Here is a 112466-nt window from a genome sequence, read left to right as displayed (position 1 = left end):
TGTCGCTGCGCGACGAGATCGAAGCCGCCGCCCGTCACGCGCAAACCGTCAGCGATGACGACATGTGCAACTGGGCGCCGGGCCTGTCGCTGCTGTCGATGCAGCACGAAGTTCAATACAGCCGTTTATACAGATCCTGAAAGAGCACATAAAAATGAATACCTCCAATCCACTCCGCGTCGGCATCGGCGGCCCCGTCGGCTCGGGCAAGACCGCCTTGTGCGAAATGCTGTGCAAGGGCATGCGCGACCACTACGACATGGCCGTCATCACCAACGACATCTATACCAAGGAGGACATGGAGATCCTGCTGCGCGCCGACGCCTTACCGGCCGAGCGACTGATGGGCGTGGAAACCGGCGGCTGCCCGCACACCGCGATCCGCGAGGACGCCTCGATCAACCTGGAAGCCATCGCCCGCATGCAGGCCGACTTTCCCAACCTGGACCTGATCCTGGTGGAGTCGGGCGGCGACAACCTGGCCGCCACCTTCAGCCCCGAACTGTCCGACCTGACCATCTACGTGATCGACGTCGCCGGCGGCGAGAAGATTCCGCGCAAGGGCGGTCCCGGCATCACGCGCTCCGATCTGCTGATCATCAACAAGACCGACCTGGCGCCGCACGTCGGCGCCAACCTGGACATCATGGCGCGCGACGCCAAACAGCAGCGCGGCAACCGCCCGTTCATCTTCACCAATCTGCGCAGCGGCGAGGGCGTGAGCGCGGTCATCGACTACATCCGCCAGCAAGGCTTGCTGGACCAATAAAGGAGAGCACATGAAAAAGACCCTGACCGCATTCGCATTGGCCGCCGCCAGCGGCGCCGCCCTGGCCCATACCGGCGCGGGCGCGCATACGCATGGCTTCCTGGCCGGTTTCGCGCATCCGTTCACCGGCCTCGATCACCTGCTGGCGATGCTGGCGGTGGGCGCGTGGAGCGTACGCCAACCGAATGCCCAATGGCTGCCGGCCACCTTCATCGGCATGCTGTTGATCGGCATGGCGAGCGGCGCGCTGGGGCTGAGCATCCCCGCGCTGGAGACGGGCATCGCGCTGACGGTGGCGCTGATGGGCGTGCTGCTGGTGGCGGCGGTGCGCCTGCCGGCGACGGCCGGCGCGGTGATGGTGGGCGTGTTCGCCATCCTGCACGGTAACGCCCACGGCCACGAGCTGCCGCAGGCGGTCAGCGCCGCCGGCCTGCTGGCGGCCAGCCTGCTGCTGGTGTATGGCGGGCGTGTGCTGGGCCGCGTCAGCCCGGCGCTGGCGCTCAAGGCATCGGGCGCGGCGATCGCCGCCACCGGCGTGCTGCTGGCGGCAACGGCGTAAGGCTTACTTGCGTTCTTCGGCGCGGCGTTCCTGCAGCACGATGGGCGCTTCGTTCTTCGGATACAGGCCGTGGTGGCCGGCGTAGATGGCGCGGATCGCGGCCAGATCGGCGTCCTGGTCGCCGGTCAGATGCAGGTGGTCGACCACGCCCAGCGTCTTGTTCGTATAGTCGATGTACACCAGGCAGAGCGGCACCTTGGCCTCCACCGCCAGATGGTAGAAGCCGCTCTTCCAGTTGGGGCGGTAGCCGCGCGTGGCTTCCGGTGTGATGGCCAGCCAGTACCAGTCGGCCGCGTTCATGCGCTCGGCCTGCGAGCGGATCATGCCTTGCGGCGCGCTGCGGTCCACCGGCTCGCCGCCCAGCGAACGGAACCAGCCGCCCAGCGGCGACTTGAACAGCGAGTCCTTGGCCAGCCAGCGGAACGGCAGGTTGACCACCCACTTGCCGAGCAGGCCGATGATGAAATCCCAGTTGGAGGTGTGCGGATAGACCACGGCGATGCCGCGCGGGCCGGGCAGGGGGCGGTACAGCATGCGCCAGCCGAACAAGTTCAGCACACGTAGCGACGCGCGCTGCGACCAGGACGGCAACGCAGCCGGCTTCATTTCAAATTCGTTCATCTCACACCACCCAGTTATTGTTTTAGGCTTTTTGCACTATTGACAGGCCGTTATCGGTCTGCTCAAAAAGCAGCGCGCATTCTATATTGGCCTTGCCGGTCGGGCAAGCCTTGAACTTTTCATATCATTTCCCGTCCAACGGGATATGACGACCAAATCGATACTCTGCGTGGGCACGGGCGAACATGGCCTGCCGGCGGACTGGGAGGTGATCCGCGCGGGCACGCTGGCCGAGGGGCGCCGTCATCTCCAGGCGCGCCCGTGCGCGGTTGGCCTGCTGCTGGTGCGGGAGACGGACGACTGCGCCGACTTCAACGCGTTTCTGCATGAGCATTACGCGCCGCACTGGGTCGCCGTGCTGCCGCCATCGCTGGCGGCACAGCCGGCGTGGCGCCGGCTGCTGGCCGACCATTGCGCGGACTACCATACCTGGCCGCTCGATCATCAGCGCCTGCGGCACGCGCTCGGCCATGCGCTGGGCATGGCCGCGTTGCGGGACGGCCTGGGTCTGGCGCTGGCACCTGTACGCGGCGCCGGCAACGCCACGCTGACCGGACAAAGCGACGCCATCACCCGGCTGCGGCGGCAGATCGTCAAGGTGGCGGCAGCCAGCGCGCCGGTGCTGATCTGGGGCGAGAGCGGCAGCGGCAAGGAGCTGGCGGCGCAGGACGTGCACGCCCATTCGCCGCGCCGCAAGGGGCCGTTCGTGCCGATCAACTGCGGCGCGATACCGGCGCAGCTGATCCAGTCCGAACTGTTCGGCCACGAGCGCGGCGCCTTCACCGGCGCGGCGCGCGACAAGCGCGGCCTGATCGAAAGCGCGCAGGGTGGTTCCATCTTCCTCGACGAAATCGGCGATTTGCCGATGGAGCTGCAGGCCAACCTGCTGCGTTTTTTGCAGGAAAAAACCATTTACCGCGTGGGAGGTACGCGCAGCATCGCGGTCGATGCGCGCGTCATCGCCGCCTCGCACGTCAACCTGGCGCAAGCGGTGCGGCGCGGCGCCTTCCGCGAAGACCTGTACTACCGCCTCAACGTGCTGGCGCTGGATGTGCCGCCACTGCGCGAGCGCAAGGACGACCTGCTGCCGCTGGCCGAACATTTTTTCCACACCTTTGGCAGCGAACGCGCGCCGCGCGTCAAGGGCTTCAGCAGCCGCGCCGCCCAGGCCATCCGCGAGCACGACTGGCCCGGCAACGTGCGCGAGCTGATTAACCGCGTACGGCGCGCCATGGTGATGGCCGAGGGCAGCCTGATCCAGCCGCGCGATCTGGGCCTGGAGGCGCCACCGACCGCCAGCGCGCCGCTGCAACTGGACGACGCCCGCATCCGCGCCGAGCGCGACGCCATCGACGCCAGCCTGCTGCGCGCCGGCAGCAACATCACGCTGGCCGCGCGCGACCTCGGCGTATCGCGCATGACGCTCTACCGCCTGCTGGCCAAGCACGGCATCACGGCGCCGTCTCGCGCGAGTGACACCCGCGCGCAGAGTGAATGACCGGCCGCGTTGTCACAGCCGTGTGACGTTACACCGCACAGAAACCCCGGCGGCGGCCATGGCGCCGGCCGATAACCGTTCCGGAACAAGGACTTGGCGCCACTGGCACCAAGCTTGCGGAGGAAGTCAGACCGGGGGATCGGTCCCCGGTCACATTCACATTTTCGCAAAGCAGGAGAAGCTATGAAAAAAACTTTGATCGGTGCGGCATTCGCGTTGGCTTTCTGCGCACAGGCGTATGCGCAAACGGCAGTCACCCAGTCCGGCGCGGGTGCCAGCGCCAGCGACAATTCCAGCGCAATGCAGGACAGCAGCAGTAAAAACAATAACAACAACGGCAACAACAACAGCAGCGGTGCGGCGCACGCTGCCGCGCTGGCAGGCGTAGCGGCCAATAACGGCGGCACGGCCACATCGACCTTTACCAATGCCTTCAACACCTCGACCGCCACCGCCATCAGCACGCTGAACGGCACCGTCTCCGACAACTGGGTGGACTACATCGGCAACACCGCCATCTATAACGGCAACAGCACCGGCGGCGCAGGCACTGGCGGTGCGGGCGGCACGGCCAGTGGCGGCCGTGCCAACGGCAGCGGCGGCGTGGGCGGCGTGGCGGTGGGTGGTGCCGGGGCGGCCGGCGGCACCGGTGGCGCCGGCACCAACGGTAGCGCCAGCAACGGCTCGCCGTATGTCGGCGCCAGCACCGGCGGCCTCGGTGGCGCCGGCGGCGCGGGCGGCAGCGGCACGCCTGATGAAGGCGGCGGCGCGACGGGCGGCGGCGCGGGTGCCGCCGGCGGCGCGGGCACCGGCGGCACCTCCACCAACGGCGACCCGACCAATGGCAGCGCGACGGCCGGGGCCGGTGGCGTGGGCGGCGCGGGCGGCAGCGGCAGCACCGGCGGGGCGGGCGGTGATGGCGGCGCCAATACCGCCGGCGCCGCGACCGGCGGCGTGGGGGGCGTGGGCAGCGGCGGCGCCGGCGGCACCTCCACCGTGAGCGCGGGCGTGTTCGATCTGTCCAACACCATGAGCGGCGTCGGCCAATCGGCGGCCGGCATCATGACGGCGGCGCAGAACAGCGGCATTTCGGCGCTGATCCAGCAAAGCGTCAACGTGCAGTCCAACCTGGCCCTGGGCCGCTAAGCAGCAGGGCGGAGTCCATGCGCTCCGCCTGTTCACCAGGGAGATCACTATGCACGTATTCTTCAGTTATGCGGCGGCCTTGCTGCTGGCCACCTGCGGCGGCGGCACGGCCGCCGCGCAAGACGAGGGTTTCGACGGCAAGCCGGTGGCGGATGAACGGCTGGCCGCGCTGCATGCCGGCACCGACACCGTCAGCAACGACATGCGCGTCAGCGGCACGGTCAGCGGCAACACCACCTCGCATGTTGTCAGCGGCACCAACACCATCAGCAGCGGCGCGTTCAGCAACGCCTCCGGCCTGCCGGTGGCGATACAGAATTCCGGCTCCAATGTGCTGATCCAGAACGCCACCATCATCAACATCCGCATGCAATGAAGCTGATGCCACTCTTGTTACTGGCGGGCGCCGCTGCCGCCGCCGACCTGCCGGCCCCCAATGGCGGCGGCAGCTATGCGCTGCACGTCACCAGCCTGAAGGAGGCACGCTTCCGCGCCACCGTGCGGCAGCAGTTCGATTTTAGTTGCGGCTCGGCGGCGCTGGCGACGCTGCTGCGCTATCACTACGACCGTCCGGTGACCGAAGAACAGGTGTTCAACGCCATGTACGCGGGCGGCGACCAGCAGACGATCCAGCGCGAAGGTTTTTCGCTGCTGGACATGAAGCGCTATCTGGCGCGGCAGGGCCTGACCGCCGACGGCTTTTTGCAACCGCTGGACAAGCTGGCCGAAGCGCGGTTGCCCGCCATTGTGCGCATCACGGAAAACGGCTACCTGCACTTTGTCGTCATCAAGGGCGTGGCTCCGGAGCGGGTACTGATTGGCGACCCGGCCGGCGGCACCCGCGCCATGCGCCGCGACGCCTTCGAGGCGGCCTGGCCGGACAAGCTGCTGTTTGTGATCTACCAATGGCCAGGCCAGCCGCACTTCAATCTACAGGCCGACTGGAGCGTCGCGCCGCGCGCGCCGCTGGGCGAGGCCATCAACCGCTCCAGCCTGACCGACATCACCTTGCCCAAGAATGGCAGCGGCAACTTCTGAAGGAGGCGCTGTCATGCGCAAGTTGTTATGGACCGTGCTGCTGGCCTGCGGCGCGGCCGCCCACGCCGGCACCGCCGACGACTGGACCGCCGTCGAGGACAGCCAGCTGGAGCGGGCGCGCGGCGGTTTTGACCCCGGCAACGGCCTGCTGGTGTCATTAGGTGTCGAACGTTTGGTTTCGATCAATGGCACTGTTGTAGCAAATACCCATTTTTCCTTCCCTGATATGACACAGTTGAGCGCTACGGAGGCACAACTGGCCAGCGATGCGCTGGGTGGAGTGCTGGTGCAGAACAGTCTCAACGACCAGTCCATCCGCAGCCAGACCACGATCAACACCACGGTCGCCAATTTGGCGCTGCTGAAGGCGGTTAACTTTGAAAGCAGCCTGCGGGACGCCCTGCACGGCGCCGTCGGCAAATAAGGGGGAGCGATGCACACAAGGACAGGATGGCTGGCGGCCGCGTTGCTGGCCGGCGGCGCGGTGGCGGCCGAGGCGCCGGATGCGGTCGGCACTGCGCCGCCGCAGGATGGCCGGCCGCCGGCCGTGGCGCCGCTGTTTGAACAGCCGGGCGTGCTGACGCCGCGCGGCAAGCTGGTGCTGGAACCGTCATTGCAGTTCGGCTACTCGTCCAGCAACCGCGTGGTGCTGGTCGGTTACACCATCATCCCGGCGCTGCTGATCGGGTTGGTGGATGTGCGCGAGGTCAAGCGCAATACTACCACCGCCGCGCTGACCGGCCGCTATGGCCTGAGCAACCGCGCCGAGCTGGAGCTGAAGGTGCCGTATGTCTACCGTTCCGATTCCACCGTCAGCCGCGAGATTTTCACCGGCACCGGCGTCGACCGCGTGTTCGACACCAGCGGGCGCGGCGTCGGCGATGCGGAACTGGCGCTGCGCTACCAGCTCAACGACGGCGGCGCGGAGCGGCCCTACTACGTGGCCGGGCTGCGCTTCAAGTCGCGCACCGGTACCGATCCGTTCGAGGTGGTGACCGATTGCACGCGGCGCTGCGTCGGCCCCAATGCCACGGGCACCGGCCTGCCGCTCGATCTGCCGACCGGATCGGGTTTCTACGCGCTGCAGCCGAGCGTGACGTGGCTGTATTCCAGCGACCCGGCCATCCTGTTCGGCAGCGTCAGCTATTTGCACAACTTCAAGCGGAGCAACGTCAGCCGGCGCGTGCTGGGCGGCGAGGTTGAGCCGCTGGGCAGGATCGCGCCCGGCGGCGTGATCGGCTTTAACTTCGGCCTTGGCCTGGCGCTGAACGAGCGGGCGCTGATCAGCTTCGGCTATGACCACAGCGCCATCGCCCGCACCCGGCAGAACGGCGTGCCGGTGGCCGGCTCGGTGCGCACCCAACTGGGCACGCTGCTGATGGGCTTCTCGTACCGCATCAACGACAAGCGCACCGTCAACGTGGCCGTCGGCGCCGGGTTGACGCGTGATACGCCGGATGTGCAACTGTCGCTGCGGCTGCCGGTCACTTTCTAATCGTGCTCTGCATAAATTGATGTATCGTAGGGCTCCTGCTAAATTCAAGTATAAGAGGAGCCATGTCCAAGCGCATACTGAAACCTTCGGCCGTGATCGCGGCGCTGCTGATCACCGCCGCCGCGCAGGCCGGCGCGCCGATGGCGCGCTTCCAGGCGCCGGGTTTTTACCGCACCACGTTGGGTGACTTCGAGATCACCGTGCTCAACGACGGCACGCTGGATATTCCGGTCGAGAAGGAACTCAAGCAGCCGCCGGACAAGACCAACGCCGCGCTGGCCAAAGCGTTCCTGAAAAGCCCGGTGCAAACCTCGGTCAATGGCTTCCTGATCAATACCGGCAGCAAGCTGGTGCTGATCGACACCGGCGCCGCCAGCCTGTTCGGGCCGACGCTCGGGCAACTGGTGAGCAATCTGAAGATGTCCGGCTACAAACCGGAGCAAGTGGACGAGATTTACATCACCCACATGCATGGCGACCATGTGGGCGGGCTGGCGTCCAACGAGCAGCGCGTGTTTCCCAACGCGATCGTCCGCGCCGGCAAGCTGGACGCGGACTATTATCTGAACCAGGCCAATCTGGATAAGGCGACCGGGCAGGCCAAGGATGATTTCCAGGGACCGATGGTGTCGATCAACCCGTACGTCAAGGCCGGCAAGTTCCAGCCGATCGTGGCCAACAGCGAGCTGGTGCCGGGGATTAAGTCGTATTTCAACGGCGGACACACGCCCGGCCACATCACCTACGTGGTGGAAAGCAAGGGACAGAAACTGGTATTGCTGGGGGATTTGCTGCACGTGCAGTCAGTGCAGTTTGAGAATCCGAACGTCGGCATCGCGTTCGACAGCGACAGCAAGGTGGCCACGGCGGAGCGCAAGGAAGCGTTTGCCGTGGCCGCGAAGGAAGGCTACCTGATCGGCGCGGCGCACTTGTCGTTCCCGGCGCTGGGGCACGTGCGGGGGAATGGCAAGGGCGGCTACGTGTTCGTACCGGTCAACTACACCCAACCGCGCTAGGATAGCGCGCCGCCACCCCCAGGCAGAGGCTGGGGTCTGACCCCGCATGGGGTCAGACCCCGGCGGCACCGGGGGGCGGGGTGCTGCAAATTACGCCAGGGCAGGGTAGTCGGTGTAACCGGTGGCGCCGACCGCGTAGAACGTATCCGCATTCCACTTGTTCAGCGGCGCGTCGGCCTTCAGGCGCTCCACCAGGTCAGGATTGGCGATGTAATCCTTGCCAAACGCCACCGCGTCGGCCTTGCCGCTGTCCAGCAGCTGCTGCGCCACTACCTTGTCCATCTTCTCATTGGCGATAAACACGCCGCCGAATTCCTGCTTGATCAGCGGCGACAGGCTGTCCTCGCCCAGCGCCTCGCGGGTGAAGATGAAGGCAATCTTGCGCTTGCCCAGCTCGCGCGCCACGTAGCCGAAGGTTTCGGCCGGATTGTCGTCACCCATATCGTGCGAATCGCGACGCGGCGCCAGGTGCATGCCGACGCGGCCCGGACCCCACACGGAAATGGCGGCATCGGCCACTTCCAGCATCAGGCGCGCGCGGTTCTCGACCGGGCCGCCGTAGCTGTCGGTACGCTGGTTGGTTTTGCTTTGCAGGAACTGGTCCAGCAGGTAGCCGTTGGCGCCGTGGATTTCCACGCCGTCAAAGCCCGCCTTCTTGGCGTTCTCGGCCGCTTTCTTGTAGGCCGCCACGATGCCGGCGATCTCTTCGGTTTCCAGCGCGCGCGGCACCGGGTACGGACGCTGCGGACGCAGCAGGCTGACGTGGCCGGCCGCCTGGATCGCGCTTGGCGCCACCGGCGGTTCGCCGTTCAGGAAGCTCGGGTCGGAAATGCGGCCCACGTGCCACAGTTGGGCGAAAATCACGCCGCCCTTGGCGTGCACCGCGGCGGTGATCTGCTTCCAGCCTTCCACCTGTTCATCCGACCACAGACCCGGCGTGTCGGCATAGCCAACGCCATGCGGCATCACGGCAGTGGCCTCGCTCAGGATCAGGCCGGCGGTGGCGCGTTGCTCGTAGTACTGCGCCATCAGCGCATTTGGCACACGGCCTTCGGAAGCGCGCGAACGGGTCAGAGGCGCCATGATGACGCGGTTTTTCAGCGTGATATCGCCGATGGTGATCGGGTCGAACAGAGTTGGCATGATGAGTTTCCTTATAGTTGCATTTGATCGATGAAGGCCTGGATCAGCGCCTCATCGCGTTTGAAATAATTCCACTGGCCCACGCGCGTCGACGTCACCAGCCCGGCCTTGACCAGCACCGCCAGGTGGGCCGACATGGTCGACTGCGACAGCCCGGCACGACGGTCGATCATGCCGGCACACACGCCCAGACTCAGCGGGTGCTGCTGCTCGGCGAAGAACACCTCGGGCTCCTTCAGCCACGCCAGGATCTGGCGCCGCGTCGGGTTGGCGAGGGCTTTGTGGATAGCGTCGATGTCCATGTGACCTATATGTATCGTGTTTTTCCGATTTCAATATCGCCATCTTACGATATAAAAGAAAAACGTGCTGACGCGCGCAAAATCCTTTATGGTATGGAATATTGTTCAAAATTTATCGTTGGGCTATGACGAGTCAGTATCTGGATGTGGCGGTGGGGCTGTCCTACACCTTTATGGCGGTGGCGTTGCTGTGCAGCGCCACGCGCGAGGCGATCGCCTCGCTGTTCCAGACACGCGCCAAGGTGCTGCTGGACGGCGTGCTGACCCTGCTGCATGAATCGGCCGCCAAGCCGCGCCTGCGCGGCATCTGGCCATCGATCCTGCGGCTGCTGCGCCTGCGCGGCGGCTTCGGCCTGGAGAAGCTGGGTGCGCAATCGCTGACGGCCGAGGTGATGCGGCACCCGCTGATCACCGGCATGGCGCAGGAAGGGCGCATGCCTTCCTACATTCCGTCGGCGATTTTCGCGCGCGCCTTCGTCGCCACGCTGACCGCCAGGTACGGCAAGGGCCAGACAGCGGTCGCGCTGCTGAACCACATTGGCAACGAAGGACTGACCAAGACGCTGCTGGCCATCATGGGCGAGGGACCGGACGACGTCGCCGCGCTGGAGAACGCCGTACGCATCTGGTACGACACGGTGATGGACCGCATCAGCGGCTGGTACAAGCGGCGCTCGCAGTGCGTGCTGTTCCTGGTGGGGCTGACGTACGCGGTGGTGATGAACATCGATGCGCTGAACCTGTCGCAGCGACTGTGGGACGACGCCACGCTGACGGCGCAACTGGTGCGGAAAGCCGAAGACGCCAAACTGCCAGCGCCGCCGACCGTTCCCGCCGACGCCGCGTCCGGCGTGGCGCAGGCCAGGCAAGCCCAAGCGCAGGCACAGGATCTGCAAAAGTTGCCGATCGGCTGGCCATCCTCGCGCTTCGAAGGCGTGAAGGACGCCGGCCCGTTCGTGAAAGCGCTGCTGTTCGCGCTGATCGGCTGGATCGCCACCGCCTTCGCCGCCTCGCTGGGCGCGCCGTTCTGGTTTGAGGGCATCGGCTGGCTGCTGGCGCTGCGCGGCACCGGCGCCAAGCCGGCAGCCGAGACGACGACCGCGCCGACCACCATCGTCACGCTGCCGAGCCTGCGCAAGTAAGTCTACTTGTCGCGCTGGGCACAGCGGGACGACTGGATCGCCCGCTCGGTGATGTTGTCGATGTTCTTGATCGCTTCCTGCGTGCAGGCGCCGTCGTTGACGGGATGGGGCTGCGGCTTGCGGTTCAACTCTTTATAGCCGGTGAACACCAGCGCGACAGCGGCAACGGCCAGCAGGACCGCATTCAATTTCATCTGCATGTTCAGCCCGCGAAGTGCAGGGCCAGACCGATGACGGCCGGCAGGGTCTGTATCAGCAGAATCGACCGCTTGACCGTGACACCGCCCCAGATGCCGGCTACCGCCACGCAGCTCAGGCCAAACACGGTAAAGGCCGAAGCGACCGCCGCGTCCGGATGGGCAAATCCCACCACCAGCGCGGCCACCAGAAAGCCGTTATAGCAGCCTTGGTTGGACATCGCCGGCCGCACGATCTCCGCCTTCTCCTTGCTGAGGCCGAACACACGGCGGCCGCGCGAATCGAACAGCACGGTTTCCAGCAAGACGATGTACACATGAATCAGCGCCACCAGCGCGGTGACGATCTGGGCTGCCAACAGCATGAAGCCTCCTTGTTATTATCGGTAGATGATTATGACCTGAGCATGGCGGTCGTCGCCAGCGGTTTAAAACGACAAATTGGGGCGGGCGAGGTAATACCACTCGCTGTTGGCCTCCGCCGCCGCGTCCGGGAACAGGATGCGGCCGTCGAAGTCGGCCAGCACCGGCGTGCCATCCGCCCGCAGGCCGATCTGCTCGCCTTGTCTGACCGGATCGAAGCTGGTCCAGTTGCGGCTGAAGGTGTCGTCGGCATGCAGCTTGTCGTACACGGCGGCCATGCTCAGCGCCTCCATCTGCTCCGGCGCAACCGGCGCCGGCTCAGGCGCATCGATCATCCCCAGGAACGCCAGCGTATTCAGAATCGCGCGATACGCCACCTCGGGCGCTTGCGGATCGTGATGCTGGCCGCACTCCAGCGTCAGCCCATAGCCGCCGACCGAGCGCATGTACTCGGTAGTGCCCATGCCGTAACGCAGCACGGTCTGTAATTCGCTGCTGCCGCTGAGGCGCCGCTGTACGCCGGCGCCATACGTCCGCAGCCAGCCGTCGACAAAGCGCCGCACGCCAAGCCGCCGTGCCAGCGCGCGCTCCTGCTGCTCGTGCTTGAACGGTTCCAGCGGTCCATCATTATTACGCGGCCCGACCAGCACGAACGGCTCACTGGCCGCGCTGAAGGAATGCAGGTCCAACAGCACATCATGCTGGGCCAGCAGAGGACACAGCCAGTTGGCCACGCGGTCCTCGAAGTCGTGCGGATGCGGATTGGGGAAAAGATTGCGATTGAGATTGCGATCGCCAGCACGTTCCCCCTTGGTAAAGGCCAGCGGATTTGCAACTGGTACGAATGTCACAGAACCCCGCGATATCGTGAGTGTGCCAGCAGCCAACTCACGCGTTACGCGCAAAATGGCACGGGTGCCACAAGTTTCATTGCCATGCACCGCGCCCGTAACAATTAAGCTGGTGCCCGAACGCTGGCCGCTATAGTTTTCAGAAGAAAACTGCAATTTGTCAGCATGGCTCATGTTTGCTCACGATCTAGCGTCAGCGCTTAACGAAGCGTTGACGCCCCAGGCTTGCTTACTTCGCAGTGCCAGGCAGGTTGAGACGAGGGTCATTCGATACCTGAGGATCATGCGAAAACTCGACGTTATCCTTGTCTTTGAAGTGCAGCGTAATATTTAGCATCATCTTGACGGTATTGAGATCGCTGAAAGTAAGAAGGCGGCCATCGACACTGACGCTGGCGTGGCTCAACTGGCCGTTATCCTTCGGTTTGACGGACATACCGGTGAATACAATTGGATAGCCAGCGGTATCGACAATCTGATAATTGATGATGGTGTCTTCGTTAACGATGACCGGAATTTCAGGTTCGGTAACAACGGTGTATTTACCAGGTTGCTCTTCATTCGGGCTAACCCAGACCAAGACATTTTGGAAGGAGACTGGCGGAACGAGCTGAGTCATATGCGGCTTTCTATTAAAGAAGGTTGGAGGAAATATATCGTAAATACGCTGGATCGCGGTAGTGAATGTTTTTCAGGCGATTGGCCACCACATGGGCCTCTGGATGCTGCTTCAGACAAACCAGTGTCTTAAGCCAAGGAACCAACACTGCAAAGTCAGTACTATTGTTCGCCAATGGCTGCAATATTTCCTTCGCCGCTGAGCAACTCTGTTGAGCTCCAACAAGATCCCGTTTGGCGTGCTTGATCTCAGCATCGAGTAAAAGCGCATCCAGATAGCCGATCCGGAACGTTTTCTCGCCGGGAGCAGTTTGATGCACTGTTTTTAATTTCTCTAGCGCTGGTCCAAGGGTTAGCGTTGCCTTATCGATCTCGTTTTCGGTGAACTCCAGTGCCGCTTTACGTTGCGCGCTATAGCCTACCTGCATTTGCAGTGAAAGCTTTTTTGGTTCTAATTTGCTTAGGTCTGACAGGTTGGCATTTATCCGACCCAATCGCGCAATTGCTTCTCGATTGCTAGTGCCCTGATTCTGTAAATCTAAGCTTTTGAGGTCCACTACATACAGCTGCTGCTGCCAAACACGATTGCCGGGCTCTTGTTTGATGGCCTGTTCGATAAGTGCTCGCGATTTCTCCAGACTGGCTGCCGCTCCCGCAGTATTGCCAAGCGCCTGCTCCACGCTGGACAAGCGTTGCCAAGCTGAGGACAAACGTTGAAACCAAAGAAGCTCCTGTGGATTATCGTTGTGGAGATTTTCTAAGGTTGTGGTCTCACGTTCAAATTCGGTTTTTGCTTTTTCCAGCATTCCTTGTTGCATTTGCGCAGATGCAAGCCATGATAGAGTGTCCGCCAAATCGGCGGTGAGACGTTTGTTTTTCGGGTCCCGCAAATGTGCCCGGCTCTTCAACTCTGATGACAGAGTAAATTCCTGCGCTGCAAGCGTTGCATCAGCATTACTCATCAACGCCAATGTTCCGAGGTTGTTGTGAGCATATGATTGCTCTATCCACCCTTCTACATTGTCGGGTTCAATGGATGCGAACCTATCGCTGAAGGTTTGATATTGTTTATAGTAGTAGCGAGCCTGGTCCCATTCAGTACGATCCAAGTGGATCTGCCCCAGCCAAAAAGCATTTTCGCCGGCACTTTTCAGCAGCCCGGTGTCGTTCGGCTTCCCTTGGAGGAGCTTCATCAGAATATCTCTACCCGCGAGAAGCGCAGTATTGGCGTCGTCGGGGCTCGCGCGTGCAATTTTTACTTCGGCAAGTACCTGCAATGACTTCGCACGCTGAAGTAGAGCCAACTCGCTGCCTGTTGCATTGTCCTTAGTAGATAAGTATGCCAAGGCGCGATTACTCACACTATCCAGCAAATCGAGTTTACCCAGCGGACGGAGTTTATCGACGAATTCACCCAGCATATACCCCATGATGTCCTCGGCCTCAGTGCGCCGCTGTTCCGCCAGGATTTGCGACGAGTAAGCGGAGATGCCGAGACCGCCAGCTAGCAAAGCCAAGCTGGCAACGACGATCATGACCACCATTCGCAAGCGCTCCGCGCGGCGCTCGCTGTGCAGTGACGCTTGAATGAAATCTTGCTCCTGTGGCGCGAAGCTAAGGCTCCCGGCATGCAAAACTTCGCGCGCTTGATTGGTCTGCGTGCCGAACGGCAACAGCATGTCGCGCTTGCGGCCACTTTCCTGCCAGCGCTTGGCTTGGGCGCTGATGCGGCTGCGGATTTGCAGTGCCTGGCGGTGTTCTTCGATCCATTCGACTACGCGCGGCCAGCGGCGCAGCAGGGCTTCGTGGGCGATGCCGAAGGTCGGTGCGCCGCCTTGAAGGTCGCTGACGAACAGATGGGCGTCAACCAACGCCTGCACCAGCTTGTTCTCGGCGTCGTTGCGCAGGGCGGACCAGGGCACGCGGCGCGAGCTGACCGTCGATTCATCCTCCGCCACCAGTACCAGTTGCGACAGCACATGGGGCAGGGCGGCGATCTGTGCGCTGCCGAGTGCGGAAATCACTTGCTCGGCCCGCGCGCCGATCGCGCCTTCGAGCCCGCCCATGGCGTGGAAAGCCGCATGCGTCAGCTCGCCATCGGCCGTGCGCTGACGGTACAACTCTTGCAAACAGTATTGCAGCAGCGGCAGGCTGTCGGGGCCGGAGCGGGCGGCGTGGCATAGCACGTCGTCCAGGCCTTCGCCCTTGTCGTCGACGGTGTAGCGCAGTTGCGCTACCTGCGCCGGATGGCGGACGATCTGGGCGATGTCGGCGCTGCCGGGCGGCGTCAGGTCGTAATGGCCGCCGCTCAGTTTCAGGTTCATCAGCGCCGGATAGGACGCCAGGTGCGGGTAAAAGTCGTTGCGGCAGGCGAGTACCAGCTGCATGGTGCCGGAACGCGCCAGCTGGTCCAGCACGTTGATGAAGACGGCGCGCTCGACGTCACTGACGTGCGGCAGCCGGAACACGGCCTCGAAACGGTCGATAAACAGCAACAGCTGGATGGTCGGCAGCCGTTTTTGCAGCTGCTCGATCAGCATCGGCAAGTCGTTGGCCAGGCGCTGGGCGAGGGCGGCGGCGCTGGTGTTTTCAAACAGCAGCCGGTCGTCGATTTCCGCGTCCAGCAGCACGCTGGCCAGCGTCTCCAGCAGGCCGGACTGGCCCATGTCCGCGCAATCGAGCTGGACGTGGGCACTGATGGCGATGCCGGAGTCGGCCGGCGCGGCACCAGCCTTCAGCGCCGGTATCAGGCCGGCTTGCACCAGCGAGGTCTTGCCGGCGCCGGATGGGCCCAGCACCAGCACCATCGCGCAAGCGGCCTGGGCTTGCGCCACCACCACCTGCACCAGCTGATCGACACTCAGTTTGCGGCCAAAGAAGATGGCGGCGTGCTGTTCTTCAAACGCTTCCAGGCCGCGGAATGGCGAGGCGTGCAGCCAGCTGCCCTGACTGACTTCGTCGTCGTAGCTGAGCTCGGCCAGCAGGCGGTAGCCGCGCTTGCGGATGGTTTCAATATAGCGTGGTTCGGTGGCCGAGTCGTCCAGCGCGCGGCGCAACTGGGTGATGATTTTGTGGATGGCGTTGTCGCTGGGCGAGACGTCGCCCCAGCAGGCGTCGAGCAGCGTCTCGGCCGACACCACCACATGCGGATGACGGCACAGGTACAACAGCACGTCCATGGCGCGCGGTTCCAGTTGCCGGTTCAGCACGCCGCAACTGAGGGTATTGGTGGCCGGATCGACCCGCCACTGGCCAAAACGAAAACTCTTGTGGTTCACCATCCAACCTTTTCCGCTCTCGAACAACGCTTTCTAATCAATGACTTAGCTGCCAGAAGGTTTTCTGAAGGCCAACTGTTGGCAAGTTGCTTAAAGTCATCACATCGGGATATTAACATTATCCCGAAGGAAAGAGTTACAGAAATTTTATAAACATTACGGAGTCCCCATGACTGTTCTGACCGGCGTGAAAGCACCGTTTGAACTGACGCAGTACGCAATAGCAATCAAGCAACAAGGCATCGATTTCGCCATCCGGCATTACACGCACCAGGCGGGCAAGAGTCTGTCCCTGGCCGAGGCGCGCGCGCTGACCGACGCCGGCATCCAGATCGGCGTGGTGTGGGAAACGCCGGATGCCCATCTGAGCTATTTCAGCCGGGCGCAGGGCTGCGCCGACGGCGCGGCGGCGTATCTGATGGCGCAGTCGGTGATTGCCCAGCCGTCCGGTTCGGCGGTGTACTTCGCGGCCGATTTCGATCCCAACGAGGCTGAGATCGCCGGTCCGGTGGCGCGTTATTTCGAAGGGGTCAACCAGGCTTTCCATGCCGCCTCGGCGGCAGAGCGCACATATCAGGTTGGGGTCTACAGCTCGGCGCGCTGCTGCGCGGCGATGATGGCGCGCGGGCTGGCCACGGTCAGCTGGGTGGCGGACGACGCGGCGGAATACACCGGCTACAGCCTCAAGCAACTGGGCGGCGCCGTGCTGCCGGTGGACGACGGCCAGCGCATCAGCGTCGGCATGGCCTGCAACAGCCCGGATCGTCCGGCCGGCCTGTTCCGGGTGCTGTGATGAATATCTGTTTTACGGAGACACCATCGCGCAAGACGGTCAAACCATCGAAGACGATTTTTCTGAACAACACTGGGCAAGATGCGACGCTGAAATTCGTCACCGCGCCAGACCTGGTGCTGGGGGCGTACACCATCAGCAACGGCGTCAGCGCGGCCATCGACCACATCCGGCTGGGCATGACCGACTATTATTCCTGCCACAGCCAGAACGTCGCCATCCCGGGGGACTGCACGGCGGTGCTGACGCTGTCCAACGGCGTGCTGACCATGGCCATTTCCGCCTAGTGCAGGTCGATCACGTCAAACGGCGACTGGGTCGAGCTCAGGAAGGCCATGACGGCGCGGGCGCGGGCGCCCATTTCCTCGTGGCGGGTGGCGGCGATGGCGTCGCGCAGGCCCGGAATGACTTCGGTCATCAGCGAATATTCGTCGTAGGCGGTGACCAGCAGCACGGCCAGCTCGCTGGCGCGGCCACGGTTGATGCGCATGCGTTCCTCCAGCACCGCCAGCAGCGCGCGCTGCATGCGCGGCGTGGGATTGCTGATGTAGCCGAACACCAGCGGCGTGTTGCTGATGGCGTCGCAAAGCCGGTTTTCGATTTCGTCCGGCTTGACGTCGGAGGCGATGTCGAAATACGCGCCGTTCCAGCGCGTGCGCTCGTACGGGTGGCCAGGTGGGAAGGAGTCGGCCGTTTCGAAGCCGAGCAGGTGGCTCAGGCGGCGCAGCCATTTGATGAGGATCGGAATCATGGCGGCATTTTAGCAGGGGAGAAGGTTTACCTTCGTATGCGACCGCGAGCCGCCAACCGACATCTTCGGTCGCGCGCAGCACTTTCTGCAATATCGTGACAAACAGTGAACTTTGCACATCGGCAAGATGTTATCCTGACCAAGTTATGGGTGCACTCGGCCAAGACCGATGTGGAGAATCCCGCTGACATGGAGGTCTGAAGACCAAGTTTATGAAGAAGATCCTCGGCATGCTGTTCATCATGGGAGCTTGGGCGGCGCAAGCGCAAACTCCTATGCCTCAAATCATCCCAACGCCGCCGGGGGCTGCGCCTCAGTCAATAGCATTGTCCACCACAGCACCGCCGCAATTTCAAGTGCGGCGGCGGATATTCAACGTGGTCGCCCAAGGCGTCATGCGGAACGACCCATCCGCAGAGGCTGCGCTGGACAAGATATTGACCGATTACGAAAGCGTGGCATTCCGCTACACCCCTTTGGAATCATTGGAGATTATTGGTTTCTACTATTTGCCTCGGGAAGGTATGGAGAAAGCATTTCAAGTGATCGTGGCGGAGCAGGTGATGGGCTGGTATGACGTTCTGCGCTTTGCGTCAGAATCAGGACGCGCGGAAATCGTCAACAACGAAGGCTTTTTCAAGCTACCCATTGCGATTGGCGGTCCCCGGATTAGCGCGCAGGCTGCCAAATATTTCAGCGAACGTCCTGCTCAAGCACGAGAGATGCTTGCTCGCGGTTTCGCGATGGCAGACTCGTGGCGAGAAACGCAGAACTATGACCGCCATTGGCCGGCATACTATGGCCTGGAACGGCTCGCTTGCCTGCAAGACCACAGCAAGTGCAAGCCTGCGTCAGAGCTGGACCGCGCAAAATGGGACGCCGCCTGGAGCCAAGCGAAAGAGCGCATCACTGCATACTACCTGTTGGATAAGGCTGTGGCTAAGTGAGCGCGTCCGCCCATAGCGTCTGTCAGATTTGTGAGCGAGCAAATGAACCTTCGAGGATGGATAGGATCACCGCAGTGACTCAAGCGCTCAGCCATTTGCAGACCTTTTGTTTGGGGCTTACAAGACATATGAGTGAGATGGCAATACCACTTCGTGCTTTGCGCTACTTTGCACCGATACTGATGCTGATCATTTCTAACAATGCGCGGGCGGATCAAGCAAGCAAAGACATCGATCTCGTCTGCGATGCGACGAAAAACTTGGCATTGGTTCGTTTTTCAATCAGCGATGGTGCAAAGCCTACCTATCCGCGCGTGCCACAAGCGCTTGATCTTGGCCTCTCGGCAAGCAGCGGGGCTGGCCGCACTGAATGCGTCCTTGCCAATGGCACCACGATCCGGGTACGCGGCGGTAGAGAGCAGGCCTTTTCCTACGGAGCAGGCGGTGGTAATCCTCCTGCTTTCTTCAGCCTGTGGATCAATAAGCGCAAGGTAATATCGCGAAGGATATGGATGCCTGGCTACGAGGACACGTTCAACGCTTCTCCCATCTATGACGGTGCGGTGATCACTGCAACGCATATCATCATTTGCGCAACTGCCCAAGGGAAGCCACAGCAATGCAACAGCGAGCCGCTCAATCTGGTGAGTAGGCCAATCGACAGCGTTGAATATAGCCCGACTACAAACAAGACCTTACCTGGGCATATTTCCGTGATAGCCAAGGGCGCAGCGAATCAACGCTTCTGCGAAGCCTATCTCCGCTTGGTTGACCCGGAATTCGACCACGCGCATTTTGGTCGGCACACTCCGCTTGATATCGACCTTACGGCGTTCCATGATGAGGCGAACATTGTGAATGCCCGCACTAATTCTGGCTTGGTCGAACTATCGCCTGGTGTCACCCGGCGTCTAACGATCTGGGACGCGGACAATCATTATTTTGACGGAACAGTGATCGCCTTAGCACCGGCCACCATGACGATGCAGCAAGTCGTCGCAGCATATCCGATCGATGAGATCGAAGGCTGGCATCAGCGCGTGGTTCCCAAGGTCACCTTGATTTCGGGTGGACAGAAACAGCTCTATCCTGATATCTCGCCGCGCTATGTGCACTTGGTGCCACAACGGATAGATGGGGCGCTGTATGTCTTTGCCTACCCAACGAACGAAAAGAGTCGCCCAACCGCCGCGCTGGTCAAACCACTCGCTGCTGGCGGCTTTGCCACCCTGTGTGCCTTCAACCGCACCGAGCCGCATTACTGATGGAAGACCGTATGAAAAAGCCGTGGTTTGGTCCCAAGCGAATTGGCGTTGGCATCTCTCCTGTGAGCTGGGAGGGGTGGATTTGCACGTTGTGTTTTACTGTTTTATTGGCTGCTCTACCTGCTATTTTTCGAATGCACAACTTTTGGCTGTCAGCCGTTGCTGTATCTGCAGTGCCAATATTTTGTTACATCATCTATAAAAAATACGAGGGTAGGCGCGAGAAATAGACTGATAAACGTTGCGAGGCTGTTATCGGGATGAATGGCTGGCGCGACGTACCGTAAATTTGGGCCAAGAAAGTACATTATTTCAGCAAAATTCATGTCGGAAAACGGCCAGCAGCGGTCGTTCGCCAAGCGGATATGCGTCACGTAAACGTTGATATTCATGAAGAATAAATATCCAAGACTTGTATTCACTCTTGTCGCGTTCACGGCAATACATGCGGCTACCCACGCGGGTATTTTCGACTCAAAAAATAGTGTCGCCAGCGAGGTCGCATCTATTCATGAAACAAATGGTATCGACTCGCTAGATTTTAGCCCTGACGGAAGTCTATTGGTGGCTGCAAAGTATTACTATTCACATTCTGCGCAGGTCTGGAACTGGAGCCAGTCACGACGAGTGGGTCCGGAATTTAAGCACGACAATCTTAGTACACTTAATGCCAATGCGCTCCACTTTTCTGCCGATGGTGCAAAAGCTATGTGGTGCGGAAACGTCGTAGCGATTTGGAATGTTACCGATGGCGTTGAGAAATATCGGCAGACGGAGAAGCGTGGAGAGAATGTCTGTTCCGCAGCAGTGTATGCGCCTAACGGCGACACTGTTTGGATGTCGCAAATATCGTATGCACGTCGCATGCATACATTAGCAGCCTACGACACAACAACATGGCAACTAATTTGGAAGTTGGAGAGTCCGGATTTTTTCCCGTCTGCATTTTCTCTAAGTTTTGATGGAAATATTGCGGCTATCGCTGGCCGTTTTTATTCGGGGGAGAAAGATAGTCATGGAGGCTTGATTTCGACGCAACGTTTACGCGTAATCGATTTACTGAATAGACGCCAAATACGGGACTTCCCAACGTGTCCCAACGAAATGAGCTTGCCTTGCGGCGAAATCGCGGCGTTGGCGTGGTCAGCAGACGGAAAGTCTCTTGCCGTCGGATTTCGCGGCATCCCGCATGATGGCTCAGACGCAATTCAGATTTTGGACGGCGCTACAGGTGAGATGCTAAGCCGAGAGCCTGGGCCGAAAGGTACAGCAGTTAGAGGGGTCCGATTTACACCAGACGGCAAATATCTGATTGTTGCGGGCATTTCGAAAAGCGTCAAAATTTGGGATGGAGAGCACACAAAGTTATTGCAAGAGATTTTAGCTGAACCTGCCTCAATTGCGGTATCTCGAGATGGGCATTACTTAGCTTTGGGCGGCGAAGCGTTTGGTCTTGGGAACTTTAGTCGCTTATTAGGTCTTTTAGCTCCATCGAAAGGCAAGGCGATTATTTACCAACTTAAATAGTTGACGGGCCGCTTTGGCGCGAATTCGATAATAAGGTCGACCGTCCGCAAAGGGGCGGTAGCAGCCGATCGTCATACTGCGTGTCTCTTCGGAACGCTATCCGATAAAAAAACAGCCGGAACAGGTCCGGCCGAAATAGGGAGCTTGTATTCGGCAGTCCCAGGCGCGGAGTGACCGCGTCTGGTGACTGTTGTAACTTTTAAACTTGGGCTTCCTCGCCCAGGCGACCGGCGCGGAAATCGTCCACGGCGGCGTGCAGCTCGGCTTGCGTGTTCATCACGAACGGGCCGTACTGTGCGATCGGCTCGTTCAGCGGCTGGCCGGCGATCAGGATGAAGCGGCTGTCTTCATCGGCCTTGATGACCACGCCGTCGGTGCCCTTGGTGTTGGCCAAGATCGCCATGCGGCCGGTCGCCACCGCCTTGCCGTCGATCGTTACCGATCCGCGGTAGGTGAAGGTGAAGGCGTTGTGGCCTTCCGGCAGCGTCTGGCTGAAAGTGGCGCCCTTCGGCAGATGCACGTCGAGGTACAGCGGTTCAGTCACCTCGCGTTGCACCGCGCCGTCGACGCCGTGGCTGCGGCCGGCAATCACCTTGACCTTGGCGCCTGCCGGCGTTTCAAAAGCGGGCACGTCGGCGCCGTTGAAGTCGCGGTACCACGGCGCGCGCATCTTGTCCTTGGCGGGCAGGTTCAGCCATAGTTGGAAGCCTTCCATCACGCCGTCTTCCTGTTCCGGCATCTCGGAGTGGATCACGCCGCGGCCGGCAGTCATCCACTGCACGCCGCCGTTGGTCAGCAGACCTTCGTTGCCGGCGCTGTCTTTGTGGCGCATGCGGCCTTCGATCATGTAGGTGACGGTTTCGAAGCCGCGGTGCGGGTGGCTCGGGAAACCGGCGATGTAATCGTTGGCCTGGTCGCTGCCAAAGTTGTCCAGCATCAGGAACGGGTCTAGGCGGCGTTGCAGGGTTTGAGTCAGCACACGGTTGATCTTGACGCCCGCGCCGTCCATTACGGCCTGGCCCTGGATGATGCGTTCGATGCTGCGTGGGGTCGTTACTTGATCAGTCATGGCTTTCTCCTTGGTTGATATTGCTTATACCAGAATGGCGTCGATTTCCGCCTGGGCTTGCGCTTGTGCCTTGGCGACGGCTTCCGGACCCATGCCCAGGCCTTCGGCGAACACGTATTGCACGTCGGTCAGGCCCACGAAGCTCAGGAACATCTTCAGGTGTGCCAGTTGGGTGTCGGTCGGCGCGTCACGGTGGATGCCGCCACGCGACAGGGCGACGTAGACTTTCTTGCCGGTCAGCAGGCCTACTGGGCCGGTCGGGCCGTATTTGAAGGTCACGCCGGCGCGGGCAATCGCGTCGAACCAGGTTTTCAGTTGGGCGGTGATGCCGAAGTTGTAGGTCGGCGCGCCGATCACGATGACGTCGGCTGCTTGCGCCTGGGCGATCAGGGCATCGTCCAGCGCTACGCGGGCGGCTTGGGCGGCGGTACGTTGATCGGCCGGGGTGAACAGGGCCTGCAGCGCGGCTTCGTCCAGGACCGGGTGCGGTTGGGCGGCCAGGTCGCGACGGGTAACGGTGGCGCCAGGGTTGGCGGCGCTGATTTTGGCGACCAGCGCGTCCGCCAGGCGGGTGGATTCGGAACCGGTGCTGCGGGCGCTGGAGTTGATTTGCAGGATGTTCATGGTGGTGCTCCTTGTATTTGGTTGAGTACTGCGTCGATGGAGTTACTTTAATCGTTTCAAATCCCGTTCGGAAGCCGTTAAAATGGATAACATTAATCCACTGATGGAACAATATGATGGAAATCGATCCTGGCGACCTGTTGCTGTTTGCCCGCATTGTGGAATGCGGCAGCTTTAGCCTGGCGGCGGAGCGCGTGCAGTTGCCCAAGTCGACCGTCTCTCGCCGCATCACGCTGTTGGAAGGGAAACTGGGCGAGCGCCTGCTCCAGCGCACCACGCGCAAGCTGGTGTTGACGGAATTTGGCGCCAGCCTGCTGGAGCATGCGCAAAAGGTGGCGGACGAAACCGAGGCGGCCGGCGCGCTGGTGCAGCACCGGCAGGTGGCGCCGAGTGGTTTGTTGCGCGTATCGATGCCAGCCGACTTCGCCACCGGTGCGGTGGGAGTGATGCTGGCGCGCTTCATGGAGCGCTATCCGGCCATTTCGCTGGAGCTGGACTTGTCGCCGCGACGGGTGGATCTGGTGGCGGAAGGTTTCGACCTGGCAGTGCGCATGGGCACGCTACCGGACGATGCCACGCTGGCGGCGCGGCGCATCACGTTCAGTTCGTGGGCGCTGTACGCGTCGCCGCGTTACACCAATCTGCGCGGGCTGCCGGAGCATCCGGACGATCTGTTCAAGCACGATCTGCTGAGTCTGCCGCCAAGAATGAACGGGCTGATACGTTGGACCCTGACACGCAACAAAACCGAGTGGACGCGCGACCTGCCGGTGCGCCTGCTGGCCAATTCGCCGGAGCTGCTGGTGCGCATGGCTGCCGCCGGCACCGGCATCGGCGCGTCGACCGAAGCGGTGGCGCAGCCGTATCTGCAAAGGGGCGAGCTGGTGCGGGTGCTGCCGGAGTGGTCGTTCCCGCAGGTGACGGGCTGGGCGGTGTTCCCCGGGCGGCGGCTGATGCCGGCCAAAACCCGGGTCTTCATCGACATGCTGGAGGCGGCGTTCGACCAGGCCATCCCCGGCGGCGTGTGATTATGTGAGCTGCGCCATTTCCTCGCCCAGCTTGACCGGCGCGGCCGGTTGCCAGGCGGGATTGAACTTCAGCACATCCTTCTGGAACAGCATGACGACGGTCGAGCCGAGCAGGAAGCGGCCCAGTTCCTCGCCTTGCTTGAGCACGATGTTCTGGTCGTCATAGGTCCACTCGGTCACCTGCGGCAGGCGCGGCGGGTTGACCACGCCATGCCAGACGGTGGCCATGCTGCCGACGATGGTGGCGCCCACCAGTGTCATCACGAACGGGCCTTGGGCGGTGTCGAACACGCACACCACGCGCTCGTTGCGGGCGAACAGGCCGGGGATGCCGCGCGCGGTGGTCGGATTGACCGAAAACAGCTCGCCCGGCACGTAAATCATGCGGGTCAGCTTGCCGTCGATGGGCATGTGGATGCGGTGATAGTCGCGCGGGCTCAGGTACAGGTTGGCGAAGCTGCCGTGCTGGAACTGCGCGGCCAGTTGCGCGTCGCCGCCGACCAGGGCGGTGGTGCTGAACTTGTGGCCCTTGGCCTGGAAGATCTGATCGTCTTCGATGGCACCGAACTGGCTGATGCGGCCGTCGACCGGGCACACGTAGGCAGCGCTGGCCAGCGGACGGGCGTCCGGGCGCAGGGCGCGGGTGAAGAACTCGTTGAAGGTCTTGTAGCTGGCGATGTCCGGATTGGCCGCCTCGCTCATGTTGACGTCATACTTGCCGACGAACCAGCGGATCAGGCGCGTCGTGTAAGCGCCGCCCTTCGCCCCGGCCACGCGGCCGGCGAAATTGGTCAGCGCTCCCTTGGGGAGCAGGTATTGCGGCAAAACGGCTAGGCGGTCGGACACGGTGGCAGATCCATACAAATTAACGATCGCGCATTATAGCGCCCACTCCGGGGTCAGGTCCGCCATTTCAACACGGCCTCAACCGCAACGCGGTTGAGGCCGTGTTGAAATGGCGGACCTGACCCCGGAGTGGCTGTTTATGAAATGTGGCTAAACAGGAGATTCTGTTGCTAAATACTGAACATCCTGGCTAAACCAAGGCATAATTTCGGCAACTGAAACTTGCCCGGTTCGTATCATGCCTATTCGTCTGACCCAGATTGCCGCCGCTGTCCTGCTGTGCTGCGCAAGCGTCGCCCGCGCCGAGGACGCGCCGCCCAAGCAGGAGGAGATGCAAAAGGTGGAGATCAAGGGTTCCGCCGCCAAGTATGATCCGCGTCGCGATGATACGGCCAGCAAGACCGTCGTCAGCGCCGAGGAGATCCAGAAGTATGGCGACACTTCCATCAACGATGTGCTGAAGCGGGTGCCGGGCATTACCGTCACCGGCGCGGCCGGCCGCAGCGGCGGCGAGATCCGCATGCGCGGCCTCGGCGCCGGCTATACGCAGATTCTGATCAACGGCGAGCGCGCGCCGGCCGGGTTTTCCATCGATAGCCTGGCGCCCGATGTGATCGAGCGCATCGAGGTGCTGCGCGCCGCCAGCGCCGAGTTCAGCACCCAGTCGATCGCGGGCACTATCAATATCGTGCTGAAGAAGGCGCTCAAGCCGGCCCAGCACGAGGTCAAGTTTACCCAGGCCAAGAGCAGCCACTCCAGCTCGCCGGCGGTCAGCGTGCAGATGTCGGACAAGAAGGAGGGGATGTCGTATTCGTTCGGCGGCAACGCCTGGCGCTTCATGTATGACCGCACCACGCCGACCTGGGAGGATGGCGCCGATGCCGACGGCGTCGCCAATGTGGCGCGCGCCATCACTTCGCGCGACGCCGGCCGGGGCGACGGCTTCAATCTGTCGCCGCGCATTAACTGGACGCTGGACGGCGGCGATACGCTGACCTCGCAATCCTTCCTCAACTGGAACCGCTTCGCCGGCGGCAGCCGCAACCGCACCGACATCGCCTTCGGCCTGCGGCCCGATTACGACCGCGTCGACAGCACTTACAGCAACCACAACGCCTTCGGCCGCACTGACCTGAACTGGGTGCACAAGCTGGAGCAGGGCGCCAAGCTGGATGTGAAGGCGGCCATCAGCGATGCCCGCAATACCTCGGACTCGCTGCAAATCGGCGGCAACAACGGCGGCCCGGCCACGTTGGTGCGCACGGTGCACGGCGAGAGTGCGGAGCAGGGCTTTAGCACCCAGGGCAAGTATTCCACGCCGTTTGTGTTCAGCAAAGCTGGCGCGGACGGTGCGGACGCCGTCGAGCACGCGCTGTCGCTGGGCTGGGACGCCGGCTTCACGCAGCGCGACGACACCCGCGTCCAGCGCGACGCCGATCTGCCGGGCGCCGTGCCGATCAACAGCGACGAGGGCTTCACCGCCAAGGTCGCGCGGCTGGCGCTGTATGGCCAGGATGAGTGGAGCATCACGCCCTTGTGGTCGGTCTATACCGGCGTGCGCTGGGAGGGGCTGGATACCCGCGCCGACGGCGGCAGCATCGACGCCGTGCAAAACCGGTCCAGCGTGCTGAGCCCGCTGATGCAAACGCTGATCAAGCTGCCCAACAAGAAGGATCAGGTGCGCGTGGCGCTGACCCGCACCTACAAGGCGCCCGGCACCGCCGCGCTGATTCCGCGCAAGTTCACCTCCACCAACAACAGTCCGACCGAGCCGGACCGTCGTGGCAATCCCCATCTGAAGCCGGAGCTGGCGCTGGGGCTGGACGCGTCGTTCGAGCATTACTGGGGCGAAGGCGGCCTGCTGAGCGCCAGCGCCTCGGTGCGCCGCATCCAGAATTACACCCACCAGGGCTTGTTCTACGAGGACCAGCGCTGGGTGTCGTCCGCCATCAACGACGGTCGCGCCGAAACGCGCGGCGTCGAACTGGAGGCCAAGTTCCCGGCCAGCGCGCTGATGGAGCACGCGCCCAAGCTCGACCTGCGCGCCAGCGTCAGCCGCAACTGGTCGCGCGTCGAGGCGGTGCCCGGCCCGGACAACCGCCTGGACCAGCAGGTGCCGCTGAGCGCCACGCTGGGCGTCGACTACAAGACGCCGGATGGCCAATTGAGCACCGGCAGCAGTTTCAGCTTCCGCAACGGCGGCCTGGCGCGCCTGAGCGGCACCCAGGGCGGCTACACCTCGGTGCGGCGCGACCTCGACGTCTACGCGCTGTGGAAGCTGGATGCGCAGAACAACCTGCGCATCGCCGTCTCCAATCTGCTGGCGCAGGACTACACCACCGAGAGCCTGTACAGCGACAGCAACGGCACCCTCAACCGCACCACCGTGGCCAACGGCGAAACCCAGTTCCGCGTGACCGTGGAGACGCGCTTCTGACGGTATGCCGCTAAGTTGGCGTTTGATTTGTCATTCCGGCGGAGGCCGGAATCCATGCGTTGCATGCGTCTTGCTCTGCAAACGTTCTATGGGTTCCGGCCTGCGCCGGAACGACGTGCTTGACTTGGCGGTATTTGCTTTTGACGGTGATATGATTTCCGGGTGAATCTATTCGGGGCGCTCATGAAGATACCCAAGAGTACGCTTGAGCAGTGGCAGGTGCTGCAGGCCATCGTGGAATGCGGCGGCTACTCGCAGGCGGCCGAGGCGCTGCACCGCAGCCAATCGTCGGTCAGCTACATGGTGGCCAAGCTGCAGGAGCAGCTGGGCGTGGAGCTGCTGGAAATCGATGGCCGCCGCGCGCGCCTGACGCGCACCGGGGAAGCCCTGCTCAACAAGGCCCGCGAACTGCTGGGCGACGCCTTCCAGCTGGAGCAACTGGCCGGCAGCCTGGCCGATGGCTGGGAGCCGCAGGTCGGCATCGCGGTCGATAGCCTGTTTCCGGTCGAATTGCTGGTGCAGGTGCTGCGCGAATTCGAGCCGTGGGCGCGCCACACGCGCGTCAATCTGGAAGAGACGGTGCTGTCCGGCTCGGAGGACGCGCTGCTGGAACAGCGGGTCGATCTGGCCATCGTCAGCCGCGTGCCGTCCGGCTTTCTGGGTGATGCGCTGATGGACATCGAATTTGTCGCGGTGGCCCACCCCTGTCATCCGCTGCATGCGCTGGGACGCGAGCTGGAGCTCGACGATCTCAGCCGCAACCTGCAAATCGTGGTGCGCGATTCCGGCACCCTGAATCCGCGCGATCACGGCTGGCTGAATAACAATCAGCGCTGGAGCGTCACCAGTCCGCACACGCGCATGGAAATGATTTGTAATGGCATCGGCTTTGGCTGGCTAGCCGAACATAAGATGAGAAAACAACTGGAGCAGGGCTTGCTCAAGCCTTTGCCATTGCGGGTGGGCCAGCGCCGTAAATTGTCCTTATCGCTGGTGGTGGCCAATCCGGAATTAGCCGGACCCGGCACCTGCCGGCTGGCCAATTTAATCCGTAAAGTGGTGGCGGAGGGTGCGCAACCGCGTCCGCTATGTGAATGATATATTCCCCAAACAGTTGTGGAAAATATTCATTTTTATAGCTATATTGGTATTTGTTCGGATATATCTGGAATATCTCAGCAAAGTTATGGTAAATTGCGGCTATCAAATCTCACACATTGTCACTTGTGGTTTTTTAAATCTGCCCCCACTGATAACAAGGATATAAGATGACGACTTACCAGGAATACAAAGCCAAGATCGCTGAACTGGAAAATCTGGCCGAAAACGCCCGCAAGGACGAAATTGCCAAGGCAAAAGAGCAAATCGCTACCATCATGCGCGATTATGGCCTGACCCTTGCCGACCTGAGCAATGCCGCCAAGCCCAAGACCGCCAAGCCACGCGCACCGGTGCCAACCAAATACCGCGACGACGCCACCGGCCAGACCTGGACCGGCCGTGGCCGCGCACCGAAATGGCTGGAAGGCAAGAACAAAGACGATTATCTGATTAAGTAATTCTTCAGTAAAAGCTGGTGCAAGGGTTTATATCGCATAAACCCGATACCAGCTTTTTTCATTTTCGGGCGCACTCCATGAAGCGTAACCGTCTCACCGTCTTATTCTCCCTTGTTATTGGCCTGTTTTCGTCCGCCGCGGTGGCGGCCGATACGTTGTTAACGCCCGATCAGGTGTGGACCGGCGAAGGCCAGCCGCATGCCAATTGGGCCGTGCTTATCAGCGGCAGCAAGATCGCGGCGGTCGGGCCGGTGGAACAACTGAATATCCCGGCCGACGCCGAACGTATCAACCTGCCAGGCGCCACGCTGATTCCGGGGTTAATGGATTTGCACTCGCATGTGCTGCTGCATCCCTATAATGAAACCTCGTGGGATGACCAGGTCTTAAAGGAATCGGTGGAATACCGGACGCTGTTGGCCAGCCGCCACGCCGCCGCCACATTACAAGCCGGATTTACCACCCTGCGCGATCTGGGCACCGAAGGCGCGCTGTATGCCGACGTGGCGATTAAAAAGGCGATTAATGACGGCGTGATTCCCGGCCCGCGCCTGTTTATCGCCACCCGGGCGATCGTCGCCAGCGGCAGCTACGGCCCATCGCCGCGCAGTTACCGCGACGATGTCGATCTGCCCAAGGGCGCACAGGAAGCCAGTGGCGTTGACGAAGTTGTCAAGGCGGTGCGCGAGCAGGGCGCGCGCGGTGCCGACTGGATCAAAGTGTATGCCGACTACCGCACCGGCGTCGACGGCAGTTCGCGCGCCACCTTTACCCAGGCCGAGCTGAACGCGCTGGTGCAGACCGCGCATGAATCCGGCCGCAAGGTGGCGGCCCACGCCAGCACCGACGAGGGCATGCGCCGCGCCACGCTGGCCGGCGTCGACACCATCGAGCATGGCTATGCCGGCAGCGAGGCCACCTTCAAGCTGATGGCCGAGCGCCACGTCGCTTATTTCCCGACCTTGACGGCGCCCGAGGCCACCAGCGAATACTTCCAGAAATACCAGCGCGGCGGCGCGCCCACGCCATCGATGCAGGCCGCCGCGCGCGCCTTCCAGTTGGCGCGCAAGCTGGGCGTCACCATCGGTAACGGCAGCGATGTGGGCGTGTTTGCCCACGGCGACAACGCCCGCGAGCTGGAATGGATGGTCCGGCTTGGCATGACGCCGCTGGAAGCCTTGCGCGCCGCCACCGTGGTCAACGCGGCGGTGCTGGACCAGTCCGCCACGCTGGGACGGATCGGCGCCGGTTACCTGGCCGACGTGGTGGCGGTGCAGGGCGATCCCACGCGGGACATCGGCGCGCTGCGCCAGGTGCGCCTGGTGGTCAAGGGCGGCACGATTTTCCGTCGGCCATGACACAGGCTGGGCTATTTCGTGCGATGATAGCGAAATGCCATCCATCCCTTTATTTCCGCTGAAAACCATCCTGTTCCCTGACGGGCATTTGCCCTTGCAGGTGTTTGAAGTGCGTTATCTGGACCTGGTCAAGCGCTGCATCGCCAAGGGCGAGGAGTTCGGTGTGGTGTCCTTGTTGGACGGCAGCGAGGTGCGGGTGCCGGATCAGCATGAAACGCTGTCCGCCTGCGGCACCATGGCGCGCATCATCGACTGGACCGCGCCGTTGCCGGGGCTGCTGCAAATCTCGTGCATCGGCACCACGCGCTTCCAGATCAAGTCCGCCGAGCAGCTGAAACACGGCTTGTGGATGGCCGAGGTGGAGGAGGTGGCCGAGGACATGGTGGTGCCCATCCCCAGCGAACAGCAGGATGTGGCCAATGCCCTGGGCGCGCTGATCCGCTCGCTACAGAAAAAACAGATTTCCACCGCCAATATGTCGCTGGCGCCGCCATACCGGCTGGACGAAGCCGGCTGGGTGGCCAACCGCTGGTGCGAGCTGCTGCGGCTCGACCTCGAAGAAAAGCAGCGCCTGCTGCTGCAGGAAAATCCGGTGCTGCGGCTGGAACTGGTGCAGGACGTGCTGAGCGAAAACGGCCTGCTCGATTAAATTCATCAATCGCCGGCGTGCGCCTCGCTGGTGTCCTCCAGCGCGTGCACGCGCACCGACCACATCACGCCGGCCACCAGCAGCACCATGGCCGCCATTTCCAGCCCGCGCGGCCACTGCTGCTTGTAGATAAAGCCGTACAGCAGCGCGAACAGCGTTTCAAACAGGATCAGCTGGCCGGACAAGGTCAGCGGCACCTTGCGGCTGGCCACGTTCCACAGATGGTTGCCGATCGCCGACGCGCCCAGCGCGATCACCGCGTTGACCAGCCAGAACAGGCCCCAGTCGCGCCCGCTCGCGGCGCCCGCCGCGCCGGTCACCTGGTCATGGAATAAGGCGAGGGCGACCAGCGCGATTGCCAGCGCGATTAGGCCGCTGGAGACGCCATACAGCGCCGACCACTCGCCGCTGCTGAAGTGCGGATTGCGCTTCAGGTAGCGGGCGTTGTCGACCGAATACCAGGTCCAGCAGGCCAGCGCGCAGGTGGCGCACAGCACGCCCGCCAGCTTGCTGGCCAGCGGCAGGCCATTGCCGGCATCATGCGTAAAGACGTCCAGATTGATGCAGGCGATGCCGGCTGCCACCAGCAGCAGCGGCCAGATCAGCTGCCGCAGCGGCACCGCGCCCTGGTCCTTGTGGCCGACCAGCGTCACCGATATCGGCAGCACGCCGATGATCAGCGACGTCGCCGCCACCCCGGCCAGCTTCACGCCCAGCGCCAGCAGCATGTAGTAGACGATGTTGCCGGCCAGCGCATGCTTGATCATGGCGACGATGTCGCCGCGGTCCAGCCGGCGCAACAGCGGCGGCAGGCGGGTGGACATCGCTGCAGCGGCGATCAGGCCGTAGCAGATATAGCGGCCACAGGCCATCTCCAGCGGCGTGAAGGCGCGCAGAAACTCGGGCGCGATGAACACCATGCCCCACATGGCTCCCGCCAGCAAACCGCACAACACGCCATTCCACATCGCACACTCTTTCCAAAGCACAAAAACAAAATAAACCATAGAGTGTCGCATATCCGCGTGCAGTTCGCTGGGAGGCACGCGCGAGTTCTACCGGCTGCGCGCTGAACTCAGCAAGCGATTGATCGTCGAACGCGGCTTCGACGCCATCGCGGTCGAGGCCGACTGGCTGGACGCCTTGCAGGTCAACAACCAGCAGGCGCCAGACCCGGCGCGGCGCGTGGGCTTCTACGGCATCGACCTGTACAGCCTGCACAAGTCGATGCAGGCCGTGGTTCCTTATCTCGACCAGGCCGATCCCGAGGCGGCCGGCCGCGCGCGCGGACGTTGCAGCTGTTTCGATCACGTCGCCATGGATCCGCAGCGTTACGGCTACCTCACCAGCCTCGGCCTGCGGCCCGACCGCGAGGTCGGGGCGGTGCGCTAGCTGGTCGAGCTGAGCGCGCAAGCCGCTGAAGGTGTCGTCGCACTGGACAGCGGGGGACTTGCCGGAGACTTATCCGTCGGGATTGTAGCGAGCAGCAGCGCGGCGGCGGCCAGATTCAGCAGCACCGTCAGCCAGAAGCGGATCAGGAAGCTGGTCTTGCGGCACTTGTGGCGCAACAGGCGCTGCGCCAGCAGGCCGCCCGGCCAGCCGCAGCACAGGCCGAGCATCAGCAGGGTGAATTCGGCAGTGCGGCGGCGCTGGTGGATGGCCGCCGCCTTGTCGATCGCATAGGCGATGAAGCAGGCCGCGCTGGCGGCGCCGTACAGCGACGCCAGCCACAGCCAGCCTAGCGCCGGCGCGGACGCGGTCAGAAGTAGCTCAGGCCGAGCGCGGCCTTGACTTCGTCGGCGGTTCGGGCCGCCACCTCGCGGGCGTGCATGGTGCCTTCCTTCAGCAATTGCATGATGTAGCCCTTGTCTTTTTCCAGCTCCTCGCGGCGCGCGCGGATCGGCGCCAGCAGTTCTTGCAGCACCAGTTCCAGGCGCTTCTTGACGATCGAATCGCCCAGGCCGCCGCGCACGTAGTGGGCCTTCATTTCTTCCAGCTTGTCCTTTTCCGGATCGAAGGCGTCCAGGTAGATGAAGGCGACGTTGCCTTCCAGGTGGCCGGGGTCTTCCACGCGCAGGTGCAGCGGGTCGGTGTAGACCTTCTTGACGGCGGCGGTGATCTCGGCCGCGCTGGCGCCCAGGTTGATGGTGTTGCCCAGCGATTTGCTCATCTTGGCCTTGCCGTCGATGCCCGGCAGGCGGCCGATGTCCGGCACCAGCGCCTTGCATTCGACCAGGATGTCCTTGTTGGCGATGCGGTTGAAGCGGCGCACGATTTCGTTGGTCTGCTCGATCATCGGAATCTGGTCTTCGCCGACCGGTACCAGCGTGGCCTTGAAGGCCGAGATGTCGGCCGCCTGCGAGGCCGGGTAGGTCAGGAAGCCGGCCGGGATGTCGCGCTCGAAGCCGCGCAGGGCGATTTCGGTCTTGACGGTCGGGTTGCGCTCCAGGCGGGCCACGGTAACCATGTTCAGGTAATAGAAGGTCAGTTCGGCCAGTTCCGGAATCTGCGACTGGATCAGGATGGTCGACTTGGCCGGGTCGATGCCGACGGCCAGGTAGTCCAGCGCCACTTCGACCACGTTGCGGTGCACCTTGTTGGTGTCGTCCATGTTGTCGGTCAGCGCCTGCGAGTCGGCCAGCATGATGAACTGCTTGAACTGGTGCTGGTAGTCGACGCGGTTGCGCAGGCTGCCGACGTAGTGGCCGAGGTGCAGCGGGCCGGTCGGACGGTCGCCGGTCAGGATGATTTGCGGACCTTTCGGCGCGACGGCGACGGCTTCGGCGGTTTGTGGCTGTTCGGGCAGACTCATCAGGGTTCCTTTACGGTGCCCCGGTCTGGCGCGCGGATGTAAAAAACGCCACCAGAGCAGGGCGGCGTTGATAAAAGTATCACATCACTATGGTTGTACAGTGGCCGCGCTCGCTAAGAGCGGCGCCAATACGTGCGGGCGTGAGGTGGGGCATAAAAAATCATGGCCGTATGGTTGCAGTTTGGTCGCGGTCTGTCAAGTTCGGGAACTGTTTTGCGCGCGAGGCGGTCTAAGCTGGAAAAGGAGAACGACATGTCCAGCAATTTCGACACGGTAGCTTTGATGGATAATCTGGTCGATGGCGGCTTTTCTGAACGACAAGTCAAATCGCTGGCTTCGGCCCTGTACCAACTGATCGAGAGCCAACTGGTGACCAAGCACGATCTCGAATTGGCCTTCGCCAGGTTTGAGCTAAAAATGGTCAGCTATATGTTCACGTTGTTGGTGCTGCAGTCCGGCGTGACGGCAGCGTTGTTCAAGCTCCTGCATTAGCGCGGCCGCACGCTGTCGGTCAACAGTTCGGGGCGGAAGTAGTGCAAGTAGCCTTCCATTACATGGTTGGACTTGCCGGCCTTGTCCAGCGCCTCGCGCAGCAGCGCCTGGTCTTCCGGCTTCAGCGCGTGCGACAGGTAGGCGCCGCTCTGGCGCCACGGCAGCTCCGGCACCGGCTCGGCCTTCAGCTTGTCCTGCAGTCCGTGCACGCGCTGCTCGCGGCGGATGGCGCCGGCCATCAGCGTCGGCCCCATGATGGTGACGTCGGCCGAACCGGCATGCAGCAAGCGCGCCACCGCCACCACGTCCACCTCGGTGAACAAGCGGCCCTGTTTCTGCAATTCGGCCAGCAGCGCAGTATACCGCTCGCCATAATCGAAGCCGCGCACCACCGCCACGCGCAGCTCGCGCCGCGTCAGCAGATCCCGCAGGCTGCCGATCGGCGCGCGGCCGCTGCTCACGGAAATCAGCATGGCGCGGTGATTGATCATCGGGATGAAGGTGCCGATCCTGTCGCGCGCCGGGGTGCGCGTGGCGGGCGCCAGGATGTCCGCGCCGCCGGTCTGGAACATCGCCACCTGGCGCGCGCGCGGCACCACGCTGAACACGAAATGGCAGCCGGTGCGGGCGCCGATGTCGCGCAGCAGATCCGGATAAATCCCTTTCACCTGCGCGCCGTCGACAATCACGCTGGCGCCGCTGGCCGAGACCGGCACGGCGATGTCGCGCGAGCAGCCGGTGGCGCCGGCATGGGCCGCCAGGCTGGCCGCGCATGCCGCCAGCATCAGCCGCCATCTCATGCCGCCTCCGGCTCGTGCTGTCTGAAGTAGCGCTGGGCGACGAAGATGGCCGCCGCCTGCATGGCCGCGCACAGGTAGAAAGTGCTGCCCACGCGCCAGTCGCCGGCCGGCAGGTGGCTGACCTCGCCGAGGATCGCCGACCCCAGCAGCGGCATGATGATCACGCCCACGCTGCTGATCGATTGCAGCGACCCCATCAACTCGCCTTGCTCCCCGGCCGGCGTGTGCCTGGACACAATGCTTTGCAGGGCCGGGCCGATGGCGAACGACAGCACATTGCAGACGATCAGCGCATACATCATCCAGCCCTGCGTGGCCAGGCCGTATAGCAGGTAGGTGATGCTGCCCGAGACCATGCCCAGCTGCGCCAGCCGCACCTCGCCAAAGCGCTTGATCAGCAGGCCCAGCAGGCCGGCCTGCACCACCGCCGCCGTCAGGCCGACGCAGAACAGCGCGGCGCCGTTCTGGCCCGGCGTCCAGTTGAAGCGGAAGGTGGTGTACAGCACCCAGGTGGTCTGCAGCATCATGGCCGCCAGCGTCACCAGCGTGTAGGTCACCACCAGGCCGCGGATCTCGGCGCGGCGCGCCAGCTTGACCAGCGCCGTCAGCGGGTTGATCTTGGACAGCGTGAACGGCGCGCGGCGCGCCGCCGGCAGCGACTCCGGCACCATGAAGTAGCCATACACGCAGTTGGCGGCCGACAGCGCGCCGGCCACGTAGAACGGCAGGTGCAGGTCGTAGCCGCCCAGCAGGCCGCCCACCATCGGGCCGCAGATGAAGCCCAGGCCGAACGCCGCGCCGATCTTGCCGAAGCTCTTGGCGCGGTTGTCCGGCGTCGAGATGTCCGACGCGTAGGCCGACGCCACCGACATGCTGGCCGACGACATGCCGCCGATCACGCGGCCGATGAACAGGCAGGCCAGGTTGGGCGCCAGCGCCGTGGTCAGGAAATTGATGCTCATGCCGGCCATCGAGTACAGCAGCACCGGGCGGCGGCCGACGCGGTCGCTGATGGCGCCCAGCATCGGCATGAACAGGAACTGCATCAGCCCGAACACGGTGCTCATGATGCCGTACCAGTAGGCCTGGTTTTCGCGGCTGCCGGTGAATTCGCCCACCAGCACCGGCAGCACCGGCACGATCAGGCCGATGCCCAGCATGTCGATGAAGACGCAGATCAGGACAAAATTCAGGTTGCCCGGCGCGGCCGGCGCCGCCGCCGTGGTGGTCTCGCTTGTGCTCATGGGGGACGATGGGTTAGGGCGCGGCCGGGCTGGCGGCCCATTCGGCGATGAAGTTGTCGCGGAAGGCGATCAGTTCCTGCATGCGGGCCTCGGCCAGCCGGCGGCCGGCGGCGGTCTGCATCTTGCCGGGCAGGGTGGCCAGCTTGGTGTCGATGTGATCGAGCGCGTAGGCCTTGTCGTTCAGGTCGCGGTGCAGCGCCATCGGATCGTCCGGGTGGGCCAGTGCCGAGTCCATGCGGCCGGCGGTGTAGAACAGGCGCGCCAGGCCGACCGCGCCCAGCGCGTCCAGCCGGTCGGCGTCCTGCACGATGCGCGCCTCGATGGTTTCCGGGCGGATGCCGGCGGAAAAACTGTGGCTCTCGATGGCGTGCGCCACCGCTGCCAGCTTGTTGGGCGGAAAATCCAGCTCGGCCAGCTGGCGGCTGGCCAGCAGCGCCGCCTTGCGCGAGGCCAGGTGGCGTTCGGGATCGTTCTTGGGCAGGTTGACCAGGTCGTGCAGGTAGCAGCCGGCCAACACCACCAGCGCGTCGGCCTCCGGGTAGTCGTCCAGCAGCAGGCTGGCGTTGCGCCACACGCGGTGCAGGTGGTTGGTGTCGTGGGCGCCATCCATGCCTTGCGCCGCGGTGGCCAGGCTTACCAGGCGCGGGTGCCAGAGGGTGAGCAAGCTATTCATCAGTCTCCCGGATCATTGTCGGTTTGATGCAAATCATACAGGCTTGCAGCGGCTTGTGCAGGAGTAAAACCGTGATCGCATTATCAATCTGGTAATTTCAATAAGCCTATTTTGTTGCCGTGCCGCATTTATTTGGTGCTATTGATCTTGACTTGCGGTAACATTACGCTCAATTACTTATCGCATTGAAGGAAAAACCATGTCTAACGTAAGCGAACTGCACGCGACCTCGTCGGTCGCCGGCGAATATCTGGCCTTCACGCTGGGCCAGGAAGAATACGGCATCGATATCCAGAAAGTCAGCGAGATCCGCAGCTACGAAGCACCGACCCGCATTGCCAACGCGCCGCAATTCGTCAAGGGCGTGATCAATCTGCGCGGCATCATCGTGCCGATCGTCGACATGCGCATCAAGTTCAACCTGGGCACCCCGACCTACGACCAGTTCACCGTGGTCATCATCCTCAACATCGGCCACCGCGTGGTGGGCATGGTGGTGGACCGCGTGTCGGACGTCACCACGCTGACCCAGGAACAGATCAAGCCGGCGCCGGAAGTGGGCGCGGCCATGAACACCGACCACATCGTCGGCCTCGGCACCATCGAGGAACGCATGCTGATCCTGGTCGATATCGACAAGCTGATGTCCAGCGCCGACATGGGCCTGATCGAAAACACCGCGCTGGCGGCCTAAGCCGGCGCCGATTGCGCCGGGCAGGTCCCGAGGCTGATACCGTTAGTTTTGTTTTTGATTTACTTTGAGAGGTAGGTGCAAGAATGAATGTGTTGGCGAATATCAGCATCGGCAAACGCCTGGCGCTGGGCTTTACGATCATCCTGGCGTTTGCGGTGCTGATCACCGGCATCAGCGTCTGGCGCCTGCAGGGCGTGGCCTCGGCCACCAGCGAAATGATGCAGGTGCCGCTGGCCAAGGAGCGCATGATCTCCGACTGGTCCGGCAAGATCGACAGCGGCATCCGCCGCACCACCGCGATCGCCCGCAGCAGCGACCCGTCGCTGGGCGCCTACTTCGCCGAGGAGTCCAAGGCCTCGTCGGCCGCCTCCAGCGAACTGCAAAAGAAAATCGAAACGCTGATCTCGGACGACGATGAGAAAGACCTGTTCGCCCGCATCGGCGAGCAGCGCAAGGTCTACCTGTCGTCGCGCGACCAGATCAACAAGCTGAAGACCGCCGGCGAACTGGATGAAGCGACCAAGGTCTTTGAAAACGTCTTTAAGCCCGGCACCGCCAAGTACCAGGAATTGATCGTCGAGCTGCTGAAAATGCAGCGCGCCAAGATTGACGCCGCCGCTGCCCACATCGAAGACATCGCCAACAGCAGCCGCCGGCTGCTGTTCGTGCTGGCCACGCTGGTGCTGGCGCTGGGCGCCGCCTGCGCCTGGCTGCTGACCACCGGCATCGTCCGGCCGCTGCAGGAAGCGGTGGAAGCGGCGCGCCGCGTGGCCAATGGCGACCTCACCGGCCACATCGACGACAGCGCGCGCGACGAAACCGGTCAGTTGCTGTCGGCGCTGAAGGACATGAACGCCAGCCTGCTCACCATCGTCACCGAGGTGCGCACCGGCACCGATCACATCACCACGTCGTCGAGCGAAATCGCCCAGGGCAACCAGGACCTGTCGCGCCGCACCGAGCAGCAGGCCGGCGCGCTGGAGGAAACCGCGTCGTCGATGGAAGAACTGACCTCCACCGTGCGCCACAACGCCGACAACGCCCGCCAGGCCAACCAGCTGGCCGCGTCGGCCGCGCAGGTGGCGGTGAAGGGTGGCGAAGTGGTGGCGCAGGTGGTGGGCACCATGGATTCGATCAACCAGTCGTCCAGCAAGATCGTCGACATCATCGCGGTGATCGATGGTATCGCCTTCCAGACCAACATCCTGGCGCTGAATGCGGCGGTGGAAGCGGCACGCGCCGGTGAGCAGGGGCGCGGCTTCGCGGTGGTGGCGTCGGAAGTGCGCAATCTGGCGCAGCGCTCGGCGTCTGCCGCCAAGGAAATCAAGGCGCTGATCGGCGACTCGGTGGAGAAGGTCAACCAGGGCAGCAAGCTGGTGGCCGATGCCGGCACCACGATGGACGAGATCGTCGCCAGCGTGCACAAGGTCAGCGACATGATCTCGGAGATCACCGCCGCCAGCAGCGAGCAAAGCGCCGGCATCAACGAAGTCAATCAGGCCATCGGCTCGATGGACGCGGTGACCCAGCAGAACGCCGCGCTGGTGGAGCAGGCCGCGGCGGCGGCGGAATCGATGCAGCAGCAGGCCGCCGCGCTGGCGCAGGCGGTCAGCGTGTTCAAGGTGGACGGCACGCCGCGCCTGTCGCACGCGCGCGCTTCCCGCCCGCAGTTGCAAATTGCTCGCAGTGTCTGAGCTTTTCACGTAACATTGCCTTTTAGGCTACGTTACGTGGGAGTGTGAATGCGATATGTACTGCTGGTGTTACTGGCGGCCCTGGCGCCGCTGGTCCGGGCCGAAACCGGATTTGCCCATCTTGAGCAAGGCCCGCACGGCGTCGGTTTCCGCCTCGTTCAGCAGTACGATTATTCGCGCAGCTACCGCGAGCAGTACGATGTGGTGAGCGGCCAGCCGTTCACTGGCGAACGCGCCCGTCCGGTGCAGACGCTGATCTGGTATCCCGCCGCCTCTTCATCCGGCACCCGCATCCCTTATTCCGATTACATCCGCACCGAGGCGACCGAGGATAACTACGGCCTAGGCAAAGCCGAGGTGGATGCCTTTGTCGCGGCCCGCCTGGCATCCGCCAGCGCCGCCATAGGCGAAGCGCAGGCCAAGGCCAAATTCGCGCAGCGCATGTGGGCCGTGCGCGACGCGGCGCCGCTGGCGGGCAAATACCCGGTGGTGGTGTACGCGCCGGGCGGTGGCAGCGCCGCCAACGAGGCGGCGGACATCGGCGAATACCTCGCCAGCCATGGCTATGTGGTCATCGTCAGCCGCAACCTTGGCACGCGCAGCTTCCTGATGACGGCGGACCGCGAGGGCGCCGACACGCAGGCGCGCGACATCAGCTTCCTCGTCTCCTACGCGCACACGCTGCCGTTTGCCGACACCGCGCACATTGCAGCTGCCGGCTGGAGCTGGGGCGGCATGACCAGCCTGTTCGCAGCGGCGGCCGACAACCGCATCTCCGCCGTCATCAGCCTGGATGGCACGCGCGAGCCGGCGCTGACCAAACAACTGCCGCTGTCGCGCCTGACCGTGCCGTGGCTGTACATCTCGCGCAAGCTGGCCACCATTTCGGAACTCAACCAGCGCGGCATCGAGACTTCCTTCAGCCTGCTGAACGCGGCGCGGCACATGCAGCTGTACCAGATCGTCATGCAGCCGATGGTGCACGTCGACTTTTCACCGGTCGCGCTGCGCTTCATGCCGCCGTCGCATTTCGAGGACTACACGCGAGAAGAAGTCGAGCAGGCCTACTACTGGACCGCGCGCTACATGCTGGCCTTTGTCGACGCTTACCTCAAGAACGACGCCGCCGGCCAGGCCTTCATCCAGCGTTCGCCAACGCAGAACGGCGCGCCGCGCCACATGACGCTGTACGAGCCGCGCGCCGCCGACACCGGCCCGGTCGCCACGCGCGCCGGCTTTGCGGCCGAGCTGTCCCGGCGCGGCTTTGAGCACGCGGTGGCCATCTACACGCGGCTGCACGGCGAGGACGACGCGTTCGTGCTGTCCGAGTCGGACCTCAACGGCTGGGGCTACGAACTGCTGCGCTCCGGCCGCGCGCCGGCCGGCGTCGAGATATTCAAGCTGGGCGTATCGCTGTACCCGAAAGACAGCAACCTGCATGACAGTCTGGCCGAAGGCTACGAGGCGGTCGGCAACCAGCCTGCCGCCATCGCCAGCTACCAGCAGTCGCTGGCGCTCGATGCGAAAAACCACCACGCGGTCGAGCGCCTGAAGGCGTTGCAATGAGCCAGCGCATTGCCGCCGCTGTTACACCGAGCGGATCGTGCCGCCGTCCACGCGCAAGGTGGCGCCGCTGACGTAGGCCGCCAGCGGGCTGGCGAGGTAGGCGACGGCGGCGGCGATTTCCTCCGGCCGGCCAAGGCGGCCCACGTCATTCGGCACCAGGTCGCGCACGCAGCCTCGCTCGATCTCCTCCCACGTGCTGCCCCAGCCCCGTTGCGGCGCCATCTTCTCCAGCAGCTGCTTCACCGCCGGCACCAGGATCGCGCCCGGCGCCACGGTGTTGGAGGTGACGCCGGTGTTCTTCAGGTCACGCGCCAGCGACACCGCCAGGTTGTGGCGCGCCGCCAGCGAGGCATTGTAGTCCGGCTGCATCGGGATCGGCTGGCTGGCCAGGCCGCCGCCGATCTGGATCACGCGTCCCCAGCCCCGTTCGCGCATCGCCGGCACCAGCCGTTGAATCATCCGCACCGCGGACAGCACATTGACCTGGTAGGTGTCGATCCAGGTGTCGGGCAGGGCGGTGGTCCAGTTCAGGTGATGGTAGTAGCCGGCGTTGTTGACCAGGATGTCGATCGTGCCGCCCGCCAGTGCCTGCGCGACCACGGCGTCCGCGCCGGCGTCGCTGGCCAGGTCGCCGAGGGCGATGTCGGCACGGCCGCCGGCCTGGCGGATGCTGTCGGCCACCGTTTGCGCGCGGCCCGCGTCACGGCCATGGATCACCACTGACACGCCTTCTGCCGCCAGCTGCCGGGCGATCGCCTCGCCCAAGCCGGTGGTCGAACCCGTCACCAGTGCCCGTTTTTGATTGAGTTGCAAGTCCATTCATTTTCCCCAGATTTAAAATTCTACACATGTAGAATTTTTGGATACTATAGACTCTCGTCCTGAAAATGTATACAGGTGTTTGCAAATGAAAGCTTTGGGGAAAAAAGGGGCGGCGACACGGCAAGCCATTCTGGCGGCGGCGCGCGATGCGTTCACCCAGTCCGGCTACGCGGCCGGTGTGCGCGAGATCGCCGAGCAGGCCGGCGTGACGGCCATGCTGATCAATCGCTATTTCGGCTCGAAAGAGGGATTGTTTGAAGAGGTGGTGGATGCCGCGTTTTCTGCGCCGGGCATCTTGCGACCGGAGACGCTGGCGTCGGCGCGCGACCGGCAGGCGTTGTGCCACGCGCTCGCCGTGGCACTGGTTGGCAAGACCACGCCGCATGCCACGCCAATGGACGGCTTCCTCATCATGCTGCGCTCCGCCAACGACTCGCAGGCGGCGGCCATCCTGCGCAAAAAAATCGAGCAGCATTTTTTGCCGCCGTTGATGCAACTGCTGCCGGCGCGCGATGCCGGCCAGACCGCCGGCATGGTGCTGGCGCTGATTGCCGGCGTCCAGCTGATGCGGCAGATCGTCGAGCTGCCGGCGCTGACCGAGGCCGCGCCGGACGCGCTGGAACGCGACCTCGCCGCACTGCTGGCGTTTTTGATGCGCTGACTCAGGCTGGCGCGGCCGCGGCCTGTTGCGACAGCCGGTCGGCGTCGCCGTTGCGGTGACGCGGCACCCAGCGCAGTTGCACGCCGCCCAGCGCCGCCATCAGCGACACCACGCGCGCGCGATGCGCATCCATGCCCTTGGCGCCGCGCGCCGCGCCGAGATTGACGTCGTTGACCACCACCTGGCTGTCGCCGTACACCACCAGGTCATGCGCGCCATGCGCGCGCGCCGCTTCCAGCAGCGCCGTCAGCGCCAGATACTCGGCGTCGCTGCTGCTGCCATGGCCGGCGCGGCGGCTGATTTCGACGCGTTGCCCGTCCGGCCCGCAGAGCAGGGCGCCGATGCCGATCTGGCCCGGATTCGGATGCGCCGAGCCATCGAACCAGCCGCGCCACGCGGCGTCGGACGGCTGCAAGCCGGCCTTGCGCAGTGCCAGCTTGTGCGCGCCGGCCGCCTGTCTGGCCTGGCGCCGCGCGACGTCGCGCTGGCGCAGCGACTCCCGTTCGGCCAGCAGATGCGCGAGGCCCGGCGCGCCGGCGGCCAGTGTCAGCACCTGCAGCAAGGCCTGCGCCTCGCTCAACTGCATGCGCGCGGCCAGACGGCGCGCGGCCACGCGCTCGCCCTTGTAGGCGGCCGTGGCCAGCGTGTCAAACGCGGGATGGTCCATCAATCGCGGCGACGGTTGTCGGGGTGATGGTCGTAGCGGTTGGGGACGCCGTCGCCATCGCGGTCGCGGTCATAGCGGTTCGGGATGCCGTCGTGATCGCGGTCACCGCGGCCACGGTTGTCGAAGCGGTTGTCGCGATGGTCGTAGCGGTTGGGGATGCCGTCGTGGTCACGGTCACCGTTCGGGCCGCGCTCCCAGCGCGCCTCTTCGCGATACCAGTGGCCGTCGCGCTGCGACCAGCGTGGTTGCGTGTAGACGTAGCCAGGGCGCGAGACGATCCAGTTACCGCCGATCCAGACATGGCGGTTATCGCGCCAGTCCCAGTAGCCGGGCGACCAGATGTAGCCTGGGCGCGGTGCTGGCACCACCTCATAGCGCGGCGGTGGCGGCGCGACGGTGATGTAGTCCACGCGGGACGGGCCGTCGACGACGTACCAGCCGCCGGGGTCGAAACGCCAGCCGCCGCCGTCGCGCACCCAGTTCGCGGGACGCCAGGTGCTGCCGATGCGTTCACGTTCCCAGTGGCCGCCGTACCATACGTGGCGGTGGCCGTCCCAGTTCCAATAACCAGGCGCCCAGACATAGCCGCGGCGCGGCGCGGGCACGACTTCATAGCGCGCGGGAGGCGGCGCATTGCCGATCACGACGCTGACGCCGACTTGTGCGGAGGCGATGGATGGGGCGAAAGCCGCAGCGCTCAGCGCAAGCATGGCGGTGGCAAAAATAGGCTTGATCATGATGTAGTCCTCCGTTGTTATCTGCGCTGTCTGTTGCGCTTGGAATGAACTATATCAAGTGCGGCAACGGTGCGTGCCGGATGATGCAACTTTTTACATATGACACAAAGCTGCGTGGAGGCTGTGTGCGGTGGCGAACAGAGTGGCGCCGGCGGGGAAGCTTCGCCTGTTACGCGACGGCGTGGCCGGGCGTCCAGGCGAAGGGGATGCGGGCGCTCAAATTTTGCTCGCTTTGACGGTGCTGTCGGCGGCCATGGTGGTGGCGCGTTCTTCCAGCAGCGACTGCAGCTTTTGCTCTTGCGTCATGCGCTTGGCGCTGACCACCACGACTTGCATGCCGGAGGCCGAAGCGGCGGTGGCGACAGGTGCGGTTTCGACCGAGTACACAGCGGCGCAAGCCAGGGCGACGGTGACGACGAAGATGGCTTCAAAGTTTTTCAGGACGTTCATGTTGTCTCTCCTTGCGGTGGTTGAATTGAGTTTCGATGTAGTCACTGTATCCAAAGCCCCCGCAAGGCGCACCGGGATTGCGACGAGCCGCAGCTTTTGCGGCCCGAAATGCATTTTGGCGCGATGGCCGCTTTTCCTTGCCCCTCGGCTAAGGCTGGCAGATACCGTCCACCAGCGTGAGGGGCTTATGCCGCGATTCTTCAGCACCATTCTGCAAGCCTGGCACGCGCGCCGCCGCGACCGCCGCCGCAGCGCCAACCTGCGCGCCGGACAACGCGCAGGACAGCACGGACGTCCGGCCATGACGCTGGTGTCGTCTTACCACGCGCCGCGCGCCGATCATGCACCATCATCGCCATCGCCATCGCCATCGCCATCGCCATCGCCATCGGCACCGGCACCGGCATCGCCGTCATCGTCCGCGTCGGGTTCGCCCCCACATGCCGCTGGCATAGCGTCACACGCCGCAGGCGCTGCGCCACCATACGCCAGCCGCACCGTGCCGACCCACGGTCGCCGCGTGCTCCCCGCGCGTGTGGTCTGGATAGCGATTGCAGGGGTGGTAGCGACGCTAGGCGGCGGCGCCCTGATTGCCGGCCATGCGCGCCATCTGGCCGCGTCCACCGCCAGCACGCCGCAATCCGCCGCCAACGTGCGTGCCGCCAACGCCTACCAGAACGTCCTGCCGGGCATCCGCTTCGAGGTGCCCGGGCAGCCGGGCGTCAGTGCCAGCCTGCACCCGGGCGGTTCGCTGCTGATCGTCTCCGGCCTGCGGGCCGCGCCGCCAGTGCGCGTGGACCTGTGCAGCCAGATGCGCGGACCCGGCGACCCACGCCTGCTGCCGCTGCGCCTCGGCTACCGCTTCGACGACGTCGCACGCTGGGTCGCGCGTAACCAGGACGCCAGCGTCCAGATCTCGCTGCGCAACGTCCTGCTGGTAGCAGACCGCACCGCCGCCAGCGACGCCATGCCCGAAATCGACATCGAAGGCACGGCCCGCGCCGACTTCACCGATCCGTCCAGCGAACCGCTGAAACTCAGCTGGCGCGCGCGGCAGGGCGACGCCCGCTGGCTCAGCGACGCCAGCTTCGGCCAGATCGAGCAGGGCGCCACCGGCCAGGTCGCGCTGCGCCAGCAAGGATGGCTATTATGGGGCGCCAACTCCGCCTTGCGCATCGAACGCCGCGCCAACGCCATGTGCCCACAGGCCGGCGAACTGCTGGTGCAAATGTACCGTCCCGCCACTCCATCGCCCGCCGGCATCACATCGCCGCTCGCCACCGCCTCATCGCCGATTAGCGCCGTGCTGCCTGGCGCCGCCACGCCCGCCTTGGTGGCCGCCTTTCCCGCGCACGACCGCGCCGTCACCGCCTACCTGGCTCCCGGCCAGTACCAAGTCCCCAACGCCGCCCCCGCCCCGCTGGAAGACCAATCGCTGTTCGAAGCCCTGCAAGCCCAAGGCCTGATCCGCCTCACCGCCAATGGCGCCATCGAGATCGCCCCGCGCGACCTGCCGCAATGGCAAGCCGCGCCATCCGCCGACCGCGCCGCAGAACTCAGCAACTGGAAGCAGGTCGCCCCCGGCGCCGCCACCAAAAAACTCTTCAAACGCCTGTACTACCAGGCCGACGGCGCCTACGTCCGCCAGCAAATCGACATCTACAACAGCGAACGTCGCCTGCTGGCCTGGCGCATCAAAGCCCCGGACAACCTCACGCCGGACTGGAACGCCAGCACCGGCGGCGCATCCAACGCCGCCAACAACGCGCCGATGATGATCGCCACCACCACCCAGATGCCAGTCGCCGCATCCCGCCTGTTCGCCACACTGCCACAAGGCTGGCAGCCCTGGACGCGCGTCGCCCGCTGGCCGCAAGCCGCTGACGCCCAGGCACCAGGCCAGAACGGCCCGGTCGTCCACCTCACACTCACCCTGCCGCGCACCGCCAGCGGCGGCGAAGTCCTGCACCTGCTGATCGCCGGCCGCGTCGGCAGCGGCATCAGCGGCGCCAGCGCCCAATTCTCGCCAGCGTGCACCGGCCGCTCCTGCGCCAATAGCAACGACGTCCAACAAATCGCCCTGACGCTGCAAGCCGGCGCCCGCACCATCCAGCTCGACGTGCAGCCACTCGACTTCAACACACCGGAAGATCAAAAATACCGCCACCTGCGCGTGGCAAACGGCCGCCTGATCTGGCAAGCGCTGACCCAGAGCGACAACACCGCCAACCGCGCCAGCGCGCCATCACCGGTCCAGCTGCAAGACCGTAACGGCACCGCGCTCTGGGCCGACGGCACACCAAGCGAATCGGCAGTGGAAGCGGGCCTGGCGCCGCTGCTCGGCGTCAGCACCGAGCACGTCAACAGCATCGCGGGCATGCTCGCCCGCCTGCCCGCGCCCCAAGGCCCCATCAACGCGACGCTGACGCTCGACCTGCCGCTACAAGCCCTCAGCCAGCGCGTGCTGGACTGCGTCGCCATGCACCGCGGCCGCTGGGAAGCCGGCCGCTGCGCCGGCAGCCAGCCTGCGCCCGAAGGCCGCCACGCGGGCTTGGTTATCCTTGACACCGAAACCGGCGACATCCTCGCCGCCGCAGGCGCCGGCGCGGGCGACGTCAGCCCCGCCAACTGGGCCGAAGTGCGCGACTTCGACCGCACCAGCCCCGCGCGCAGCCCATTGCGCCTGCCGGCCCTGCAGCACGACGGCGGCGCCCACCAGAGCCCCGGCTCCACCTTCAAGGTGGTCAGCGCGCTCGGCCTGGAACTGGCCGCCCAAAGCGATCCGCAAATCGACGCGCTGCTCGGCGGCATGCCGCTGCAAGCCATCAACCGCCTGGCCGCGCAACGCGGCTACGGCTTCCAGACCGACGCCGCCAGCTATCCCCTCAACCCGCGCCTCGCCCACATCACCAACTACCGCGAACAAAGCCTGGACCGCCGCGCGCAGGAAGGCCGCCTCGGACTGGCGCAAGCCTTGACCTACAGCCTGAATACCTGGTTTGCCTGGTCCGGCGAACTGAGTGACCGCAGCCTGTTCGGCCGCCCGGACGGCGGCGCGCCCGACCTGCAGGCGCTCGACGCCGATGCGCTGGACTCGGTGCGGCCCATCGTGGCCGCCGCCCACCGGCTGGGCTTCGAGCAGGCGCAGCGCCTCGACGGCGGCCTGCTGCCAGCCGATTACACCTGGCGCACCTGGGACGCGCTGCAATCGACGCCCGCCCACATGGACCCGATTCATACCCGCCACGAGCTGCGCCAGATGTCCATCGGCCTGCGCATGCAGGTCACACCGCTGCAAATGGCGCTGGCCTCGGCGACGGTGGGACAGGGCAGGGTGGTTACGCCGCGCATGCTGCTGTCGCTGGATGGCCGCGACGCCGCCACGCCGACCGCCGCGCCGCTTGGCATCCGCCTGGACCGCATCAAGGCCGGCATGAAAGGCGTGGTCGATGTCGGCACCGGCGCCGGCGCCTTCCGCGGCGCCGCGCTGGCCGCTGTGCGTCCCGGCCTGTATGGCAAGACCGGCACCGCGCCCACCGGCGACGACACGGCCACCGTCTGGTTCACCGGCTGGCTGGAGGCGGGCAGCCTGCCCGGCCAGCGTCACCGCCTCGCCATGGCTGCCTTCGTCAGCCATTCCGACGCCACCGGCGGCGAACATGCGGCGCCGGTCATCGCCGCCATCCTGTCCACGCTGGCCGCGCAGAACGGTGAACAGAAGGGGAAATAGCCTTGTAAACGGGATAATGCAAACCGCCTTTTTATGGCATTCTTGAAAAGCCTTTTGATTTACCCTCACTTACAGGAATTTATGCGCTTGCCAGGAACCCGGTACCAGGAGCACGGCTGGGAACAAGTGCGCAAGCTGCTGGGACTTTGCTCGTTGCAGGCCTTCCGGCAGATTGAGATGCGCCAGGTGCTCGACCCCGAGCGGTACGCGCTGCTGCTCGACGCTTATACCGACGCGGTAGCGGCGTGCCTGCGCGCGCAGTCACGCACCGCGCGTGGCGAGGCGGAGGGCAATAGCTACGGCGAGAGCGTGTGCGAGTTGTCGCTTGGCCTGTTGTACGAACTGCAGGCGCAACCTGCGTATTGGAACGCGTTCGCCACCGCCATGGCCAGCGAACATGCGCGCAGCGGCGCCTTCTGGCTCGATGCGGCTGCCGAGGGTGTGCTGCGCAAGAAGGTCAACGACATGTACGCCACCTTGCGCGACAAGGTCGATGCGGACAACTACATCGTCGCCACTGGACGGGATTGTTCACCCAACAAAATTTACACCTACCGGATGCTGGATACTGCGTATCGCGAGATTTCCAGCCTGTTTATGGCATGGGAGCAGCACGCGGCGCAGGTTGGCGCGATACTTGGCCGTCCGCTGGCCGGCACGCCGATCGAGGTGCGGCAGATGAAGACCATCGGCGGCTGCAAGGCCGAATGGATTATTCGCTGGAGCGAGACGCTGGAGCGGTTCGGCGGCGCGCCGGGGCCCTTGCACACCAGGTCCAAGCGCTTCGCCAGCCTGAAAAACAGTCCTGACAAGATTGCGTCGCTGTTGACGGAGATCGGCGATTATGAGGAATTGTCCGCCAATATGGACAGTGCGGAGGAGTGGCAGGGAGATGCCGGCGAGGCCGCGCTGTGGCTGGAAGACTACTGGCGCGTGATCGGCGAGTCCGAGCGGGCGGAGGCCAGCGGCCAGCCGCACGACGAGGACCGCATCCTCGCCGCGCCGGATGCCGGCGATGACGTGGACGCCGATGCCGCTGCCGATGCCGCTTCCGCTTCCGCCGCCGCAGCCGCCCCGGACGGCGACTACCCGGCGCCAACCGACGCCGAGTTGCTCGCCGAGCAGACCCGCGCCGCCGGTCTTTCCCTGCCCCTCCGCTATCTGGAAATGGCGCGGGCCGCGCAGGAATCCGGCAGCTGGACGGTGCGCATGTTGCGCGACGAGTCGCTGCCGGTCCGCTTGGCCGTGTACCACAAGCTGCTGGGCGCTGCGGATGACACCTATCCCGACGCCTGGCTGGACCCGGCCACCGGCGAGCTGCCCACGTTGCAGCAGTTGGCGACGCTGGACCAGATTTCGATGCCGACGCTGCGCAAGCGCCGCAATGAAGCAATCGCCAGGCTGCAAGCAGCGGGGGCACGATGAAGGAGAACGATTTGAACTCAGCACAAGATGATCTGGATGCGCGCTTGCGCGAGCGGCTATTGCTGTCGCGCGCCGTGCCGGGCGACCGCCTGATGCTGGCCGACGCCACGCTGCGGGCCGCGCTGGACGGCAGCCGCGCGCTGACGCCGAATGAGCGCCAGGCCCTGTCCTCGTCGCCGCTGACGCTGCGCCGCTTCCGCCAGTTGTCGCTGGAGCGTTATGCCGTGCTGGCCGCGCAGCCGCCGCAAGCCGCCAACGATCCGGTATGGATCGGCAGCCAGGGCATGCTGCGCGCGGCGTCAACCGCCACGGCGCTGGACACGCTGGTCACCGACGATGGCCACTGGACCTTGCATTTCCTGCCGCAGGACGGCGGCTGGCAGGTGATATTGAGCCTGTCGGCGGAAGCGCCGTTTGCCGCGCACCTGCTGCGCGAACAGCCGCAGTTGCGCGTCATCGACGGCGGCGGCGCCATCGTGCTGCAGGGGCGCCTGGATGCGGATGGCGAATGTGAGCGCGCCTGGCCGTTTGCCACCGCGCCGGCGTCGCATTTTCAACTGTATGGAGCCGGCTTTGCCGTTGAACCGGTCGCGCCGTAGATGATGGGATTATTCAGCCGCCGCCGCAAGCCGGCCGCCGATACGGGCGGTCTGGGAGAAACGTTGATCGCACTGCGTCTCGACGATGGCGATGTCGCGCCGGTCCACAGCACCGTGGTGGTCTTCAACGCCGCCGGTCATGCGCGTCGCCTGGCTGCGGGCAAGGTGACGTGCGAGCAGGGCGAGATGGCGTTCTGCTTTCATCCGGGGCCGTACACGGTGGATGTGCTGCCGTTTGCGTCGGCGCCGGAGTGGGGCTTGCGGTTGCGGTTTGTGGTGGATACGGCCAACCCGCGTGTATCGCGGCAGCGTTTTGACTTGTATTTGTACAGCGAGACGGCAGGGCGGCTGGAGCTGGCCGGCTTTGCTTCGGCGGCCGAGATGGCGTTGCAGGCCGAGTTGGCGCAAGGCGCGCTGGAACTGCCGCCCTGCACGACGCTGGAAGAGTGGCACGCCTTCCGCGCCGGCCTGAATCAGCTGATGTACACGCGCTACGGCGTCACCGTGGACGATTGCGTGCCGGTTGATCTGGGCGACCAGATCGATTACGCCACCATACTTCAGCATCGCGCGCGGGAAGCCGCCGTAGCGGAACGCGCCCGCCTCGCCGCCGAAGCCGCCCCGCCAGATCAAGCCGCCACGATGCCACCCCGAGCCAGCAATGCCGAAACAAGCGTCGCAACAAACACCCAGCGCCACGAGGCCACCACCACCGCGTTCGCCTCGTCCGCGCCCCCATCTGCGGCCGCCTTGCCGGTCCCCGAATCCGCCACGCCGCCGCCCGCCGACGCTGCAACCGCTGATGCCGCCGATGCCGCAGCCATCGCCGCCGTCCACGCCCATGCTGCCGACGCCCACACGCGCGCCGCGACAGACGACCGCGCTGCCAACGCCCACACGCGCGCCGCCACAGGCGCCCGCGCTGCCGACGCCCGCGCCCTGCGACGCCTGTTCCTTGAACTGCCCGCCCTGAGCGGCGAACTACGTATCCTGAACCTTCCCGAAGGCCTGCCACTCTTCCAGCAGCACCAAACGATGCTGCTGCGCCTGCACATGGCTGCACTCAACGTCAACACCATGCCATCGCTAGCCTGGGCCGCCCCCGACCAACCACTGCCTGCCGCCGACCAGACCGGCCGTGCCGCCCAAACCATGATCGCCCAGACAGCGCTGGACGAAGCCTGGTCCCTGCTAGCCCGTCTTCAACTGGCCGCCCCGCAGCAATGGCCATCGCTGATGGACGAAGCAGACCGCATCTGCACCAACCTGGAAACCGGCCTGTCCCTGCGCCGCACACCCCACATCGAACGCACGGAACCCTCGCTATGAGCACTATCTCCATCAGCGCCGTCCCCACCAACGCCGAATGCCGCACCGTGCTGGCCGACGGACGCACCCTGGCCATCACCGCCAGCCGCCGCCCCCGCGCCAATCGCGCCGACGTCAAATGCACCGTCCCCAACGCCCCGGCCATCGCGGAACGCATGCAGCAAATCGTGCGCCTCGCGCGCCACACCGAAGCGCGGCTCGACAGCCGTGACCAAGTGGTGATCAGCATGGACATTACGCCCACCGCCACGGAACGCGACTGGGAACTGGCCGCCGTTCTCGCCGACCGCATGGTACGCGGCCTGCATCCGACAAAGCCCGATACAGTCACCATCGCCCAAGGCCACTCGGACGCCTGGCACACCGGCCGCGTCACCGGCATCGTCCACCAAGCCGCCCAAGTCAAGACACCAGCCCACGCGACCAACGCCGCCAGCGACACTGGCGACGCCACCGTCACCAGCGCCGCGACCACCGCCAGCGTTGCGGCCGCGCCCAGCGTCGGCGCCACCGCCGCCAATACGCTTCGCATCACCCACCTGGCCGCGCTGACCGGCCACGCCGACCCATCGGCCGCCGTCTCCACCGTGCGCGCCTGGTTCCCGCTACACAGCGGCGGCATCCACGACACCCTCGGCTGGGTCGACGTCAGCGTCTTCCCGCTCGAAGCCCCCGCCAGCGCCGAAGAAGACACCATCGCCGCCCCCGGCCTGGACCTGACCGCCCAGCAGGAAGTCAAACAAACCCTCACCGCCGCCCGCCACTACGACGGCAAAGGCCTGAACCGCTGGCGCACCGTGGTCCGCTTTGACCAGCCGCGCTTCCAGGGCGGCTCCTACCAGCTGGCACTGGTGATGGCCGACCGGCTGGCGCGGGGAAGAGAATTTGTGCCGCGCGGCCGCATCATCGCCAGCGGCTGCTCCAGCGCCTGGCACGCCGGCCGCGTCGACACCGTGGACGGCCGCACACCCAAGCTGGAATTGATATTCAATCAAGTAAACACCGGCGACCGCGTCCTGCTGCCCAAGGACTGGCAAGACCATTTACCGCCCGGATTTGCGGCCGGGCTGCGCCAAAAAGGCGCCAGCCTGGCCTGCATTGACAAGATAGGCATGATTTAAACCGTGCGCAAGAAGCAAACCACGCTCGCCCTGCTAAAATCGGCAGATCGCAGGCAAGCCTGGAAGATGAATCGTAGAAGGAGTCTGGCATGTTCCAAATGTTTGGTTTTGGCGGCGTCAAATGCCCGCGGTGCGAGCACAAAAACGGCGACCAGTCGGGCTACTGCAAGCACTGCGGCCTGACCCTCGGCGCGCCGCGCAATGAACCGGTCCTGCGCGACAACCGCTGGATCCCCGGCGATAACGAACTGGCCGTCTACTTTGGCGTCAGCACGCTGTCCGGCATCTTTACCAAGACCCTGCGCGTGCCGGCCACGACCCGCGCCTACATCCTGCAAGCCGACAAAGCCACCGAAGTGCCGCAAGGCGAATACGAGATCGAAGGCTTCTTCACGCGCCTGAACCACCTGCTGCGCAACCAGAACGCCGAAATCCTCATCACCCGCACCTTGCCGCTGCCGGTCGAATTCTCGTTCAGCGACCTGCACACGGCCGAGCACCTGAAAATTTCGGCCCGCTTCAGCATCGCCATCCGCATCGAAAACGTGCCGGCGTTCGCACAGCACTTCATGACCGTGCCGGGCGTGGTCAATACCCAGCACCTGCACGAGCTGCTGGAACCCTCGGTGCGCCAACTGGCGGCGGAATTTGTCGGCAGCCGTTCGATCCGCGAAATGGCCGGCAACGCCGACCTGCGCCTGCAACTGAACGAACGCCTGCAAGCCGCGCTCAAACAGCGCCTTGCCACCTATGGCATGGCGGTGGACGGCGTGGAAACCGCCGCGCTGCGCCACGACAAATTCGACCATAACCGCGAGCGCATCGGCACCCTGTGGCTGGTGGCGGACGAGCGCCACGTGCAACTGGCGCACGTCAAACAGCTGGACCAGATCTACACCGAGGAAGAGTGGCAGACCATCTGGCGCGAAGAGCAGAAGATGCAGACCGAGTTCCGCCGGGCCGAGCTGCGCCAGGACGCCAGCGTCAACAAGGCCGAGCTGACGCTGAAGGAAGCCGAACGCGTACAAGCGCTACGCGCCCGCGAGGTGGAACTCTACAGCCGCGTGATGGACTCCAAGACGCGCAAGGTCGCCATCGACAAAGGCGCGGGCACCGTACTGGCGGACCTGGAGCACGAACTGGCGAAAAACAAGGCGCACCGCCAGGGCGAGCAGGCCGACTGGGATCACGTGCGCCAGCTGGCGCAGATCCGCATGCGCACCGAACTGGAAGTGTTGCAGCAGACCGCCGTCGAACAGCGCCAGTTGGCGCAGCAGCGGCTGTCGCATCAACTGAAACAGCAGGCGATTGAAAACCAGATCGCGCAAGCCTTGCTGATCGAGGACGAGTCGCACAAACGCAGCGAACTGGCCGCGCTGCGCCAGCGCGAGAAGGACGAAAAAGCACGCGAGCTGCAAATCGAAGCGGAAGCCCACGCCGCCCGCATTCAGGGCATGACCCTCGCCCACGCCGCGCGCCGCCGCGAGGCCGAGCGCGTGCAGGAGTGGGAAGACCAACTGGCGTTGACGCGCCAGCGCGAGCTGCTGCGCGGCGAAGCGGTCAAGGATGCCGCCAACACTGTGCAGGTGGCGGAAATCAACCAGAAGATCGAAGACCTCAAGCGCGCCGGCGCCCAGGCGGACGCCATCGCGCAGTACGAAAAGCTGCTGCGCACCATCGAGGCGGACGGCATCCACGCGCGCCAGAATCAGGCCAGCGCCAAACAGGCGATGTTGGACGAGCTGGCGGTGGAGGAGCAGCGCCAGATCATCAAGCAGCGTGAGCAGGAAGCGGCGTGGCAGCGCGAGTTGAAGAAGTTCGAGCAGGAGCGCGCGGCCGCGCTCACGGTACAGGAATCGCAGCAGGATCACGAAATCCGCCGCATGGAAACCATGGGCCGCCTGAGCGACATGGCGCTGGCCGCCGTGGCCGCGCCGTCCAACGCCGAGGCGGTGGCGCAGATCATGAAACTGCAAATCCAGGGTGGCATGACGGCGGAGCAGATCCAGGCCTTGTCGCAGGTGGTGGCGGCCGAGCAGGGCGTCACGCCGGTGGAGGCGGCGCGCATGGCGTATGAACGCGTGCTGGAAGAGCGCGCGCACCGCGACGCGGAGCTGGACAAGGATCGCCGCCATCAGGTCGATCTGCTGCATATCCAGAACGCCGCCAGCGCCAGCGCGCTGACCACGCAGAGCCAGTTGGGCATCGGCGTGGCGCGCGCCGGTGCGCCGGTGGCCGTTATGCCGGCGGTGCACCGCTGCGCCAACGGCCACGTGGTGCCGCCGGGTCGCGAGCGTGACAAATTCTGCGCCGAATGCGGCGCCCCCATCGTTTCGTAAGGAACGCGTATAGTTCGGGTAATGATGCAAACAGCAAGAGACAAGATCCGCGAATTGCGGGCCTTACATGATGACGGTCTGTTAAGTCTCCAAGAGTTCGACCGTCGCAAGAACGCCATCCTGGATGCGGAGTACGCGCCGCCGGGAGGCCAGGGCACGCCCGCCGAGGCGGCGCGTCCGCAGCGCCAGGGCACGGAACTGGGCCTGATGACCGGCCAGGAGATCGGACCGCAAAATCGCCGCTACCGGCTGGAACGCCTGATCGGCATGGGCGGCATGGGGCAGGTGTGGCTGGCGACCGACCTCGCCACGCACGCGGAGCTGGGGCACAGCGACCAGGTGGCGCTGAAAATCCTGCCGCCGCAGCTGACCCAAAGCGCCACCCACGCCAAGCTGCTGATCGAGGAAGCCACGCAGGCGCGCAAGCTGGCGCATGAAAACATCGTCCGCGTGTACGAGTGGGCGCAGGACCCGGCCACCTCCAGCTACTTCATCATCATGGAGTACCTGGAAGGGCAGGATCTGGATGCGTATCTGGCCGAGCAGGGGCCGCTGCCGCTGGAATCGGTCTACAAGCTGCTGGCGCCGATCGGCGATGCGTTGCAGTACGCATGGGACAAGCACAAGCTGGTTCACCGCGACATCAAGCCGGGTAATGTGTTTCTGACCCCGCGCGGCGAAATCAAACTGCTGGACTTCGGCATCGCCTCGCGCGCGCGCAGCGCCGGCAGCAGCCTCGGTTTGCAGACGCCGAATGCCGGCACCGCCGGCTACCGCGCGCCGGAAGCCGGCACGCATCAACGCCAGCCGGCGCCGAAGCTGGACGTGTACGCGGTGGCGGTGATGATCTACCAGCTGCTGGAAGGCCGCATGCCATTCGACGATATGCGGCCAGCGGATTTTCATCCCTCGCCGCCGCGCGGCTTGAACGAGCGTCAATGGAAAGTGCTGCAGGACGGCTTTGCGTATCTGCAGGAGCGCCGTCCGGCATCGGTGAATGAATTGCTGGCGGAGCTGCGCCGCGCCGCCGGGCCGAGCGAGGCAGAACTGGCGGTGCAGGCCGAGCATGCCGCGCGCGAGCAGGCGGCACGCGAACAACTGCGCCAGAAGGAAGCGGCCGCGCAAGCCGAAAAGGTGCGCCAGGCCGAAGAAAAGCGCAAGGCGATGGTGGCCGAACTGGCCGCGCGCCGCAAGGCGGAGCTGGAAGCCGCTGCGGTGGACAAGCAGCGGCAGGAACAGCAGCGCCGCGCGCTCGAGGCCAAACAGCGCGCCGAGGCGGAGGCCGCCGCGCAGGCGCGCAAGCAGGTGCTGCGCGAGCAGTTGCAGGCGCGCCGCGAGGCCGATGCAAAAAAAGCCCGCGAGGAGCGCGAGGAGCAGCAGCGCAAGGCCGCGCAGCTGAAGGCGGAAGTGGCCTACCGCCAGGAGCAGGAGCGTCATCGCAAGCAGCAGGCCGAGCGCCACGCGGCCGAACTGGCGGCGATGACGGCCAGCGCGCCGGTGGCCGATGCCAACGGCGTGTTGCGCGACCGCTTTGTCGATGGCTCGGGCGCCGGGCCGGATCTGGTGTTGATCCCCACCGGCCGTTTCCAGATGGGCTCACAGGAACACGAGCAGGCGCTGGCGGTCAAGGCCGGCGCGCAGAAGAATTGGCTGGACCGCGAACAGCCGGCGCACTGGGTCGGTATCGACTATTCGTTTGCTTTGGGACGTTTCCCGGTGACGGTGGGCCAGTGGAAGCGCTTCGTCAAGGACACCGGCTGGGAATCGCAGTCGGACACCGATTGGCGCGATCCGGGTTTCAAGCAGAGCGACGAGCATCCGGTGGTGGGCGTGAGCTGGAACGACGCGCAGCTGTTCCTGCGCTGGCTGACGGAGAAGACCGGCCACGCGTATCGTCTGCCCAGCGAGTCGGAGTGGGAGTACGCCTGCCGCGCCGGCACCAAGACAGCGTTCAGCTTCGGCGACACCATTAGCACCGAGCAGGCCAACTACGACGGCCATTACACCTACAACGGCGGCCAGCGCGGCACCTATCTGCAGGGGACCAACAAGGTCGGCGCCTTCCAGCCCAATCCGTGGGGCCTGTTCGACATGCACGGCAACGTGTGGGAATGGACCCAGGACGTGGTGCACGATAACTACGTGGGGGCGCCGGCGGACGGCAGCGCGTGGGAAGAGGGCGGCGATCCGGCGCGGCGCGTGCTGCGCGGCGGTTCGTGGCTGTACAACCCGCGCTATCTGCGCTCCGCCGTGCGCAACGGCTTTTCGGCGGTGCTGGCCAACGACATCGTTGGCTTCCGCGTCGCCCGCAAGCTCGCATGAGGTATACTCCCTGGCTTTTGAAAGTCAGGATTATCCATGAGCGCCTTGCCACCATGCCCACAATGCGGGTCCGAATACACGTATGAAGACGGCGCCAGTCTGGTTTGCCCAGAATGTGCGCATGAGTGGAGCGCCGGCGCCGCGGCGGAAGCCGAGGAGGGTGCGCGCATCTACCGCGATTCGGTCGGCAATATCCTGCAGGACGGCGACACCGTCACCGTGATCAAGGACCTGAAGCTGAAGGGCGGCGGCGGCACTGTCAAGGTTGGGACCAAGGTCAAGAATATCCGCCTGGTCGATGCCGACCACGATATCGATTGCAAGATCGACGGCTTTGGCGCGATGAGCCTGAAGACGGAATTCGTGAAGAAAGTCGTATGAAGCACAAGCTCTTTCTGTTTGATCTGGATGACACGCTGCTGGACTTCAAGGCGTCCGAACAGCTGTCTTTCGAGCGCACCGTGCAGGCGCTGGGCGTAGCCGCCGACCTGACTGCGCTATTCCCGCGCTACCAGGAGATCAATCTCGCGCTGTGGCGCAGCTTTGAAACCGGCGCCGTAACCAAGGACTTCCTCAAGGTCGAGCGTTTCCGCAAGACGTTTGCGGAACACAGCCTGGCGCTGGATCCCGAAGCGGCCAGCCGCCTGTATCTGGAATCGCTGTCGGATACGGTGGTGCTGATCGACGGCGCCTTGCAGCTGTGCGAAACGCTGGCCGGTTTCGGCGAGGTGGGCATCATCACCAACGGCGTGGAAGCGATCCAGAACCAGCGGCTGGTCAAGTCCGGCCTGCGCCAGCATATCTCGTTCGTCTCGACCTCCGAGGCGTCGGGCTATGCCAAGCCGGATGTGCGCTTTTTTGAATACGCGTCGAAGATGGCGCGGCCCTTTGCCAAGCACGAAGCCATCATCATCGGCGACCGGCTGGATGCGGACATCCTCGGCGCAAACCGTTACGGCATCGATAGTTGCTGGTTCAATCCGGGCCGCCTGGCCAATCAATCCGAGGCTGTGCCGACCTACGAGGCCAGCAGCCTGCACGAGATTACCCGTCTGCTGGGATAAGCGCGACGGTGGCGTAGGGCGACAGCACGCGCCAGCCCAGCGTGGCGTACAGCGCGCGTCCCTGTTCGGTGGCCACCAGCACGCGCTGCGCGGCTTGCGATTGCTGCGCCGTGCCCAAGGCCGCCATCAGCGCGGCGCCCAGACCTTGCCGCTGGTGCCGGGCGTCGGTGGCGATGCGGTCGAAGACGAACACGCCGTCATGCTCGACCGCGTAGCCGCTGGCGGCCGGCGTGTCGTCTTCCGCGTAGATGCGGGCGATGGTGGTGCGGCCTTCGGTGGCGACCTGCATCCAGTAGCCGGTCGGCAGTGACGGCACCGGATTGCGGCCCGGCTCCTTGGTCATCAGGTAGGCGTCCGGCTGCGGCGTCCAGCGCGGGTTGACGCGCGCCAGCAACTGCTCCTGGCGGCCGCACATCTTGATGAACACGCGCGGTTCGCTGATTTCCATCGCCAGTTCGCTGATCCCCGCGTTGGGGCCGGCGAAGACATAGCGCCGCAGCTCTTCCGGCTGGCCAGTCTCCACCCGCAGGCCACCACGGTCCGGCACCGGCGCCGGCAGGCCGCGCGCGATCGAACGGGCGGCCAGCCAGCTGGCCAGCAACTGCGGGTCGACATTGCTCATCATTCCTCACGCTTGATGTTATCCTTGGCTGATTATAAAACTGGAAGCGGTATGATCTCTACTCAGTACGTGCAGCAGGTGCGGTTGAAGGTGGAGGCGGTGGCGGACTTTGAGCGCTACCCCTTTTCCTTGCCGGCTGTTCGCCACCTGAACACGCTGCCGTTGCATCCCAAGGTCACGTTTTTGGTTGGCGAGAACGGCTCGGGCAAATCGACCTTGCTGGAGGCGATCGCTGTCGCTTTCGGCTTTAATCCGGAAGGCGGCACCAAGAATTTCGGATTCCAGACCCGGGCTTCGCATTCGGAGCTGCATCAGTATCTGCGTCTGGTGAAGGGCATCCAGCAAGCGCGCGACGGGTTTTTCCTGCGGGCAGAAAGCTTCTTCAATCTGGCGACGGCAATCGAAGAGCTGGACAAGGGGCCGGGCGGGCCCCCGGTGATTAACTCGTACGGCGGCAAGTCGCTGCACGAGCAATCGCATGGCGAGTCGTTCTGGTCGCTGGTCATGCACCGCTTTGGCGGCAATGGCTTTTACATCCTGGACGAACCGGAAGCAGCGCTGTCCCCGCAACGCCAGCTCGCGCTGCTGAGCCGCATCCACCAACTGGCCAACGATCATTCGCAGTTTGTCATCGCAACGCACTCGCCAATCCTGATGGCTTACCCTGACGCGGACGTGTTTCACTGCTCGGAAGCGGGCCTCAAGCGCGTACACTACGAAGACACCGAGCACTTCCAGATCATGCACGATTTCGTGCTCAATCCCCAGCGCATGCTGGACATTCTTCTTTCGGCATGAACGAGCAGGCAATGCGGGAGCTGCTGCGCCACATGGCGCGCGAGGCGGAATGGCTGATGCAGGCGTTGCGCGCGGTGCGCGATCTGGCGCTGCCGTCGTGGTGCATTGGCGCGGGCGCGGTCCGCAACCTGGTGTGGGACAATCTGCACGGCTACCCGACGCCATCGCACCTGCCGGACATCGATGTCGCCTATTTTGACGCCGCCAACCTGCGACCTGAGCGCGACGCCGAACTGCAGCGCCGACTGCAAGCGGCCTTGCCGCAGGTGCCTTGGGAAGTGACAAACCAGGCTGCGGTGCACCACTGGTTTGAAGCGTACTTCGGCCACGCCGTGGAGCCGTTGCCGTCCCTGCATGCCGCCGTGGCATCCTGGCCGGAATACGCCACATCAGTTGGACTTTGCCTTCGCGCGGACGACATGATCGAGGTGATCGCGCCGCATGGCCTGGATGACCTGTTCAACTGCGTCGTGCGCCGCAATCCGGCACGCGTCAGCATGGAGGCTTACCGCCAGCGCGTGGCGCAGAAGCGCTATGCTGAGCGGTGGCCGCGAGTTACCGTCTTTTAGTAGAAGCACAACTCCTTCATTCGGTGTACATTGTCGGTTCTGATTCAACGCCACAAGGAACACAGAATGACTATCAAAGCCCTGCGTGATCAATCCCTGCCGATGCGCCACATCGTTCACGTGCGCAACCACATCATTTCCGCCGACGTGTCGACGGAAGAAGGTGGCAGCGACGCCGGCCCGTCGCCGCACGATCTGTATGATGCTGCGCTGAGCGCCTGCAAGGCGCTGACCGTGGTCTGGTATGCCAAGCGCAAGAACATCCCGGTGGAAGACGTACAAGTGACGATGGAGCGTGACGACAAGGAGGAACGCCATGGCGTCTACCGCCTCAACGCCACGCTGCACCTGACCGGCGAACTGACCGACGCCCAGCGCGCGGAACTCCTCTCCGTCGCCGAAAAATGCCCGGTCCACAAGCTGATGACCGCCGTAACCACCGAAGTGACCACCAAACTGGGATAACACCATGAGCGTGACGAATCTGCTGAAGGGCCACGAGAAAGACCTGGGCGGTGGCCTGATGGTGCGCCGCTTCCTGCCATCTGCTGCCAAGCAGGCGGTCGGCCCGTTCATTTTCTTCGACCATTTCGGCCCGGTCGACGTGCCGCTGGACGCCGACCACGACGTGCGTCCGCACCCGCACATCGGCCTGGCCACCGTGACCTACCTGTTTGAAGGCGCGATGGACCACCGCGACAGCCTGGGCACGGTCCAGCGCATCGAGCCGGGCGCCGTCAACTGGATGACCGCCGGCAGCGGCATCGTGCACTCCGAGCGCACGCCGAAAGACCTGGTCGGCAAGCCGCACCGCACCCACGGCCTGCAGCTGTGGGCCGCGCTGCCGGTGGCCCACGAAGAGACGGAGCCTGGCTTCTGCCATACGCCAGCCAGCGCCATTCCCGAGCTGCACGTGGCCGGCGCCAAGGTGCGCGTGCTGATTGGATCGGCCTTCGGCCAGACCTCGCCGGTGCAGACCTTCAGCCAGACGCTGTATCTGGACGTGGCGCTGCCGGCGGAAAATGAACTGGTGCTCAACAGCCTGCCGGCGGAAGCGGCGATCTACCCGATCGGCGGCGCGCTGGAAATCGACGGCGCCCCGCTGGAGCTGCACACCATGGCGCTGCTGAACACCACCGGCGCCCAGCGCGTGAAGGCCAATGCGGATGCGCGCTTCGTGGTGATCGGCGGCGAGCCGCTGGACGGCCACCGCTTCATGTACTGGAACTTCGTTTCGTCGCGCAAGGAACGCATTTCGCAAGCGGCCGATGACTGGGAAGCGCAGCGCTTTACGCCGGTGCCCGGAGAGACGGACTGGATTCCGCTGCCGGCGAAGAAGCCGGCGGCGTAAGGAGAATCAGGCGGTGGACATGGCGTTCGCCGCCACCGTGCTGTACATGTCATCCGCGCCGGTGCGGATGATCCAGTGTTCCGGATACGGATCGCTGGCAAAGCGGGTGTGACGTGGCACGCGGCTCAGTTTATCCAGCGAGACGGCCGGCGCCAGCGCGGTTTCCTTGCCGGTCAACTGGTCCAGGTGCCAGAAACCGCCATCCCGGTGCAGCAGCAGCGGCAGCGCGGCCGCATGCGGCGCGGCCGGGAAGGATTTGACCGGATAGCCAGGATGCGTGTCCGGCGCCAGCAGGTAGAAGCATTCGGCGTTGGCGCCGTGGTCCACGCGGTGCAGGATCACGCCATGCGGCATGATGGCCGAAACCGACAGCGTGACGATGCCCTTGATGCTGGCGCTGAATTCAATCCGCATGCCAAGGCGCAGCGCGGTCGGCTTGTGCTTGCCCGGCCAGACGCCATCCAGCAGGATGCCGTAGCGCGACACATCTTCAATTTCAAACCCCAGGCCGGAGCGGCGGATGATGGCGTGGCGGCCGGACAGGCGGCGCGTGAGGCCGTTGGTTTCCTGACCGTTTTCCGTGTAGTGGGTGAGCATCAGGTCCGACTCGGGATCGACCAGCTCAAAGCGGCCGATCACGCATTCTTCCATTGCGAACAGGCGGATCTGGCGCTGCGCGCCGGCTTCCGGCGCGGCGTTGACCAGCGACGCCGCGCGCGTGGTGTGCGGATGCACGGCGGCCGCTTGCGGCATGTCGATCTCGATCAGGTCTTCGTCCCACGCGATGGTGGAAAAGCCCAGGTCCACCTTGCCGGCCGGCGCGTTCAGGTCCAGGTGGGCGATGCCGGCGTTGCGGGCGGTGACGTCGATATCCAGGCTGTCGCCGCCCTGCGCGCTGACGCGGGCGATGGAGGCGTCGTCCGCCATCACGCGCACGTTCTTGTGGGTGCTGAGGAAGATGCGGTGGATTTCGGTCAGCGTGGCGTCCAGGCGCGGCACCAGGATGACGAAGGTACACACCCATTTGCGCGCCGCCATGCCAGGATGCTGGCTCAGCAGCTCGATGCTGATCTGGTACTGGCCATGTTCCTTGCCGCGCGACGAAAACTCGACAAACACGGGGCGCCATTCGCCGCTGACCGCGCGCACGAAGTGCTGACGCGCGGCGCCGTTGGGGATCAGGTCCGACTGCAGTTGCAGCGTGAGTTGCGGCGCGCAGGCGTCCGGCATGCCGCGCAGTTCCATCTTCAGCGTCTGGCGGCCGCCGGCCGCGCGCGGGTCGAAACCGCTGATGTGCAACTGCGGGCGTGGCGCTTGCGCGCGTTGGTGCGGACGTGCGTAGTTGTGCGATGGTTCGGCGGCCTGGGCTTGTGGCGACGAAGGGACGGCATCCAGCACCGTGGCCGGCGAGGCGGCACGGTTGGAGCGCAGGGCAGTCAGCAGGTCGTAGCTGGACGCTTCCGTTTGGGCGTGGCCGCCTTCACAAGTTTGCGTTCCTGGCATGACCCAGAAGGTGCAATGCGGGTGCTGGGCATTACTGCATTTTTTCATGACAAACCGACCGATGGGATACCCGCAAGTTTATGCGGTTTTCGCTCTGTTTGGCAAACTTTGCAACCGATTTTTGACGTGGACTGTGCGGGTATCAAAAATGCGACGGAATTGGTGCTGTCGGCAGTGCTGTTTCGTCAACATTGCCGCTGTTTGGGGGGCGTGAAAAGCGCACGGCGATGGCGCTCAGGTTGTCGATGTGGAGTTGCGGCGGCGGATTGGCGGCATAGTCGGCGAACAGCGCGTCCAGCGCCGGGCCGGCGGCCGCTTGCGCCATCAGCGTCGGCCAGCGCGCGATCCATGGCTGCGGGCGGGCGCACGACCAGAAGCCGTCGGTGGCCAGCAGGTAGGTGGCATCCGGACGGACGGTGACGGCGCGCCGGTCGGCCAGTTGGCGCAGGAAGGGCGGCAGGTTGGATGCGTCCAGCGGCAGCAGGCCGTCGTCCAGCAGCTGCGGGTTGGCGAAGGCATTGCCAAGGATGTAGGCCTGGGAGATCTGGGCGCGGTGTTCGCCGTGTACCTGCTGCCACCATTCGTCTTCGCCCAGCAGGCCGTGCATGGCAAAGGCGGTGGCGGGAACGTGGTCCACCGTCAGCGGACGCGCGCCTTGCGGCGTGATTTCGTACAGGCGCGAGTCGCCGGCGTGGAACAGCATCGGCTCGCGGCCGGGCGGTATTTCCAGCAGCGTGAGCGTGGTGCCGGGGCGGCGGAAGGTGTCGCGGTCTTCCGGATGGCTGAAGTGCGCTTGCAGCGTGCGGTGCAGCTGGTCGAGCCGCGCGCCGAGTTCTTCCAGCGTGGCGCAGGCGGGGATGCGCAGCAGGCCGGTGGCGACGGCTTCGGCGGCCTGGCGTCCGTGTCCGTGGCCGCCCATGCCGTCGAGGACCGCGAGGCGCACGTGGCCTTGCGGCCAGTCGGGGAGTTGCGTGGTTTGCGGCTGCTGGTCGCGCAGCAGGACGGCGCGGCCGTCGGCGTCGATGATCAGCAGGTTGTCCTGGTTTTCCGGCACTTGCAGCTTGCTGATGCTGGCGGCGCTGCGGGCGGCGACGTCCAGGTGCGGGCCGAAGTGGAGATGGTCGGTGATGCGTGTCATCGGTGCGGGCGCCGTGGCGCGGGATGCGAAAGGCCACAGCTTAGCCGAAAACGGGACGGCGGCGGTGGCTGGCCGGTGGCTCATTCGCCGCTCCGGCGCAGCCACAGGCTGCTGGCCCAGCCGGTGGTTTCGCGGCCGCCGATGATGGCGGTGATCTGCCACCAGTCGCCATCGCGGACACCGGTGGGAGTGGCGTCGGCGCCGGCCGGCACGATGGCGATGCGGGCCGCATGCACGCCGGGCGCGGCGCGCAGGTTCAGGTCGCGGTGGACGTGAAACGGACGGCCGGCGACGGCGTTGCGCCAGCCTGCGGGGCCGGATGGCGCCTGCTGCTCGTCCTTTGCCACGTAGGCGGTGCGTGTGGCCGCGCGCGTCAGCGGGGCAGCGGCCTGGCTGCCGATGGCGTACAAGATCAGGCTGCCGAAGCCCCAGGCACCGGCCACCATGATGAACAGTGCGCGGGCGTTCGGCCGGCGCCACCACGCGCGCGGCGTCAGGTAGGCGGCCAGGAACAGCGTGATGACCAGGCCCGCGGCGAAAGCGGCGACGGCGTGGAGTTTGGTGGCGTCCATGATGGCTCAGGCGTCAAAGCGCAGCACGTAGTGCCCGGCCACGAGGTGATGGCCGTGTGGCAGCAGGTAGGGCGTATCGCCGATGCTGGCGACGAATTGCAGTTTGTCGTCCAGATGGTAAAGCGCTTGCGTGGCGCTCTGGCGGCCGATGGCGTAGCCTTTGGCGTTGGCCTCAAAAGTGAAGGCGCTGCGCGACAAGCCGATGCGGTCGGCGCTGGCGCTGCCTGCGCCGTCCGCGCGTTTGAGGAAGCGTGGTGAGTCCAGCAGGCGCAGGGAGGCCAGCATGGGGGAGTTGCGGCCAAAGGTGAAGCGCGCGCCGCTGGCCACCCCGGCGCTGACCGGTTGGGCGAGGCAGACGATGGCGCGGTAGCGGTCCGCCATCTCGGGGGCTGCGGCCAGCAGGCGGATTGCGCGTGTGTCTGCCGGGGAGAAGGTGGCGGGAGCTTCGATGCGCTGGCGGCCTTCGGCGGTGCAGGCGTACAGGTCGTCGGCGGCATCGACGCTCAAGGTGATCGATGGTTGCGCATCGGCTGATAGGGCCAGTGCTTGGTTGAATGGGAGTTCCAGCGCTTGCGCGCCGGTGTCACGGTAGCGGCTTAGGCGCGGCAGGGCCAGCGCCACCAGGCTGACGCGCTGCTGCGATACTGGCGCGTAGGTGGCGTCGCTTTCGCCGGCGCGGTTGGCCGGCTTGTGGCTGGCGGCCAGCGGGACGGCGGTCAGGTCGATGAAGCCAGCGCCGTGGCGGGCGACGGTGCTGCCAGCACTCACGTCCACGCCAACGCCCACATCCACGCCAACGCCCACATCCACGCCAACGCCAGCGCCAGCACCCATGCCCATGCCGGCGCTTTGGGTCCGTGCGGGCGCATGTGCGGAAATTGCGCCGTCACCGCGCTTGGCGGTGCTGGCGGCGCTGCGTGTGGCCGCGTGGGCATCCATGCCAGGCCGGCTTTGCCACACCGCCGGGCTGGCGACCGGCGCCGCGCTGCCCTGCCGCATCGGGAACGCCGAGGTGCGGGCCACTTTGACCAGTAGCCGGCTGCCCTGCGGTTCGCGCAGCGATTTGATGGTGTAGTAGCCGCTGCGCGGATCATAGCGGCAATCGAAAGCATCCTTGGGGCGCATCTGCAGCACCGGCGGCATGTCGGGGCCGTCGTTGAGAATCAGCAGCGCCGCGTCCGGACCGAACGGCCAGCCTTGGGCCACGGCGCTGGCTTCCGCGCCTTCGCCGCCGATCAACGCCAGGCGCTGGTTCGGATACAGCGGGCATACCGGATGCCAGATCGCGCTGTCACGCGACACGCTGACGTTGTACAGAATCTTCTCTTCGGCCGCCGGCAGATAGACCGCGTGGCCGAATTTAACCTCAATCTCGCCCGGCGCCAGCGAGGCTGCCCCGACCACGTCGTAGCGCACCTGATCGCTGCCCAGCAAATCGCCGAAATCCTTTTGATGCAGCGCCGTCAGCGTCTCGGCCAGGTCGCGCGCGCGTGCGCCCCGGGTCAGATGGTAGTCGTCGTCGACATCCTCCTGCGGCAGCATCAGCGTCACGTGCGAAAAGCAGCGCGTTGCGGCGCGGCCCTTGTGTTCGCGCGGACTGCGCTCCAGCAGGTCGCGCAGCAGCGGGCGGCGCGCGAACAGGGCCAGGCCGGGCGTCTGCCAGATCGCCTCGGCGTTGAATACGTCCGGAATGCGTCCGAGGACGGCGTTTTGAACATAGGTCGGCATGATTCAGACTCCTTCAGTAGATATCGCAACGAAGGTAAGCAGGGGGCAGAGGAAAAACAGCAGGTGGCTGCCGCCGGCCGAGAGAAAACTCATCGGCTGCCCCATGATCGGGAAGATCGCCAGGTTGGTCCCCCACGACAGCAGGAAGTGTGCAAACACGAAGGCCGCGCCGCCGCACAGGGCAAAGTAGCGGAAGCGCCCCAGCCAGGCGTGGCGGAAGTGGCGGGCGGCGGCGCCGTGGCGGTAGGCGTGCAGCGCGGCCAGCACCAGCCCGGTGAGGAAGGCGGCTTGCACGGCCCATAGCAGCAGGCCGCCCAGCAGGCCATGGCGGTTGAGGAAGAACGAGGCGGCGAAGTCGTCCTGCACGGCGGGAATCTGCACCACGCTGCCGGCGTTCTGGCCCAGCGCGCGCAGTCCGAACCAGTGATCGGCGCCCAGCCAGCCACCGTCGCCGATGGCGCGCGCGCCCAGCAGCAGTTGCTGGCCGGTGTGCGGATGCTCGGCGGGATTGAGCCAGACCAGGAAGCGATCGGCGTAAAAGCCCCAGCGGATCAGGTCATCGGTGCCGACCACGCGCAGGTAGATGACGCCGCCAACGGCCATTAGCGCGGCAGCGATCAGGATTGCGGCCAGCGCGCGGTTGCCGGCGGCGATGGCGTAGGCCAGGCCCATGCCGGTGCTCCAGACCAGCAGCAGGATCAGGGGCGAGAAGTCGTCCACCTGCACCAGTGCGAGGCCGAGCAGGGCGAGGAACAGCAGTGCGGGGGCGATCAGTTGCAGCCAGCGGGCGCCGTGGTCGGCCAGCCGTTGCGGGCCGCTGTGCCAGTGGAAGCGCAGCGCGAGACAGTGGGCGGTGAGGGCGGTCAGGGCGAGTTTGGCCAGTTCCACCGGTTGCAGGTCGAAGACGCCGGTTTCGTCGCCCCACAGCACCTGGGCTGCCAGTGCGGCCAGTGCGATGGCGGCGAAGAGGGCGAGTATCCATTCGATGCTGCGCTGCCGCAGGTGGATGCCGCGCGTGGCGTGGTGCCGTGCCCACAGGCGCAGCAGGCCGCCCAGACCGGCGCCGATGGCCAGCATGGCGGCGCTTTTCTGGTAATAGCGCAGCCACGAGGATTCGGGCGCGCCCAGGCCCAGTTCCAGTTGTGCCAGTAGGCCGGCGGCCAGCAGGATGGCGCCTGCGGCGGTGGCCAGCGTCAGGCGGCCGGGCAGGGCGAGCCACAGCAGCAGTGCGCTCGCGCCGAGCAGCAGCGAGAAGGCGGCGCTGGGAGCGTAACCGGCCCGCTGGGCAATCAGCGTGACGAGGCCGATGGCCAGCATCCCGCACGCCGCCAGCAAACCGCTGACTGTCGCCAAGCGCCCTAGCCACGATGGCCGCGCGACCCACACCGCGTCTACGGCACCACTGGCCCGCACACCAGCCGCTCGCGCGGTGCGCGCCGGCGCGGAAGCGATTGTAACGGCGCGGGCGGCGGCGCTGGTTGCGAGGAACGCCAGGCACAGTGCGATGCCGATCCACAGGCCGTTGGCGCGATCGCCGCGCCACAGTGCGCGCTGCTGCCACTGCCAGCTGACTTGCTGCGGCAGTTTGACTTCCGGATCGGCGAACAGTTTGACGTGGCGGCTTGGCGCGAGCGTGATCTGGTCGCCGTTGGCGGCAATTTGCAAGCGCGTATGGCCGACCATGATGGCGTTGACGCCAGCGAGCGCGGCCTCCTGCTTGCGCAAGTCTGTCTGCCTACCGGCGGCGGTCACCAGCACCGCAGCCCGGTCGCCATCCGGATTGCCAGCCGAAAGCTGCAGGCGGCCGTTGACGCGGGCGATCTGCGCTGCGCCGGGCGTCACCTGCTCCAGGCCGAAGCGATTGTCGCAATACACGTTGCCGCCAAAAGTGAGCGGACGTGCGATGGTCAGCGGCATTAGCCCATTCCACGCCGCCAGCGCCCTGGACGCCAGCCGGGACTCAGGGCAGTCGGCTTGCCGCCGTCCGTCGCGGTACAACGTGGCGCCGTCGTAACGCCATTCGTGGCCGTCACGGATAAAGGTGACGTCGCGCGTGTTGGCGGACTTGATCTCGAACACCGCGCCATCGATCTGGAAGCGCTGTATGTCCTGCATCGCCACGCTGCCCATGCGCTGCTCGGCGCCGTCGCGCAGCAGCACGACGTGATTGCTGGCGCTGAGGTTACGTAGCATCCACGCGCCCGCCGTATCGCGGCGCAGCGACAGGTGATTGCGATCGGTCTGCGGCGCGGCCAGTTCGCGCTGGCCGAGTATGATGCTGTCGCCGGGCGGCAGCGTGACGGTAATGGCGGACGGCAGCCAGGCGGCCGGGGCGCGCAATAACGCAAGCGCCTGCAGCGCGCACAGGCCCGCCAGCAGTGTCAGCGTCACCGCGAGAGCGACATTACTGGCGGCGGCGCGCCACAGCGCGCCGAAGAAGGACCACAAGCGGGCCGTAGGCCGCGCTGCCCGTGCCACCGCGACGATTGTGGCGCCGCGATTCGTGGCGCAGCGACTCATGGCGGGCGCGCTCGCCGCGCGGGAGAAAAATATCGCCATCATGCCACCTGCAAGTCTTGCCAGCCATTGACGGCGGTTGGCCTGCGCATCGCCAGCACCGGATCGACCGCGTCAAACGCCCCGCGCACGGGCTTGATCCCCTGAATCGCGTTCAGCATGCGGCTGATCTGAATCGCGTGGCGCGGACGTTTGGCCGGATCGATCTGCAACAGGGCGCGCAGCAACTCCAGCGCCGCGTCGCGCTTGTCGGACGGGATGGCGGCGGCGAAGCGTTCCTCTTCCGCCGCATGCAGCGCGGCCGGAATCTCGCCGCCGTGCAGACCGCGCAGCACGTCCGCGCCCGCCACATGGTGCTCGCGATACGCCTGGCCACAATCGCTGCAAAACCGCAGTGGCATACCGCCGGTGACCAGGAAATACAGCATCGCGCCCAGCGAAAAATAATCGCTGCGCGCGCCGGTTGCGTACCCTCCGCCGTCGGCCTGGAAAAACTGTTCCGGTGCCTGCCAGTTGGCGGTGCCGGCGTAGGAGTGCGCCTGCAGGCTGCCCAACTCGCGATTGGTGCCGAAATCCGCCAGCTTGACGGTGTGCAGATGCGGATCGAGCAGCACGTTGGCCGGCTTCAGATCCAGATAACGCCAGCCGTATTGATGGACCTTGGCCAGCGCCTGGTTGATCTGCGCGATCCAGCCCAGCGCCTGCGCCAGCGGCACGCTCTCGCCGCGCCCCTTGAGCGCGACCACGTGCTTGCCCAGGTCGGAACCCATCAGTTCCAGCGCCAGCACCGGCAGCCCGTCGTGCCAGCCGCTGTCCAGCAGGCGCACGATGTGTCGCTCGTCCCACGGCTCCAGCGACTGCAGGAAGGCGATTTCGTTGCTGGCGCTGGTGGTCCAGCGCGCGCGCTGGGCGGGCAGGGCGCGCGCCATCTGCTCGTGATTGATTAACTTGATGGCCACATCGCGCGTGGCTTGCGGCCCGCTGGCGCGCCAGATAATGCCATAGGCCGACCCGCCGATCTGCTCGCGCAGCCGGTAGTGGCCCAGTTCCAAAGCGATGATTGCGTCTGCTGTCGTCATGGTTCCCCCCGTCGCGGAAACCTAGCGGGGGGAATAAAAAAAAGCCCCGACGTATCGGGGCTTTGTTGACTGAATATTACCAGCGGCCGTGGCGGTGTTCCCAGTGCTCGCGGTAGTACGGGCGGGCCGGTTCAACGTACACCACGCGTGGCGGCGGCGCATAGTAGCGTGGAGGCGGCGCGTAGTACACCGGTGCTGGACGCTCGTAGTAGACCGGTGCCGGACGCTCGTAATACACCGGTGCCGGTTGGCTGTACACGCGGGTTTCAACATAGCCACGGCCGCCGCGATAATAGCGGTCATCGCCGGTGCGGATGCTGTTGCCCACCGCCGCGCCAACCAGGCCGCCGACGATGGCGCCATCGCGGCCGCCGGCGCTATTGCCGATGGCGGCGCCGACCACAGCACCGGCCACCGTGTTGAAATCACGGTCGCCTGCGAAGGCCGTCGACGATACTGCTGCAGTGGCCAGTAACGCTACACCCATCATTTTTTTGCTCAACATGGTAATCCCCTTGCTGCGGCTCGGATCGGAATGATTCGTTAGCCAGTGACTCCACTATACCTCTCCAAAATGTAATTTCCACGTCTTATACAGATGCTTACAAACCGGCCGTTCCGGTAATGGCTTGTAACAATTAGACCGAAATTGTGTAATGACGCGCCTCCCATTCGGGGCGGAGCAAGCTGAATACCACCACGTCCTGGTAGCGGCCCTGGATGAAGAAGGCCTGGCGCAGCGTCCCCTCGGCCTGGAAGCCGCATTTTTGCGCGACCCGCACCGAGGCCACGTTCTCCGGCGCCGACAGCAGTTCCAGCCGCTGGTACTGGTAGACGTTGAACAGGTAATCGACCAGCAACCGGCACGCCTCGGTCACATAGCCGCGTCCCGCCAGCTTGGGATCGAACAGCCGGTAGCCGATTTCGCGCGTGGTGGGCGTGCGGCTCTTGAAGTGGGTGATGACGCCAACGATGTGGTGCAGCGCGTCCTCGATGACAAACAGTTCACTGTCCTCGGTGACGAAGCTGTTCTGCATGAACTCCTTGCGCATGGTTTCCGGTGACTTGAAATGGGTAGAAAAATAGTCGCCGCGCGAGGGCAGGTCGTTGACCAGCGCGATGAAGGTGTTCAGGTCGGCCGTGACCAGATGGCGTATGGTGCAAAGTGAACCCTTGAGCATAGACGCTTTCTTCATGCAGTTGAAGGCACATGGTAGAGCAAGCGCGATAGCAAATCAACATGGATGACAAGAACGTCATGATGCGTTATCGTTAAAGATTGTCTTGCCACCCAACCTTTACCAACACAGGAATCGCATGAAATCCGTCTTCCAGAAGTCCCTGTCGCTGACCGTCCTGGCCAGCAGCCTGTTGAGCCTTGGCGCCGGCGCCGCACCCGCCAACGATCCGGCCACGCTGGCGCAGATCCGTGACAGCGCGATGAACAGCGACTGGGCCTACGAGCGCCTGGCCGACCTGACCGACCTGGTGGGCCCGCGCCTGTCCGGCTCCGTGGGCGCGGCGGCGGCGGTGGAGCAGGTGGCCGCCGCCATGCGCAAGCTGGGCGCCAAGGTCACGCTGCAGCCGGTCAAGGTGCCGCACTGGGTGCGCGGCGAGGAGAAGGCGGAAGTGGTGGAATACACTGGCCGTCCCAATGGCGTGACGCAGAAGGTGGTGCTGACCGCGCTGGGCGGCTCGGGCGCCACGCCGGCCGCCGGCCTCACCGCGCCGGTGATCGTGGTGCGCAGCTTTGATGAGCTGAAGGCCAAGGGCGCGCAGGTCAAGGGCAGCATCGTGTTGTTCGACGTCGCCTTCGACCAGGAGATGGCGGACCGCGGCGAGGCCGGCGCGGCGTACGGCGCCGGTTCGCGCATCCGTACCCAGGGGCCGCGTCTGGCGGCGGAGATGGGCGCCGCGGCGGCGCTGGTGCGCTCGGTTGGCGGTGCCAACTACCGCATTCCGCACACCGGCGCCACCGGCCTGGTGGACGGCGCGCGCATTCCCGCCGCCGCCGTGACGGCGGAAGACGCGATGCTGATCAGCCGCCTGTCGGCGCGCGGTCCGGTAAAACTGCACCTGACGCTGACGCCGCAAACGCTGCCGGACGCCGACAGCTTCAACGTCATCGCCGACTGGCCGGGCACCGACAAGGCCGACGAAGTGGTGATCGTCTCCGGCCACCTGGATTCGTGGGACCTGGCCACTGGCGCCCACGATGACGGCACCGGCGTGGCCGGCGCCATGGGCGTGATCGAAACGCTGAAGAAACTGGACCTGCATCCGCGCCGCACCATCCGCGTCATCGCCTGGATGAACGAGGAAAACGGCACCCGTGGCGGCCGCGCCTACTTCGAGGCCAACAAGGACAAACTGGACAAGCACTTCGCCGCGATTGAATCCGACGAGGGCGGCGGCCGTCCGTTCGGCTTCATCGCCAGCGTGACGCCGCCGATGGTGAAGTATTTCGCGCCGCTCAAAACCGCGCTGGAGCCGATCGGCGCCGGCATCTTCCAGCGCCGCGACCAGGCGGCCGGCGCTGACATCGGCCCGCTGGAGCGCGGCGGCGTGCCATCGTTCCAGCCGCTGGTGGACGCCAGCTTCTACTTCAGCTACCACCACACGCCGGCCGACACGCTGGACAAGGTCAGCCCGCTGGAGCTGAAGCGCCACGTCGCGGCCATGACCTCGCTAAGCTGGTTCCTGGCCAATATGGATGAGAACATCGGCCGCGTCGCCAAGCCGGAGTAAGACGTGCGCCGGGCCTGGCCCGGCCATGATAGCCTTGTGTTCAACAAGGAGGCCATCATGGACAAGCTACACTACAAGGGGTGGGACATCATACCCACTGCGCTGCCCACCCCGGACCACAAATGGACGGCCAGTTGCGACCTGGCGCGCGTGGATGGCAACGGCGAACAGGTGTTCGAAGGCGCCACCATGCAGTTTGTGCGCGACCAGAAGGAAGACGCCATCACCGCCGCCTGCGACGAGGCGATAGTCCAGATCGACAATATCATCGCCAACCCGCTGGTGCGGATGGCCTGATGCCGCGCGCTGGCGGCTTGTGATACCATAGCCACATGACCGTCCTGTTAAGATCATTCGTCGTTTGGCTGATGCTGCTGGCGCTCCCGTACCAGGGATACGCAGCGGCACAGATGATGCTGTGCGTCGCGCCCGCGGCCAGCAGCGCGGCGGATGCCGCGAACATGGTCATGCCGGCCGGCCCGCACGATCACGCGGCCATGATGGCCGCGCAAGCCAAGGCTGGTCATGATGCGCATGACGGCGCCTCCACCCACACCAGCATGAAGTGCAACGGCTCCGCATGTTGCGCGGCCGTGGCGCCGGCGCTGGCGCTGGACGTGGCTGCGGCCACGCCATTGCCTGCTCGCGCGATTGCCTTCTACTCCGATTTCCTCCCCGCGGTCGACCTGGCCCACCCCGAACGTCCCCCTCAAGGCCGCAACGCCTGATCACACGACAGCGCCGCGCGTTGCCCGCGCGGGCTGGGTATTTCACAACGATTCTTGAGGTAAGAGGACATGACTTCCCTGTACAAACTCGCCGGTGGCGCCAGTTTGCTGGTGCTGCTGGGTGGTTGCGCGTCGCTGTCCGGCGATGCCGGCTTTGGCGCGGCGGCGGCCGTGAGCGAACAGCGCACCGGCGCGCCCGCCAGCGTGGCCGGCCATCTGCCGCGCAATGAGGACGACGCGCGCGCGCTGGCCGCGGTCGTCGGCAAAAAACTCGAACAGCCTTTGGCCGCCGACGACGCGGTGCAGATTGCGCTGCTGAATAACCGTGGCCTGCAGGCGACCTACTGGACGCTGGGCGTGGCCGAAGCGGACCTGGTGCAGGCCGGACGCCTGCAAAATCCGGTGCTGGACTTCAAGCGCAGCCACGGCGGCGGCGAGGTTGGCATCGAACGCACGCTGACCTTCAATCTGGTCGGCCTGATGACCGCACCGATGGCCAGCCGCATCGAAGGCCGGCGCTTTGCGCAAACCAGGCTGCTGGTGGCCAACGAAGCGCTGAAGGTGGCCGCCGACACGCGCCGCGCGTGGGTGGAGGCGGTGGCATCGACCCAGATCGCCGACTACGCCAGGCAGGTGGAAGAGTCGGCGCAGGCCAGCGCAGAACTGGCGGAGCGCATGCGCAAGGCCGGCAACTGGAGCGCGCTGGATATGGCGCGCGAACAGGCCTACCACGCGCAGACGCTGGCCGATGTCACGCACACGCAAAAGGCCGCCGTGGCCGCGCGCGAAAAGCTGACCCGCCTGCTGGGCCTGAGCGGCGAACAGGCGGCGTCCTACCGCTTGCCGGATCATCTGCCCGATTTGCCCGCGGCGCCGCGCGAACTGGCGGACGTCGAACAGACCGCCGTCAACGAGCGGCTGGACATTCAGGCAGCAAGGCTGGATACCGAGCAGACCGCGTCCACGCTGGGCCTGACGCGCACCACGCGGTTCATCAATGTGCTGGACCTGGGCGCGGTGCGCAACACCGAGGGCCCGGCCGCCACGCGCGGCTACGAGCTGACGCTGGAAATTCCGCTGTTCGACTGGGGCTCGGCGCGGGTTGCGCGCGCGGAGGCCACGTATATGCAATCGGTGAACCAACTGGCGCAGGCGGCGGTGCATGCGCGCAGCGAGGCGCGCGAGAGTTATGCGGACTACCGCGCGTCGTATGAACTGGCGCGCCACTACCGCGATCAGGTGCTGCCGCTGCGCAAGCAGATCGCCGACGAAACGCTGTTGCGCTACAACGGCATGCTGATGAGCGTCTTTGAGTTGCTGGCCGATGCGCGCGAACAAGCCACGGCAGTCAGCGGCTACATCGGCGCGCTGCGTGATTACTGGGCCGCCGACGCCACGCTGGAGGCCGCGCTGGGCGGCCGTCTGTCCACGAACAAAGGAGTACAACCATGACCGACCGCAGATCCTTTTTGACCGGCGCGGCCACACTGCTGGGCGCCGGCATGGTGAGCAAGGCCGGCGCGGCCTCGTTGCCGGAAGCGCCGGTGCAATCGTCGGCCGCCACGCAGGCGCCGCTGGCGCCGCCGAATGGCCGCCCTTACAACCCGGTCGTCACGCTGAATGGCTGGACGCTGCCATGGCGGATGAAGGAGGGCGTCAAGGAGTTTCATCTGGTGGCCGAACCGGTGGTGCGCGAGATCGCGCCCGGCATGAGCGCCAACCTGTGGGGCTATAACGGCCAGAGTCCCGGCCCGACCATCGAGGTGGTGGAGGGCGACCGGGTGCGCATCTTCGTCACCAACAAGCTGCCGGAGCATACCAGCGTGCATTGGCACGGCCAGCGTCTGCCCAACGGCATGGATGGCGTGACGGGCCTGACGCAGCCTGGCATCCCGCCGGGGAAGACGTTTGTGTACGAGTTTGTGGCCAGGCATGCGGGCACCTTCATGTACCACCCGCATGCGGATGAGATGGCGCAGATGGCGATGGGCATGATGGGTTTCTGGGTCACGCATCCGCGCGATCCCAAGCTGCATGCGGTGGACCGCGATTTCGTGTTCCTGCTGAATGCCTACGATATCGATCCGGGCAGCTACACGCCCAGGGTCAACACGATGACGGACTTTAATCTGTGGACCTTCAACAGCCGCGCCTTCCCCGGCATCGATCCGATGGTGGCGCGCAAGGATGACCGGGTACGCATCCGCGTCGGCAATCTGACCATGACCAATCATCCGGTGCATCTGCATGGCCATACGTTCGAGGTGGCGGGGACGGATGGCGGCTGGGTGCGGCCGTCGGCGCGCTGGCCGGAGGTGACCACCGATATCGCGGTGGGGCAGATGCGGGCGATCGAGTTTGTCGCCGATGCGCCGGGGGATTGGGCCTTCCACTGCCACAAGTCGCATCACACGATGAACGCGATGGGGCATTCGGTGCCGACCATGATCGGCGTCGATCACAGTGGCGTGGCGGAGAAGATCAACAACCTGGTGCCGGGCTATATGGTCATGGGCGACAAGGGCGGGTCGATGGGGGGCATGCAGATGCCGCTGCCGGAGAATACGCTGCCGATGATGGCGGGGGAGGGGCCGTTTGGCGGATTGGATATGGGCGGCATGTTCACGGTGCTGAAGGTGAGGGAAGGGCTGGCGCGGAACGATTACAAGGATCCGGGCTGGTACAAGCATCCGTCCGGCACCGTGGCGCGTGAGTGGACTGGCGACGTGCCGGAAGCGCCCCGCGCGCCGGGTGCGCCGCCGTCCAGGCCATCAGAGGCGATGGACGTGAAGCGGGACGGTGATATGCACCACCATCACTGAATGGTCGCGCGTTTTCGTCGCACGCCAATGTCCGAGCCCGGGATTTGATCCATCGCGGTGGATTTGCTAGTATCGCAAGATCTATGAAGCCACCCCGCTACCCTGAACAAATCCTGCTCCTGCCCTATGTCGGCAAGTGGACTGTGCTCGCCGGGCTGATTGCGGTGCTGAGCGGCACGGCGTCGGCGTTTTTTCTGTTTGCGCTGGACTCCGCGACGCACTGGCGCGAAACGCATGCGTGGATCATCTGGCTGCTGCCGCTGGCCGGCTTCGCGGTCGGCTGGATTTACCTGAAGGTGGGCAGCAGTGTCGAAGCGGGCAACAACCTGCTGCTCGATGAAATCCATGATCCGCAAAAGGTCGTGCCGCTGCGCATGGCGCCGCTGGTGTTGTTCGGCACCGTGGTGTCGCACTGGTTCGGTGCTTCGGTGGGGCGGGAGGGCACGGCGGTGCAGATGGGCGGTACGCTGGCCGACCAGTTGACGCACGTGTTCCGCCTGCGTCACAGCGAGCGGCGCATTGTGCTGATGGCCGGCATCAGCGCCGGTTTCGCGTCGGTCTTCGGCACGCCGCTGGCCGGCGCCATCTTCGGACTGGAGGTGCTGGCCATTGGCCGCCTGCGCTACGACGCCATCTTTCCCTGCATGGTGGCCGCCATCGCCGCCGACCAGGTGGGCATGGCGTGGGGAGTGCATCACACGCATTACCCGATGGACGCCATGGCGCCGATGACTTTCTGGAGCGTGCTGGCGGTGCTGGTGGCGGGCGTTGTGTTTGGCCTGGTCGGCATGGCCTTCGCCAAAACCACGCATGCCGCATCGGCCTTCATGAAGCGTCGTATCGGCTACGCGCCGCTGCGGCCGATGATCGGCGGCGCGGTGATAGCGCTGGCGGTGTGGTGGCTGGGTACGCGCTACATAGGCCTCGGCATTCCGGTCATCGTGGAAGCGTTCCAGCAGCCGGTGGCGCCCTGGGATTTCCTGGGCAAATATGTGTTCACGGTGGCGTCGCTGGGCAGTGGTTTCAAAGGCGGCGAGGTCACGCCACTGTTCTACATCGGCGCCACGCTGGGCAATGCGCTGGCGCCGTTGCTGCACCTGCCGTTCGCGCTGCTGGCGGGACTGGGCTTCGTGGCGGTGTTTGCCGGCGCCGCCAACACGCCGCTGGCGTCCACCATCATGGCGATCGAATTATTCGGCCCGCAGATCGGGCCCTACGCGGCGCTGGCCTGCGTGGCGGCGTACCTGTTTTCCGGCCATTGCGGCATCTACCGCTCGCAGCGCGTCGGGCTGCGCAAGCACCGCTTGCCGCCGGTGGCGCGCGACCGGCAGCCGCCGTTATCGTAGGCGGGCGATCAGATTCTGTGCATCGAAGGGCGCGCGCACCTTGATGTCGTTATCGAAGTAGCAGTAGATGTCGCGGCTGGCGCGGCGCGGCGGCTCTTGGTCGCTGACGCGTTTCGCGTCCGCCGGCTGGCCGCCGGCGGACCAGGCGCGGATGCGTGCCGCCCAGCCGTCCAGCGCGGCATCGTCGTAGCCGCTGGCGTAGAGCTCTTCCGCGCCGTGCAGGCGCAGATACATGAAGTCCGCCGTCACGTCCTCGTAGTCCGGCCATTTGCCGGCGGTGTCGGCCACCACTAGCGCCACCTTGTACTTGCGCAGCAACGCGACGAATGCCGGATCGTTGAAACTCTCGTGGCGGATTTCCAGCGCGTGGCGCAGCTTGTGATTGGCGTCGATGTCGAGCGCCACGCGGCCGTTCATGCGCGGTTCGTGCCGGCGCGCCAGCGTTTGCGCCGCGCGCAGATCGCGCGGCAGCAGCTGGAAGAAGTGTTCCAGCCGCTCGGCGTCGAAGCGGAAATTGGGCGGCAGTTGCCAGAGAAACGGGCCAAGCTTTTCGCGCAGATTGAAGACGCCGGACGCCATCACGTTGGCCAGCGCGGGCTCGATGCCTTCGCCCAGCCGCAGGATGTGGGTCAGATAGCGGTTGCCTTTGTGGCTGAACACAAAGCCCGGCGGCGTGGCCTCGTACCAGGCCGTGTAGCTCGACGGCCGCTGCAGCGAGTAGAACGACCCGTTGAGCTCAATGGTCGGCAGCGCGCGCGCAGCGAATTCCAGCTCGCGCGCCTGCGCCAGGTCCGGCGGATAAAACACGCCGCGCCAAGGCCGGTAACGCCAGCCGGAGATGCCGATGTAGATTTTGCCCATGCGCCGACTATAGCCACATCCGGCAGGGGCGGTCGCCACGTTAATGTTGTCTGGCAGTTATGCAGAGTTCATGTCATAATATCGGGCTGTTTGGGCTCCGATGGTGAAATTGGTAGACACTGCAGACTTAAAATCTGCCGCCGCAAGGCGTGCCGGTTCGATTCCGGCTCGGAGCACCATCATGCCACCCCGCCATCCGGAGCGGTCCTTTGACCGTGCGGCCGGCATGCTACCATTGCATATTCTTGATAGCGGGTTAACACATGGCGTCTGAAAAAGTGGTAAAGCTGGGATTGGTGGCGGCGATGGTCGCCGTCGTGTTGGGCGTGGCTGGCTACGTGGTGGTGTTCTGGCATAACTACCAGGGCTGCCAGCAACTGGAGGCGGAGGCTGCGCGCAACGGCAAGCCGATGTCCTGCGGCGATATCAAGGCGGCCGCCAAAGCCGCCGCCAAGGCGCAGAACGCGCGCTAGGCGTTTTCCACCAATCTGAATCCGGCCCACGACAGCGTGGTGATTTCCATGACCAGCACCGCCGGCCCCTCCTGAATGGTACCGGCCAGGCGGTAGACGGCGTCGCGCACTTCGTTGATGGTTTCGTTGCCGCTGTAGCAGAACTCCCCCTCCGGCAGGTAGTAGCCCTGGCCATCGTCCGCCTTGATGGCGCCGGCGATGTTGTACTTCGCTAGTTCGGCCCGCAGGCGCTCGTGGGTGTCGCCGTGGGCGGCGGCGTAGGATACGCGGATGATGTAGTTGACCATGTTAATTCCCTGTTATCGATCCCGCATCATGGCATAAAAAAACGCGCCGTAGCGCGTTTTCCATGCTCAGCCCTGACCTTAGCCCTGACGGCGCCGGCGGCGCGCCAGCATGCCGACCGCACCCAGGCCGGCCAGCATCATGGCGTAGGTTTCCGGTTCCGGCACGGCGGTCACTGCGGACACCGCGTGCGTCGTGAAGGTGGTGTAGTTGCCATATTCGTTGGTGGTGTACTGCTGTCCCGCCGGCGGGGTCGAGTAGCCGTAGTAGCTGGAGATGCCGACCGTGTTCGTGCCCAGCGAAACATTGCCCAGCGTCAGACTGAAGTGGGCGGTGCTGCCTTGCTGGTAGACCGACTCGGTGTACTGACCCCAGAAAGTATAGGTGTAATAGCCGGCCGGGGCGGTCATGTTCTGGCTGCCGTTGCCGCGCAGATCCAGGCTCGGCGCGGCGCCGGTGCTCCAGTAGCCCGGGCTGCCGACGTACGGCGTGGGCGCGGTCGCGCTCAGGATGGTGGCGCCGTTCGGAATGTAGACGGTGAAGCCGTCGAGACCGGTCTGCGTGCCGACGTAGCCCTGGCCGACGTTGGTGACCGCGTAGTTGAACACATACTGGTTGGTTTGGCCCGCCACGGCGGTGGCCGATGATTGCAGGGTGTATTGGCCGGTCAGGTCGGTGACGGTGGCGCCGGCAAGGTGGCTGAACGCGGCGAGCACGCCAGCGGTGGCCAGTTTGAGAGACATTTTTGCAATCATGTTATTTCTCCAAAGAATTAATATTTACTTCTATGCATCAAAGGTAACATGAATGCAGATTAATGTCATTTCTAAATTGAAATTCCCGTTGTAAATCTGCAAAAGAAAAGCCCCGAGCAGACGGAACCTGTCGGGGCTTTGGGTCAATTGGCGGAGAAAGCACGTTTGACTGGCGAGCATCTTAATATGGCTTTCTTAAAATTGCCTTAGTCGCCATGTTGCAAGTTGATGCTGTTGGCCGAAGGCAGGATGGTGTAGCATGCTGGACGGCGTTTGGGCGGGTCCCGGCGCCGGTACTTCAAGGATAGATATGCAAATCAAAATTAATGACGTGCTGCGCTCGTACATCGAGCCGCTGACTGAAAGTGAATATCAAGCGCTGGAGCGCAGCATCCTGACCGAAGGCTGCCGCGACGCGCTGGTGCTGTGGGAAGACGTGCTGGTGGACGGCCACAACCGCTATCAGATCTGCCAGCAGCACGGCATTCCGTTCAAGGTGACGGAGAACACCAGCTTCCGCAACATCGAGGACGTGAAGCTGTGGATGATCGATAACAACCTGGGCCGCCGCAGTATCTCCGATTACCAGCGCGGCGTGCTGGCGCTGCGCAAGAAGGAAATCATGACCGCGCGCGCGCTGGAGATGGCCGCCGAGGCGGCCGCCGAAGACGCCAAGATCGCGCCGCCGGAAGGCGAGGACGCGCCGAAAAAGCCGGCTGCCATGCCGCTGGTGTCGCGCGAGGAAATCGCCCGCGCCGCGCGCCTGAGTACCGCCACCATCGGCCAGATCGAAAAGATCCAGAAGACCGCCACGCCGGAGCTGGTAGAGGCGGTGCGCGCCGGCACCATCTCGATCAACGCCGCGGCCACGGTGGCGTCGCTGCCGGAAGAGCAGCAACTGGCGGCGGTGGCTGGCGGCAAGAAGGAGTTGCAGAAGGCGGCCAAGGAAGTGCGCGAGCTGCGCGCCGCCTCGCGGCCGGCCAAGGAGTCGAAAGAGACCAGGCCGGCGATCGACTACGGCGATGTGCCCACCGACGTCGCCGAGCTGCGCGCCGAGAACATCGCGCTGCGCGAGAAGAACGCCGCGCTGCTGGAGGAGATCACGGTCCTGCAGCGCCGCATTTCGGAACTGGTCAGCGCCTGATGATGACCCGCGCTCCGTTGGCTTTCCTGTGTGCCGCGTCGGTGAGCGCGGCGGTGGCGGCGCCGGCCGCCGTTCCAGCAACCGAGACCGCGCGCCTGAAGGCCGCCGCCCAGCGCGTGACCATTTTGCGCGACAAGTGGGGCATCCCGCACGTCTACGGCAAGACCGACGCCGACGCGGTGTTTGGCCTGGTCTACGCGCAGGCCGAGGATGACTTCCCGCGCGTGGAGCTGAACTTCATCAACGCCATGGGCCGGCTGGCCGAGGTGGAGGGCGAGGCGGAGCTGTATAAAGACCTGCGCATGAAGCTCTTCATCAACCCGGAGGACCTGAAGCGCCAGTATGTACAGGCGCCGGCGTGGCTACAGAAGCTGATGAACGCCTGGGCCGATGGCCTGAACTACTACCTGCAAACGCACCCGGACGTGAAGCCGGCGCTGCTGACGCACTTCGAGCCGTGGATGGCGCTCAGCTTCAGCGAGGGCAGCATCGGCGGCGATATCGAAACCATCGACATCAAGCAGTTGCAGGCGCTGTACGCGGATGGCGCCAAATTGCCGCTGATGCCGCCGGTGCTGATGTCGGCCGGCGACGGCATCGATCCCGACAAGGAACCGGGCGGCTCGAACGGCTTCGCCATCGCGCCGGCGCTGACGAAGAACAAGCACGCGCTGTTGATGATCAACCCGCACACCTCGTTCTACTTCCGTCCCGAAGTGGCGGTGCACAGCGAGGAGGGCCTGAACGCGTACGGGGCCGTGACCTGGGGCCAGTTCTTCGTCTACCAGGGTTTTAACGACCGTATCGGCTGGATGCATACGTCCGGCGGCGGCGACGTGATCGACGAGTACCTGGAAACCATCACGGAAAAGGACGGCCAGTTCTTCTACCAGTACGGCAACGAACAGCGCCCGCTGAAGGCGGTCGATATCACGCTGCCGTACAAGATCAGGGACGGCATGGCCAGCAAGACGGTGCGCGTCTACTACAGCCACCACGGCCCGATCGTGCGCGCCAAGGACGACAAGTGGGTCGCGGTGCGCCTGATGAACGAGCCGTTGAAGGCGCTGACGCAGTCCTTCACCCGCACCAAGGCACGCAATTACAAGGCGTTCTACAAGTCGATGGCGCTGCGCACCAATTCGTCCAATAACACCGTGTACGCGGACGCCGACGGCAATATCGCTTACTTCCACGGGAACTTCATCCCGCGCCGCGATCCCCGGTTCGACTGGAAGCATCCGGTGGACGGCAGCGACCCGGCCACCGAGTGGCAAGGGCTGCACGAGGTGAAGGAAACCATCACGCTGTTCAATCCAAAGAACGGCTGGATCCAGAACACCAACAACTGGCCGTTCACGGCGGCCGGCGCCTACAGCCCGAAGGTCAAGGATTATCCGGCGTATATGTCGATGAATCCCGAGAACCCGCGTGGCATCCACGCCGTGCGCGTACTGGAAAACAAGAAGGACTTCACGATCGACAGCCTGATCGCCGCCGCGTACGACAATCAGCTGCCGGCCTTTGAACCCTTGCTGCCGCAACTGTTTGCCGCGTACGACGCGCTGCCGGCGGACGATCCGCGCAAGGCCGCGCTGGCGCCGCAGATCCAGGCGCTGCGCGGCTGGGACATGCGCTACACACTGGCGTCGACGGCCACTTCGCTGGCGATCTACTGGGCGCAGGATTTGTGGACCACGTATCAGCCGGCCGCCAAGGCGAAAGAAGTGCAGGTGCTGGACTATATTCACGCCGCGATCACGCCGCAGCAGCGGCTGGAGGCGCTGGAGCGCGCGACCGCGAAGTTGACGGCGGATTTCGGCAGCTGGCAGACGCCGTGGGGCGAGATCAATCGCTTCCAGCGCCTGACCGGGGATATCGTGCAGCCATTCGACGACAGCAAACCGAGTCTGCCGGTGCCATTCGCCTCGGCCAACTGGGGATCGCTGGCGGCGTATGGCATGACGTCGAAGCAGAAGACCAGGCGCATCTACGGCGAGCGTGGCAACAGCTTTGTGGCGGCGGTGGAGTTCGGGCCGCGCATCAAGGCGCGCAGCATACTGGCGGGCGGGGAGAGCGGCAATCCGGCGTCGCCGCACTTCAACGACCAGGCGGCGATGTATGCGCGCGGGGAGTTCAAGGAGGTGTTGTTCTATCGGGGTGACGTGGAAAAAAACCTCGAACGCAAATACCATCCTGGCGAGTAGGCTTTCACCCCAAACGGAAGGGGTCTGACCCCGTACGGGGTCAGACCCCGGCGCGGCGGTGTGCGGGGTTCGCCGGTGCCGTCAAGGCTGGGGGTATACCACCGGCTCCGGATGCTCCACCTCCGACACCCTGACCCACTGCAAATTCTCCACCTTGTTGTTGCGCACATTGCCGTCGCGGTGACGCACCGCCGGCAGCTTGTTCGGATTCGGCAGGAACACCTCCGCCACCAGATCGTGCACGTAAAACTCCCCGGTGCGCGTGCCGCCGCGCAGCTTCACTTTCAACCCTTCCGGATACAGCGTCGGCTTGATGGCGGTGACCTTGGCGCCGGCCGCCAGCAGCACCCGGCCGTCCTTCGAGACCTTGTAATAGTCGCTGCCGACCACCGGTTTGGCGTCGGCCACCAGTATCGAATACGCGAAGCCCAGGGCCAGCACGGCGATGATGATAAGGATGAGATAAGTCATGCGCCGAATCTTAGCAGTTAAATCGCGTCAAGCGAACGGCGAATATCGGCCTTTAAATCCCCTAAATCTTCAATTCCCACCGACAGCCGGATCAGGCCATCGCCGATGCCCAGCGCCGCCCGCTGCGCCGCCGGGATGGAGGCGTGCGTCATCAGCGCCGGGTGTTCGATCAGGCTCTCGACGCCACCCAGGCTCTCGGCCAGCGCGAACACCTGGCAGCTTTCGAGGAAGCGGCGCGCGCCCGGCAGGTCGGTATCCAGGTCGATCGAGATGATGCCGCCGAAACCCTGCATCTGGCGTGTGGCCAGCGCGTGCTGCGGATGCGATGCCAGCCCCGGATAGAACACCTTGCGCACTTCCTTCTGCTGCTCCAGCCACTGCGCCAGTGCCAGCGCGCTGGCGCAGTGGCGCTCCATGCGGATGGCCAGCGTCTTCACGCCGCGCAGCGCCAGGAAGCTGTCGAATGGACCGGCGATGGCGCCGACGGAATTCTGCAGGAAGGCCAGCTGCTCGCGCCATGCCTGCTGCCGCTCCTCGCCGCCCACCACGGCGATGCCGCCGATAATGTCCGAGTGGCCGTTCAGGTACTTGGTGGCCGAGTGCACCACGATGTCGAAACCATGTTCCAGCGGACGCTGGACGATGGGGCTGGCGAAGGTGTTGTCGGCCACCGCGATGATGCCGCGTTCGCGGCAGATCTGCGCGATGGCCTGCAGGTCGGCCAGCTTGAGCATCGGATTGGTCGGCGTCTCGACCCACACCATTTTCGTCTCCGGCCTGAGGGCGGCCAGCAGGTTCTCGGGCTTGGTCAGGTCGACGTAGGTGAAATCGTGGCCGGCGCTGCGGCGGCGCACCCGTTCGAACAGGCGGTAGGTGCCGCCGTACATGTCGTCGCCGGCGATGATGTGCGAGCCGGCGTCGGCCAGCTCCAGCACCGTCGATATCGCCGCCAGGCCGGAGGCGAAGGCAAAGCCTTGCGCGCCGCTTTCCAGGTCGGCCACGCAGCGCTCCAGCGCCCAGCGGGTGGGATTGTGCGAGCGGCCGTAGTCCAGGCCCTTGTGCACGCCCGGACTGTCCTGCACGAAGGTGGAGGTGGCGTAAATCGGCGGCATGATGGCGCCGGTCGATGGATCGGGCGATTGGCCGGCGTGGATCACGCGCGTGGCCAGGGCAGCTTTGTGGTCGCTCAAGATAAAGTCCTTCGCAGATGGTTAAGCAGGTCGTAACGGGTAATCAGGCCGTAGAAGGTGTCGCCGTCGGCCACCACGGCGGTCAGGCCGCGGTCGAGGATGTCACGCAGCGCGTGCAGATCGGCCGAGGGCTTGAGGAGTTCCAGCCGTTTGGTCATGGTGCTGCCGACCTGCTGGTTGAAGCGCTCCGGCTCCGTGCCAACGGTCAGCAGCAGGTCGGATTCGTCGATGATGCCGGCCAGGTGGCCGCGTTCCAGCACCGGCAGCTGCGCCACGTCGGCGGCGCGCATGCGGTTGAAGGCGATCATCAGCGTGTCCGCCGGCGTGACGCTGATGACTTCTCCGGCGTCGAAGCGGCGGCCGATCAGGTCGCGCAGGTCGTTGTGGCGCGGGCGCTCCAGCAGGCCCTGGTCGCGCATCCAGCCATCGTTGTAGACCTTGGACAGGTAGCGGGTGCCGGTGTCGCACACCAGCGTGACCACGCGCTTGGGCGTGGTCTGTTCACGGCAATAGCGCAGCGCGGCGGCCAGAAGGGTGCCGGTGGACGAGCCGCCCGGAATGCCTTCCTCCTTCAGCAGGGCGCGCGCGGTGGCGAAGCTCTCCACGTCGGGAATGGTGTAGGCTTTTTTCACGCCGCTCATGTCGGCGATGGCGGGGATGAAGTCCTCGCCGATGCCTTCCACCGCCCACGAGCCGCTGGTTTCGGCGACTTTGCCGGTGGCGATGTACTCGGCCAGGATGGAGCCGGCCGGATCGGCCAGGATGAAGTCGACGTGCGGCGCCACTTTGCGGAAGTAGCGCGTCAGGCCGGTCAGCGTGCCGGACGAGCCGACGCCGACCACGATGGCGTCGACATCGCGGCCCATCTGCTCCCAGATTTCCGGGCCGGTGGTGGTTTCGTGCGCGAGCGGATTGGCGGGATTGTTGAACTGGTCCGCGAACCAGGCGCCCGGCATTTCGGCGGCCAGGCGGGCGGCGTAATCCTGGTAATACTCGGGGTGGCCCTTGCCGACGTCGGAACGGGTGGTGCGCACTTCGGCGCCCAGCGCCTTCAGGTGCAGCACTTTTTCAGTGGACATCTTGTCGGGGACGACCAGCAGCACGCGGTAGCCTTTCAGCCGTCCGACCAGCGCCAGTCCGAGGCCGGTGTTGCCGGCCGTGGCTTCGATGATGGTGCCGCCGGGCTGGAGCAGGCCCTCGGCTTCGGCCGCTTCGATCATGGCCAGACCGATACGGTCCTTGATCGAACCGCCGGGGTTTTGCGATTCCAGTTTGAGGAATAATTGGCAAGGACCGGTATCGAGGCGGGTGACCTCGGCGAGCGGCGTCTTGCCAATCAGGCTGAACAGTGCAGGTTGGCGCATACGTTCTCCTTTGGCATGATTGCCAAGTATGCGCCATTTCCGGCAACGCTGCTGTCTCTCAGAAGGGCGGCTCAGCCCAGCAGGTCGGCCGATTCAGTGGCCGAGTTCGGATGGGCTTTGCGGTAGGCGGCCAGTTCGGCTTTCACCTGGGCGCGGGTTTTCGACGCCACGGCGGTTTGTTCCACCGAGGTGTCCGGATATTGTTCGCCGGTGCGGATTTCGCCCAGCTTGATGGCTTCCCGGGTTTCGGCCTGCACCTGGGCGCGGGTCTTGGTCGAGACGAAGCCGGTGTAGCCGGAATATTCGTCGGCGGAGGCGGCGCCAGCGGCGGTGGCGAACAGGGCGGTCAGGGACAGGGCGATGGCAATGTTTTTCATGATAAAGCTCCTTCTTAAGCTGTTTTTAAGTTTGCGCTATTTAAGCGCGTGCGATGCATGAGGCGATTATGCGCGCGGCGGCTGCCGTCCGACACTTCCGAATGGATAGGGCGGTGGCCAACAGGTATAATCGCCGGCTTCAAAAGCACATCCCAATAGAAGGCTGAAGTGGCAAAACTCTATTTCCGATACTCTGCGATGAACGCGGGCAAATCCACCGCCATGCTGCAGGTGGCGCATAACTACGAGGAGCAGGGCCAGCAGGTGCGGCTGTTCACCGCCGCGATCGACGACCGCTATGGCGTCGGCAAGGTGACGTCGCGGCTGGGGCCGCAGCGCGAAACGGAGGTGTTCGACGCCAACACCGACTTCCTGGCCATCATCGACCAGAAAATCGCCTGCCTGCTGATCGACGAGGCGCAGTTTCTGGGCAAGGAGCAGGTCAAGCAGCTGCACCAGCTGGCGCAGGTGCGCGGCATTCCGGTGATCACCTACGGCCTGCGCTCGGACTTTCGCGGCGAGCCGTTCCCCGGCTCGGCCTACCTGCTGGCGCTGGCCGACGACATCGAGGAAATCAAGAACATCTGCACCTGCGGCAAGAAGGCGACGATGAATATCCGCGTTGACGAACACGGCAAGCGCATCAAGGAAGGCGAGCAAATCAGCATCGGCGGCAACGAAAGCTACCGCCAGGCCTGCGGCCGCTGCTTCTACAGCGAAACCCACTGAGCATGGCCGGCCTGCGCGTCAAGGCGGCGGCGCTGGCGACGGTGTGCGCCGCGCTGAGCGGCCTGTCGCCGGCCCGCGCCGCAGACGCGCTGGCGGCCTGCCGCCTGCCGGAACTGGGATTGCGCGGCGACGTCGGCCTGGGCTTCCCGCGCAATCCCTCCCGGCTGAAAACCGTGGGAGCACTGCGTTTCCGCGTCCTGTTTGTGGACTTTGTCGACGCGCCGGCCACCATGCCGCCGCAGAAGGTGCTGGAGCTGGTCTCGCCGCGCGCGGAGCAGTTCTTCAGTGCGGTATCGTATGGCCGTCTCAGGCTGACGTTCCAGGTGAGCCCGCAATGGATACGCATGCGCAAGCCGGTGGCAGACTATCATTTCCAGCGCGGTGCGACGTTCGACGCTCACCGGGCTTATCTGCAAGAAGCCATCAACCTCGCCGGTCCCGGCATCGATTATTCCGACAGCGACGCCATCCTGGTGATCGCCAATCCCGAGGCCAAGGCCATTGACTGGGGGCCGGCGTTCACCGCGTCGCCTGGCTTTGGCGTGGTCGCCGGCGGGCGCGAGTTTCTCAACGGCGCGACCTCCGGCAGTGATCTGACCATCCTGCGCGGCGGCTGGTTTGTGCATGAGATTGGCCATGCCCTGTCGTTGGTGGATCTGGCCGGACCGCTACCGTCCAATCAGCGATGGCACACCTACGTCGGCCAGTTCAGCGTGATGGGCGAGCCGGAAGGAAGGGCGCCCGGCTATCTCGGCTGGGAACGCTGGCAACTGGGCTGGCTGGACGACGCGCAGATCGCGTGCGGCACCGAGCCGCGCAGCACGGTGCGGTTGACGCCGATCGAACGCGCCGGCGGCGTCAAGCTGGCGCTGATGCCGACCGGGCCGCACACGGCGGTGGTGGCGGAAAGCCGCCGCGCCGAGGCGGAGGATGGCGCCATGCCGCGCAACGGCGTGCTGGTCTACACGGTGGACACCGCGCTGACCTCGCACCAAGGTCCGGTCCGTGTGCAGCCCGTCGACGACACGGACGAGCATCACTGGCAGTCCCTATTGCAGGCCGGGCAGTCGATCCAGGCGGCAGGCGTGCGGGTGCGCGTGATGCACAGCGATGTCGATGGCGATACGGTGGACCTTATTCGTCAGCCTTGAGGCAGGGCAGAAATCCCGACAGGTAGAAGGCGCCCACCAGCGCGCCCGGCACCACGATCATGTGCACCAGCCGCTGCACCGAAGGATCCGCGATGTGCACCATGGCCAGCAGCGTGCGCGCGACAAAAGCGCCGGCCAGAAACGCCAGCGCCAGGCGCAGCAATTCTTTGTTACGTTTGCTCATCTTTTTCAACGGTCATTAGCGTTGCCACCAGCATACTACAAACCAGCGCGGCCAAGCTGGTACACTCTGCGGTATGGCGATACCTCTCAACGACTTGCCCGCGCTGGACAACCGGCACGTCAAAACCAGCACCGACGATGTGCTGGTGGACCGCGTTGTTCCCGGCGAACTGCTGGTGATTTCCTTTGGCTTCGTGTCGTGGGACAAGCGGCCGGACTTCGATTTTTACGGCCGGCTGAAAAAGCTGGAACAGTTCAGCGGCCGTCACGTCAACAAGATCCTGGTACGCGATTCCGGCAACAGCTGGTATCACCGGACAATCGGCGGCCTGGGCACGCATCCGGACGAAACGGCCGAGAGCCTGCGCGCGCTGATGCGCGAGATCCGCCCCCGCAAGGTCGTCACGATTGGGCAATCGATGGGCGCATATGCGGCGCTGATGTACGGCATGCTGCTGGACGCGCAGCAGGTCATCGCCTTCGGCCCGCTGTCCTTCCTCGATCCGGCGCAGGCGCTGCTGTACCACGAGCGCCGCTGGCTGACGGTGATGCGCGACCTCGCCACCAGTCCGCCGCCGTCGCGCTACGACGATCTGCTGGCGCTGGGCCGCACGCGCGCCAGGCTGCCGGAGATGCACATCCTGTTCGGCACCAAGCCGGACCTGGAAGGCGGCACCGAATCGGTCAACCTGGACGCCATGCACGCGCACCGCCTGGCGGCACTGGGACACTGCACGCTATACCCGTTCCCATATTCCGGCCACCTGGTGGTGCAGCATCTGATCGACACCAAGCGCATCAACGCCTTGCTGGCGAAAATCATCGCCGGCATCACGCTGGAAGAAGAAGCGCGCGAACTGACGCCGGACTGGCAGGACTGGATCGCCGAAAACCTGCGGCTGGGCGCCGTGCCCGAGGAGTTGGTGGACATCCTCCAGCAGCACGGCTTTTCGCGCGCCATCAGCCTGCGGGCCGTGGCGCGGGACGGTGCAGATTAAATCTTGCGCATCACCGGCGTCTTGAATTCAAAACGCTTGATCTCGCCCACCATCAAAAGGTAGCACAGGATGGTGACCACGGCGTTGGCGCCGACGAACACCAGCGCGCCGGCGAACGAGCCGGTCTGCTCGAGGATATAGCCGATCACGATCGGCGTGGTAATGCCGGCGGTGTTGCCGAAGGTGTTGAACAGCGCGCCGCTCATGCCGCCCGCTTCCTTCGGCGAGGTGTCCGCCACCACCGCCCAGCCCAACGCGCCGATGCCCTTGCCGAAGAAGGCCAGCGACATCACGGTGATCACCAGCCAGTCGGCATCGACATAATTGCAGACGATCATGGTGGTCGACAGCAGCATGCCGCACACGATCGGCGTCTTGCGCGCGGTCGACAGGGATTTGCCCGATTTGATCAGGCGGTCCGAGATGACGCCGCCCAGCACGCCGCCGAGGAAGCCCGCCACCGCCGGCAGCGCGGCCACGAAGCCGGCCTTCAGGATGGTCATGTGACGCTCCTGCACCAGGTACACCGGGAACCAGGTCAGGAAGAAGTAGGTCAGCGTATTGATGCAGTACTGGCCGATGTACACGCCCAGCAGCATGCGGTTGCCGAGCAGTTGGCGGATGCAGGCCCAGGTGTCCAGCTTGGTGGTGGCGGCCGCCTTGTTCTTGCTTTCCAGATCAACCAGCGCGCCGCCGGCCGCGATGTAGGCGATTTCCGCCGCGTTGGCGCGCGGATGGTCTTTCGGGCCGTACACGGTTTTCAGCCAGATCAGCGCCATCACAATGCCCAGTCCGCCCATGACAAAGAACACGCTTTGCCAGCCGAACGAATGCACCAGCCAGCCCATGATGGGCGCGAACAGCACGGTGGCGAAGTACTGCGCCGAGTTGAAGATGGCGGCGGCGGTGCCGCGCTCGTTGGTCGGGAACCAGGCCGAGGCGATGCGCGAGTTGCCGGGGAAGGAGGGCGCTTCGGCGGCGCCGATCAGCAGGCGCAGCGTGAACAGCACGGTGACGGCGGCGGCGCCGGTGAAGAAGCCGACCCCGCCCATCAGCATGGTGAACAGCGACCACAGGAAAATGCTGAAGAAGTAGGTGATCTTGGAGCCGAAGCGGTCCAGCAGCCAGCCGCCCGGCAGCTGCGCCAGCACGTACGACCAGGCAAACGCGGAAAACACGAAGCCCATTTGCACCGGGGACAGGCCCAGCAGCTTCTTCAGCTCGGGCCCGGCGATCGCGATGGTGGCGCGGTCGGCATAATTAATGGTGGTTACAGCGAACAGGATAGCCAGAATCAACCAGCGGACGCGGCTGGCTTGCGGTTGTTGCGAGGTCATGCGGTCTCCTTACTTTTGATGCGACGATCATATCGACATATCAGACATCATACAACTACATATCGGCTTGCGCGTTGCTAGTAAACGTTTAACTTGTTGATTTATATGCACATGCTTGGCTGGCGGGGGAGCTAGGGTTGTATGATGACAAGCCTTCTTATGAATACTCTGGCATCGTTTGCACAAACAGGCGCGCGAGGGTTTAAAATAACGGGCGGAATTAACTCCATAGCACCGATCGTTTACGAGGGAATGAACATGGCAACACACAATCCAAAAATCATCTACACGCTGACTGACGAAGCCCCACTGCTGGCAACGTATTCCCTGCTGCCAATTATTAAGAAGTTCACTGCACCGGCTGGCGTCGACGTGGTTTCGAGCGACATCTCTGTCGCCGCGCGCGTGTTGGCCGAGTTCCCTGAGTTCCTGACCGACGAGCAAAAAGTCCCGAACAACCTGGCTGAACTGGGCGCGCTGACGCTCAAGCCAGAAGCCAACATCATCAAGCTGCCGAACATCTCGGCCTCGGTGGCCCAGTTGCAGGCGGCCATCCGCGAACTGCAGGGCAAGGGCTACAAGATCCCCGACTACCCGGAAGACGCCAAGACCGACGAAGAAAAAGCGCTGAAGGCCCGCTTCAGCAAGTGCATCGGTTCGGCCGTGAACCCGGTGCTGCGCGAAGGTAACTCGGACCGCCGCGCGCCAAAAGCGGTGAAAGAATACGCCCGCAAGCACCCGCACTCGATGGGCGAATGGAGCCAGGCCTCGCGCACCCACGTGTCGCACATGCACGCCGGCGACTTCTACCACGGCGAAAAGTCGATGACGCTGGACAAGCCGCGCGACGTCAAGATGGAGCTGATCACCGCCTCCGGCAAAACCATCGTGCTGAAACCTAAGGTCTCGCTGCAAGCCGGCGAAATCATCGACTCCATGTTCATGAGCAAAAAGGCGCTGCTGGCGTTCTACGAGAAGGAAATCGACGACGCCTACAAGACCGGCGTGATGTTCTCGCTGCACGTCAAGGCCACCATGATGAAGGTGTCGCACCCGATCGTGTTTGGCCACTGCGTGCGCATCTTCTACAAGGACGCGTTCGAGAAACACGCCAAGCTGTTCGAGGAACTGGGCGTGAACGTCAACAACGGCATGGTCAACCTGTACGAGAAGATCGAAAAGCTGCCAGCCTCGCAGAAGGACGAGATCCTGAAAGACCTGCACGCCTGCCACGAGCACCGTCCGAAGCTGGCCATGGTCGATTCGGCCAAGGGCATCACCAACTTCCACTCGCCGAACGACGTGATCGTTGACGCCTCGATGCCGGCCATGATCCGCATCGGCGGCAAGATGTGGGGCGCCGATGGCCGCACCGCCGACGTCAAGGCCGTGATGCCGGAATCGACCTTCGCCCGCATCTACCAGGAGATGATCAACTTCTGCAAATGGCACGGCAACTTCGACCCGACCACCATGGGCACGGTGCCGAACGTCGGCCTGATGGCGCAGCAAGCCGAAGAATACGGCTCGCACGACAAGACCTTTGAAGTGCCGGAAGGCGGCATCGCCAACATCACCGACCTGGCCACCGGCGAAGTGCTGCTGACCCAGACCGTGGAAGAAGGCGACATCTGGCGCATGTGCCAGGTCAAGGACGCGCCGATCCGCGACTGGGTCAAGCTGGCCGTGACCCGCGCCCGCAACTCCGGCATGCCGGCCGTGTTCTGGCTGGACCCATACCGTCCGCACGAAAACGAAGTGATCAAGAAGGTCCAGGTGTACCTGAAGGACCACGACACCAAGGGCCTGGACATCCAGATCATGTCGCAAGTGCGCGCCATGCGCTACACGCTGGAGCGCGTGTCGCGCGGCCTGGACACCATCTCGGTGACCGGCAACATCCTGCGCGACTACCTGACCGACCTGTTCCCGATCCTGGAACTGGGCACCTCGGCCAAGATGCTGTCGATCGTGCCGCTGATGGCCGGTGGCGGCATGTACGAGACCGGCGCCGGCGGTTCGGCACCGAAGCACGTCAAGCAGCTGGTGGAAGAGAACCACCTGCGCTGGGATTCCCTGGGCGAGTTCCTGGCGCTTGCGGTGTCGCTGGAAGAGCTGGGCATCAAGGAAGGCAACGCCAAGGCCAAGATCCTGGCCAAGACGCTGGACGAGGCCACCGGCAAGCTGCTGGACAACAGCAAGTCGCCATCGTCGCGCACCGGCGAGCTGGATAACCGTGGCAGCCACTTCTACCTGTCGCTGTACTGGGCGCAGGCGCTGGCGTCGCAGACCGAAGATGCGGAACTGGCGGCCAAGTTCGCGCCGCTGGCCAAGCAGCTGTCGGAAAACGAGACCAAGATCGTGGAAGAGCTGAACAGCGTGCAGGGCAAGGCCATGGACATCGGCGGCTACTACCAGCCGGATCCGGTCAAGACCGAGGCGGTGATGCGTCCAAGCGCCACCTTCAACGCGGCGATTGAATCGCTGTAAGACGGGGTAAATGCCGAGCGCAGCCGCGTACATGCAGTAGAAGTAGGCGGCACCCGTGTAACCCGCACACCGCTGCGGCGCAGGGTCCGACCCCGTACGGGGTCGGACCCTTTTGTTTGGGGTGCTGCTTACGTTGGCGTCAGCATCTGCCGGGCGTAGCGCAGTCCCACCCCGTAACCCCCGCCATTCTTCTCGATCACCGCGCGCGCGGCGTCGTAGGTGTCGTGCCGGGTCCAGTCGCGTTGCAGCTCCAGCAGCACCTGCAGCCAGCTGGTCATCTGCGCGCCTTTGCCCGCCATGCGCTGCAGCGCCAGATCATGGCCGGCCACCGTCAGGCCGCCGCAGGCGTCGCCCACCACGTAGCACTCATAGCCCGCCTCCAGCGCGCTCAGCACCGCGAAACTGATGCACGCCTCGGTCAGCATGCCGGAGAAGATCAGCTTCTTGCGGCCCATGGCCTCGATCGCCGCGCGCACGGTGTCGTCTTCCCACGCGTTCATGTTGCGCCGCTCCAGCACCGGATGCTCCGGCACCAGCGCGTGCAAATCGGGCAGCAGCGGGCCGCTGTACACCTTGCTGGCCGAGGTGCTGATGACGGTCGGCAGCGCGAACGCCTGCGCGGTTTCCAGCAGCGCCACCGAGTTGTTCAGCAGCGTCTGCCGCTCCATCGATTGCACGGCGAATTGCAGGCCGGCCTGCTGGTCGAGCAGCACCAGGGCGGCATTCTGGGGAGTCAATAAGTCTGGCATAAGAAGTTCTCGCAAAAAGGGGAGGATCGCAGATTGTAGGCAGGCGCCGCCACAGCGAAATCCCTTGAACTGAGCGGCCGCTTCTCTCTCATAGGGGGCAGAAAATTGACGCCGTCCCGGCGCCGTGCGAGGATGCCGCATGAGCAGCCTGTTCGAATGCAGCGCGCTGGCGCCTTCGTGGTTCTGCGACCATCGCGACATCCTGATTTACCTGGCGCCGTCCTTCCTGCTGGCGCTGCTGATCCGCGCCCTGTCGGCGCGCCATCCCTTCTTTTTCCTGTTCACGCTGGCCGGCACGATCTGCCACGAGCTGGCGCATTTTGTCGCCGGCAAGCTGACCGGGGCGCGGCCGGCGAGTTTTACCGTGATACCGCGCCGCATCGTGCGCGGCTGGGAGCTGGGATCGGTGCGGCTGACGCATGTGCGCTGGTATAACGCGGCGCCGTCGGCGCTGGCGCCGTTCGCAGTGGTGGTACTGCCGTTCCTGGTGGCCTGGTGGCGCACCCGCAGCGGCCTGCAGTTTCAGTGGCTTGATGTGGCGCTGGCGTTCGCCGTGGCGCCACAGTTTCTGGCCTGTTGGCCATCGACCACGGACTGGAAAATCTCGCTGCAGTCGTGGCCGTATTTGCTGATTGCCGGCTTGGCGTGGTGGCTGGTCAGTGCGTTGCGGTCAATGGCTTGACCGGCGCGTCCACCACCACCTTGCTGCGCACCTTGTTGGCGTCCTCGAACTCCAGCGTCAGCGGCACCTTGTCGCCATCCTTGAGCGGCTGCTTGAGCTGCAGCAGCATCAGGTGATAGCCGCCGGGCGCCAGCTTGACCGGCTGGCCGGCCGGCAGGTCCAGCGCCTGCATCTGGCGCATCTTCATCATGTCGTCGACCATTTTCATTTCGTGCACTTCAACCGCGCCGGCCAGCGGCGAGCTGACGGCCACCAGTTTGCTGGGCTGGGTCGCGGTCAGCGTCATGAAGGCGCCGGTGGCCTTTTGCGCGGCCACGGTGGCGCGCACCCACGGTTCGCCGACGGTGACTTGCGCCAGCGCGGGCAGCGCGGCCATCAGCAGCAGGGAGAGCAGTTTTTTCATTTGAACAGTCCTTTCAGGAATCCGGTTTCTTTCTTCGGGTTGAGCAGTTGACGGATATCGTCGGCGCACTGCTGGGCGGTTTCATCGTGTTTCATGGCCAGGCGGATCTTGCCGCTGGTGTCGAAGGCGTAGGTGATGGCGGTGTGGTCCATCGTGTAGGAACTGCCGCTCGGCACCTTGCGGTAGAAAATCTTGAAGTCCTTGGCGGCCTTGGCGGTCTGCTCCAGGTTGCCGCGCACGGCGACGAAGGTCGGATCGAAGGCCTTCATGTAGTCGGTCAGCAGCGGCGCGGTGTCGCGCTCCGGGTCGACGGTGACGAACACCACCTGCAACTTGTCGCCCTCGGCGCCCAGCAGGCGCTTGATCTCGACGGCGCGGGCGAGCGCGGTCGGGCAGACATCCGGGCATTGGGTGAAGCCGAAGAACAGCAGCACGATCTTGCCCTTGAAGTCGCGCAGCGCGGCGGGTTTGCCGTTGGTGTAGAACAGCTGGTAGTCGGGGCCGATGGCGCTGCCGGTGATGTCGACGGCGGTGAAGCGCGCGGCGGCGTGGGCGCTGCCGGCCACGAGGGGCAGGGCGGCCAACGACGAAATAAAGTGACGGCGTTGCATGGTCTATCCTGTGATGGATGTTGCGGGGGCGGCGCGCGCGGCCGGACGGCGGCGCGGCGCTGCGGCGAACGGAGTCAGGCGGCGGCGGGCGGTGCGCGCGGCTGGGCGCGCGGCCAGCGCGGCGCCTGCGGCGCGGCGGCGGGACTCGCTGCCGGATACAGGTCATGGCCTTCCAGCACGGCCAGCAGGCCGGTGGCGGCGGGCGGTGGCGCCTCGCCGCCGCTGTGGACGGCGCACAGCATGCAGTGCTTGAAGGCGTGCGACGGCAGGCCGGCGGGCGCCGGCTTGGTAGTGGCGCTGCAGATGTCCAGGGCCAGCGGATTGGCCGACAGCGCGGTCATCGCGTGGCTGATCGCCGGCGCGGACAGGTTCAGCAGGATCGCCAGGGAGACGATCAGGCTGGTCAGGCGCCGGTGCTGGAGGAAAGTAAGCATCCGGCAATTATAAAAGAAAAAAGCCGCCGGCGTTTTCACGGGGCGGCGGGGCGGCTGTTGATCTGGCGGCGGATGGCACCCGCGCACCCCGCCCACCGCTGCGGCCGGGGTCTGACCCCGTACGGGGTCAGACCCCTTCGGTTGGGGTGGTTATTTCAGCGCCAGGTAGCGGTCCTGGCGCAACGCCGGCTGCCCTTCATGGCTGCCCAGCTTGAAGATCCTGACCACTTCCTCCAGCTCGTGCGCCTGATCCTGCAACGCCTGCGCCGCCGCCGCCGCCTGCTCCACCAGCGCCGCGTTCTGCTGCGTCACCTGGTCCATCTGCGTCACCGCCTCGTGCACCTGGCTGATGCCGGCGCGTTGCTCTTCGCTGGCGTGGCTGATTTCGGCCATGATGTCGGTCACGCGGCGCACGCTGTCCACCACTTCGCGCATGGTGGTGCCGGCCGTTTCCACCTGCTTGCTGCCGGTCTCGACCTTGGCCACCGAATCGTCGATCAGTTCCTTGATCTCCTTGGCGGCGGTGGCCGAGCGCTGCGCCAGGTTGCGCACTTCCGACGCCACCACCGCGAAGCCGCGGCCCTGTTCGCCGGCGCGCGCGGCTTCCACCGCCGCGTTCAGCGCCAAGATATTGGTCTGGAAAGCGATGCCGTCGATTACTGAAATAATGTCGGCGATCTTGCGCGACGAGTCGGTAATCGAGCCCATGGTTTCCACCACCTGCGCCACCACCTCGCCACCCTTGGCGGCGATGCCGGACGCGGCCAGCGCCATCTGGTTGGCCTGCGAGGCATTCTCGGCGTTTTGCGTGACGGCGCTGCTCAATTGCTCCATCGACGCCGCCGTTTCCTCCAGGCTGGAGGCCTGCTCCTCGGTGCGCTGCGACAAATCCAGGTTGCCGTGGGCGATCTCGCTGGAGGCGGTGGTGATCTGCTCGGCGCCGCGGCGCACCTGGCCGACCACGCCGGACAGGTTGTCGCTGATGTTGTTCAGCGAGCGCAGCACCAGGCCGATCTCATCTTCGTTATCGACCGCCAGATGCACGTCGAGGTCGCCGGCGGCGATGCGCTCGGCCGCTTCCTCGGCGCGCGCCAGCGGCCGCGACACCACGGCGCGCACCAGCAGGAACAGCGCCACCGCGAACACCACCAGCGCGATCAGGCCCAGCAGCGCGTAGCGGTTGCGCAGCTGCGCCGCCTCGCGCGTGATTTCCTCGGTGTAGGTGCCACCGACGATCAGCCAGTTCCACGGCTTGAAGGTATTGAACTCGACCATTTTCTCGCGCGGCGCGGCGCCGTCCTTCTCCACCCAGTCATAGCTCATGCCGCCGTCTTTCTGCGCCAGCATGTCCTTGATGAAGGCGCGGCCGTCGCTGCTCTTGAGCTCCAGCAGGTTGTCGCCTTCCTTGGACGGATGGACCACGGCCACGCCCTGGTTCTTGCCCTCGGCGGCATTGATCACGTAGATGTAGCCGGTTTCGCCGATCTTGATGGCCTTGATCTTTTCCTTCAGCATCGCCATGTTCTTGGCGATGTCGAGGCCGATGAACAGCACGCCGATGGTCTTGCCGCTGCTGTCCTTGATCGGGTCGTATTGCGTGATGAAAGGCTTGCCGAACAGCGTGGCCAGGCCGATGTAGCTGTTCCCGGCGCGCAGCACCGGGTAGCTTGGGTGGCTGCGATCGAGCTGGGTGCCGACGGCGCGCTCGCCGTTCTCTTTCTTGACGGTGGTACTGATGCGCACGAAGTCGTCGCCGGTGGCGGCAAAGATGGTGGCGATGACGCCGGTGTCATTGGTGAACTTGTCCGGGATCGTGAAGTCCAGGTTGAGCGGTTTGCCGCCGTGCTTCAGCGTCGGCGTCGCCTTGCCGCCGATGTCCACCGTGGCGGACGGATCGAGCGTGAACTGGCCATCGCTGAATTCCGCCGCGAACAGGCGGGCGAAGGCCGATGCCTCGTTCATCATGGCAGTATTGAACACCTCGACGGTGTTGCTGATGCCGCTGAGGTTGTACGCGACGTTGGCGCGCGCGCGCTCCTTCAGCATGGCCGAGGTGTTGATGTTGATCATGGTCAGCAACAGGGCCAGGATCACGCTGATCAGCGCAAACGTAAACACGGTAATCTTGGTACCGACGCCCCAATTGCGGGCATTCATCATTATTGTTTTCATTGATCTCTTCAGAGAAAAGGTGCTGCGGTTTGAGGTCGCTCGGAATCGAGCCTGCTCCAGGGGCGAGGGAGCGTTGCGTAAGGCGATGGCACTGCCGAAGTGCTGCCTGGCGGGCCGTCAACATGAATCTAAGACCACAATGATAGCATATTTTTGCCATTGAGCAATAAAAACGAATCGTGTGAGCGAAAGATTTCTATTTATAAAACAATGACTTGCACGGTAAACCTGCACAACTATACGTGAATCTACTTAGCCGGCAGGGCGCCAGCCGTGACCTTTCAGTCACCCTTAAGCTTAACCAGAGAAACTCTGAAATACCAGCCCCGTGTGCGCGCTCTAGCCTGTAGAATGGGGCACACTTAATTCCTATGATCCGGAGTATATGCCGATGAAGAAGCAAATGCTGTTGGTGGCCGTGTTGGCGGCCCTGTCAGTGCAGGCCGGCGCCGCCGTGCCAGAGAAAGCGGCGGACACCCCCCTCAAACCATTGCCCGGCCAGACCGACGCCGCCCTGTGGGCCGCGCGCGTGCTGACCAAGCTGCATTACAAACCGGTCCCGCTCGACGACGCCATGTCGGAGAAAATCTTCGACCGCTACTTCAAGTCGCTGGACGCGGAAAAAATGTTCTTCACCCAGGCCGATCTGGATCAGTACGCCATCGTGCGCACCCGCCTGGACGACGCCATCACCGGCCAGAACCTCAGCGTGCCGTTTGCCATCTTCAATCTGTACCAGCAGCGCTTCAACGAGCGCATCGCCTATGCACGCGAACTGGTCAAGCAGGGCAAGTTCGATTTCACCTCCGACGAAACCTACCAGTACGACCGCGAGAAGGTCGACTGGGCCAAGAGCGACGCCGAGGTCAAGGATTTGTGGCGCAAGCGCGTCAAGAACGAGTGGCTGCGCCTGAAACTGGCCGGCAAGGACGACAAGTCGATCCGCGAAACGCTGGACAAGCGCTACGAGGGCTACCTGAGCCCGTCGCGCAAGCTGACCGCCGAGGACGTGTTCCAGATCTTCATGAACGCCTATGCCATGTCGATCGAGCCGCACACCAACTACCTGGGCCCGCGCGCGGCCGAGTCGTTTGACATCGCCATGCGCCTGTCGCTGGAGGGCATCGGCTGCGTGCTGCAAAGCCGCGACGATTACACCGTGGTGCGCGAGGTGGTGACCGGCAGCCCGGCCGGCTTGTCCGGCAAGATCAAGGTCGGCGACAAGATCGTGGGCGTGGCCAAGGACGAGAAAACGCCCATGACCGAAGTCATGGGCTGGCGCCTGGACGACGTGGTGGCGCTGATCCGCGGACCGAAGGATTCCACCGTCAAGCTGGAAATCATCCCGGCCGACGGCGGCGCCGACGCCAAGCACCAGATCGTCACGCTGGTGCGCCAGAAGATCAGCATGGAAGAGCAGGCGGCCAAGAAATCGGTGTACGAGGTCAAGGACGGCAACGTCAAGCGCCGCGTCGGCGTGATCTCGCTGCCGACCTTCTACATGGACTTCGAGGCGCGCCGCAAGGGCGACAAGGACTTCAAGAGCGCCACCCGCGACGTCAAGCGCCTGCTGGGCGAGCTGAAGAAGGACAAGGTCGACAACGTGCTGATCGACCTGCGCAACAACGGCGGCGGTTCGCTGACCGAGGCGGTGGAGCTGACCGGCCTGTTCATCGACAAGGGGCCGGTGGTGATGCAGCGCAACGGCGACAACAAGGTCGAAGTCGAGAGCGACACCGATCCGGGCATGGCCTGGGACGGCCCGCTGGGCGTGCTGATCAATCGCGGCTCGGCGTCGGCGTCGGAGATTTTCGCGGCCGCGATCCAGGACTACGGCCGCGGCGTCATCATCGGCGAGCCGAGCTTCGGCAAGGGCACGGTGCAGACCTTGTTCGGCCTGGACCGCTTCGCGCAGAGCGACAAGGTCCATTACGGCGAGCTGAAGTTCACGATCGCGCAGTTCTTCCGCATCAACGGCGGCACCACCCAGCTGCGCGGCGTGACGCCGGACATCAAGCTGCCGACCATGGGCGATTCCGACAGCTTTGGCGAGTCGAGCTACGAGAACGCCTTGCCGTGGACGCAGATCAAGCCGGCGGTCTACATCCCGACCGGCGACGTCAAGGAAATCGTGCCGCTGCTGGATAAGAAGCACGAGGCGCGGGTGGCCAAGGACAAGGACTTCCAGTACCTGGCCGAGGACATCGCGCTGGTGAAAAAACAGCGCAAGGAAAACTCGGTGTCGCTGAACGAGGCGGTGCGCCGCAAGGAGCGCGACCAGCAGGAAGCGCGCGCCAAGCTGCGCGAGGCGCGCCTGCTGTCGCCGACCCCGGGCGCCGACGATCCTATCCTGGTGCCGGATCCGAAAGAAGCGCTGAACAAGGCGATCTCGGCCTCGGCCAAGACCGCCAACGGCAAGCCGGCACCGTCGCCCAAGGCGGTGGCGGGCGTCAAGGGCGCGCTGCGCGCCGACGACGGCCTGCAGGGCGCCGAGCGGTCGCTGGCCGCCGAGCTGGAAGCCGAGCGCCAGGCCAAGGCCGCCAAGGACGTGCTGCTGAACGAGGCGGTGCACATCATGTCCGACGAGGTTGGCCTGCTGAAGACCGATACCCGCATGGCCTCGCGCGTGCTGCCGTACGCGGCCGACGGCAAGTAAGCGCCGGCGTCATCGCTCCCCGAATGCCGGGTCCCGCGTTGCGGGGCCCGGCTTTTTTTATGCGCCGTCGCCGGCGATGTCGGCGATCCAGTCGGCAAAGGCGCGCACCCGCTGCGGGATGTTGCGGCGGTGCGGGAACAGGATGCGGGTGGCCATCGGCAGCGGCGGATGCTGCGGCAGCACTTGCACCAGCAGGCCGGCGGCGATGTCGGCGCGGGCCCGCGCGGCCGGGATCTGGGCAATGCCCAGTCCGGCGTGCGCGGCGGCGTTGTAGGCCACGCTGTTGTTGACCGTGACCTTGTGGCGCATCGGCAGGTAGACGCTGGTGCCGCTGGCGGCGTCGACATATTCAAACGAGGCCGGCTGGCTGGCCGGATTGGGCTGGTAGTTGACCAGCCAGTGGCGCGGCAGATCGTCCAGCGTGGCCGGCAGGCCGTGCTGGGCGATGTAGGCCGGGCTGGCGACATTCAGCAGTTCCAGCATCAGCAACGGCCGCGACACCAGCGATTCATCGACCACGGCGCCGGCGCGCACCACCAGGTCGAAGCCTTCGGCCAGCAGGTCGACGCGGCGGTCGGTGCTGAAGATGTCGATCTGCAGCGCCGGGTGCCGCTGCAGGAATTCCGGCAGGCGCGGCAGCACCAGGCCGGTGGCCAGGCCGAGCGGCATGTCGGCGCGGATGCGGCCCTGCAGCTGGCTGCCGTGCTGGAACAGGGCGCCGATGTCGTCGAGGTCGTCCAGCAGGCGCTCGCAGCGCTCCAGCAACTCCTCGCCTTCGCGGGTGATCTGCACCCGGCGCGTGGTGCGCTGGAGCAGGCGCGCGCCCAGCCGTTCCTCCAGCCGCTGGATGGCGTTGGAAATCGAGGTGCGCGGCAGCTGCAACTGTTCGGCGGCCCGTGTGAAGCTGGACAGCCGCGCCACCCACAGGAAAATGCGCAGGTCTTCGGTCGAGATGATTGTCTTCATTTTTGGATCAGTGATGTTGAGCGTACGCCGTTTATCTATCGATTATACGGCTCTACACTCTATTCCAAGGTGGTCCGCTGGGTGGCCACCGTCCAGAAAGGGAGAATATGATGGGTAACCGTATTGCATTGATTACCGGCGGCAGCCGTGGCCTGGGCAAATCCGCCGCGCAGCACCTGGCGCGCGCCGGCTGGGACGTGGTCATCACCTACCAGGCCCGCGCCGACGCCGCCAACGATACCGTGGCCGAGGTGCGGGCACTGGGCCGCAAGGCCGTGGCGCTGCAACTGGACACCGGTGCGACCGCCGGCTTTTCGGCATTCAAGGACGCTTTCGCTGCAGTGCTGGAAAGCGAATTCGGCCGCCAGTCGTTCGACGCGCTGATCAACAATGCCGGCGGCAGCGCCAACGCCTCGTTTGCCGAGACCACCGAGCAGCAGTTCGACGAATTGATGAATGTGCACCTGAAAGGCGTGTTTTTCCTGACCCAGGCGCTGCTGCCGCTGCTGGCCGACGGCGGCAGCATCCTCAACATATCGAGCGGTCTGGCGCGCTTCTCCTTCCCGGGCAAGGCGGCGTACGCGGTCATGAAGGGTGGCGTCGAGGTGCTGACGCGTTATCTGGCCAAGGAGTTGGGCGAGCGCCGCATCCGCGTCAACACGCTGGCGCCGGGCGCGATTGCCACCGACTTCAGCGGCGGCGTGGTGCGCGACAATCCGCAGGTCAACGCCCACGTGGCCGCTAATACGGCGCTGGGCCGTGTCGGACTGCCGGACGACATCGGCAGTGCCGTGGCAGCGTTGCTGTCGGACGACACCGCCTGGTTCAATGGCCAGCGCATCGAGGCGTCGGGCGGCGTGATGCTGTAGTGTTATAAATCAAGTGAATCTCTGCTATTGGAAATCTCAATTGGATTTATATATCGCATTGCAGCATCATTCACTTGTCTCCTCTATTCTCCTCCAAGGAAATAGACTTCAGCCCGCTCTTTGAGCGGGCTTTTTTTTTGTTCATGCGCCCAAGGCGGCGGGCAGCTTGTTGCGCAGCCGCCTCGGCCATTTGGTGGAGAAGGAGGTCAACATCCGCAGCGCCCGCCCCGGATGGCGGAGTTATGTTCAAGATGAATGCTGGCTATTGCCAAGATAAATTTACTTTATATTCCGCTGTGCAGCATCATTACACCTGTCTCCTCTATCTCCTCCAAGGAAATAGACTTCAGCCCGCTCCCTGGTAGCGGGCTTTTTTTTCGCCTGGACCCGCCGCACTTCGGTTAGACTTTCTGTAAGTCAACGTTTAGGTTCGGACAAGTGTCTCCAACTCAATTCAAACTTTTATTGGTGGGCCTGATGCTGGGCGGGGCCGCCGTGGGCGGCGGCGTGGCGTATCTGCTGGTGCACAAGTCCAGGCACGCCGCCGCGGCCGGCACCGTGCAGGCGGCCGCCGCGCAGGGCACGTCGGTCGGCTGGCATGCGCGCGTCACCACCATGGCCGGCGACGGCCTGCCGGGCAGCGCCAACGGCAGCGGCAAGCGCACGCGCTTTGCCGACCCGTTCGGCGTGGTGCTGGACCCGCAGGGCAATCTCTACGTGGCCGACGGCGGCGACAACAACAGCATCCGCAAGATCGACCTGAACGGCGTCAGCACCACGCTGGCCGGTGGCACCGAAGGCTATGCCGAGGGCGCGCCGACAGCGGCCGCGTTCAACACCCCGTCCGGCCTGGCCATCGATGCCGCCGGCAACCTGTACGTGGCCGACACCGGCAACAACGCCATCCGCAAGATCAAGCCGGACGGCACCGTGTCGACGCTGGCCGGCGACGGCCTGGCGGGCGACAAGGACGGCAAGGGCGCCGGCGCCCAGTTCAACGGCCCGGTCGGCGTGGCGGTGGACGCCGCCGGCGTGGTCTACGTGAGCGACACCTACAACGACCGCATCCGCCGCATCGCGCCGGACGGCAGCGTCACCACCATCGCCGGCGGCCGGCGCGGCGGCATGGCCGACGGCGCAGGCGCGCAAGCGCTGTTCAACACGCCGACCGGCATCGCGCTCGGCGCCTCCGGCGAGCTGTACATCGCCGACACCGCCAACCACGCCATCCGCAAGCTGGGCAAGGACGGCACCGTCAGCACCATCGCCGCCGCCAGCGACGACGAGCGCGATTCGCTGCTGCGTTCGCCCGTCGGCATCGCCGCCACGCGGGACGGCTTCCTGTACATCGCCAGCGGCAGCCATGGCCGCGTGGCGCAGATCACGCCCAAGGGCGAGGTGGCGGCGTTGCGCGATGTCGACCATCCGGCCCAGCCGGGCGGCGCCGACGGCACTGTGCGCCTGTACGCGCCGCGCGGCATCGCCGTCTACAAGGATGGCTCGCTGTTCGTGACCGACGGCGCCACCTTCCGCCTGCATCACATCGGCATGGCGGCCGCCGACGCCGAGCCGCTGGCCGACGAGCCGCCGCCGGGCGCGCCGTCGCACAGCGCCACCATGCCGTGGCCGGTGGCGCCGCAAAACAAGGCGCACGAGGTGGTTGGCCTGATGGGCGAGGTGCGCGGCGACTTCCAGGGCGAGGCGCGCGACCATTTCCACGCGGGCATGGACGTGCAGGCGGCGGTCGGCACGCCAGTGCTGACCGTCATGGCCGGCAAGGTCAGCGACCCGCGCGCCAGCTGGGGCTATGGCGAGCTGTCCGAAGGGCTGGCGTTTGGCGGCCTGCAGTACGTGCACCTGCGCGTGGGGCGTGATGGCAAGGACAAGCTGTTGAACGATGCGCGCTTCCTGCTGTCGAAAAACGACAAGGGCGTGCCCGAGCAGGTGCGCGTGCGGCGCGGTACGCGCTTCGTGGCCGGCGAGACGCTGGGCACGGTCAACCGCATGGCCCACGTGCATCTGGACTACAAGCCGAATGGCGGCGCGCTCAATCCGCTGCAACTGCCGTTCTTCGACCTGGAGGACAGCATTGCGCCGACCATCCACAGCATCAGCGTGGTGGACGCCAAAGGCAAGCCGCTGACGGACAAGCGCGACGGCCGCCTGCTGATTCCGCGCAGCCTGGGCGAGGTGCAGATCGTGGTCGACGCCAGCGACCAGATCAACGGCAACCAGGCGCGCCGCCGGCTCGGCCTGTACAAGCTGGGCTACCAGGTGCTGAACCAGGAAGGCGACACCATTCCGGGCGTCAGCGTGCCGGTGGTGACGCAGCAATACGATCGCCTGCCGCGCAACCGCGACGCCGTCAAGCTGGCATATGCGGCCAACAGCGGCATCACCGTGCACGGCGCCAGCGAGACGCGCTTCGTGTACGCCATCAACAACAAGCTGATCAACGGGAAACTGACGCCGGGCGGCTGGAAGGTGGGGGAGCTGGGCCCCGGCAATTACCTGCTGCGCATCGACGCCGAAGATTATGCCGGGAATGCTGCCAACCGCAACCGCGAGTTGGCGGTCACGATCGACTAGCGGAGGAGGGCAATCAGGCTTTGAGCGCGCCCGACAGCAGGAACGGGATCATGGCCGTGGTGGTTTCCAGTTCGCGCTGCAGTTCCTGCTGCTCGACAGCGACTTGTGCCTTGGAAGGCAGGCTGACCTGGGCCGGCACCTGGCTGGCGTCCAGCTGGATGCCGAGTTTGGACAGGGTGCTGACAGGATCAGTTTGCAGGTGCGCACGGAACTTGTCATCACTGGCCAGTTTGTCGAGGATGGAGCGGAGTTCGTTCGAGATATGCATGGTGATTGAGCCCTTCTGTAGAAAAAAGGATGGCGAAACCACGGATGTGGCCTCCACTTCATGCTACGACAAAGCGCTGGCCTTGCCAAGTTTTATTGCAAGATCAACAACCGTGCGCTAGACTGGGAAACACCCCCAACCAGAGGAGCGCCCAATGAAACTACGCCGTTGTGCTGTGTTGTATATTGAACCTCGCGAAGCACTGACGATCGACTGGCCGACCGTACTTGCAGGAGGCAAGGCACTGGAGGCCCGCAGTCACTGGGTGGCGCTGGCGCCCCATCTGGATCAGGAAATTCCCATCGACGCCGCCCAGCTGGCCGCGCTGGGCGGCATCAGCTACACCGTCTGGCGCGAGCGCGCGGCCGCCGAGCAGCAGTATGGCGAGGATTGCATCGCCGGCCTGCTGGCGCTGGGCCTGCTGATCGGCGACACGCCGCAGTACGCCGCGCAGCACGAGCGCGACGAGACGCTGCGGGCCAACTACTGGCGGCCGCTGTCGGCGCTGGCGCACACCTTTGGCCGCTGGCGCGGCGTGACCGAGCAGGCCGGCATGGAGGCGCCGACTTTCCAGGCGCTGCTGGACAAATTCGGCGAACCGCCGCCACCGACGCTGGACCTGAATCCGGCGCAGGCCCTGAAGCTGCCGGCCGTGGCCGAGGGCGCGCTCGATCCGCACCTGCTGAACCGCTACACCGGCCGCAACTACGATCTCAGCGCCAGCGTGCCGTTGGACGTGGTGGCGCGGCTGCTGCACCGCACCTTCGGCGCGCAGGAAGTGCGCCAGGTCGGTCCGCATGCCAACGTGCTCAAGAAGACCAGCCCGTCCGGCGGCGCGCTGCATCCGGTCGAGGCCTTCGTGCTGGCGCAGCGCGTCGATGGCGTGGCGCCGGGGCTGTATCACTATCATCCGGTGGCGCATGAATTGCGGCCGGTGGAAACCATGGACCGCGAACAGGCTGGCGCGCTGGCGCGCTACATGCTGGCCGATCAGCAGTGGCTGTCGGAGGCGCCGCTGCAGGTGGTGCTGGTGGCGCGCATGGAGCGCATGCACTGGAAGTACCGCAATCACCAGAAGGCTTACCGCGCCGTGGTGCTGGATGCCGGCCACCTGTCGCAGACCTTCTATCTGCTGGCCACCGAGGCCGGCATGCCGGCCTTCATCACCGCCGCCATCAACGACGCGGACATCGAGAAGAAGCTGGGCCTGGACCACTTGCGTTACGCGGTACTGGCCATGTGCGGCTGCGGCAAGGCCGACGACAGCCGGCGCGAGATGGTGGAACTGCGCTACGGCGATACTGGCGCCGCCTGATTCCGATCCGCGTTTCCGCGCTGTGACTGGATGCCGTCCAGCACCCGTTCCAGCGCGGCACCGAAGGCGGCCAGGGCGGCGTCGCGTTGGTCGTGGTGGTCGTGTTGTGGCGCGTTCAGCGCTGCTTCCAGTTCGCCCGCCGCGCGGTGCAGCTCCGGCATCGACAGATTGCCGGCGGCGCCGCGCACCTTGTGCACCAGCAGCGCGGCCTGTTCGTCGGCGCCGTGTTCGATCGCGGCCAGCAGCCGCTGCGGCGCTGGCGTGAAGTCGTCGGCAAAGCGTTGTAGCAGCGTCAGTAGCAGTTGGCTGTTGCCGCCCAGCCGGTCCAGCGCTGCTGCCATGTCGATGCCGGGCAGGGCGGGGATGCCGCCGCGCGCCGCGCCCTCCGCCTCCCCCGCCATGGCCGAGGCCGCCATAGCGGGGGCTGCGGTGTGGAGCGACGCGGCCAAGCCTGGCTCGGCGAAGGACTGCGGGCCGAGGGGCGGCGGCGCCGTTCCTGCGGGCGCGTGTGCTGCGGGGCGCTCGGGCGCGCGGCGGATCTGGCCAGCCAGCACCTTGAACAAGCGCTCCGGATCGATCGGCTTGGTGACGTAGTCGTTCATGCCCATGCCCAGGCTGCTTTCGCGGAAGCCGTGCACGGCGTGTGCGGTCATGGCGATCAGCGGCAGCTGCGCGTGGCGCGGCTGGGCGCGGATGCGGGCGGTGGTTTCGTAGCCGTCCATGCCGGGCATCTGGATGTCCATCAGCACCGCGTCGAACGGGGCCAGGTCGACCAGCTGCAAGGCCTCGGCACCGCTGCCGGCCAGTTCGACATTGACGCCGGCGCGCAGCAGTACCTCGCGCGCCACCTGCTGGTTGATGACATTGTCGTCCACCACCAGCACATGGGTGCCGGCGATGCGCTGCGCCGCCTCCGACAGCGCGGCCGATGCCGTTGGCGCTGGCCGCGCCGGCGCCGCCAGGCCCAGGCCGACCAACACCGCGTCCAGCAGTTGCGCCGGGTTGACCGGCTTGCCCAGCACGGCGGCGATATCGGCCTGCGTCGCCGGCTCGCGCGCGAACTCGGTCGTCATCAGTACCAGCGGCAACCGCGCGTCTGGCGCCAGCGCGTGGATGCGGCGCACCGCCTCATCGCCGGCGAGGTCGGGCAAATCCCAGTCGAGCAGCACCAGATCGGCCGCCTGCGTGGCCAGGTAGTCGAGCGCTGCGGCGCCGCTGGCCACCGCCTCCACCACAAAGCCGTCTGCGCGCAACTGGCAGACCAGCATCTCGCGCAACATGGCGCTGTCATCGACCACCAGGATGCGCTTGCTGGCGGCGGCAGCCGGCAGCGGCGCCGGCGCCGGCAGCGCACCGGCCTGGCGCTGCAGTTGCAGTTCAAAGTGGAAGCGGCTGCCTTGGCCGGGCGTGCTGTCAACGCCGATCTCGCCGCCCATGGCATGCACCAGCTGCTGCGAAATCGCCAGGCCGAGGCCGGTGCCGCCGTAGAGCCGGGTGGTGCTGGTGTCGGCCTGCGAGAACGCGCGGAACAGGCGCGCCTGCTGCTCGGCGCTGATGCCGACGCCGCTGTCCTCGACGCTGAAACGCAGCCGCACCGGCACGCCCGCCACGTCCCGCCTGTCTTGTGCGTCCGTCGCGGCGCCCACCAGTTCCACGCGCAGGCCGATGTAACCGCTGGCGGTGAACTTCAGCGCGTTGCCAACCAGATTGACCAGCACCTGATTCAGCCGCAGCGGATCGCCGACCAGCCGCAGCGGCACCGCCGGCGTGGCCCAGGCCAGCAGCTCCAGGCCTTTCTCCGCCGCGCGCCACGAGAACAGATCGGCGATCTGCGCCAGCGTCTCGCCGAGGTCGAACGGCACCATCTCCAATTCCAGCTTGCCGGACTCGATCTTGGCGAAGTCCAGCACGTCGTCGATGATGCTCAGCAGATTCTGGCCGGCGCGGCCAATCTTGGTGAAATAATCGCGCGGCTTGGCCGGCAGGTCCAGATGCTGGCCCAGGCCGGCAAAGCCGAGAATCGCGTTCATCGGCGTGCGGATCTCGTGGCTGATATTGGCCAGGAATTCGCTCTTGGCGCGGGTCGAGGCCTCGGCGTCGGCGCGCGCCTGCTGGATGGCGCTGATCGCGCTGGCCTTCTGGAAGGCCGACACAAACGGCTCCTTCAGCGCCTTGAACATTTCCAGGTCCTTGCGCGCAAACGGCGTGCTCTGCTTGAACACCAGGTAGCCCTGCACCTGCTGGTCGACGCGGATGCGCACCGCCAGCATGGTGCGCTGCTTGAGGAACATGTCCGGCGCGATGACCACCGCGGCGTCGATGTACTGGTGCTGGGCCGCGCGCGGGGCGACGCCGTCGCGCGCCGACGGCAGCGCGTCGTGGCCCCAACTGGCGCGGATCGCCAGCGGCCCGCCCGGCGTCTGCGGAATCAGCGCGTACGCCACGCTGACCTCGCCAATGGCCGACGACTCGCGCAGGATGGTGTGCAGCAGCGCGTCGAAGTCCAGCTCCTCGTTGATCGACTTGACGATGGCGTGCACCCGCTCCAGGTGCAGCGTGCGCGAGTACACCTGCTGCTGCAGGTTGCGCACCCGCCAGCGGTACATGCCCCAGGCGCTGGCCAGCACCGCCAGCACCGCGCCCAGCCGCGCCCACCAGGTCTGATACCAGGCCGGCAGGAAATGCAGTTCCATGCTCAGTTCGTGCGGGCTCCAGGCGCCGACGCGGTTGCTGCCGCGCATGTGCAGGCGGTAGCGGCCGGGCGGCACATTGGCGTAGGTGGCGGCGCGGTGGCTGGCGTCGGCCTCGACCCAGTCCTTGTCGTAGCCGTCGAGACGGAAGGCGTAACGGTTGCGCTGGCTGGCGGAATAATCCAGCGCGGCGATTTCCACCTCGACCTTGCGGGTGCCCGGCGGAATCTCCAGCGCCGCGCCGCCGTCACCCAGCAGCCGGCCCGGCGGCACCATCTCGCGGTCCAGCCGCACCGAGCTGACCACCAGGGGCGGCTGGTAGCGCCACGCTTGCGTCGGCCCCGGCTGCACCACCACATAACCGCCCGATGTGCCGAACACCACGTCGCCGGCGGCGGTCTGGCCGGCGGCGTTGGTGATGTAGGGCTGGAACACCAGGCCGGCCGCCCGGTCCAGCACCTGGACCTGCAATGTAGCGCTATCAATGGCGGCGATGCCGTCCGAGCTGGAGGCCCAGATGTGGCCGTCGCGGTCGGCCTGCAGCGCGGCGGTGTTGTTCGAGGGCAGGCCGGCGCGGGTGTCGAGGCGGCGGAAACGGCGGGTGCCGTCGGCGCGTACGCCGTCCAGGATGGCGATGCCGTCGCTGCTGCTGGCCACCCACAGCCGGCCCTGGCGGTCGAAGGCCAGCGCGGTGATGATGCTGGGCGGCAGTGTGGTGGCCGGGTCGCCGCCGCTGAGAATCTGCTCGGCCTGGCCGGTGGCCGGCTCGAAGCGGTTGAGGCCGCGCCGCGTGCCGACCCACAACGCGCCGTCCGGACCGGCGCGCAGCGCGGTGACGCGGTTGTCGCTGAGGGCGCCGCTGCCGGGCGGGCCCTGGGTGTACAGCTGGGCGCTGTGGCTGCGCGGGTCGTAGCGCATCAGGCCGGTTTGCAGGGCCAGCCACAGCACCTCGCCCTGGCGCACCACGCTGCCGATGCGCGGGTGGGGATCGCCCAGCGGCAAGGGCACGCGCCGCACCTGGGTGCCGCGGTTGCTGGTGTGGTACAGGCCGAGCGCGGTGGCGATCCACGCCTCCTGAGGTTCGGCCTCGGCCATGCCCAGCACCAGGCGGTTGGGCAGGGCGCTGTCGGGGCGGCCGGGGTCCGGACGCAGGCCGGCGTGACGCGCGCCGTCGGCGTCGATCAGGTCGATGCCCTGGTCGCCCAGCGCCACCCACAGCCGGCCGCCGCTGTCGGTCATGAAGGCGAAGGCGGAAATCTCGGCCAGGCCGGCGCCGTCGAGGATGGTGTCGACGCTGCGGTTGGCGGGGTTGTGGATGTCGATGCCGCGCTCGTTGGCCACCCACACCAGGCCGCTGCGGTCGCGCAGGATGGCGGCGGTGCGGTCGTGCGCCAGGCTGATGGAGACGGCCGGGCGGTGCTGGATGCGGCGGCTGTGGCCGTCCAGATTGAATTCGATCAACCCGCCGCCGTAGGTCGCCGCCCACCACAGGCCGGGCCGGGTCTGGACGATGGACAACACCATGGCGCTGGCGGTGTCGCGCACCGGGTCCAGCGCCAGCAGGCGCGCGCCGCTGGCGCCGGCCACGCCGATGCCGCTCTTGAGGGTGCCGAACAGCACCTGGCCGGCGCGGTGCGGCGCCAGCGACAGCACGGCGTCGTCGACGCCGGCGATGGGCAGGTCGGCGACGTTGCCGCTGGTGTCGCGCCGCGCCAGGCCGGCGTTGGAACCGATCCACAGGCTGCCGTCGGCGTCGGCCAGCAGCGCGCGGATCTGGTTGGCGCGCGCGCCGCCGGCGGCCGTGTCGGCGCGCGGGAAGCGGCGGATGGCGCCGCCGCCAGGCAAGTCGATGTAGTCCAGGCCGGCGGCGGTGCCGACCCAGATGCCGCCGCGCGCATCGCTGGCCAGCGCGGTCACCGCCGGGCTGCTCAGGCCGTCTGGGCCGGCCGGGTAGCGCACAAAGCTTTCGCTGCGCTTGTCATACATGGCCACGCCGTTGGTCGAGGTGCCCACCCACAGCCGGCCGCGCGCGTCGACGTGCATGGTCTGCACGAAGTCGCCCGGCAGCGAATGCGGATCGTCGGGGTGGTGGAAGAAATTGCGCATGCGGTAGCCGTCCCAGCGGCCCAGGCCGCCCTGGGTGCCGAACCACAGGAAGCCGTCGCCATCCTGCGCGATGCTCATGGTGACCGGGCTGGGGAAGCCGCGCTCGGCCGGCACCAGGTGTTCGAACATGGTCGGCGCCAGCTGTTGCCACGGCGACGGGGCGGGCGATGGCGCGGCGGCGGCGCCCAGCGTGGCCAGTGACAACAGCATCGCCACACCGGCCCTGCCAGCTAAGAAGAAAAAGAAATCGCGCACGAGTAATCGTTTCATGTTTCCCATGCCTGTTAGCA

General features: G+C 65.0%; 107 protein-coding genes, 1 tRNA gene and 1 pseudogene (1 of these 109 cut by a window edge). 60 read left to right on the top strand and 49 right to left on the bottom strand.

The window, feature by feature from the left end:
- The 3 genes in view from FHW58_RS08855 to FHW58_RS08845 are tightly spaced (at most 10 nt apart) and all read left to right on the top strand, a layout consistent with a single transcriptional unit that may run on beyond the window.
- A protein-coding gene (locus FHW58_RS08855) for an urease accessory protein UreF (protein ID WP_179672662.1) crosses the window boundary here: on the top strand, window positions 1-140 show its end. It extends 541 nt beyond the left edge of the window; 140 of the gene's 681 nt are visible here — the last part of the coding sequence; its start codon lies beyond the left edge, outside the window; it ends in the stop codon at window positions 138-140.
- 8 nt (window positions 141-148) lie between these two features.
- A complete protein-coding gene (gene ureG, locus FHW58_RS08850) occupies window positions 149-769 on the top strand; it encodes an urease accessory protein UreG (protein WP_179673343.1) in 621 nt (206 codons plus the stop codon).
- A gap of 10 nt (window positions 770-779) precedes the next feature.
- Window positions 780-1328, top strand: a complete 549-nt coding sequence (locus FHW58_RS08845) for a HupE/UreJ family protein (protein WP_179672661.1) — start codon at window positions 780-782, stop codon at window positions 1326-1328.
- A gap of 3 nt (window positions 1329-1331) precedes the next feature.
- On the opposite strand, the gene FHW58_RS08840 is transcribed toward FHW58_RS08845, so the two are convergent.
- On the bottom strand, window positions 1332-1949 hold the full coding sequence (locus FHW58_RS08840; RefSeq protein ID WP_179672660.1) for a 1-acyl-sn-glycerol-3-phosphate acyltransferase: 618 nt from the start codon (window positions 1947-1949) through the stop codon (window positions 1332-1334).
- A gap of 145 nt (window positions 1950-2094) precedes the next feature.
- Between FHW58_RS08840 and FHW58_RS08835 the strand changes: the two genes are divergently transcribed.
- The 7 genes from FHW58_RS08835 (at window position 2095) to FHW58_RS08805 (ending at window position 8142) form a co-directional block, all read left to right on the top strand.
- Window positions 2095-3447: a sigma-54 dependent transcriptional regulator gene (locus FHW58_RS08835; RefSeq protein ID WP_179672659.1), complete on the top strand. Its 1353-nt coding sequence runs from the start codon at window positions 2095-2097 to the stop codon at window positions 3445-3447.
- A 183-nt stretch (window positions 3448-3630) separates the two neighbouring features.
- Window positions 3631-4593: a hypothetical protein gene (locus FHW58_RS08830; RefSeq protein WP_179672658.1), complete on the top strand. Its 963-nt coding sequence runs from the start codon at window positions 3631-3633 to the stop codon at window positions 4591-4593.
- 49 nt (window positions 4594-4642) lie between these two features.
- Window positions 4643-4969, top strand: a complete 327-nt coding sequence (locus FHW58_RS08825) for a hypothetical protein (protein ID WP_179672657.1) — start codon at window positions 4643-4645, stop codon at window positions 4967-4969.
- A complete protein-coding gene (locus FHW58_RS08820) occupies window positions 4966-5631 on the top strand; it encodes a C39 family peptidase (RefSeq protein WP_179672656.1) in 666 nt (221 codons plus the stop codon). The genes FHW58_RS08825 and FHW58_RS08820 overlap by 4 nt, the downstream gene beginning before the upstream one ends.
- 13 nt (window positions 5632-5644) lie before the next feature.
- On the top strand, window positions 5645-6055 hold the full coding sequence (locus FHW58_RS08815; protein ID WP_179672655.1) for a hypothetical protein: 411 nt from the start codon (window positions 5645-5647) through the stop codon (window positions 6053-6055).
- A gap of 9 nt (window positions 6056-6064) precedes the next feature.
- On the top strand, window positions 6065-7126 hold the full coding sequence (locus FHW58_RS08810; RefSeq protein WP_308937269.1) for an acetate kinase: 1062 nt from the start codon (window positions 6065-6067) through the stop codon (window positions 7124-7126).
- A 62-nt stretch (window positions 7127-7188) separates the two neighbouring features.
- Window positions 7189-8142 (top strand): MBL fold metallo-hydrolase, encoded by a 954-nt coding sequence (locus FHW58_RS08805; RefSeq protein ID WP_179672654.1) that lies wholly within the window; start codon window positions 7189-7191, stop codon window positions 8140-8142.
- Between the two features lie 90 nt (window positions 8143-8232).
- Here the strand turns inward: FHW58_RS08805 and FHW58_RS08800 are convergent, their stop codons facing one another.
- Both FHW58_RS08800 and FHW58_RS08795 read right to left on the bottom strand, forming a co-directional pair.
- Window positions 8233-9285 carry an alkene reductase gene (locus FHW58_RS08800; protein WP_179672653.1) on the bottom strand — a complete coding sequence of 351 codons (1053 nt, stop codon included), beginning with the start codon at window positions 9283-9285 and terminating at the stop codon, window positions 8233-8235.
- A gap of 11 nt (window positions 9286-9296) precedes the next feature.
- Window positions 9297-9587, bottom strand: a complete 291-nt coding sequence (locus FHW58_RS08795) for a helix-turn-helix transcriptional regulator (protein ID WP_179672652.1) — start codon at window positions 9585-9587, stop codon at window positions 9297-9299.
- A gap of 125 nt (window positions 9588-9712) precedes the next feature.
- On the opposite strand from FHW58_RS08795, the gene FHW58_RS08790 reads away from it, so the two are divergent.
- Entirely contained in the window at window positions 9713-10729 is a 1017-nt protein-coding gene (locus FHW58_RS08790) for a hypothetical protein (RefSeq protein ID WP_179672651.1), read from the top strand.
- Window positions 10730-10731: 2 nt separating this feature from the next.
- Here FHW58_RS08790 and trbK read toward each other — a convergent pair whose 3' ends face one another.
- From trbK to FHW58_RS08765, 5 genes are all read right to left on the bottom strand, one after another.
- A complete protein-coding gene (gene trbK, locus FHW58_RS08785) occupies window positions 10732-10923 on the bottom strand; it encodes an entry exclusion lipoprotein TrbK (protein WP_179672650.1) in 192 nt (63 codons plus the stop codon).
- A gap of 8 nt (window positions 10924-10931) precedes the next feature.
- Complete coding sequence (locus tag FHW58_RS08780; RefSeq protein WP_179672649.1) at window positions 10932-11291, bottom strand: DUF1304 domain-containing protein; 360 nt, start codon at window positions 11289-11291, stop codon at window positions 10932-10934.
- A gap of 63 nt (window positions 11292-11354) precedes the next feature.
- A complete protein-coding gene (locus FHW58_RS08775; RefSeq protein WP_179672648.1) occupies window positions 11355-12314 on the bottom strand; it encodes a succinylglutamate desuccinylase/aspartoacylase family protein in 960 nt (319 codons plus the stop codon).
- Window positions 12315-12369: 55 nt separating this feature from the next.
- Window positions 12370-12759 (bottom strand): hypothetical protein, encoded by a 390-nt coding sequence (locus FHW58_RS08770; RefSeq protein ID WP_179672647.1) that lies wholly within the window; start codon window positions 12757-12759, stop codon window positions 12370-12372.
- A gap of 13 nt (window positions 12760-12772) precedes the next feature.
- A complete protein-coding gene (locus FHW58_RS08765; RefSeq protein ID WP_218892649.1) occupies window positions 12773-16039 on the bottom strand; it encodes a winged helix-turn-helix domain-containing protein in 3267 nt (1088 codons plus the stop codon).
- 166 nt (window positions 16040-16205) lie between these two features.
- On the opposite strand from FHW58_RS08765, the gene FHW58_RS08760 reads away from it, so the two are divergent.
- Both FHW58_RS08760 and FHW58_RS08755 read left to right on the top strand, forming a co-directional pair.
- Window positions 16206-16829, top strand: coding sequence for a DUF1906 domain-containing protein (locus tag FHW58_RS08760; protein ID WP_179672646.1), 624 nt, complete (start codon window positions 16206-16208; stop codon window positions 16827-16829).
- Complete coding sequence (locus FHW58_RS08755; protein ID WP_218892648.1) at window positions 16829-17116, top strand: hypothetical protein; 288 nt, start codon at window positions 16829-16831, stop codon at window positions 17114-17116. Before FHW58_RS08760 ends, FHW58_RS08755 begins: the two co-directional genes overlap by 1 nt.
- On the opposite strand, the gene FHW58_RS08750 is transcribed toward FHW58_RS08755, so the two are convergent.
- Complete coding sequence (locus tag FHW58_RS08750) at window positions 17113-17580, bottom strand: hypothetical protein (RefSeq protein ID WP_179672644.1); 468 nt, start codon at window positions 17578-17580, stop codon at window positions 17113-17115. The two genes, FHW58_RS08755 and FHW58_RS08750, sit on opposite strands and share 4 nt — an antisense overlap.
- A gap of 212 nt (window positions 17581-17792) precedes the next feature.
- On the opposite strand from FHW58_RS08750, the gene FHW58_RS08745 reads away from it, so the two are divergent.
- From FHW58_RS08745 to FHW58_RS08735, 3 genes are all read left to right on the top strand, one after another.
- Window positions 17793-18527 (top strand): hypothetical protein, encoded by a 735-nt coding sequence (locus FHW58_RS08745; RefSeq protein WP_179672643.1) that lies wholly within the window; start codon window positions 17793-17795, stop codon window positions 18525-18527.
- 74 nt (window positions 18528-18601) lie between these two features.
- On the top strand, window positions 18602-19792 hold the full coding sequence (locus FHW58_RS08740; protein ID WP_179672642.1) for a hypothetical protein: 1191 nt from the start codon (window positions 18602-18604) through the stop codon (window positions 19790-19792).
- A gap of 390 nt (window positions 19793-20182) precedes the next feature.
- Window positions 20183-21319 carry a WD40 repeat domain-containing protein gene (locus FHW58_RS08735; protein ID WP_179672641.1) on the top strand — a complete coding sequence of 379 codons (1137 nt, stop codon included), beginning with the start codon at window positions 20183-20185 and terminating at the stop codon, window positions 21317-21319.
- 199 nt (window positions 21320-21518) lie between these two features.
- On the opposite strand, the gene FHW58_RS08730 is transcribed toward FHW58_RS08735, so the two are convergent.
- Window positions 21519-22388 (bottom strand): pirin family protein, encoded by an 870-nt coding sequence (locus FHW58_RS08730; protein ID WP_179672640.1) that lies wholly within the window; start codon window positions 22386-22388, stop codon window positions 21519-21521.
- A gap of 24 nt (window positions 22389-22412) precedes the next feature.
- Window positions 22413-23012, bottom strand: coding sequence for an FMN-dependent NADH-azoreductase (locus FHW58_RS08725; protein WP_179672639.1), 600 nt, complete (start codon window positions 23010-23012; stop codon window positions 22413-22415).
- 116 nt (window positions 23013-23128) lie between these two features.
- Here FHW58_RS08725 and FHW58_RS08720 point away from each other — a divergent pair, with 116 nt between their 5' ends.
- Window positions 23129-24040, top strand: coding sequence for a LysR family transcriptional regulator (locus FHW58_RS08720; protein WP_179672638.1), 912 nt, complete (start codon window positions 23129-23131; stop codon window positions 24038-24040).
- On the opposite strand, the gene asd is transcribed toward FHW58_RS08720, so the two are convergent.
- Complete coding sequence (asd, locus tag FHW58_RS08715) at window positions 24041-24886, bottom strand: archaetidylserine decarboxylase (RefSeq protein ID WP_179672637.1); 846 nt, start codon at window positions 24884-24886, stop codon at window positions 24041-24043.
- A 238-nt stretch (window positions 24887-25124) separates the two neighbouring features.
- On the opposite strand from asd, the gene FHW58_RS08710 reads away from it, so the two are divergent.
- The 5 genes from FHW58_RS08710 (at window position 25125) to FHW58_RS08690 (ending at window position 30889) form a co-directional block, all read left to right on the top strand.
- Window positions 25125-27323 carry a TonB-dependent siderophore receptor gene (locus FHW58_RS08710; protein ID WP_179672636.1) on the top strand — a complete coding sequence of 733 codons (2199 nt, stop codon included), beginning with the start codon at window positions 25125-25127 and terminating at the stop codon, window positions 27321-27323.
- Window positions 27324-27506: 183 nt separating this feature from the next.
- Window positions 27507-28421 (top strand): LysR family transcriptional regulator, encoded by a 915-nt coding sequence (locus tag FHW58_RS08705; RefSeq protein WP_179672635.1) that lies wholly within the window; start codon window positions 27507-27509, stop codon window positions 28419-28421.
- Window positions 28422-28591: 170 nt separating this feature from the next.
- Complete coding sequence (locus tag FHW58_RS08700; protein WP_179672634.1) at window positions 28592-28882, top strand: H-NS family nucleoid-associated regulatory protein; 291 nt, start codon at window positions 28592-28594, stop codon at window positions 28880-28882.
- Window positions 28883-28959: 77 nt separating this feature from the next.
- Window positions 28960-30240 carry an amidohydrolase family protein gene (locus tag FHW58_RS08695; RefSeq protein ID WP_179672633.1) on the top strand — a complete coding sequence of 427 codons (1281 nt, stop codon included), beginning with the start codon at window positions 28960-28962 and terminating at the stop codon, window positions 30238-30240.
- 34 nt (window positions 30241-30274) lie between these two features.
- The gene (locus tag FHW58_RS08690; RefSeq protein ID WP_179672632.1) at window positions 30275-30889 is read left to right on the top strand and encodes an LON peptidase substrate-binding domain-containing protein; all 615 of its coding nucleotides are present in this window, start codon (window positions 30275-30277) and stop codon (window positions 30887-30889) included.
- A 5-nt stretch (window positions 30890-30894) separates the two neighbouring features.
- On the opposite strand, the gene FHW58_RS08685 is transcribed toward FHW58_RS08690, so the two are convergent.
- Window positions 30895-31857 carry a DMT family transporter gene (locus FHW58_RS08685; RefSeq protein ID WP_179672631.1) on the bottom strand — a complete coding sequence of 321 codons (963 nt, stop codon included), beginning with the start codon at window positions 31855-31857 and terminating at the stop codon, window positions 30895-30897.
- Between the two features lie 118 nt (window positions 31858-31975).
- Between FHW58_RS08685 and FHW58_RS08680 the strand changes: the two genes are divergently transcribed.
- Window positions 31976-32281: an erythromycin esterase family protein gene (locus tag FHW58_RS08680; protein ID WP_229265092.1), complete on the top strand. Its 306-nt coding sequence runs from the start codon at window positions 31976-31978 to the stop codon at window positions 32279-32281.
- On the opposite strand, the gene FHW58_RS08675 is transcribed toward FHW58_RS08680, so the two are convergent.
- Together FHW58_RS08675 and trpS are read right to left on the bottom strand one after the other, a co-directional pair.
- Window positions 32278-32607, bottom strand: a complete 330-nt coding sequence (locus FHW58_RS08675; RefSeq protein ID WP_229265214.1) for a DUF1294 domain-containing protein — start codon at window positions 32605-32607, stop codon at window positions 32278-32280. The genes FHW58_RS08680 and FHW58_RS08675 overlap by 4 nt on opposite strands.
- A gap of 41 nt (window positions 32608-32648) precedes the next feature.
- Complete coding sequence (gene trpS, locus FHW58_RS08670) at window positions 32649-33701, bottom strand: tryptophan--tRNA ligase (protein WP_179672630.1); 1053 nt, start codon at window positions 33699-33701, stop codon at window positions 32649-32651.
- 252 nt (window positions 33702-33953) lie between these two features.
- On the opposite strand from trpS, the gene FHW58_RS08665 reads away from it, so the two are divergent.
- Window positions 33954-34193, top strand: coding sequence for a hypothetical protein (locus tag FHW58_RS08665; RefSeq protein ID WP_179672629.1), 240 nt, complete (start codon window positions 33954-33956; stop codon window positions 34191-34193).
- On the opposite strand, the gene FHW58_RS08660 is transcribed toward FHW58_RS08665, so the two are convergent.
- From FHW58_RS08660 to FHW58_RS08650, 3 genes are read right to left on the bottom strand one after another with little or no spacing between them, the layout of a single operon-like run.
- Window positions 34190-34993, bottom strand: a complete 804-nt coding sequence (locus FHW58_RS08660; RefSeq protein ID WP_179672628.1) for an ABC transporter substrate-binding protein — start codon at window positions 34991-34993, stop codon at window positions 34190-34192. The two genes, FHW58_RS08665 and FHW58_RS08660, sit on opposite strands and share 4 nt — an antisense overlap.
- Window positions 34990-36237: a TCR/Tet family MFS transporter gene (locus tag FHW58_RS08655; RefSeq protein WP_179672627.1), complete on the bottom strand. Its 1248-nt coding sequence runs from the start codon at window positions 36235-36237 to the stop codon at window positions 34990-34992. The genes FHW58_RS08660 and FHW58_RS08655 overlap by 4 nt, the downstream gene beginning before the upstream one ends.
- 13 nt (window positions 36238-36250) lie before the next feature.
- Complete coding sequence (locus FHW58_RS08650) at window positions 36251-36910, bottom strand: HD domain-containing protein (protein ID WP_179672626.1); 660 nt, start codon at window positions 36908-36910, stop codon at window positions 36251-36253.
- A gap of 199 nt (window positions 36911-37109) precedes the next feature.
- Between FHW58_RS08650 and FHW58_RS08645 the strand changes: the two genes are divergently transcribed.
- The 3 genes from FHW58_RS08645 to FHW58_RS08635 all read left to right on the top strand — a co-directional run bounded on the left by FHW58_RS08645 (window position 37110) and on the right by FHW58_RS08635 (window position 40864).
- On the top strand, window positions 37110-37604 hold the full coding sequence (locus FHW58_RS08645) for a chemotaxis protein CheW (RefSeq protein ID WP_179672625.1): 495 nt from the start codon (window positions 37110-37112) through the stop codon (window positions 37602-37604).
- Between the two features lie 83 nt (window positions 37605-37687).
- On the top strand, window positions 37688-39298 hold the full coding sequence (locus FHW58_RS08640) for a methyl-accepting chemotaxis protein (protein ID WP_179672624.1): 1611 nt from the start codon (window positions 37688-37690) through the stop codon (window positions 39296-39298).
- 48 nt (window positions 39299-39346) lie between these two features.
- The gene (locus tag FHW58_RS08635; RefSeq protein ID WP_179672623.1) at window positions 39347-40864 is read left to right on the top strand and encodes a prolyl oligopeptidase family serine peptidase; all 1518 of its coding nucleotides are present in this window, start codon (window positions 39347-39349) and stop codon (window positions 40862-40864) included.
- A 21-nt stretch (window positions 40865-40885) separates the two neighbouring features.
- Here the strand turns inward: FHW58_RS08635 and FHW58_RS08630 are convergent, their stop codons facing one another.
- Window positions 40886-41683, bottom strand: coding sequence for an SDR family NAD(P)-dependent oxidoreductase (locus tag FHW58_RS08630; protein WP_179672622.1), 798 nt, complete (start codon window positions 41681-41683; stop codon window positions 40886-40888).
- Window positions 41684-41771: 88 nt separating this feature from the next.
- Between FHW58_RS08630 and FHW58_RS08625 the strand changes: the two genes are divergently transcribed.
- Entirely contained in the window at window positions 41772-42347 is a 576-nt protein-coding gene (locus FHW58_RS08625) for a TetR/AcrR family transcriptional regulator (RefSeq protein WP_179672621.1), read from the top strand.
- Between the two features lies 1 nt (window position 42348).
- Here FHW58_RS08625 and FHW58_RS08620 read toward each other — a convergent pair whose 3' ends face one another.
- The 4 genes and pseudogenes from FHW58_RS08620 to FHW58_RS08610 form a co-directional block, all read right to left on the bottom strand.
- Window positions 42349-43014: a ribonuclease HI family protein gene (locus FHW58_RS08620; RefSeq protein ID WP_179672620.1), complete on the bottom strand. Its 666-nt coding sequence runs from the start codon at window positions 43012-43014 to the stop codon at window positions 42349-42351.
- The gene (locus FHW58_RS27920) at window positions 43014-43424 is read right to left on the bottom strand and encodes a hypothetical protein (RefSeq protein WP_373996669.1); all 411 of its coding nucleotides are present in this window, start codon (window positions 43422-43424) and stop codon (window positions 43014-43016) included. The genes FHW58_RS08620 and FHW58_RS27920 overlap by 1 nt, the downstream gene beginning before the upstream one ends.
- Before the next feature lie 117 nt (window positions 43425-43541).
- A pseudogene (locus FHW58_RS27915) lies at window positions 43542-43724 on the bottom strand (YXWGXW repeat-containing protein); the annotation flags it as partial.
- A 243-nt stretch (window positions 43725-43967) separates the two neighbouring features.
- Complete coding sequence (locus FHW58_RS08610; protein WP_179672618.1) at window positions 43968-44201, bottom strand: hypothetical protein; 234 nt, start codon at window positions 44199-44201, stop codon at window positions 43968-43970.
- Window positions 44202-44388: 187 nt separating this feature from the next.
- Between FHW58_RS08610 and FHW58_RS08605 the strand changes: the two genes are divergently transcribed.
- The 9 genes from FHW58_RS08605 to FHW58_RS08565 all read left to right on the top strand — a co-directional run bounded on the left by FHW58_RS08605 (window position 44389) and on the right by FHW58_RS08565 (window position 58130).
- Window positions 44389-47931, top strand: a complete 3543-nt coding sequence (locus tag FHW58_RS08605; protein ID WP_179672617.1) for a penicillin-binding transpeptidase domain-containing protein — start codon at window positions 44389-44391, stop codon at window positions 47929-47931.
- An 81-nt stretch (window positions 47932-48012) separates the two neighbouring features.
- Window positions 48013-49356 carry a hypothetical protein gene (locus FHW58_RS08600; protein WP_179672616.1) on the top strand — a complete coding sequence of 448 codons (1344 nt, stop codon included), beginning with the start codon at window positions 48013-48015 and terminating at the stop codon, window positions 49354-49356.
- A gap of 11 nt (window positions 49357-49367) precedes the next feature.
- On the top strand, window positions 49368-49955 hold the full coding sequence (locus FHW58_RS08595; RefSeq protein ID WP_308937268.1) for a hypothetical protein: 588 nt from the start codon (window positions 49368-49370) through the stop codon (window positions 49953-49955).
- Window positions 49956-51284: a hypothetical protein gene (locus FHW58_RS08590; protein WP_308937267.1), complete on the top strand. Its 1329-nt coding sequence runs from the start codon at window positions 49956-49958 to the stop codon at window positions 51282-51284.
- Window positions 51281-52405, top strand: coding sequence for a hypothetical protein (locus FHW58_RS08585; RefSeq protein WP_179672614.1), 1125 nt, complete (start codon window positions 51281-51283; stop codon window positions 52403-52405). Before FHW58_RS08590 ends, FHW58_RS08585 begins: the two co-directional genes overlap by 4 nt.
- 89 nt (window positions 52406-52494) lie before the next feature.
- Window positions 52495-54744, top strand: a complete 2250-nt coding sequence (locus FHW58_RS08580) for a hypothetical protein (protein ID WP_179672613.1) — start codon at window positions 52495-52497, stop codon at window positions 54742-54744.
- A 21-nt stretch (window positions 54745-54765) separates the two neighbouring features.
- Window positions 54766-57066 (top strand): bifunctional serine/threonine-protein kinase/formylglycine-generating enzyme family protein, encoded by a 2301-nt coding sequence (locus FHW58_RS08575; protein WP_179672612.1) that lies wholly within the window; start codon window positions 54766-54768, stop codon window positions 57064-57066.
- Between the two features lie 36 nt (window positions 57067-57102).
- Window positions 57103-57447: a zinc ribbon domain-containing protein YjdM gene (locus FHW58_RS08570; protein WP_179672611.1), complete on the top strand. Its 345-nt coding sequence runs from the start codon at window positions 57103-57105 to the stop codon at window positions 57445-57447.
- The gene (locus FHW58_RS08565) at window positions 57444-58130 is read left to right on the top strand and encodes a YjjG family noncanonical pyrimidine nucleotidase (protein WP_179672610.1); all 687 of its coding nucleotides are present in this window, start codon (window positions 57444-57446) and stop codon (window positions 58128-58130) included. The genes FHW58_RS08570 and FHW58_RS08565 overlap by 4 nt, the downstream gene beginning before the upstream one ends.
- Here FHW58_RS08565 and FHW58_RS08560 read toward each other — a convergent pair.
- Entirely contained in the window at window positions 58111-58755 is a 645-nt protein-coding gene (locus tag FHW58_RS08560; RefSeq protein WP_179672609.1) for a GNAT family N-acetyltransferase, read from the bottom strand. The genes FHW58_RS08565 and FHW58_RS08560 overlap by 20 nt on opposite strands.
- A gap of 48 nt (window positions 58756-58803) precedes the next feature.
- Between FHW58_RS08560 and FHW58_RS08555 the strand changes: the two genes are divergently transcribed.
- The 4 genes from FHW58_RS08555 to FHW58_RS08540 all read left to right on the top strand — a co-directional run bounded on the left by FHW58_RS08555 (window position 58804) and on the right by FHW58_RS08540 (window position 61470).
- Window positions 58804-59550 carry an AAA family ATPase gene (locus tag FHW58_RS08555; protein WP_179672608.1) on the top strand — a complete coding sequence of 249 codons (747 nt, stop codon included), beginning with the start codon at window positions 58804-58806 and terminating at the stop codon, window positions 59548-59550.
- Window positions 59547-60119, top strand: coding sequence for a nucleotidyltransferase family protein (locus FHW58_RS08550; protein WP_229265091.1), 573 nt, complete (start codon window positions 59547-59549; stop codon window positions 60117-60119). Before FHW58_RS08555 ends, FHW58_RS08550 begins: the two co-directional genes overlap by 4 nt.
- A gap of 66 nt (window positions 60120-60185) precedes the next feature.
- A complete protein-coding gene (locus FHW58_RS08545) occupies window positions 60186-60584 on the top strand; it encodes an OsmC family protein (protein ID WP_179672607.1) in 399 nt (132 codons plus the stop codon).
- A 4-nt stretch (window positions 60585-60588) separates the two neighbouring features.
- On the top strand, window positions 60589-61470 hold the full coding sequence (locus tag FHW58_RS08540; RefSeq protein ID WP_179672606.1) for a pirin family protein: 882 nt from the start codon (window positions 60589-60591) through the stop codon (window positions 61468-61470).
- Window positions 61471-61476: 6 nt separating this feature from the next.
- On the opposite strand, the gene FHW58_RS08535 is transcribed toward FHW58_RS08540, so the two are convergent.
- The 8 genes from FHW58_RS08535 to FHW58_RS08500 all read right to left on the bottom strand — a co-directional run bounded on the left by FHW58_RS08535 (window position 61477) and on the right by FHW58_RS08500 (window position 71188).
- Complete coding sequence (locus FHW58_RS08535) at window positions 61477-62973, bottom strand: FHA domain-containing protein (RefSeq protein WP_179672605.1); 1497 nt, start codon at window positions 62971-62973, stop codon at window positions 61477-61479.
- Between the two features lie 142 nt (window positions 62974-63115).
- A complete protein-coding gene (locus tag FHW58_RS08530; RefSeq protein ID WP_179672604.1) occupies window positions 63116-64111 on the bottom strand; it encodes a PP2C family serine/threonine-protein phosphatase in 996 nt (331 codons plus the stop codon).
- A gap of 80 nt (window positions 64112-64191) precedes the next feature.
- Complete coding sequence (locus FHW58_RS08525) at window positions 64192-64683, bottom strand: SH3 domain-containing protein (protein WP_179672603.1); 492 nt, start codon at window positions 64681-64683, stop codon at window positions 64192-64194.
- Between the two features lie 6 nt (window positions 64684-64689).
- Window positions 64690-66411: a hypothetical protein gene (locus tag FHW58_RS08520; RefSeq protein WP_229265090.1), complete on the bottom strand. Its 1722-nt coding sequence runs from the start codon at window positions 66409-66411 to the stop codon at window positions 64690-64692.
- A gap of 3 nt (window positions 66412-66414) precedes the next feature.
- A complete protein-coding gene (locus FHW58_RS08515; protein ID WP_229265089.1) occupies window positions 66415-68859 on the bottom strand; it encodes an FtsW/RodA/SpoVE family cell cycle protein in 2445 nt (814 codons plus the stop codon).
- 110 nt (window positions 68860-68969) lie between these two features.
- A complete protein-coding gene (locus FHW58_RS08510; protein WP_179672601.1) occupies window positions 68970-70007 on the bottom strand; it encodes a serine/threonine-protein kinase in 1038 nt (345 codons plus the stop codon).
- A 76-nt stretch (window positions 70008-70083) separates the two neighbouring features.
- Window positions 70084-70512: a glycine zipper domain-containing protein gene (locus FHW58_RS08505; protein WP_179672600.1), complete on the bottom strand. Its 429-nt coding sequence runs from the start codon at window positions 70510-70512 to the stop codon at window positions 70084-70086.
- Between the two features lie 133 nt (window positions 70513-70645).
- Window positions 70646-71188 (bottom strand): GNAT family N-acetyltransferase, encoded by a 543-nt coding sequence (locus FHW58_RS08500; RefSeq protein WP_179672599.1) that lies wholly within the window; start codon window positions 71186-71188, stop codon window positions 70646-70648.
- A 136-nt stretch (window positions 71189-71324) separates the two neighbouring features.
- On the opposite strand from FHW58_RS08500, the gene FHW58_RS08495 reads away from it, so the two are divergent.
- The 6 genes from FHW58_RS08495 (at window position 71325) to FHW58_RS08470 (ending at window position 77651) form a co-directional block, all read left to right on the top strand.
- Window positions 71325-72755, top strand: a complete 1431-nt coding sequence (locus FHW58_RS08495) for a M20/M25/M40 family metallo-hydrolase (RefSeq protein WP_179672598.1) — start codon at window positions 71325-71327, stop codon at window positions 72753-72755.
- Between the two features lie 57 nt (window positions 72756-72812).
- Window positions 72813-73052 carry a hypothetical protein gene (locus FHW58_RS08490; protein WP_179672597.1) on the top strand — a complete coding sequence of 80 codons (240 nt, stop codon included), beginning with the start codon at window positions 72813-72815 and terminating at the stop codon, window positions 73050-73052.
- 35 nt (window positions 73053-73087) lie between these two features.
- On the top strand, window positions 73088-73483 hold the full coding sequence (locus FHW58_RS08485; protein WP_179672596.1) for a hypothetical protein: 396 nt from the start codon (window positions 73088-73090) through the stop codon (window positions 73481-73483).
- Between the two features lie 69 nt (window positions 73484-73552).
- A complete protein-coding gene (locus FHW58_RS08480; RefSeq protein WP_179672595.1) occupies window positions 73553-74935 on the top strand; it encodes a TolC family protein in 1383 nt (460 codons plus the stop codon).
- Window positions 74932-76305: a multicopper oxidase family protein gene (locus FHW58_RS08475; protein ID WP_179672594.1), complete on the top strand. Its 1374-nt coding sequence runs from the start codon at window positions 74932-74934 to the stop codon at window positions 76303-76305. Before FHW58_RS08480 ends, FHW58_RS08475 begins: the two co-directional genes overlap by 4 nt.
- A gap of 83 nt (window positions 76306-76388) precedes the next feature.
- Window positions 76389-77651, top strand: coding sequence for a voltage-gated chloride channel family protein (locus FHW58_RS08470; protein WP_179672593.1), 1263 nt, complete (start codon window positions 76389-76391; stop codon window positions 77649-77651).
- On the opposite strand, the gene FHW58_RS08465 is transcribed toward FHW58_RS08470, so the two are convergent.
- Window positions 77643-78512 (bottom strand): DUF72 domain-containing protein, encoded by an 870-nt coding sequence (locus FHW58_RS08465; RefSeq protein WP_179672592.1) that lies wholly within the window; start codon window positions 78510-78512, stop codon window positions 77643-77645. The two genes, FHW58_RS08470 and FHW58_RS08465, sit on opposite strands and share 9 nt — an antisense overlap.
- A gap of 94 nt (window positions 78513-78606) precedes the next feature.
- Between FHW58_RS08465 and FHW58_RS08460 the strand changes: the two genes are divergently transcribed.
- Both FHW58_RS08460 and FHW58_RS08455 read left to right on the top strand, forming a co-directional pair.
- Window positions 78607-78691 (top strand) — tRNA-Leu (locus tag FHW58_RS08460).
- Window positions 78692-78775: 84 nt separating this feature from the next.
- Window positions 78776-78985 (top strand): hypothetical protein, encoded by a 210-nt coding sequence (locus FHW58_RS08455; RefSeq protein WP_179672591.1) that lies wholly within the window; start codon window positions 78776-78778, stop codon window positions 78983-78985.
- Here FHW58_RS08455 and FHW58_RS08450 read toward each other — a convergent pair.
- Together FHW58_RS08450 and FHW58_RS27445 are read right to left on the bottom strand one after the other, a co-directional pair.
- Window positions 78982-79272: a hypothetical protein gene (locus FHW58_RS08450; protein ID WP_179672590.1), complete on the bottom strand. Its 291-nt coding sequence runs from the start codon at window positions 79270-79272 to the stop codon at window positions 78982-78984. The two genes, FHW58_RS08455 and FHW58_RS08450, sit on opposite strands and share 4 nt — an antisense overlap.
- Before the next feature lie 78 nt (window positions 79273-79350).
- Window positions 79351-80013, bottom strand: a complete 663-nt coding sequence (locus tag FHW58_RS27445) for a PEP-CTERM sorting domain-containing protein (RefSeq protein WP_229265088.1) — start codon at window positions 80011-80013, stop codon at window positions 79351-79353.
- A 322-nt stretch (window positions 80014-80335) separates the two neighbouring features.
- Here FHW58_RS27445 and FHW58_RS08440 point away from each other — a divergent pair, with 322 nt between their 5' ends.
- Window positions 80336-81169 (top strand): hypothetical protein, encoded by an 834-nt coding sequence (locus tag FHW58_RS08440; protein WP_179672589.1) that lies wholly within the window; start codon window positions 80336-80338, stop codon window positions 81167-81169.
- The gene (locus tag FHW58_RS08435) at window positions 81169-83376 is read left to right on the top strand and encodes an acylase (protein ID WP_229265087.1); all 2208 of its coding nucleotides are present in this window, start codon (window positions 81169-81171) and stop codon (window positions 83374-83376) included. Before FHW58_RS08440 ends, FHW58_RS08435 begins: the two co-directional genes overlap by 1 nt.
- An 81-nt stretch (window positions 83377-83457) precedes the next feature.
- Here the strand turns inward: FHW58_RS08435 and FHW58_RS08430 are convergent, their stop codons facing one another.
- From FHW58_RS08430 to FHW58_RS08415, 4 genes are all read right to left on the bottom strand, one after another.
- A complete protein-coding gene (locus FHW58_RS08430) occupies window positions 83458-83847 on the bottom strand; it encodes an HNH endonuclease (protein WP_179672588.1) in 390 nt (129 codons plus the stop codon).
- A 17-nt stretch (window positions 83848-83864) separates the two neighbouring features.
- Window positions 83865-85037: a PLP-dependent aspartate aminotransferase family protein gene (locus FHW58_RS08425; RefSeq protein WP_179672587.1), complete on the bottom strand. Its 1173-nt coding sequence runs from the start codon at window positions 85035-85037 to the stop codon at window positions 83865-83867.
- The gene (locus FHW58_RS08420; protein ID WP_179672586.1) at window positions 85034-86401 is read right to left on the bottom strand and encodes a pyridoxal-phosphate dependent enzyme; all 1368 of its coding nucleotides are present in this window, start codon (window positions 86399-86401) and stop codon (window positions 85034-85036) included. The genes FHW58_RS08425 and FHW58_RS08420 overlap by 4 nt, the downstream gene beginning before the upstream one ends.
- Window positions 86402-86472: 71 nt before the next feature.
- Window positions 86473-86778, bottom strand: coding sequence for a DUF4148 domain-containing protein (locus FHW58_RS08415; protein ID WP_179672585.1), 306 nt, complete (start codon window positions 86776-86778; stop codon window positions 86473-86475).
- A gap of 168 nt (window positions 86779-86946) precedes the next feature.
- Here FHW58_RS08415 and FHW58_RS08410 point away from each other — a divergent pair, with 168 nt between their 5' ends.
- Entirely contained in the window at window positions 86947-87507 is a 561-nt protein-coding gene (locus tag FHW58_RS08410) for a thymidine kinase (RefSeq protein ID WP_179672584.1), read from the top strand.
- A gap of 2 nt (window positions 87508-87509) precedes the next feature.
- Complete coding sequence (locus FHW58_RS08405; RefSeq protein ID WP_179672583.1) at window positions 87510-88658, top strand: hypothetical protein; 1149 nt, start codon at window positions 87510-87512, stop codon at window positions 88656-88658.
- Here FHW58_RS08405 and FHW58_RS08400 read toward each other — a convergent pair.
- On the bottom strand, window positions 88642-88842 hold the full coding sequence (locus FHW58_RS08400; protein WP_179672582.1) for a hypothetical protein: 201 nt from the start codon (window positions 88840-88842) through the stop codon (window positions 88642-88644). The two genes, FHW58_RS08405 and FHW58_RS08400, sit on opposite strands and share 17 nt — an antisense overlap.
- 73 nt (window positions 88843-88915) lie before the next feature.
- Between FHW58_RS08400 and FHW58_RS08395 the strand changes: the two genes are divergently transcribed.
- Entirely contained in the window at window positions 88916-89839 is a 924-nt protein-coding gene (locus FHW58_RS08395) for an alpha/beta fold hydrolase (protein WP_179672581.1), read from the top strand.
- Here the strand turns inward: FHW58_RS08395 and FHW58_RS08390 are convergent.
- On the bottom strand, window positions 89836-91176 hold the full coding sequence (locus FHW58_RS08390; protein ID WP_179672580.1) for an MFS transporter: 1341 nt from the start codon (window positions 91174-91176) through the stop codon (window positions 89836-89838). The two genes, FHW58_RS08395 and FHW58_RS08390, sit on opposite strands and share 4 nt — an antisense overlap.
- Before the next feature lie 258 nt (window positions 91177-91434).
- Between FHW58_RS08390 and FHW58_RS08385 the strand changes: the two genes are divergently transcribed.
- On the top strand, window positions 91435-93666 hold the full coding sequence (locus FHW58_RS08385; RefSeq protein ID WP_179672579.1) for an NADP-dependent isocitrate dehydrogenase: 2232 nt from the start codon (window positions 91435-91437) through the stop codon (window positions 93664-93666).
- Window positions 93667-93794: 128 nt separating this feature from the next.
- Here the strand turns inward: FHW58_RS08385 and FHW58_RS08380 are convergent, their stop codons facing one another.
- A complete protein-coding gene (locus FHW58_RS08380; RefSeq protein WP_179672578.1) occupies window positions 93795-94415 on the bottom strand; it encodes a hydrolase in 621 nt (206 codons plus the stop codon).
- Window positions 94416-94554: 139 nt separating this feature from the next.
- Between FHW58_RS08380 and FHW58_RS08375 the strand changes: the two genes are divergently transcribed.
- Complete coding sequence (locus tag FHW58_RS08375) at window positions 94555-95097, top strand: hypothetical protein (protein ID WP_179672577.1); 543 nt, start codon at window positions 94555-94557, stop codon at window positions 95095-95097.
- Here FHW58_RS08375 and FHW58_RS08370 read toward each other — a convergent pair.
- The 4 genes from FHW58_RS08370 to FHW58_RS08355 all read right to left on the bottom strand — a co-directional run bounded on the left by FHW58_RS08370 (window position 95072) and on the right by FHW58_RS08355 (window position 98717).
- Entirely contained in the window at window positions 95072-95500 is a 429-nt protein-coding gene (locus FHW58_RS08370) for a copper chaperone PCu(A)C (RefSeq protein ID WP_179672576.1), read from the bottom strand. The two genes, FHW58_RS08375 and FHW58_RS08370, sit on opposite strands and share 26 nt — an antisense overlap.
- Window positions 95497-96111 carry an SCO family protein gene (locus FHW58_RS08365; protein ID WP_179672575.1) on the bottom strand — a complete coding sequence of 205 codons (615 nt, stop codon included), beginning with the start codon at window positions 96109-96111 and terminating at the stop codon, window positions 95497-95499. The genes FHW58_RS08370 and FHW58_RS08365 overlap by 4 nt, the downstream gene beginning before the upstream one ends.
- A gap of 74 nt (window positions 96112-96185) precedes the next feature.
- A complete protein-coding gene (locus FHW58_RS08360; protein WP_179672574.1) occupies window positions 96186-96545 on the bottom strand; it encodes a DUF2946 family protein in 360 nt (119 codons plus the stop codon).
- 150 nt (window positions 96546-96695) lie between these two features.
- Complete coding sequence (locus FHW58_RS08355; protein WP_229265086.1) at window positions 96696-98717, bottom strand: methyl-accepting chemotaxis protein; 2022 nt, start codon at window positions 98715-98717, stop codon at window positions 96696-96698.
- A gap of 391 nt (window positions 98718-99108) precedes the next feature.
- Between FHW58_RS08355 and FHW58_RS08350 the strand changes: the two genes are divergently transcribed.
- Window positions 99109-101373: a carboxy terminal-processing peptidase gene (locus FHW58_RS08350; RefSeq protein ID WP_179672573.1), complete on the top strand. Its 2265-nt coding sequence runs from the start codon at window positions 99109-99111 to the stop codon at window positions 101371-101373.
- A 57-nt stretch (window positions 101374-101430) separates the two neighbouring features.
- Here the strand turns inward: FHW58_RS08350 and FHW58_RS08345 are convergent, their stop codons facing one another.
- Window positions 101431-102339 carry a LysR family transcriptional regulator gene (locus FHW58_RS08345; RefSeq protein WP_218892646.1) on the bottom strand — a complete coding sequence of 303 codons (909 nt, stop codon included), beginning with the start codon at window positions 102337-102339 and terminating at the stop codon, window positions 101431-101433.
- Window positions 102340-102449: 110 nt separating this feature from the next.
- Between FHW58_RS08345 and FHW58_RS08340 the strand changes: the two genes are divergently transcribed.
- Complete coding sequence (locus FHW58_RS08340; RefSeq protein WP_179672572.1) at window positions 102450-103208, top strand: SDR family NAD(P)-dependent oxidoreductase; 759 nt, start codon at window positions 102450-102452, stop codon at window positions 103206-103208.
- A 438-nt stretch (window positions 103209-103646) separates the two neighbouring features.
- Window positions 103647-105797 (top strand): gluconolaconase, encoded by a 2151-nt coding sequence (locus FHW58_RS08335; protein ID WP_373996643.1) that lies wholly within the window; start codon window positions 103647-103649, stop codon window positions 105795-105797.
- 13 nt (window positions 105798-105810) lie between these two features.
- Here FHW58_RS08335 and FHW58_RS08330 read toward each other — a convergent pair whose 3' ends face one another.
- Window positions 105811-106065 (bottom strand): NHLP-related RiPP peptide, encoded by a 255-nt coding sequence (locus FHW58_RS08330; RefSeq protein ID WP_179672571.1) that lies wholly within the window; start codon window positions 106063-106065, stop codon window positions 105811-105813.
- A gap of 154 nt (window positions 106066-106219) precedes the next feature.
- On the opposite strand from FHW58_RS08330, the gene FHW58_RS08325 reads away from it, so the two are divergent.
- Window positions 106220-107380, top strand: a complete 1161-nt coding sequence (locus FHW58_RS08325; RefSeq protein WP_179672570.1) for a putative peptide maturation dehydrogenase — start codon at window positions 106220-106222, stop codon at window positions 107378-107380.
- Here the strand turns inward: FHW58_RS08325 and FHW58_RS08320 are convergent.
- On the bottom strand, window positions 107356-112446 hold the full coding sequence (locus FHW58_RS08320; protein WP_179672569.1) for a response regulator: 5091 nt from the start codon (window positions 112444-112446) through the stop codon (window positions 107356-107358). The two genes, FHW58_RS08325 and FHW58_RS08320, sit on opposite strands and share 25 nt — an antisense overlap.
- Window positions 112447-112466 lie beyond the last annotated feature (20 nt).

This window comes from Duganella sp. 1224 (assembly GCF_013408245.1).
In the GTDB taxonomy this organism is placed as follows: Bacteria; Pseudomonadota; Gammaproteobacteria; order Burkholderiales; family Burkholderiaceae_D; genus Rugamonas.
Note: the sequence above shows the minus strand (reverse complement) of the source record. Positions and strands in the feature narration are given on the sequence as shown.

Bases quoted from the DNA above. Each gene is read 5' to 3' on its own strand.
- FHW58_RS08625 (WP_179672621.1), top strand. From the start codon at position 41,772: ATGAAAGCTTTGGGGAAAAAAGGGGCGGCGACACGGCAAGCCATTCTG.
- FHW58_RS08700 (WP_179672634.1), top strand. From the start codon at position 28,592: ATGACGACTTACCAGGAATACAAAGCCAAGATCGCTGAACTGGAAAAT.
- FHW58_RS08780 (WP_179672649.1), bottom strand. From the start codon at position 11,291: ATGCTGTTGGCAGCCCAGATCGTCACCGCGCTGGTGGCGCTGATTCAT.
- FHW58_RS08790 (WP_179672651.1), top strand. From the start codon at position 9,713: ATGACGAGTCAGTATCTGGATGTGGCGGTGGGGCTGTCCTACACCTTT.
- FHW58_RS08350 (WP_179672573.1), top strand. From the start codon at position 99,109: ATGAAGAAGCAAATGCTGTTGGTGGCCGTGTTGGCGGCCCTGTCAGTG.
- FHW58_RS08485 (WP_179672596.1), top strand. From the start codon at position 73,088: ATGACCGTCCTGTTAAGATCATTCGTCGTTTGGCTGATGCTGCTGGCG.
- FHW58_RS08760 (WP_179672646.1), top strand. From the start codon at position 16,206: ATGACTGTTCTGACCGGCGTGAAAGCACCGTTTGAACTGACGCAGTAC.
- FHW58_RS08825 (WP_179672657.1), top strand. From the start codon at position 4,643: ATGCACGTATTCTTCAGTTATGCGGCGGCCTTGCTGCTGGCCACCTGC.
- FHW58_RS08800 (WP_179672653.1), bottom strand. From the start codon at position 9,285: ATGCCAACTCTGTTCGACCCGATCACCATCGGCGATATCACGCTGAAA.
- FHW58_RS08685 (WP_179672631.1), bottom strand. From the start codon at position 31,857: ATGTGGAATGGCGTGTTGTGCGGTTTGCTGGCGGGAGCCATGTGGGGC.
- FHW58_RS08420 (WP_179672586.1), bottom strand. From the start codon at position 86,401: ATGCGCCAACCTGCACTGTTCAGCCTGATTGGCAAGACGCCGCTCGCC.
- FHW58_RS08570 (WP_179672611.1), top strand. From the start codon at position 57,103: ATGAGCGCCTTGCCACCATGCCCACAATGCGGGTCCGAATACACGTAT.
- FHW58_RS08330 (WP_179672571.1), bottom strand. From the start codon at position 106,065: ATGCATATCTCGAACGAACTCCGCTCCATCCTCGACAAACTGGCCAGT.
- FHW58_RS08810 (WP_308937269.1), top strand. From the start codon at position 6,065: ATGCACACAAGGACAGGATGGCTGGCGGCCGCGTTGCTGGCCGGCGGC.
- FHW58_RS08770 (WP_179672647.1), bottom strand. From the start codon at position 12,759: ATGACTCAGCTCGTTCCGCCAGTCTCCTTCCAAAATGTCTTGGTCTGG.
- FHW58_RS08400 (WP_179672582.1), bottom strand. From the start codon at position 88,842: ATGAGCAAACGTAACAAAGAATTGCTGCGCCTGGCGCTGGCGTTTCTG.
- FHW58_RS08380 (WP_179672578.1), bottom strand. From the start codon at position 94,415: ATGCCAGACTTATTGACTCCCCAGAATGCCGCCCTGGTGCTGCTCGAC.
- FHW58_RS08415 (WP_179672585.1), bottom strand. From the start codon at position 86,778: ATGAAAAACATTGCCATCGCCCTGTCCCTGACCGCCCTGTTCGCCACC.
- FHW58_RS08365 (WP_179672575.1), bottom strand. From the start codon at position 96,111: ATGCAACGCCGTCACTTTATTTCGTCGTTGGCCGCCCTGCCCCTCGTG.
- FHW58_RS08660 (WP_179672628.1), bottom strand. From the start codon at position 34,993: ATGAGATGGCGGCTGATGCTGGCGGCATGCGCGGCCAGCCTGGCGGCC.
- FHW58_RS08560 (WP_179672609.1), bottom strand. From the start codon at position 58,755: ATGATGAGCAATGTCGACCCGCAGTTGCTGGCCAGCTGGCTGGCCGCC.
- FHW58_RS08720 (WP_179672638.1), top strand. From the start codon at position 23,129: ATGGAAATCGATCCTGGCGACCTGTTGCTGTTTGCCCGCATTGTGGAA.
- FHW58_RS08565 (WP_179672610.1), top strand. From the start codon at position 57,444: ATGAAGCACAAGCTCTTTCTGTTTGATCTGGATGACACGCTGCTGGAC.
- FHW58_RS08735 (WP_179672641.1), top strand. From the start codon at position 20,183: ATGAAGAATAAATATCCAAGACTTGTATTCACTCTTGTCGCGTTCACG.
- FHW58_RS08830 (WP_179672658.1), top strand. From the start codon at position 3,631: ATGAAAAAAACTTTGATCGGTGCGGCATTCGCGTTGGCTTTCTGCGCA.
- FHW58_RS08540 (WP_179672606.1), top strand. From the start codon at position 60,589: ATGAGCGTGACGAATCTGCTGAAGGGCCACGAGAAAGACCTGGGCGGT.
- FHW58_RS08430 (WP_179672588.1), bottom strand. From the start codon at position 83,847: ATGACTTATCTCATCCTTATCATCATCGCCGTGCTGGCCCTGGGCTTC.
- FHW58_RS08655 (WP_179672627.1), bottom strand. From the start codon at position 36,237: ATGAGCACAAGCGAGACCACCACGGCGGCGGCGCCGGCCGCGCCGGGC.
- FHW58_RS08475 (WP_179672594.1), top strand. From the start codon at position 74,932: ATGACCGACCGCAGATCCTTTTTGACCGGCGCGGCCACACTGCTGGGC.
- FHW58_RS08820 (WP_179672656.1), top strand. From the start codon at position 4,966: ATGAAGCTGATGCCACTCTTGTTACTGGCGGGCGCCGCTGCCGCCGCC.
- FHW58_RS08320 (WP_179672569.1), bottom strand. From the start codon at position 112,446: ATGAAACGATTACTCGTGCGCGATTTCTTTTTCTTCTTAGCTGGCAGG.
- FHW58_RS08535 (WP_179672605.1), bottom strand. From the start codon at position 62,973: ATGCCAGGAACGCAAACTTGTGAAGGCGGCCACGCCCAAACGGAAGCG.
- FHW58_RS08525 (WP_179672603.1), bottom strand. From the start codon at position 64,683: ATGGACGCCACCAAACTCCACGCCGTCGCCGCTTTCGCCGCGGGCCTG.
- FHW58_RS08345 (WP_218892646.1), bottom strand. From the start codon at position 102,339: ATGAAGACAATCATCTCGACCGAAGACCTGCGCATTTTCCTGTGGGTG.
- FHW58_RS08465 (WP_179672592.1), bottom strand. From the start codon at position 78,512: ATGGGCAAAATCTACATCGGCATCTCCGGCTGGCGTTACCGGCCTTGG.
- FHW58_RS08395 (WP_179672581.1), top strand. From the start codon at position 88,916: ATGGCGATACCTCTCAACGACTTGCCCGCGCTGGACAACCGGCACGTC.
- FHW58_RS08745 (WP_179672643.1), top strand. From the start codon at position 17,793: ATGAAGAAGATCCTCGGCATGCTGTTCATCATGGGAGCTTGGGCGGCG.
- FHW58_RS27445 (WP_229265088.1), bottom strand. From the start codon at position 80,013: ATGTCTCTCAAACTGGCCACCGCTGGCGTGCTCGCCGCGTTCAGCCAC.
- FHW58_RS08635 (WP_179672623.1), top strand. From the start codon at position 39,347: ATGCGATATGTACTGCTGGTGTTACTGGCGGCCCTGGCGCCGCTGGTC.
- FHW58_RS08505 (WP_179672600.1), bottom strand. From the start codon at position 70,512: ATGTTGAGCAAAAAAATGATGGGTGTAGCGTTACTGGCCACTGCAGCA.
- FHW58_RS08435 (WP_229265087.1), top strand. From the start codon at position 81,169: ATGATGACCCGCGCTCCGTTGGCTTTCCTGTGTGCCGCGTCGGTGAGC.
- FHW58_RS08575 (WP_179672612.1), top strand. From the start codon at position 54,766: ATGATGCAAACAGCAAGAGACAAGATCCGCGAATTGCGGGCCTTACAT.
- trpS (WP_179672630.1), bottom strand. From the start codon at position 33,701: ATGAGTCTGCCCGAACAGCCACAAACCGCCGAAGCCGTCGCCGTCGCG.
- FHW58_RS08370 (WP_179672576.1), bottom strand. From the start codon at position 95,500: ATGAAAAAACTGCTCTCCCTGCTGCTGATGGCCGCGCTGCCCGCGCTG.
- FHW58_RS08500 (WP_179672599.1), bottom strand. From the start codon at position 71,188: ATGCTCAAGGGTTCACTTTGCACCATACGCCATCTGGTCACGGCCGAC.
- FHW58_RS08390 (WP_179672580.1), bottom strand. From the start codon at position 91,176: ATGACCTCGCAACAACCGCAAGCCAGCCGCGTCCGCTGGTTGATTCTG.
- FHW58_RS08550 (WP_229265091.1), top strand. From the start codon at position 59,547: ATGAACGAGCAGGCAATGCGGGAGCTGCTGCGCCACATGGCGCGCGAG.
- FHW58_RS08750 (WP_179672644.1), bottom strand. From the start codon at position 17,580: ATGATTCCGATCCTCATCAAATGGCTGCGCCGCCTGAGCCACCTGCTC.
- FHW58_RS08755 (WP_218892648.1), top strand. From the start codon at position 16,829: ATGAATATCTGTTTTACGGAGACACCATCGCGCAAGACGGTCAAACCA.
- FHW58_RS08555 (WP_179672608.1), top strand. From the start codon at position 58,804: ATGATCTCTACTCAGTACGTGCAGCAGGTGCGGTTGAAGGTGGAGGCG.
- FHW58_RS08775 (WP_179672648.1), bottom strand. From the start codon at position 12,314: ATGAGCCATGCTGACAAATTGCAGTTTTCTTCTGAAAACTATAGCGGC.
- FHW58_RS08470 (WP_179672593.1), top strand. From the start codon at position 76,389: ATGAAGCCACCCCGCTACCCTGAACAAATCCTGCTCCTGCCCTATGTC.
- FHW58_RS08455 (WP_179672591.1), top strand. From the start codon at position 78,776: ATGGCGTCTGAAAAAGTGGTAAAGCTGGGATTGGTGGCGGCGATGGTC.
- FHW58_RS08495 (WP_179672598.1), top strand. From the start codon at position 71,325: ATGAAATCCGTCTTCCAGAAGTCCCTGTCGCTGACCGTCCTGGCCAGC.
- FHW58_RS08360 (WP_179672574.1), bottom strand. From the start codon at position 96,545: ATGCTTACTTTCCTCCAGCACCGGCGCCTGACCAGCCTGATCGTCTCC.
- FHW58_RS08630 (WP_179672622.1), bottom strand. From the start codon at position 41,683: ATGGACTTGCAACTCAATCAAAAACGGGCACTGGTGACGGGTTCGACC.
- FHW58_RS08440 (WP_179672589.1), top strand. From the start codon at position 80,336: ATGCAAATCAAAATTAATGACGTGCTGCGCTCGTACATCGAGCCGCTG.
- FHW58_RS08355 (WP_229265086.1), bottom strand. From the start codon at position 98,717: ATGAAAACAATAATGATGAATGCCCGCAATTGGGGCGTCGGTACCAAG.
- FHW58_RS08325 (WP_179672570.1), top strand. From the start codon at position 106,220: ATGAAACTACGCCGTTGTGCTGTGTTGTATATTGAACCTCGCGAAGCA.
- FHW58_RS08805 (WP_179672654.1), top strand. From the start codon at position 7,189: ATGTCCAAGCGCATACTGAAACCTTCGGCCGTGATCGCGGCGCTGCTG.
- FHW58_RS08610 (WP_179672618.1), bottom strand. From the start codon at position 44,201: ATGAACGTCCTGAAAAACTTTGAAGCCATCTTCGTCGTCACCGTCGCC.
- FHW58_RS08640 (WP_179672624.1), top strand. From the start codon at position 37,688: ATGAATGTGTTGGCGAATATCAGCATCGGCAAACGCCTGGCGCTGGGC.
- FHW58_RS08490 (WP_179672597.1), top strand. From the start codon at position 72,813: ATGGACAAGCTACACTACAAGGGGTGGGACATCATACCCACTGCGCTG.
- FHW58_RS08665 (WP_179672629.1), top strand. From the start codon at position 33,954: ATGTCCAGCAATTTCGACACGGTAGCTTTGATGGATAATCTGGTCGAT.
- FHW58_RS08605 (WP_179672617.1), top strand. From the start codon at position 44,389: ATGCCGCGATTCTTCAGCACCATTCTGCAAGCCTGGCACGCGCGCCGC.
- FHW58_RS08545 (WP_179672607.1), top strand. From the start codon at position 60,186: ATGACTATCAAAGCCCTGCGTGATCAATCCCTGCCGATGCGCCACATC.
- FHW58_RS08600 (WP_179672616.1), top strand. From the start codon at position 48,013: ATGCGCTTGCCAGGAACCCGGTACCAGGAGCACGGCTGGGAACAAGTG.
- FHW58_RS08375 (WP_179672577.1), top strand. From the start codon at position 94,555: ATGAGCAGCCTGTTCGAATGCAGCGCGCTGGCGCCTTCGTGGTTCTGC.
- FHW58_RS08650 (WP_179672626.1), bottom strand. From the start codon at position 36,910: ATGAATAGCTTGCTCACCCTCTGGCACCCGCGCCTGGTAAGCCTGGCC.
- FHW58_RS08695 (WP_179672633.1), top strand. From the start codon at position 28,960: ATGAAGCGTAACCGTCTCACCGTCTTATTCTCCCTTGTTATTGGCCTG.
- FHW58_RS08690 (WP_179672632.1), top strand. From the start codon at position 30,275: ATGCCATCCATCCCTTTATTTCCGCTGAAAACCATCCTGTTCCCTGAC.
- FHW58_RS08620 (WP_179672620.1), bottom strand. From the start codon at position 43,014: ATGGACCATCCCGCGTTTGACACGCTGGCCACGGCCGCCTACAAGGGC.
- FHW58_RS08815 (WP_179672655.1), top strand. From the start codon at position 5,645: ATGCGCAAGTTGTTATGGACCGTGCTGCTGGCCTGCGGCGCGGCCGCC.
- FHW58_RS08840 (WP_179672660.1), bottom strand. From the start codon at position 1,949: ATGAACGAATTTGAAATGAAGCCGGCTGCGTTGCCGTCCTGGTCGCAG.
- FHW58_RS08340 (WP_179672572.1), top strand. From the start codon at position 102,450: ATGGGTAACCGTATTGCATTGATTACCGGCGGCAGCCGTGGCCTGGGC.
- FHW58_RS08405 (WP_179672583.1), top strand. From the start codon at position 87,510: ATGGCCGGCCTGCGCGTCAAGGCGGCGGCGCTGGCGACGGTGTGCGCC.
- FHW58_RS08705 (WP_179672635.1), top strand. From the start codon at position 27,507: ATGAAGATACCCAAGAGTACGCTTGAGCAGTGGCAGGTGCTGCAGGCC.
- FHW58_RS08645 (WP_179672625.1), top strand. From the start codon at position 37,110: ATGTCTAACGTAAGCGAACTGCACGCGACCTCGTCGGTCGCCGGCGAA.
- FHW58_RS08385 (WP_179672579.1), top strand. From the start codon at position 91,435: ATGGCAACACACAATCCAAAAATCATCTACACGCTGACTGACGAAGCC.
- FHW58_RS08480 (WP_179672595.1), top strand. From the start codon at position 73,553: ATGACTTCCCTGTACAAACTCGCCGGTGGCGCCAGTTTGCTGGTGCTG.
- FHW58_RS08835 (WP_179672659.1), top strand. From the start codon at position 2,095: ATGACGACCAAATCGATACTCTGCGTGGGCACGGGCGAACATGGCCTG.
- FHW58_RS08730 (WP_179672640.1), bottom strand. From the start codon at position 22,388: ATGACTGATCAAGTAACGACCCCACGCAGCATCGAACGCATCATCCAG.
- FHW58_RS08450 (WP_179672590.1), bottom strand. From the start codon at position 79,272: ATGGTCAACTACATCATCCGCGTATCCTACGCCGCCGCCCACGGCGAC.
- FHW58_RS08765 (WP_218892649.1), bottom strand. From the start codon at position 16,039: ATGGTGAACCACAAGAGTTTTCGTTTTGGCCAGTGGCGGGTCGATCCG.
- FHW58_RS08585 (WP_179672614.1), top strand. From the start codon at position 51,281: ATGAGCACTATCTCCATCAGCGCCGTCCCCACCAACGCCGAATGCCGC.
- FHW58_RS08710 (WP_179672636.1), top strand. From the start codon at position 25,125: ATGCCTATTCGTCTGACCCAGATTGCCGCCGCTGTCCTGCTGTGCTGC.
- FHW58_RS08580 (WP_179672613.1), top strand. From the start codon at position 52,495: ATGTTCCAAATGTTTGGTTTTGGCGGCGTCAAATGCCCGCGGTGCGAG.
- FHW58_RS08725 (WP_179672639.1), bottom strand. From the start codon at position 23,012: ATGAACATCCTGCAAATCAACTCCAGCGCCCGCAGCACCGGTTCCGAA.
- FHW58_RS08530 (WP_179672604.1), bottom strand. From the start codon at position 64,111: ATGACACGCATCACCGACCATCTCCACTTCGGCCCGCACCTGGACGTC.
- trbK (WP_179672650.1), bottom strand. From the start codon at position 10,923: ATGAAATTGAATGCGGTCCTGCTGGCCGTTGCCGCTGTCGCGCTGGTG.
- FHW58_RS08520 (WP_229265090.1), bottom strand. From the start codon at position 66,411: ATGCCGACCTATGTTCAAAACGCCGTCCTCGGACGCATTCCGGACGTA.
- FHW58_RS08510 (WP_179672601.1), bottom strand. From the start codon at position 70,007: ATGACGACAGCAGACGCAATCATCGCTTTGGAACTGGGCCACTACCGG.
- FHW58_RS08590 (WP_308937267.1), top strand. From the start codon at position 49,956: ATGATGGGATTATTCAGCCGCCGCCGCAAGCCGGCCGCCGATACGGGC.
- FHW58_RS08795 (WP_179672652.1), bottom strand. From the start codon at position 9,587: ATGGACATCGACGCTATCCACAAAGCCCTCGCCAACCCGACGCGGCGC.
- FHW58_RS08845 (WP_179672661.1), top strand. From the start codon at position 780: ATGAAAAAGACCCTGACCGCATTCGCATTGGCCGCCGCCAGCGGCGCC.